General features: G+C 50.7%; 95 protein-coding genes (2 of these 95 cut by a window edge). 40 read left to right on the forward strand and 55 right to left on the reverse strand.

What is annotated here, in order from left to right; genetic code table 11:
- Together FJM74_RS05230 and FJM74_RS05235 are read left to right on the forward strand one after the other, a co-directional pair.
- Positions 1-302: the 3' end of a nucleoid-associated protein gene (locus tag FJM74_RS05230; RefSeq protein WP_187261517.1), read on the forward strand. Its footprint begins 751 nt before the window's first position; 302 of the gene's 1053 nt are visible here — the last part of the coding sequence; the start codon falls outside the window, past its left edge; it ends in the stop codon at positions 300-302.
- A 118-nt stretch (positions 303-420) separates the two neighbouring features.
- On the forward strand, positions 421-852 hold the full coding sequence (locus tag FJM74_RS05235; protein ID WP_187261518.1) for a hypothetical protein: 432 nt from the start codon (positions 421-423) through the stop codon (positions 850-852).
- A 158-nt stretch (positions 853-1010) separates the two neighbouring features.
- Here the strand turns inward: FJM74_RS05235 and FJM74_RS05240 are convergent, their stop codons facing one another.
- A complete protein-coding gene (locus FJM74_RS05240) occupies positions 1011-1967 on the reverse strand; it encodes a sterol desaturase family protein (protein ID WP_187261519.1) in 957 nt (318 codons plus the stop codon).
- Between the two features lie 314 nt (positions 1968-2281).
- On the opposite strand from FJM74_RS05240, the gene FJM74_RS05245 reads away from it, so the two are divergent.
- On the forward strand, positions 2282-2485 hold the full coding sequence (locus tag FJM74_RS05245) for a hypothetical protein (protein WP_187261520.1): 204 nt from the start codon (positions 2282-2284) through the stop codon (positions 2483-2485).
- Between the two features lie 162 nt (positions 2486-2647).
- Here FJM74_RS05245 and FJM74_RS05250 read toward each other — a convergent pair whose 3' ends face one another.
- The 3 genes from FJM74_RS05250 to FJM74_RS05260 all read right to left on the reverse strand — a co-directional run bounded on the left by FJM74_RS05250 (position 2648) and on the right by FJM74_RS05260 (position 5292).
- On the reverse strand, positions 2648-3175 hold the full coding sequence (locus FJM74_RS05250) for an RlpA-like double-psi beta-barrel domain-containing protein (RefSeq protein ID WP_241738959.1): 528 nt from the start codon (positions 3173-3175) through the stop codon (positions 2648-2650).
- A gap of 583 nt (positions 3176-3758) precedes the next feature.
- Positions 3759-4349: a TVP38/TMEM64 family protein gene (locus tag FJM74_RS05255; RefSeq protein ID WP_241738960.1), complete on the reverse strand. Its 591-nt coding sequence runs from the start codon at positions 4347-4349 to the stop codon at positions 3759-3761.
- Between the two features lie 79 nt (positions 4350-4428).
- Positions 4429-5292, reverse strand: coding sequence for a rhomboid family intramembrane serine protease (locus FJM74_RS05260; protein WP_187261522.1), 864 nt, complete (start codon positions 5290-5292; stop codon positions 4429-4431).
- Between the two features lie 458 nt (positions 5293-5750).
- Here FJM74_RS05260 and FJM74_RS05265 point away from each other — a divergent pair, with 458 nt between their 5' ends.
- Positions 5751-7529 (forward strand): glycoside hydrolase family 3 protein, encoded by a 1779-nt coding sequence (locus tag FJM74_RS05265; protein ID WP_187261523.1) that lies wholly within the window; start codon positions 5751-5753, stop codon positions 7527-7529.
- 168 nt (positions 7530-7697) lie between these two features.
- On the forward strand, positions 7698-8408 hold the full coding sequence (locus tag FJM74_RS05270) for a hypothetical protein (protein ID WP_187261524.1): 711 nt from the start codon (positions 7698-7700) through the stop codon (positions 8406-8408).
- 194 nt (positions 8409-8602) lie between these two features.
- Here FJM74_RS05270 and FJM74_RS05275 read toward each other — a convergent pair whose 3' ends face one another.
- From FJM74_RS05275 to FJM74_RS05350, 16 genes are all read right to left on the reverse strand, one after another.
- Entirely contained in the window at positions 8603-9130 is a 528-nt protein-coding gene (locus FJM74_RS05275) for an NUDIX domain-containing protein (protein WP_187261525.1), read from the reverse strand.
- A 227-nt stretch (positions 9131-9357) separates the two neighbouring features.
- On the reverse strand, positions 9358-10380 hold the full coding sequence (locus tag FJM74_RS05280; RefSeq protein ID WP_187261526.1) for an SDR family NAD(P)-dependent oxidoreductase: 1023 nt from the start codon (positions 10378-10380) through the stop codon (positions 9358-9360).
- 103 nt (positions 10381-10483) lie between these two features.
- Entirely contained in the window at positions 10484-11254 is a 771-nt protein-coding gene (locus tag FJM74_RS05285; RefSeq protein ID WP_187261527.1) for an outer membrane beta-barrel protein, read from the reverse strand.
- A 315-nt stretch (positions 11255-11569) separates the two neighbouring features.
- The gene (locus tag FJM74_RS05290) at positions 11570-12484 is read right to left on the reverse strand and encodes a M28 family peptidase (protein WP_187261528.1); all 915 of its coding nucleotides are present in this window, start codon (positions 12482-12484) and stop codon (positions 11570-11572) included.
- A 589-nt stretch (positions 12485-13073) separates the two neighbouring features.
- Complete coding sequence (locus tag FJM74_RS05295; RefSeq protein ID WP_187261529.1) at positions 13074-13661, reverse strand: hypothetical protein; 588 nt, start codon at positions 13659-13661, stop codon at positions 13074-13076.
- 16 nt (positions 13662-13677) lie between these two features.
- Positions 13678-14364: a head GIN domain-containing protein gene (locus tag FJM74_RS05300; RefSeq protein WP_241738961.1), complete on the reverse strand. Its 687-nt coding sequence runs from the start codon at positions 14362-14364 to the stop codon at positions 13678-13680.
- A gap of 379 nt (positions 14365-14743) precedes the next feature.
- Complete coding sequence (locus FJM74_RS05305; RefSeq protein ID WP_187261531.1) at positions 14744-15637, reverse strand: M48 family metalloprotease; 894 nt, start codon at positions 15635-15637, stop codon at positions 14744-14746.
- A gap of 327 nt (positions 15638-15964) precedes the next feature.
- Positions 15965-16594: a hypothetical protein gene (locus FJM74_RS05310; protein ID WP_241738962.1), complete on the reverse strand. Its 630-nt coding sequence runs from the start codon at positions 16592-16594 to the stop codon at positions 15965-15967.
- A 95-nt stretch (positions 16595-16689) separates the two neighbouring features.
- On the reverse strand, positions 16690-17415 hold the full coding sequence (locus tag FJM74_RS05315; RefSeq protein ID WP_187261532.1) for an SRPBCC family protein: 726 nt from the start codon (positions 17413-17415) through the stop codon (positions 16690-16692).
- Between the two features lie 728 nt (positions 17416-18143).
- Positions 18144-20417, reverse strand: a complete 2274-nt coding sequence (locus FJM74_RS05320) for a Tex family protein (protein WP_187261533.1) — start codon at positions 20415-20417, stop codon at positions 18144-18146.
- 527 nt (positions 20418-20944) lie between these two features.
- On the reverse strand, positions 20945-21169 hold the full coding sequence (locus tag FJM74_RS05325) for a DUF551 domain-containing protein (protein ID WP_187261534.1): 225 nt from the start codon (positions 21167-21169) through the stop codon (positions 20945-20947).
- A gap of 539 nt (positions 21170-21708) precedes the next feature.
- Positions 21709-22161: a PepSY-like domain-containing protein gene (locus FJM74_RS05330; RefSeq protein ID WP_187261535.1), complete on the reverse strand. Its 453-nt coding sequence runs from the start codon at positions 22159-22161 to the stop codon at positions 21709-21711.
- A 338-nt stretch (positions 22162-22499) separates the two neighbouring features.
- Complete coding sequence (locus tag FJM74_RS05335; protein WP_187261536.1) at positions 22500-23771, reverse strand: SdiA-regulated domain-containing protein; 1272 nt, start codon at positions 23769-23771, stop codon at positions 22500-22502.
- Between the two features lie 61 nt (positions 23772-23832).
- Positions 23833-25116: a sensor histidine kinase gene (locus tag FJM74_RS05340; RefSeq protein ID WP_187261537.1), complete on the reverse strand. Its 1284-nt coding sequence runs from the start codon at positions 25114-25116 to the stop codon at positions 23833-23835.
- Positions 25116-25790: a response regulator transcription factor gene (locus FJM74_RS05345; RefSeq protein WP_187261538.1), complete on the reverse strand. Its 675-nt coding sequence runs from the start codon at positions 25788-25790 to the stop codon at positions 25116-25118. Before FJM74_RS05345 ends, FJM74_RS05340 begins: the two co-directional genes overlap by 1 nt.
- Positions 25791-26348: 558 nt before the next feature.
- On the reverse strand, positions 26349-27446 hold the full coding sequence (locus tag FJM74_RS05350) for a DNA topoisomerase IB (RefSeq protein WP_187261539.1): 1098 nt from the start codon (positions 27444-27446) through the stop codon (positions 26349-26351).
- Between the two features lie 49 nt (positions 27447-27495).
- Between FJM74_RS05350 and FJM74_RS05355 the strand changes: the two genes are divergently transcribed.
- The 7 genes from FJM74_RS05355 to FJM74_RS05385 all read left to right on the forward strand — a co-directional run bounded on the left by FJM74_RS05355 (position 27496) and on the right by FJM74_RS05385 (position 38791).
- The gene (locus tag FJM74_RS05355) at positions 27496-28005 is read left to right on the forward strand and encodes a hypothetical protein (protein WP_187261540.1); all 510 of its coding nucleotides are present in this window, start codon (positions 27496-27498) and stop codon (positions 28003-28005) included.
- A gap of 393 nt (positions 28006-28398) precedes the next feature.
- The gene (locus tag FJM74_RS05360) at positions 28399-29223 is read left to right on the forward strand and encodes a M48 family metalloprotease (protein WP_187261541.1); all 825 of its coding nucleotides are present in this window, start codon (positions 28399-28401) and stop codon (positions 29221-29223) included.
- 47 nt (positions 29224-29270) lie between these two features.
- Complete coding sequence (locus tag FJM74_RS05365; RefSeq protein WP_187261542.1) at positions 29271-30422, forward strand: App1 family protein; 1152 nt, start codon at positions 29271-29273, stop codon at positions 30420-30422.
- Between the two features lie 483 nt (positions 30423-30905).
- The gene (locus FJM74_RS05370) at positions 30906-32432 is read left to right on the forward strand and encodes a hypothetical protein (protein ID WP_187261543.1); all 1527 of its coding nucleotides are present in this window, start codon (positions 30906-30908) and stop codon (positions 32430-32432) included.
- A 189-nt stretch (positions 32433-32621) separates the two neighbouring features.
- Positions 32622-33995 (forward strand): neutral/alkaline non-lysosomal ceramidase N-terminal domain-containing protein, encoded by a 1374-nt coding sequence (locus FJM74_RS05375; protein WP_187261544.1) that lies wholly within the window; start codon positions 32622-32624, stop codon positions 33993-33995.
- A gap of 654 nt (positions 33996-34649) precedes the next feature.
- Positions 34650-35774 (forward strand): hypothetical protein, encoded by a 1125-nt coding sequence (locus FJM74_RS05380; protein WP_187261545.1) that lies wholly within the window; start codon positions 34650-34652, stop codon positions 35772-35774.
- Positions 35775-36202: 428 nt separating this feature from the next.
- On the forward strand, positions 36203-38791 hold the full coding sequence (locus FJM74_RS05385; RefSeq protein ID WP_187261546.1) for a heavy metal translocating P-type ATPase: 2589 nt from the start codon (positions 36203-36205) through the stop codon (positions 38789-38791).
- 346 nt (positions 38792-39137) lie between these two features.
- On the opposite strand, the gene FJM74_RS05390 is transcribed toward FJM74_RS05385, so the two are convergent.
- The 6 genes from FJM74_RS05390 to FJM74_RS05415 all read right to left on the reverse strand — a co-directional run bounded on the left by FJM74_RS05390 (position 39138) and on the right by FJM74_RS05415 (position 43923).
- Positions 39138-39818, reverse strand: a complete 681-nt coding sequence (locus FJM74_RS05390) for a DUF2461 domain-containing protein (RefSeq protein ID WP_187261547.1) — start codon at positions 39816-39818, stop codon at positions 39138-39140.
- Between the two features lie 346 nt (positions 39819-40164).
- Complete coding sequence (locus FJM74_RS05395; RefSeq protein WP_241738963.1) at positions 40165-40893, reverse strand: YdcF family protein; 729 nt, start codon at positions 40891-40893, stop codon at positions 40165-40167.
- A gap of 333 nt (positions 40894-41226) precedes the next feature.
- Positions 41227-41448 (reverse strand): DUF2905 domain-containing protein, encoded by a 222-nt coding sequence (locus tag FJM74_RS05400; protein WP_187261549.1) that lies wholly within the window; start codon positions 41446-41448, stop codon positions 41227-41229.
- 18 nt (positions 41449-41466) lie between these two features.
- Positions 41467-42081 (reverse strand): hypothetical protein, encoded by a 615-nt coding sequence (locus FJM74_RS05405; RefSeq protein ID WP_187261550.1) that lies wholly within the window; start codon positions 42079-42081, stop codon positions 41467-41469.
- 11 nt (positions 42082-42092) lie between these two features.
- Positions 42093-42911 carry a metallophosphoesterase family protein gene (locus tag FJM74_RS05410; protein WP_187261551.1) on the reverse strand — a complete coding sequence of 273 codons (819 nt, stop codon included), beginning with the start codon at positions 42909-42911 and terminating at the stop codon, positions 42093-42095.
- 139 nt (positions 42912-43050) lie between these two features.
- A complete protein-coding gene (locus FJM74_RS05415) occupies positions 43051-43923 on the reverse strand; it encodes a glycosyltransferase family protein (protein ID WP_187261552.1) in 873 nt (290 codons plus the stop codon).
- 168 nt (positions 43924-44091) lie between these two features.
- On the opposite strand from FJM74_RS05415, the gene FJM74_RS05420 reads away from it, so the two are divergent.
- Entirely contained in the window at positions 44092-46557 is a 2466-nt protein-coding gene (locus tag FJM74_RS05420) for a type IA DNA topoisomerase (protein ID WP_187261553.1), read from the forward strand.
- Between the two features lie 169 nt (positions 46558-46726).
- Here FJM74_RS05420 and FJM74_RS05425 read toward each other — a convergent pair whose 3' ends face one another.
- The gene (locus FJM74_RS05425; RefSeq protein WP_187261554.1) at positions 46727-47131 is read right to left on the reverse strand and encodes a hypothetical protein; all 405 of its coding nucleotides are present in this window, start codon (positions 47129-47131) and stop codon (positions 46727-46729) included.
- Between the two features lie 605 nt (positions 47132-47736).
- Here FJM74_RS05425 and FJM74_RS05430 point away from each other — a divergent pair.
- Positions 47737-48705, forward strand: coding sequence for an SWFGD domain-containing protein (locus FJM74_RS05430; protein WP_187261555.1), 969 nt, complete (start codon positions 47737-47739; stop codon positions 48703-48705).
- A gap of 431 nt (positions 48706-49136) precedes the next feature.
- Here FJM74_RS05430 and FJM74_RS05435 read toward each other — a convergent pair whose 3' ends face one another.
- The 6 genes from FJM74_RS05435 to FJM74_RS05460 all read right to left on the reverse strand — a co-directional run bounded on the left by FJM74_RS05435 (position 49137) and on the right by FJM74_RS05460 (position 56280).
- The gene (locus tag FJM74_RS05435) at positions 49137-49781 is read right to left on the reverse strand and encodes a carbonic anhydrase (protein ID WP_187261556.1); all 645 of its coding nucleotides are present in this window, start codon (positions 49779-49781) and stop codon (positions 49137-49139) included.
- A 32-nt stretch (positions 49782-49813) separates the two neighbouring features.
- Positions 49814-51385 carry a SulP family inorganic anion transporter gene (locus FJM74_RS05440; RefSeq protein ID WP_187261557.1) on the reverse strand — a complete coding sequence of 524 codons (1572 nt, stop codon included), beginning with the start codon at positions 51383-51385 and terminating at the stop codon, positions 49814-49816.
- A gap of 135 nt (positions 51386-51520) precedes the next feature.
- Positions 51521-52918 (reverse strand): HAMP domain-containing sensor histidine kinase, encoded by a 1398-nt coding sequence (locus FJM74_RS05445; protein WP_187261558.1) that lies wholly within the window; start codon positions 52916-52918, stop codon positions 51521-51523.
- Positions 52915-53598, reverse strand: a complete 684-nt coding sequence (locus FJM74_RS05450) for a response regulator (protein ID WP_187261559.1) — start codon at positions 53596-53598, stop codon at positions 52915-52917. Before FJM74_RS05450 ends, FJM74_RS05445 begins: the two co-directional genes overlap by 4 nt.
- A gap of 1233 nt (positions 53599-54831) precedes the next feature.
- A complete protein-coding gene (locus tag FJM74_RS05455; RefSeq protein WP_187261560.1) occupies positions 54832-55191 on the reverse strand; it encodes a DUF1801 domain-containing protein in 360 nt (119 codons plus the stop codon).
- Between the two features lie 447 nt (positions 55192-55638).
- A complete protein-coding gene (locus tag FJM74_RS05460; RefSeq protein WP_187261561.1) occupies positions 55639-56280 on the reverse strand; it encodes a DsbA family protein in 642 nt (213 codons plus the stop codon).
- 876 nt (positions 56281-57156) lie between these two features.
- Between FJM74_RS05460 and FJM74_RS05465 the strand changes: the two genes are divergently transcribed.
- From FJM74_RS05465 to araA, 5 genes are all read left to right on the forward strand, one after another.
- Positions 57157-57882: an NUDIX hydrolase gene (locus FJM74_RS05465; protein WP_187261562.1), complete on the forward strand. Its 726-nt coding sequence runs from the start codon at positions 57157-57159 to the stop codon at positions 57880-57882.
- A 74-nt stretch (positions 57883-57956) separates the two neighbouring features.
- On the forward strand, positions 57957-59681 hold the full coding sequence (locus FJM74_RS05470; RefSeq protein WP_187261563.1) for a ribulokinase: 1725 nt from the start codon (positions 57957-57959) through the stop codon (positions 59679-59681).
- An 8-nt stretch (positions 59682-59689) separates the two neighbouring features.
- The gene (locus FJM74_RS05475; protein ID WP_187261564.1) at positions 59690-60388 is read left to right on the forward strand and encodes an L-ribulose-5-phosphate 4-epimerase; all 699 of its coding nucleotides are present in this window, start codon (positions 59690-59692) and stop codon (positions 60386-60388) included.
- Positions 60389-61144: 756 nt separating this feature from the next.
- The gene (locus FJM74_RS05480; protein ID WP_187261565.1) at positions 61145-63019 is read left to right on the forward strand and encodes a sodium/sugar symporter; all 1875 of its coding nucleotides are present in this window, start codon (positions 61145-61147) and stop codon (positions 63017-63019) included.
- An 83-nt stretch (positions 63020-63102) separates the two neighbouring features.
- A complete protein-coding gene (gene araA / locus FJM74_RS05485; RefSeq protein WP_187261566.1) occupies positions 63103-64602 on the forward strand; it encodes an L-arabinose isomerase in 1500 nt (499 codons plus the stop codon).
- A 197-nt stretch (positions 64603-64799) separates the two neighbouring features.
- Here araA and FJM74_RS05490 read toward each other — a convergent pair whose 3' ends face one another.
- The gene (locus FJM74_RS05490; protein ID WP_187261567.1) at positions 64800-65462 is read right to left on the reverse strand and encodes an HAD family hydrolase; all 663 of its coding nucleotides are present in this window, start codon (positions 65460-65462) and stop codon (positions 64800-64802) included.
- A gap of 671 nt (positions 65463-66133) precedes the next feature.
- Here FJM74_RS05490 and FJM74_RS05495 point away from each other — a divergent pair.
- The 5 genes from FJM74_RS05495 to FJM74_RS05515 all read left to right on the forward strand — a co-directional run bounded on the left by FJM74_RS05495 (position 66134) and on the right by FJM74_RS05515 (position 70098).
- Positions 66134-67582, forward strand: coding sequence for a phytoene desaturase family protein (locus FJM74_RS05495; RefSeq protein WP_187261666.1), 1449 nt, complete (start codon positions 66134-66136; stop codon positions 67580-67582).
- A 24-nt stretch (positions 67583-67606) separates the two neighbouring features.
- On the forward strand, positions 67607-68155 hold the full coding sequence (locus tag FJM74_RS05500; protein ID WP_187261568.1) for a hypothetical protein: 549 nt from the start codon (positions 67607-67609) through the stop codon (positions 68153-68155).
- A 198-nt stretch (positions 68156-68353) separates the two neighbouring features.
- Positions 68354-68716, forward strand: a complete 363-nt coding sequence (locus FJM74_RS05505; protein WP_206684002.1) for a nuclear transport factor 2 family protein — start codon at positions 68354-68356, stop codon at positions 68714-68716.
- A gap of 35 nt (positions 68717-68751) precedes the next feature.
- Positions 68752-69102 (forward strand): MmcQ/YjbR family DNA-binding protein, encoded by a 351-nt coding sequence (locus tag FJM74_RS05510; RefSeq protein WP_187261569.1) that lies wholly within the window; start codon positions 68752-68754, stop codon positions 69100-69102.
- Between the two features lie 108 nt (positions 69103-69210).
- On the forward strand, positions 69211-70098 hold the full coding sequence (locus FJM74_RS05515) for a dienelactone hydrolase family protein (RefSeq protein WP_187261570.1): 888 nt from the start codon (positions 69211-69213) through the stop codon (positions 70096-70098).
- Between the two features lie 26 nt (positions 70099-70124).
- On the opposite strand, the gene FJM74_RS05520 is transcribed toward FJM74_RS05515, so the two are convergent.
- From FJM74_RS05520 to FJM74_RS05535, 4 genes are all read right to left on the reverse strand, one after another.
- On the reverse strand, positions 70125-70586 hold the full coding sequence (locus FJM74_RS05520; protein WP_187261571.1) for an RES family NAD+ phosphorylase: 462 nt from the start codon (positions 70584-70586) through the stop codon (positions 70125-70127).
- Positions 70583-71011 (reverse strand): type II RES/Xre toxin-antitoxin system antitoxin, encoded by a 429-nt coding sequence (gene parS / locus FJM74_RS05525; RefSeq protein WP_187261572.1) that lies wholly within the window; start codon positions 71009-71011, stop codon positions 70583-70585. Before parS ends, FJM74_RS05520 begins: the two co-directional genes overlap by 4 nt.
- 104 nt (positions 71012-71115) lie before the next feature.
- A complete protein-coding gene (locus tag FJM74_RS05530; protein WP_187261573.1) occupies positions 71116-71667 on the reverse strand; it encodes a hypothetical protein in 552 nt (183 codons plus the stop codon).
- 1 nt (position 71668) lies between these two features.
- Positions 71669-72139 (reverse strand): RNA polymerase sigma factor, encoded by a 471-nt coding sequence (locus FJM74_RS05535; protein WP_187261574.1) that lies wholly within the window; start codon positions 72137-72139, stop codon positions 71669-71671.
- A gap of 352 nt (positions 72140-72491) precedes the next feature.
- On the opposite strand from FJM74_RS05535, the gene FJM74_RS05540 reads away from it, so the two are divergent.
- The 4 genes from FJM74_RS05540 to FJM74_RS05555 all read left to right on the forward strand — a co-directional run bounded on the left by FJM74_RS05540 (position 72492) and on the right by FJM74_RS05555 (position 76704).
- Entirely contained in the window at positions 72492-73523 is a 1032-nt protein-coding gene (locus FJM74_RS05540; protein ID WP_187261575.1) for an aldo/keto reductase, read from the forward strand.
- 461 nt (positions 73524-73984) lie between these two features.
- Positions 73985-74698, forward strand: coding sequence for a tetratricopeptide repeat protein (locus FJM74_RS05545; protein ID WP_187261576.1), 714 nt, complete (start codon positions 73985-73987; stop codon positions 74696-74698).
- 91 nt (positions 74699-74789) lie between these two features.
- Positions 74790-75497: a tetratricopeptide repeat protein gene (locus FJM74_RS05550; protein WP_187261577.1), complete on the forward strand. Its 708-nt coding sequence runs from the start codon at positions 74790-74792 to the stop codon at positions 75495-75497.
- Between the two features lie 328 nt (positions 75498-75825).
- The gene (locus FJM74_RS05555; protein WP_187261578.1) at positions 75826-76704 is read left to right on the forward strand and encodes an OmpA/MotB family protein; all 879 of its coding nucleotides are present in this window, start codon (positions 75826-75828) and stop codon (positions 76702-76704) included.
- A gap of 170 nt (positions 76705-76874) precedes the next feature.
- Here the strand turns inward: FJM74_RS05555 and rluF are convergent, their stop codons facing one another.
- Complete coding sequence (gene rluF, locus FJM74_RS05560; protein WP_187261579.1) at positions 76875-77837, reverse strand: 23S rRNA pseudouridine(2604) synthase RluF; 963 nt, start codon at positions 77835-77837, stop codon at positions 76875-76877.
- A gap of 675 nt (positions 77838-78512) precedes the next feature.
- Here rluF and FJM74_RS05565 point away from each other — a divergent pair.
- The 3 genes from FJM74_RS05565 to FJM74_RS05575 are packed head-to-tail and all read left to right on the forward strand — an operon-like array spanning position 78513 to position 81109.
- Positions 78513-79325, forward strand: coding sequence for an MlaE family ABC transporter permease (locus tag FJM74_RS05565; RefSeq protein ID WP_187261580.1), 813 nt, complete (start codon positions 78513-78515; stop codon positions 79323-79325).
- A gap of 11 nt (positions 79326-79336) precedes the next feature.
- Complete coding sequence (locus FJM74_RS05570; protein WP_187261581.1) at positions 79337-80110, forward strand: ABC transporter ATP-binding protein; 774 nt, start codon at positions 79337-79339, stop codon at positions 80108-80110.
- Positions 80111-81109 (forward strand): MlaD family protein, encoded by a 999-nt coding sequence (locus FJM74_RS05575; RefSeq protein WP_187261582.1) that lies wholly within the window; start codon positions 80111-80113, stop codon positions 81107-81109.
- 292 nt (positions 81110-81401) lie between these two features.
- Here the strand turns inward: FJM74_RS05575 and FJM74_RS05580 are convergent, their stop codons facing one another.
- From FJM74_RS05580 to rsmA, 5 genes are all read right to left on the reverse strand, one after another.
- Positions 81402-81803 (reverse strand): HIT family protein, encoded by a 402-nt coding sequence (locus tag FJM74_RS05580; protein WP_187261583.1) that lies wholly within the window; start codon positions 81801-81803, stop codon positions 81402-81404.
- 4 nt (positions 81804-81807) lie between these two features.
- Entirely contained in the window at positions 81808-82281 is a 474-nt protein-coding gene (gene greA / locus FJM74_RS05585) for a transcription elongation factor GreA (protein WP_187261584.1), read from the reverse strand.
- A 274-nt stretch (positions 82282-82555) separates the two neighbouring features.
- Entirely contained in the window at positions 82556-83506 is a 951-nt protein-coding gene (locus FJM74_RS05590; protein ID WP_187261585.1) for an NAD(P)-dependent oxidoreductase, read from the reverse strand.
- A 306-nt stretch (positions 83507-83812) separates the two neighbouring features.
- Positions 83813-85162 carry a magnesium transporter gene (mgtE, locus tag FJM74_RS05595; RefSeq protein ID WP_187261667.1) on the reverse strand — a complete coding sequence of 450 codons (1350 nt, stop codon included), beginning with the start codon at positions 85160-85162 and terminating at the stop codon, positions 83813-83815.
- Entirely contained in the window at positions 85162-85944 is a 783-nt protein-coding gene (gene rsmA / locus FJM74_RS05600) for a 16S rRNA (adenine(1518)-N(6)/adenine(1519)-N(6))-dimethyltransferase RsmA (protein WP_187261586.1), read from the reverse strand. Before rsmA ends, mgtE begins: the two co-directional genes overlap by 1 nt.
- Positions 85945-86082: 138 nt before the next feature.
- Here rsmA and FJM74_RS05605 point away from each other — a divergent pair, with 138 nt between their 5' ends.
- From FJM74_RS05605 to FJM74_RS05630, 6 genes are all read left to right on the forward strand, one after another.
- Positions 86083-87516, forward strand: a complete 1434-nt coding sequence (locus FJM74_RS05605) for a leucyl aminopeptidase family protein (protein WP_187261587.1) — start codon at positions 86083-86085, stop codon at positions 87514-87516.
- 7 nt (positions 87517-87523) lie between these two features.
- Complete coding sequence (pdxA, locus tag FJM74_RS05610) at positions 87524-88543, forward strand: 4-hydroxythreonine-4-phosphate dehydrogenase PdxA (RefSeq protein WP_187261588.1); 1020 nt, start codon at positions 87524-87526, stop codon at positions 88541-88543.
- Between the two features lie 67 nt (positions 88544-88610).
- A complete protein-coding gene (locus FJM74_RS05615; protein WP_187261589.1) occupies positions 88611-89159 on the forward strand; it encodes a YceD family protein in 549 nt (182 codons plus the stop codon).
- A 53-nt stretch (positions 89160-89212) separates the two neighbouring features.
- On the forward strand, positions 89213-89410 hold the full coding sequence (rpmF, locus tag FJM74_RS05620) for a 50S ribosomal protein L32 (RefSeq protein ID WP_147923429.1): 198 nt from the start codon (positions 89213-89215) through the stop codon (positions 89408-89410).
- A gap of 57 nt (positions 89411-89467) precedes the next feature.
- Positions 89468-90409: a phosphate acyltransferase PlsX gene (gene plsX / locus FJM74_RS05625; RefSeq protein WP_187261590.1), complete on the forward strand. Its 942-nt coding sequence runs from the start codon at positions 89468-89470 to the stop codon at positions 90407-90409.
- A 141-nt stretch (positions 90410-90550) separates the two neighbouring features.
- On the forward strand, positions 90551-91549 hold the full coding sequence (locus FJM74_RS05630) for a beta-ketoacyl-ACP synthase III (RefSeq protein WP_187261591.1): 999 nt from the start codon (positions 90551-90553) through the stop codon (positions 91547-91549).
- Positions 91550-92120: 571 nt separating this feature from the next.
- Here FJM74_RS05630 and FJM74_RS05635 read toward each other — a convergent pair.
- Positions 92121-93749 (reverse strand): RagB/SusD family nutrient uptake outer membrane protein, encoded by a 1629-nt coding sequence (locus FJM74_RS05635; protein ID WP_187261592.1) that lies wholly within the window; start codon positions 93747-93749, stop codon positions 92121-92123.
- Between the two features lie 4 nt (positions 93750-93753).
- On the reverse strand, positions 93754-96867 hold the full coding sequence (locus FJM74_RS05640; protein ID WP_187261593.1) for a SusC/RagA family TonB-linked outer membrane protein: 3114 nt from the start codon (positions 96865-96867) through the stop codon (positions 93754-93756).
- Positions 96868-97489: 622 nt separating this feature from the next.
- Here FJM74_RS05640 and FJM74_RS05645 point away from each other — a divergent pair.
- Positions 97490-98440, forward strand: coding sequence for a UTP--glucose-1-phosphate uridylyltransferase (locus tag FJM74_RS05645; RefSeq protein ID WP_187261594.1), 951 nt, complete (start codon positions 97490-97492; stop codon positions 98438-98440).
- Positions 98441-98663: 223 nt separating this feature from the next.
- A complete protein-coding gene (locus FJM74_RS05650; protein WP_187261595.1) occupies positions 98664-102014 on the forward strand; it encodes a UTP--glucose-1-phosphate uridylyltransferase in 3351 nt (1116 codons plus the stop codon).
- Between the two features lie 146 nt (positions 102015-102160).
- Here FJM74_RS05650 and FJM74_RS05655 read toward each other — a convergent pair whose 3' ends face one another.
- The 6 genes from FJM74_RS05655 to FJM74_RS05680 form a co-directional block, all read right to left on the reverse strand.
- Complete coding sequence (locus FJM74_RS05655; RefSeq protein WP_187261596.1) at positions 102161-103504, reverse strand: bile acid:sodium symporter family protein; 1344 nt, start codon at positions 103502-103504, stop codon at positions 102161-102163.
- A gap of 12 nt (positions 103505-103516) precedes the next feature.
- Positions 103517-104176, reverse strand: a complete 660-nt coding sequence (locus FJM74_RS05660) for an aspartate/glutamate racemase family protein (protein ID WP_187261597.1) — start codon at positions 104174-104176, stop codon at positions 103517-103519.
- 5 nt (positions 104177-104181) lie between these two features.
- On the reverse strand, positions 104182-105582 hold the full coding sequence (locus FJM74_RS05665; protein ID WP_187261598.1) for a four-carbon acid sugar kinase family protein: 1401 nt from the start codon (positions 105580-105582) through the stop codon (positions 104182-104184).
- Between the two features lie 2 nt (positions 105583-105584).
- Positions 105585-106829, reverse strand: coding sequence for a ribulose-bisphosphate carboxylase large subunit family protein (locus FJM74_RS05670; protein ID WP_187261599.1), 1245 nt, complete (start codon positions 106827-106829; stop codon positions 105585-105587).
- Positions 106830-107439: 610 nt separating this feature from the next.
- Positions 107440-108381, reverse strand: a complete 942-nt coding sequence (locus tag FJM74_RS05675) for a ketopantoate reductase family protein (RefSeq protein ID WP_187261600.1) — start codon at positions 108379-108381, stop codon at positions 107440-107442.
- Positions 108382-108753: 372 nt separating this feature from the next.
- Positions 108754-109272 (reverse strand): GNAT family N-acetyltransferase, encoded by a 519-nt coding sequence (locus FJM74_RS05680; RefSeq protein ID WP_187261601.1) that lies wholly within the window; start codon positions 109270-109272, stop codon positions 108754-108756.
- 731 nt (positions 109273-110003) lie between these two features.
- Between FJM74_RS05680 and FJM74_RS05685 the strand changes: the two genes are divergently transcribed.
- The gene (locus FJM74_RS05685; RefSeq protein WP_187261602.1) at positions 110004-112766 is read left to right on the forward strand and encodes an alpha-d-galacturonidase; all 2763 of its coding nucleotides are present in this window, start codon (positions 110004-110006) and stop codon (positions 112764-112766) included.
- A gap of 337 nt (positions 112767-113103) precedes the next feature.
- On the opposite strand, the gene FJM74_RS05690 is transcribed toward FJM74_RS05685, so the two are convergent.
- The 3 genes in view from FJM74_RS05690 to FJM74_RS05700 are tightly spaced (at most 57 nt apart) and all read right to left on the reverse strand, a layout consistent with a single transcriptional unit that may run on beyond the window.
- Entirely contained in the window at positions 113104-113436 is a 333-nt protein-coding gene (locus FJM74_RS05690) for a hypothetical protein (RefSeq protein WP_187261603.1), read from the reverse strand.
- 57 nt (positions 113437-113493) lie between these two features.
- A complete protein-coding gene (locus FJM74_RS05695; protein ID WP_187261604.1) occupies positions 113494-114549 on the reverse strand; it encodes a sugar phosphate isomerase/epimerase family protein in 1056 nt (351 codons plus the stop codon).
- An 8-nt stretch (positions 114550-114557) separates the two neighbouring features.
- Positions 114558-115343, reverse strand: partial view of a Gfo/Idh/MocA family protein gene (locus FJM74_RS05700; protein WP_187261605.1) — the 3' portion only. 372 nt of this gene lie beyond the right edge of the window; only the last 786 of its 1158 coding nucleotides appear in the window; its start codon lies beyond the right edge, outside the window — the gene reads right to left on this strand; its stop codon occupies positions 114558-114560.

Raw genomic sequence — 115343 nt, forward strand, 5'->3', positions numbered from 1 at the left:
TCGATCTGGAAGAGTTTACGAGCAGTGTGATAGATGAGCCTGAGTCGGCGGAGCGGTTTAAAAGCTACTCCCAGAGTTTTGCCGAGGAACGCGGCCTGGAGCAGTTCGATGACTTCACGATCAATAAAGCCACGGTGCGCAACATGAAGCGCAAGTTCAGGAACTTTATAAAGCTGGACACACAGATTGAGATAAAGCTGAGCGGCTACAACCCCGAGCAAAGCGAGCAATACATGGAGCGTGGCTTCGACGACGACCGGGGCATGCATTTCTACAAGGTCTATTTCCATAGCGAGTCCTGAGGCAGTAGCGCCTTCCGGGCAGAAGAAACCTTTCGGATAATCCGATACGTTTAGTATCGGGCAGGAACATAAAACAGGAATGATTCTTGATTACCTAATGCAGACGAAAATGATACCGATGAAACCTATACTCTTTGCTTTACTTTTTGCTCTGGCCGCTCCGGTGGCGAAGGCGCAAACTACTGCGGCAGCCACTCAAAACAGCCAGGCAGGCGCCAGAACGCTGGAGCAGCGGGCACAGGAAATAACGGCAAGCATGGCCAAACACCTGGGCCTCTCGCCGGAGCAGGTAAAGAAAGTGGGTGCCATAAACCTGGCGAGCATGCAACACGCAGAGGCAGCCAAAAAAGAATACAAGGCAAACCCCAAAAAGCTCGTGCAGCAGATGGATATAATTGCACAAACCAGGCTCTCGCAGATAAAAGAAGCCCTTACCCCCATGCAGTTTGCCCAGTACCAGCAACGCCGCGAGGAGAAAATGGGTGTTCCGCGCGAGGCGCAAAGCAACCCCGCCTCTGGCCAGCCCGGAGGGTACCAGAATCAAAACTAAGCAGCAATTATTCTAATGAAAAACGGCCTCCGGAGCCCATGTATTGCTGCTGCCCTGGCTAAGCCGTGGCTGTCGCAGACCAGAAGGGTAATTGATTTGTTTCGTTGTACTACAGCAACAGCAGCAAAGCTTCCGGAGGGCCTTTTCATTTAAATAATTTACTCTGCCGCCACTATTTCTCTACTTCCATCCTTGGGAGCAGGGCTGCTCTCCGGCGCATCGGCCACAACCTTACTTTGGGCTAGTTGCCGCTGATGTTCCGTTACAAGGGCACCCGGAGGCTGAAACAGGAGCTGAAAAACTTCTTTTCCGGATCTGGCATGTTTTAAGTCCTGCCAAATATCCAGGTATTCATGAAATACAAGATAGACTGGATTATAAGAAGAGACCGGCTTGGTAAGCCCATACACGGGGGCCTCCTCCTCTGCCTGAAAAGTGCCAAACATCCTGTCCCAGATAATAAGCGTGGAGCCGAAATTTTTGTCGATATACTTTGGGTTGGACCCGTGGTGGGCGCGGTGATGAGAAGGCGTCACAAACAGGTATTCGACAGGGGCCGGCATTTTGCGGATCAGTTCCGTATGAATCCAGAACTGGTAGAGCACCGCAACCTGATGGCACACAAAAAAAGTAAACGGGTCGATGCCCAGCAGCGGCACCGGTATAAAAAACACAAACTTTATCTGATTTGTCCAGCCGGTGCGGAATGAGACGGAGAAGTTCATCTTGCTGGACGAGTGGTGTGTGACATGGGTGGCCCACCAGAACCGCTGCTCGTGAGCGATCCGGTGCGCCCAGTACCGGCAAAAATCCACCGCAAGGAAACAAACCAGAAAGCCCCACCAGACTCTGGGCATGGCCCACGGCACCATATTGTAGATGTGCATGGCAATAGAGAAGAGAAGTATTTTCATCATTCCGCCCAACACCGCATTCACTCCCCCAATGGACAGCGCCGCCAGAAAATCCTTTGTGTGGTAATAGTTCTTCTTTCGGTAGATGCCTACCAGCCACTCTGCCACCACCGAAAAAATGATCAGGGGGGCTGCATAGTGCATAATCGTTAAATCATTCAGCTTGTCTAACTGGTCAAAAGTAATACTCTCCTTATCCATTCAATACAAATTTCCCTATATACAGTTAATTAGTAAAACGAGTAAACACCTAAAGAGTTAAGTCCAGGCACAACGATAACCGATAACCCGAAGGAAATGAAGCTGGTAAGGAATGATTATGCTGCAATGGCACGCTGCCAGGTTGCCTTAGCGGTAATCATGCCACGAATGTGTGTGCGAATAACCGGTAAAAACGCGTATAAACCGGAGCAGGAGGCAGCAAGTTGTTGGCGGATCAACTCAAAACAGCTTTGCTTATCCCACCGGCAGCTTGTGCCTTTTTACTTATTTTCTAAATTTGCAGAAAAAGGACTATGAACATCAGAAAGAAAGTGAAGGCCATGCTGCCAACTGAATCGGGCCGGTTTGCTGCCCTTGATGTATTTATAAAGGCAGCTGAAAAGGATAAGTGGACCGAACAGGAAATGCAGTATGTTATAGATGAAGTGGTAGAGGCACGCTCAGATGCAGAAGGTTTGGAGGTACTGGAGTCTTACACCGACCAGCCTGGCGCCTGACCAGCCCTATGCCTGTAAAAAAAGGAAGCCCGAACTTCCTGAACAGGTTTTTCGGGCTTGCCTCCGGCTGTTTGAAAATTAATATGCTCCATTAGGGTACGTAGCGTTGACGAACAAACAGCTACAACAGCAACTTCTTTAAAACGGATCCTAGTGGTATTGTCAGCCTTCTGGTCCACTGGATGCGATAAACTTGGATATCTGAACATTTTTCCATTTTCCCATAATTTCGTCCTGCCGCCCCACCAGGATATCGATTCTTTTTCGGATACGCTTGTTCATGGTATCGCGTACGATATAGAGGCCATCCAGTTCTTCCGAAATGCCAGACACCAGCAAAGAATCGCCGTAGCTTATCTCGCCGCCCCAGCGGCTGTGCAGGTCCCGGGATACTGCTATCCAACGGTGCTTACCAGGATTTTTTTCGTTGATTTTGGAGCCGTCGGCAGTAGTGAAGGGGGTATCGTCGGTTTGGCCGGGCTCAGGAAAGTAAACTGTGGCAGTTACTGTGATGGGGGCTGGGGTCTTATTCAGGAGCTGCCCCGGCTCTTTTTCAGGTTTTGGTATCTCAAAAATTGTAGATTTTTTATTTGTGTCAGGGTGCGGAACATCCGCTTTACTGACTGAAAATTCTTCATCCAAAACCATGAAAATGGAGAGTGCTATTGCTAGTAATTTGATCCTAATCATGAGCAATCTGTTAGTTGAACATCGGCTTTCTTTTAATAAATGGCTTTAACGATGTTAACTTTAGTAGGTTGCCTTAGCCCTATCCATTTGTTTAATAGGTCAATTTTTACTAGCAAAAGCTCTCTTAAGCATTTTCACTCAATAGCATTCAATTCAATATAAAATAGTTCCAAAAAATATTTTTTTCTAATTTTTAACTGACTTTTTTATCAGAATCGGCGCCGCTAGTTAAAGGACTACTCATACTGGAAAAAACAAATAAGTATCCCCATAAATTATTGATCTTTTTAAATAAGGAAAGGGCACTTCTAAATGGTGATTACGGAAGCAGGTATTGTATTTTTAAAAGCTGCCATGGATTCAGAAATTCTAGATCTTTCAAAATAATCTCAAACCCCAAACAAAAGAACTCAATTTTCTTTTCAGGATTTTTCTCGTCTGTTTTTATTGCCAGCGACACAACTTATCAGAACTTGTTTCACCTGTTGTACAAGGAGTAAGAACGTGAGACGTGAGACGTGAATTGTTTTCCGCGAGGCAAGGCAACAAAGTCGTTCCGAAAAGTTAAGACGCAGTCTGTAAATCAGCTCTGTCTTTTTTTGAAATATTTATCATACACTACATAGACGATAAACAGCAGCAGGCTTACGCCGCCGACCCACAGGAGCCCGGACTTCAGGCGATCATTGTTTTCGCCCAGCCAGGCCAGCAGGATAGTTAGAGGAACAATGCCTGCCAGGGTAGCCGCCATAAACTTCAGGTAACCCATGCTGGCCAGCCCGGCCACAAAGCTGACAGCATCATTAGAGAGCAGAGGCGAAATGCGCGCGATAATGACGGCCCAGATGCCATAATCTTCCACGAAACCCGCCACCTTCCGCTCAGCTTTCCGGCCGATGAGCTTGCTCACCCCCGCCTCTCCAACACCCCGCCCGATCAGGTAGCCAACTGTTGCGGCCACAGATACAGCCAGAATTGCCAGCAGAGAGCCCCATACCGGACCGTACGCAATAATAGCCACCAGCATGAGCGCCACCACATTTACCACCACCAGAAACATCTGCGCCACCATGGCTCCTATCAGGAAAAACGGGCCCCAAAAACCAAATTGGCCTACCCACGTCGAAATTTCTTTTTCATCACCGCTTGTCAGCACCCCCCATGCTTGCTGCATTTGATCTTTAAAACCAGGGAAAATAAAATACGAAAGAACCAACCCCGCTAAAATAACTCCTGTGAGTATCAAGGGCCATTTACTTTGCTTTATATCCTCCTGCTTGTCTTGCGTTTGTTTTTCCGGCATACGTTTTCTGGTTGCGTGTTTGGACATTAGACGCAGGAATCACACCCGGAGTTGCCGCTTCTACCATGCCGGAGGTACGGTTCAGCAGGTACCTGTGATGATACGTGGCGGTAGTGGCCGGAGAAGCTACCTGGTATTTAACATACATGTGGCCTGAACCGGCGGCAAAGGTGGTGCTAAGGTGCAACTGCTGCAGCTGCTGCTGGTCCGGCGTCAGGGGCTCAGGTGCTTCTATGGGTTGTGGCAGATCTGCACCGCTGCCAAAAACAATTGCCGCCAGCAGGCCTGCTACCACTCCACCCAGGTGGCCTTCCCAGGATATGCGCTCCTCTGTCGGGAAAAGCCCGTAGAGGAAGCCGCTGTACAGAAACAAAATAGCCAGAGACACCGCCAGTGCGCTCCTGTCGCGCCGGATCATGCCCAGAAAAAACAGATACCCTACCATGGCATACACCACTCCGCTGGCGCCTACATGGTACGACTGCCGGCCAATAAACCAGGTCATCAGTCCGCTGCCTGCATAGCACATAGTTATTACCTGCACCGCCACGCGGCTATGCAGAAAAATAATTAAACCGGAAAGCAACACGAGCGGGAAAGAGTTTGATAGCAGGTGCGGGACGCCACTATGTATAAGCGGGCTCATAAACACACCTATCAGCCCGAAAAACTTGCGTGGCAGCACCCCCAGCCACACCAGCTCGGAGCCGGTCAGGAACTCCATTAGCTTTACAAGCCAGAGCAGCGCCACAAATAAGGTTCCCGGCAAAAAACTGTAGGCAAACCGGTCGCTTTCCTCCTGCAATTGGCTCATATAGGTATATCAGTAGGTGAAAATGGGTGCAATGTCAAATATATAGTTTAGCCAGAATAAACATGTCTGCAACTGGCAAGGTTTTTCTTTGAGCAGATAATTCCCCCTGAGCAGAAAGACTCGGATATGAGCGTAAAGCGCCAGGGATTGTTGCCATGAAGCCTGGCCATGCTATATCCCGGCCGCTGAAACAACCTATTTGGTCGGTGTCTGCTTACGTAGTTGCTAATGTATCGAATTACCAGCGAAATCAGCTAGAAGAAGACTACTACAACCAGATAAAAGCACTTTAGCTGCTATTCGTTATACATAGCATACCAGTGCCAGCAGGCAAAAAGAACAAACCCAAAATACTTAAAGCAAGTATGTATTTGTTGCATCAATGATTTTATATGCTTACCGTAAATTTAAAAACAGGCTTTGGAAAATGGCAGAATCTACGGCTTGTTGCTGTTTGCATGACAGCAATAAGTTTGTTTGGTTGCGAGAGTACCGGCGCCAGGCAGAATACGCTGGTGAGAAAAATAGAGCTTATGGCCGACTTGCCTGCCGAAAAACCAAGAGCAGGCGCCAGAAACCTGCTGGAGGCCCTGGAGCACCCGTCCGGCTGGGTAGACTCCGTTTACAATACCCTTTCGCTGGAGGAGCGGATAGCCCAGCTTATAATAATAGAGGCCTTCTCTAACCAGGGGCCAAAATACGAGGCGGAAGTACTGCAAGTTATTGAGCAACATAAAATCGGAGGACTCATTTTCTTTCAGGGCGGGCCTATCCGTCAGGCCAGGCTCACCAACCGGTACCAGGCAGCCTCTAAAGTGCCGCTCCTGATCTCTATGGATGCTGAAACAGGCATAGGCATGCGCCTGGACAGCACCGTGCAGTACCCCTTCCAGATGATGCTGGGCGCTGTGGAAGACAACGGCCTGATATACCGCATGGGTGCCGAAATAGCCGTAGAGTTTAAGCGCCTGGGCATGCACGTAAACTTTGCCCCCGTAGCCGACATAAACAATAACCCCGATAACCCCATCATCAGTTACCGCTCCTTTGGAGAAGACCGGCTGGCTGTAACGGCAAAAAGCCTGGCGTTTATGCGCGGTATGCAGGAAAACGGCATTATCGCCACTGCCAAACATTTTCCCGGGCATGGCGACACCGACATAGATTCGCACCACGACCTGCCGGTTATCCCCTTTAGCCGCCAACGGCTCGACTCGCTGGAGCTGTACCCGTTTAAGGAACTGATAGTGAATGGTGTTGGCGGCATAATGGTGGCCCATATGCATATTCCGGATCTCGACCCAACGCACAACCTTCCTTCTACACTCTCGAAACCAATCGTAACCGACCTGCTGAAGGAGGAGCTTGGGTTTAAAGGACTCATTTTTACGGATGCGATGGTGATGAAGGGCGTCACCAAGTTTTTTCCGCCCGGAGAGGCAGAGGCGCGGGCCCTGATGGCCGGCAACGATGTGCTGGAGCGTCTGAACAGCGTGCCCAAAGCCATTCAGGCTATTAAAGAAGCTATTGCCAATGGCGATATTCTGATGGAGGATATTGAGAAAAGCTGCAAGAAAATGCTGGCCGCCAAGCAGTGGGTGGGCCTGGACAACTACAAACCCATAGAACTGGAGAACCTCTACCAGGACCTGAATCCGCCCGAGGCCGATAGCACCAACAGAGCCATAGCGGAAGCCGCCCTTACCCTTCTCAAAAATGAGAAAAAGGTGCTACCCGTGCGCCAGCGGAAAAACCTGAAGATTGCTACTGTGTCTTTTGGAGCCATCAGGCCGACTGCTTTCCAAAGGGAAATTAAAAAATATGCCGCCACCAAAGACTTTGTTATTTCCAGAAAGGCAAATGCCAAAGAGGTGCAAAAGCTGCAGCAGCAACTTCGCTCCTACGACCTGGTGCTGGTGGCACTCTATGGCCCCAGCATTCGGCCCAGCAATAACCTGGGCTACTCAAAACATACCACTTCGCTCATACACCACCTGGCCAGCTCAAAAAAAGCCCTGATCACTTTATTCGACAATGCCTACACCCTTAACCAGTTTGAAGGCATTCAGAAGAGTCGGGGGCTGCTGCTGGCGTACCAACCCCACTTCCATGCCCAGGAAGCAGCAGCTAAGCTCATTTTCGGAGGCTTGCCGGTAAGAGGCAAGCTGCCGGTTACAGTAAACGATTTCTTCTCCTATGGCGATGGCATCAGCAAAGACAAGCCGCTGCTCCCTTAGTCGTGGCCAGGGTTGGTTAGGAACCGGCTGCAGGGAGAAGCTGTGGAGGGCCTTTTTCATTACCATAATTTGGCTGGCAGAGCAGGTGAAGCCTACTGCTCTGCCAGCTGAACACGCAGGGGTTATACTCGTAAGAAGACCAGATAGCGACAGTAAACAAACGAACCCATGAAAACTTTAGCAACCCCATTCAGATACATGGCACTCCTGCTGATCAGCTCCGCCCTTTGGGCCTGCGAAGGCAACAGAACTGCCGAGAACACCCGCGAAAGAGTGCTGGACACAACAGAAACAGAGGATACGGCCACAGTTGTTAAAACAGGAAGAACAGCCGAAGACCAACTCGCCGATTTCCGCGATTGGGTTAGTTCCAAAACCCGTCCGCTCGACTCTGTCGACACTACCCGGGGAACTGCCACCAGAGAGGAATTCCGTAAAAGAACAGCCCAGGTCGAAAGTCGGCTCGACAGCCTTTCGGCCCGTTCAAAAACAGAGTATGAGCAGCTGAAAGGCCGCTACCAGCAGTGGGAGGAGCGCCAGGAACGCCGGCAGCAGACCCCGCTCGATGCCCAAAAGCTCAGCCAATGGCAGGAGCAGTTGCTGCGCGAATTCCAGGACCTCGATAAAATCACCGATCAGAATGTGCGTGAAGCCTACCTGACCTTTATGGGCGAAGTAAGAGCCAAAAGACAAAACTGGACGCAGGACGACTGGGACTATGTAGACCATGTATATGGCCTGCTGAACCAACGCTTGCGCCAGATAGATAACCAGGTAGCAGCAGGCGACAAAGTCAAGATCAGAACGCTGCAGGCCGAATTTCTGAGCCTGGAAGCCGCCGCCGATACCCGCAACATGTTGGGAACCATGCGGGACTAACACCTGCCGGAGCGCCGGCTGCTCCTTAGCCGGCGCTCCGGCACCACCTGCATTCCACGAAATAGGTTCAAATCAACTGGAGCATTAGAAAGCATCTTTGCTCTCAAATTATCCTAATCAAAAATGCCCTCCGGAGATTATTTCTGCTGCTGCTAAAGACCCGACACCCAGGATTTGTTGCGAGAGGTGGCCTGCTATGCTTGTTTGCCAGCTTTCTGCAGCTGCATCCAGAGTTGCGCAATAATGGTTTTGGCGTCAGTAGATGGCAACTGCTCAAACTGCGCTGGTGAGTAGCGCACGATCTCGATGTGCTCATGCTCCCCTTCTTTACCGCCTCCTGCACCTGGCTGATGCGATACTTCGGCATAATACAGCAGCACCCGCTCCGTGCAGCCTCCCGGCGAGGAGTAGAAGGTATAAAGGTAGTCCAGGCGGTCTACATGGTAGCCTATCTCTTCTTCAATTTCCCGCACAATGCTCACCTCCGGCGCTTCCCCATCATCTACCATGCCGGCCACAATTTCCACCATCTCTGATTCCGATCCGATCCGGTACTGCTTTGTGAGCACGTATTGCTGGTCTTCGGTATCAAAAACCAGCGCTGCCACGGCATCGCCTCTATCAAACTGCTCCCGGGTAAAGCTGTGCCCCTGCTGCTCCACCGTCAGCTGGTACATTTTAAAAAAGCCGTCGTAAACTACCTCGCGGTTTGTAATTTTCATTTTTCAGGGTGATTTATATTTCAGGAATCGGGTTAAAAAGGAGAATGCGCCTCGTTCAGGAGTACCTGCCGCGAATGAACCCAAATTACTATATATTGCCGATTCTCTTCCGCTTTTATGTAAATTTTTCTAATTGTCGAAGATCACAATTATGCAAATGAAATAGCCCCTCCGGAGGCACTGCTGCTGCTGCTCCATACCAGCACAGCAAGTTTTGCCACAGATTGCTATAACTCATTATTTTTCTGCGCTGCCTCCTCTGTCTTCTTTGTTAAGGGCGACATGGAAAGGGGCGATTCGCTTTCGTAGCCTTTGGCTCTGCTTTTGCCTATGCCGCCTTCTCCGGGAAGCATGCCATTAACGAGCGCAAAAATATCAGCCATAAGCTCAGGCGAGAAATCGTGCAGGAAAGCGCCGATCTTAGCCGGCAAGGTGGTGATAACCTCGGCATCGCCGTGCCGAAGGGCATCCAGAATCTTTTCGGCTGTTGCCTCCGCACTCATAGATGTGAACGGGCTTGAATCCATAATTTTGAAGAGCGCATACTCTTTTTTATGCTGTCCCTTTACAAAAGCGTGCCGTGGGCTGCCCGTGCGCATGAGGCCAGGCGTGGCTGTGGTAACTGTGATGTTGAATTTATGAAGCTCCGCCCGAAGCCCTTCCGAAAGGCCGACCAGCGCAAACTTTCCAGCACTGTAGGGCACCAGGTGCGGCACGCTTATTTTGCCCCCAATCGACGACACATTCAGGATTCTGCCTCCTCCCCGCTCCTTCATGCTGTCCACTACAGACAGAATGGTGTAAAGAGGGCCCCAGAAATGTGTTTTAATAGATTCATCAAAGTCCTGTTCTGTCATTTCGCCAACAGGGCCGGCATGTATAACTCCTGCATTATTGATCAGCACGTCTACAGGCCCGAAGCTATCGCGTATGGTGGCGACCATGGCTTCTACCTGTGCCCTGTCGGTCACGTCGCAGGTCACTACCAGTACGTCGGCTCCTTTTTCGGCCAGCTCCCGGCGGGCATTCTCCAGCTGCTGCTCGTTGCGTGAACATAGCACCAGCCTTGCTCCCTCTGCTGCCAGCTGCCGGGCCATGACCAGCCCCAGGCCACGGGCGCCTCCGGTTATCAAAACTACCTTGTTTCTGAAATCGTAGGCCGTGAGTTTACGGTTAAGGGCTCTGAGGGCCACCAATGCACCAGCACCCGCCGCCAGCCACCATAACTTTTTTTTCTGTTGCTTGTTCATTTTCAGATTTGTTTGAGATTACGGCAGGCAAAAAAACGCCCTGCACCTACCGATAAAGGTACGAGCAGATGCAGGGAGTAGTTAGCCGCAGCGGGCTTGTTCTTTATTTCCCCTGGTTCTTTTTAGAGAAAATATTGTTTTTCAGAAGTGGAGTGTACAGCAATTTAATGGCAGCAATTCCGTAGTGGTCCTTGTTGCCGGCATTTCCAAGCCGTGGGCCAATGTTGTCGAGGTAGTCGGTGGTGGTAATGTGGTACATGAGCTCCGGCGCCACACTAATCTCATCGTTGAAACGGAACCGAAGGCCTCCCCCGAAAGAAAAGACAGGTGCAAAAGCCGGGTAATTCCGCTCGTTGTCGTAGGTAACCTGCGAATCGTTGAGCCGGCCGTTTGCCGGAAAGGAGGTGGCCGTATAATAGATAAAACCGGCACCGCCCTTTACAAAAGGCACGACAAAACGCTTGCGCGAGGAGCGGTAGTTGCCGGAGCCGCTATAACTATCGAGCAGGTTCAGCACCACCATGCCCGACACCTCAATTACCTCCGAGCTGAAGGCCACGTTCAGGGGCCGGGCCGGGTTTTTCTCTTCTGCCCCCAGCCTGAAATAGTCGAACTCGCCGCTAATGCCCAGGTAAGGACTGATCTTGTAGAGAGTGCCTACACTCACATTCGGTCCGAAATCGTTGCAGCCCCAGCTCCCGCAAATATCACTTTTAATGGCTGCCAGGCCACCCCCTACTTGTATCACAAAACCTCGCTCAGGAATATTACTGATGCCACGCTTTTTATAAAAACCGGACTGCCCGTAGGTGCTGAGGGAAAAGCAGCTAAGGACCACTACCTGCAGTAAAATAAAGTAAAAATTTCTGTTCATATGCTTAACAGCTTAACACAGCATGAGTTATAGTTCTTATGCTGCTCTGCCATTTTTATAAAGGAAACTATCTGTTTGCACCTCCCGATCAAAAGAAAAACATCTGTTATGCAAGACCTGAAACTGCGTCGGGAGTTTTGGTATATCTACGATTAATCGCATGCAATAGATGAAAACAGATCAGCCATAAAAGCATTATATTCAAAAATTAATATAAATAACTTTCAGATTACTTTAAAACGCACCCGATCTGTGATGAAAGCCTCCACAGTAGGAAAAAAAAGGGGGGAGAAGGTAAAAGCACAGTTGCAAATTTTACTTTACCGGCTTTTGCTGCGGACTCTCGTGGGCATCCGCAATCCGGATAAAGTCGATAACCAGCGCAGCAGCATCGGTATAAAACGCGGGGTCTATGTTTTGGAAGGTATCGGTGGGCTTATGATAATGGGCATGATCCTCTACTCCAAAGTAAATATACGGAATCCGGCGCTTATGAAACTGGAAATGGTCCGACTGCTTTGTCCAGTCGTCCCGGCCTTGTTCCGGGCGGTCGTGGCCCAGCACAAGCCTGGCGTTTGGGAGCGGCTGCACTTGCAGCAGGTAAGGCCTGAGCCAGGGGTGGTGAAAGGTGCCGCTGGCGTAGAGTTCCTTCTTTTGGCTGATGCTCAGCATGTCGAGGTTAATGTTCAGGACTATGTGCCCCAGCGGCACGGGTGGCGACTTCAGGAAGGCGGCTGCCCCCTGCAGCCCCAGTTCCTCCCCATCGAGGGCAGCAAAAATAATGGTATGCCGGGGCCTGTGTTGTTGAAAGTGAGCAGCAGCGGCAAGCAGGGCGCCCACCCCGGAGGCATTGTCGTCGGCTCCGTTAAAGATCTGGCCGTCCTGCTGGCCAATATGGTCATAGTGGGCTGTGATTACAAGTACTTTTGCCGGGTCGCCGGGAATATAACCGATCAGGTTGGCAGCCTGCTCCACCACTAGCTTTTGGGTCTGCAGCCGGAAATGTTGCCTGTAGCTGTCTCCGAAAGGCTGCAGCCCTATTTCCCTGAACCGGCGCTCCAGGTACTGTTGTGCCCTGCCGTTACCAGCCGTGCCACTCTGCCGCCCCTCCATAGAGTCGGCGGCCAGCGTGCGGATGTCGTGCAGCAGTTGGGTTGTGTCTATTATAATTTGCTGCGCCCCTGCCGGCAGGTGCCACACCAGGAACAACAGTATCAACAGCTTTTTCATAAGAGGGAAGAAATTTGGTGCCGGGAAGCAGACTAGTCCCAGCAATACCTGCCAGCTTTACCCGGAAAGAAAAAGCCCGACAAATTATTCTATTGAATTAGGCACTTAGTTAATAGCCTATAGTGCCTTATTTAAAAAATTACCAAACTACTGGTTTTGAGGACCACCCTCAATGTGCATATTGGTTTAACACTGGCTCTGAAAATTCAATTTAAATGTTTGATATTCAATTACTTAAATATTATTAAGCAAGTGCCTAATTCAATTATTCTAATGAAAATGTCCCTCCGGAGCAGCTGCTCCTGCTGCTGCCCTGGTTACTGCCAGTGTGGCCTACAGAAGTAACTGCCGGTTCTTCTTCAGCACCAGGATGAATACGCTCCGAAGGGGCATTTTGATTGGAATAATTGCACCGAAACCTGGCAGGCAATTATTTAAGTAGCACGAGTTATCCTGTAAGCATCCACTGAAAACGTTCCTGATTTATTTCCAGCAGCGTTCTTCCTGATTCCCTGCTTTGCCAATCCTGACCCCATCCGACAGAGGCCTTATTTAAAGCTTTCAACACATCTGGCTACAAAACTAAAAATCAGTCCTTTATATTAATATAAGAAGGAAGTTCCAGGGGGCCTACAGAAGTTTGGATGGTAGGCTTTATTTGGAGTGTTATTTTCGGTTTGTTAGCGGCATCAGCCTGCGAGAAGAGCGTGGCCAGCCGCATAAGTTGTGTAATGCTCGTATTTCCGTTCTCTGCAGTTAAGGTAACAGGAGAGCTTATAGAAATGGTGTTCAGGCCGTTGTGCAACTCCACGGGCTCACTTACCATGCCTTGCACGGTATTCGTGCCGTTTACCAGCAACTGCCATTTCAGCTGTGTTACCGTCATGGAGCGCTCCTGGCTTCCTTCCGGCAGTTTTACATCCAGGTCTAGTTTAGAGGTGGCTGCCAGCTTATTCTCCGATACTGCCGAAAACAGGATGGCTGCGTCGCTGAATGAGAAATCTTCCGGGCGCTTTTTGCTCAGCAAATCGATGCCATTCAGCTGCACCTCATTGATGCCCACCAGGTTATACTTCGCCTCCCTGAATGCATCCACATCTTTTTTCGAATTGCAGGAAAATACCAGGAACACTAGCCCGGCAAAAACAAAAAACTGAAAAACTGTCTTTTTTATCATGAACATGTATGTTTAGCTATCGCTTTTCTACTTTCCCGGAACCGGTTATCTGGGATGTAACGGTTGGGGAGCCTTTGTAATAGACTTTTCCGCTGCCACTGATACTGGCTTCCAGCAGGTCTGAAACCGACACTTCCACATCTCCGGAACCGGAAATCTGTATAATGGCTCTTTCTGTTTCCAGACCGAACGACTGCACCTGGCCCGAACCAGTTACCGAAGCATGCTGCTGCTCTGCCAGCCCGCTCAGCTCTACTCTGCCCGAGCCGGTAAGCTGCGTTATGGCGCGTTTGGCCGTAAAGTTAGCTTTAATTTTGCCCGATCCGCTCTCCAAAGTCCTAAATTCGTTTGTCTCAAACCTGTCGTGCAAAACGATTTCTCCAGACCCGTTCATCTCTGCGTAGGTGAAATCCGGAACTGTGATATATACCTCTATCGTTTTGTGGCTCCTGAAACACCTGTTCGTCTCTACCTCCCACACGCCGTTCAGCACATCGCGGTTCAGGGCATCCAATACGTTGGGCTGCGCTTTTACCACCACCTGCTGCTGCGGGCCGTAACTGACGTAAACCTTTGAACTGCCATTTACCTTCAAACCATTTAAATCGTTGAGCTGTAAAACGCGGGTCTCTGCGTCTCCTTTCCCTCTGGTACAATCAGCTTCGTCGCCACAAGCTACCAGCAGCAGCGGCGCCAAAAGCATATAAAATAGGTTTCTGGTTAATAATTTAACGGGTTTCATAGTCTTATGTGAATTAGTGGAAAAATCTGCCAGGCGAAGGGCCAGCCCGGTGCAGCACCTCTCTCCTGCTGATCCACCAGTTCCTGCCCTGTAAGTCTATTTTGTTAATGCGATAACCTCCTTAAAAATAAATATGAATTTGAAAATCAACAACTTAGCTTCCTACATCTAAACAAAAAATAAAACTTATTTTTAGACAAAAACAATACCGATAATAGAAAAAGCGACAAGAAATTTCTTGAAATTTCCAGTTTGATTTTGAAAAAGGTTTTATGCTAGTAAAGCAGCCAAAAAGCCTCTCTGCCACAATTTCTAATTTTTAATTTTTGATTTGAAAGGGCTAGGTCCTTAACTGGCTCAGATACCCTACTTTCTGTCCCCGCTGATTTACCAGCACGCCGTTATCCGTCACAAAAACCTTGTGCAGATACTCGCTGTCGAGATAATAAGGATAGCTCCTGCTGTTGGTGCGGGCCAGCTTGCCAATTACTTTTGCTCCGCTCTCCGACACGTGCACCAGGTTCATGCGTTTAGTCAGGTAAAACTGCTCCCGTGGCGCGGCACTGAAATTTACTTTCCGCAAAACATCCTTATGCTGCAGCACGCCTGCCTGGTTGGCGCTGGCCACAGGCTGCGGCTGAGTTGCCCGTGGAGGATCTGCCGCAGCAGGCTCAGTGGCAGCCATCGTCTGATCTCTTTCAAGGCCTTTGCTGCTGGCAATAATCTGGGTGTCGGCACTACGCCAGCCTTTGCTGATGGCGGCCAGACGATAGCTGCGGCCGGGGTGGGTGGAAGAGTTCCTTTCCTGCGAGAGCACGCTCATGGCAGCCTGAGCCTCCTCCAGGCTGGCTCCCATTTTGCGCAGCACGAACCCTGAAAATTCGTCCGCCTCCAGTTCATCGGCGTGGTTACTGCCTTTCCCGGTTAAGGTATGCCCGTTCAGGTGATGCCCTATTTCATGAGCCAGGATGCTTACGCCGGCCCAATCGGTGCGAACGGCATTGTTTATAGCCGACAGGAAGCGCTCGTTATACAAAATATAGCGCTTGCCGCCATAAACAACCGCTGCGGCATTTTCGATATTAGCGGCACGCACTTCAAATCTCGGTTTAAGGCCGATCACTTCATTGATCTCCGCTATGATATCCCGTGGACCGGCTGCGGTGGCCAGAGCAGACAAGTTGGTGACCAGTACTACACCTATAAGCAGTGTCAGTATTCTCAGTTGTTTCATTTCCGGATTATTTATTTGAGTTCAGCTGCCTTCCCTAACGTGGCGACTCCTGCAGACTGTATAAATAATTAGCAAGTACTTTGCCAGTTTCTAAGACAAGCGTATTTGCAGAGGAAGATGGCTGGTAGAATGAAGGCTTAAGGAGCTGAATGTTTCCAATACTCCTCCAGTTTGATGTTCAGAATGGTTTACTGTTTGTAAAGCTGCCAGAAAATATAGCTGCTAAAACTTCTAATTTGGTAAAGCATTAAGTTCAGGAGCAGCTCCGGAGGTGTGTTTTGATTAGAATAATTTGATGTGCATCAATTCAGCTAGGGGGCAACCAAACTACCGGGGTTTTGAGACCGAAATGAACTGAGGAGACTCTATGTTTCCCAAGGGTGTTTTTACGGTAGGCTTTATCTGGAACCCCAGCGATTGGCGTATATCTCCGCCGCTGCTTATCAGGTTGATGACCCGTGACAGCCCTTCATAATTGGGCCTTTCATCGACCTCCGTCAGGTGCACCTGCGTATGAAAGGGTATCTTGTTCTGGCCTTCGTGCAGCACCATGGCCTCCTCTATGGTGCCAGTGAGGGCTTCTTCACCATCTACCAGAATAAGCCATTTCATGCTGGTAATGGTTAGGCGCTGGTTCCCGGTGGGTTCCCGGAGCGACACATGTAGCACCATGGTGGCACTTAGGTTAAGGGCATTGGTGGAGACGGCCGCCAGCAGTTCGTCATGCTCCTGCACCGTAAGCCCCTGACCTGCCCTGGCTCTTTCCTGCAGGTTTATACCGTTCAGCAGCACCTCCTCGAGTTCTTGCAGCCTGTAGTCTGCCGCTGTAAAAGCTTTGATATCCTGCGCCTGCTGGCAACCGGCCAAACACCACAGCCCCCCCACAAGCAGAACCAAAAAACCAAAACGCTGCCGCACAGCAGTTCTGTACCTGAAAGCCGGGGTGGTATAGCTCATTATTCTGGTGCAGCAGCCTGGTTTAGGATTATTCTATTGGTTTAAACTGAATACTATTCCTTAATCATAGTGAGTCACTTATAACACGAACAGGCTTAACTCACCTGAACCTCTCCTGTTTCCATAAGTCTTTTGAAGCGGCGGATATCTTCCTGCACCATGTTTTTAAGCATGGGGTTGAGAAGCTTTGCGGCCATGCCTCCCATGGCTCCTGCGGGTGGCCGGTAAGAGATGGCTACCTGCACAATCGTTTCCTTGCCCGATAGGTCGTCTGAGAACCGGACCTCTCCTGCGTTGTCTATGTCGGCAGCAGGCAGCGATTTCCAGGCGATCAGCTCGTTTTCTACCTCCTGCACAATGTCAGCATCCCAGGCTATGGTTCCGATGCCTCCCGGAATACGCGCACTCCAGGCAGACCGTTTCGGCCCCAGCTGCTGCACGCTCTTCAGGTGCTCCATAAATCTGGGCAGGTTTTCCAGCTGCCGCCAGAACTGATAAACCTCCGGCCTGGGCTTGTTGACAGTTATGGTCCGGGTAATTTCAACAGAGATGTCTTCGTCGGCGGCCGTATCGCGCCCTATAGCCGTATTAACAGGGCAAGAACCGGAGGCACCCCGATAAAGCATGGCACCACCGGCAGCAGCCAGTATCAGTCCTATGGCATTAGGCTTCCGCAACCCGTAAAAAGTGAGCAGTACGCCACCTATAACCGAGGCGATTCGCTCAGACTTTCCAACATTTATATGACTCGATCCAGTAGCAGGAGGAATGATGTGTGCCGTGTTCAGCAACTCTGAGAAATGTTTATTGAAAGTATCCATGCCTTATCTTTTTTCATGGATACGAGCCATAGCTGCCTAAGTGTTACCGTTTTACTGTTTTTCTTAAAAATAACCCGGTTTCCCGGATCCTCCCGCCTTTCCTGACATGCTACCATTGCCTCCGCCACAACATGATTGACTTTATTTTTTTGCTGACGAGCGAGAAGCCTCAGCAGGAAATTATGCTAATGATTTTGCCCCTCCAACACCGCTGTCTCTCCTGCTCCTGCCACTGAGTCCCCAGAAATTATACCATCTGGCAGGAAGAAAGTTCCATATGGCATTCGCTCATTAGAGAAAAACCTACAGGAGCCACAGGGCAGATGAGGTTGCCAGGTGCACTAAATGACGATTTTCTGTTTGAGCGTTCAGCGAGTGGGGGAAGGGGCCCTCGACAAAAAAATCTTCTTGATTTTTTTGGTTCTTTTTGTATCAAGACAAAAAGAACAAAGACACGGGCAATGAAACAAGCTGCTGCAGCTGTCAAAGCATAAAGGCGACTATGCTAACTTAAACGCCTTAGCCAGTAGCCATTGCTTTAGGCTCTCGGCCACATGATCCTTCCTGAATAACAAATTGGGAAATCCATGGTGAACGTATGGAAGCAACTAAATATGATTTGGTATTATATCTATCTCTGCCTTTCTTACAAAACAAGAGCCGCTTCCAGCAACAGAAGCGGCTCTTATTATCTTTTGAGTCCGGTATAAGAAAGCTGACTTTGAGGCTTACTTGAATTTGCCTTTCAGCATAGCCAGTTTCGCCTGGAAATCGCTCAGCTCTTCTACCTTCTCTTTTTTTGCGCCGCCTTTCGAGGCTCCGCCTTTTGCATTTCCGCTGCCAGCAGCTGGTCTGGCTGCAGCAGGGTCGCCTTTCATAGACAAGGAGATGCGTTTACGTGGCACGTCCACCTCCATCACGGTAACTTCTACCTTCTGCCCTACCTTTACCACATCGTGCGGGTTGGTAACAAAGCGGTCTGAAAGGTGGCTCACGTGCACAAGCCCATCCTGGTGAACACCTACATCCACAAAGGCACCAAAGGCGGTGATGTTCGTAACAATGCCGGGCAGCTTCATGCCTTCGCGCAGGTCTTTTATCTCGTTCACGCCCTCAGTAAAGTTAAACGCCTCGAACGTCTGGCGAGGGTCGCGGCCAGGTTTTGCCAGTTCGCTCACGATGTCCTGCAGCGTAGGTAAGCCCACGGCTTCCGTCACATATTTTTTAAGGTCGATCTGCTTCCGCAGCTCTTCCCGCTGCATCAGTTCCTTCACGGTCACGCCAAGGTCTCTGGCCATCTGCTCCACAATCGGGTAGCTTTCTGGATGAACGGCGGAGGCATCGAGCGGGTTCTCCGCATCGCGGAGGCGAAGGAAACCTGCTGCCTGCTCAAAAGCCTTATCGCCAAGACGTGGTACTTTTTTCAGCTCTGTTCGGGTGCGGAACGGGCCGTTCTGGTTGCGGTACTCCACAATGTTCTGCGCCAGCGCAGGCCCCAGGCCCGACACATAGGTCAGCAGTTGCTTGCTGGCCGTATTCACTTCCACGCCCACCGCGTTCACACAGCTCATCACCACATCATCCAGCGAGTGTTTCAATGCCGACTGGTCCACATCGTGCTGGTACTGGCCTACGCCTATGGACTTCGGGTCTATTTTCACCAGCTCCGCGAGCGGGTCCATGAGGCGGCGACCAATAGATACGGCACCACGAACGGTAATATCCTGGTCCGGGAACTCATTTCGGGCTACTTCGGAGGCAGAGTAAATAGAGGCGCCGCTCTCGTTCACCATCAGCACCTGCACGGTGGCTGGCAGGCCCAGGCTACGCACGAAGCTCTCTGTTTCGCGGCTGGCCGTACCGTTGCCTATAGCCACAGCCTCCACTTCATATCTGGTGACAAGGTACTTTACGGCCTGCCCGGCATCGTTTGCCTTCTGCTGGCCTGTATGCGGGTAAATGGTGTCGTTGTGGAGCAGCTTGCCCTGCTTGTCGAGCACCACCAGTTTGCAGCCGGTCCGGAAGCCGGGATCGAGGGCCAGCACGGTTTTCTGACCAAGCGGCGAAGTGAGCAGCAGCTGGCGCAGGTTGTCGGCAAATACCCGGATGGCTTCTTCATCGGCTCGTTTTTTCGAGCTGAGGCGAACCTCTGTTTCCATGCTGAGCTTCAGGAGGCGTTTGTAGCAGTCTTTAGCTGCCTGGCGTACCTGCTCCGAGGCGGCATTGTGGCCTTTCACGAACATGTCCTCCAGTTTTGCCAGGGCCTCTTCCTCCTCTGGCTGGGCGCTCAGCATCAGCACCATTTCGGTTTCGCCACGGCGCATGGCCAGTATGCGGTGCGAAGGAGCTTTCTCGATCGGCTCCTCCCACTCAAAGTAGTCTTTGTATTTCTGGCCTTCCTCTTCCTTGCCCATCATCACGCGGCTCTTAAACACGCCTTTCTTTTCGAACAGCTGGCGCATGGTGGCGCGAGCCTCGGCATTTTCGTTCATCCACTCGGCCATAATGTCGCGTGCACCGGCCAGTGCCTCTTCCTCATTTTTCACTTCTTTTTCTTCCGAAATGAACTGCGCGGCCTCCGCAGCAACATCAAAAGACTCCTGCTCGAACAGGCGCTGCGCCAATGGCTCCAGCCCTTTTTCGCGGGCGATGGTGGCACGGGTGCGGCGCTTCGGCTTGTAAGGCAGGTAAATGTCTTCCAGGGCGGTCATGGTTTCGGCGGCCATCAGTTGCGCCTCCAGCTCCGGCGTCAGTTTCTCCTGCTCTTTAATGGATTTCAGGATACTCTCGCGGCGTTTGTCGAGCTCGCGGAGCTGCTCCAGGCGATCGCGGATGGCTGCTACGGCTACTTCGTCCAGCGAGCCGGTGGCCTCCTTCCGGTAGCGGGAGATAAATGGTACGGTTGCCCCTTCTTCCAGCAATTCTGCCGTTGCCTGCACCTGCTTTATCGTCAGGCTCAGCTCTTTGGCCACTTTTAACAAATGGTCTAAATTCGGTTCCATATTTTAATTTGATAAAAAAACGCTCCTTGTTCTGTTTGCCCGCATCTGCTGACCATGGCCTGACCGGCACGTCCAACAGCCTGGCAATGAACCGATAAAACAGCGGGTAAGCACCTTATTTTCGGGCCATGCAGCGCAGACCTGTCTTCCCCTGCTGTTTAGGTGGCCAGCAAACCCTGGTTACTTTGCCAAATTTAGGATTTATTGGCTTAACCAAAAATATTGCCCCGGCAGTTTCCGGAAATAATCAAAGCTGCCGGAAGAAGAGTCGGAATTGGAATACAGCAGAAAAGGTGGTTGCCGGCCAGCATTCGACAAGTTTCTTTTAGTGAAAAGAAGTGCTATAGGCAATAAGGGATAAACCGGCTGAGGGTAAGAAAATGCACTGTCCCTGCCTTTATCTCACCGGGAGGAGGCAGAAGGGCCTGTCTCAAAATAAAAGAAGCATTGCGAGCTATCGGCTTAAGGTCGCAATGCTTCTTTTATCATAAAATATACCTGGCGGTCGAATTTTTGTTTTTCAGTACCTATTTTTCCTCTAGCTCAAGGAATGGCTCCGGAAAGGGTTGCCATGCTTTTACAATAGAAAAATCGTAGGTTTTGGAATTAGGCAACTGTTCCAGCATAATCCGATTGTCGCCGACATACCAGCAGGAAACCACGGTTGGTTCTCCGTGTTCCTCGATAGTAGCCAATATTCTTTGCCGCATACGAGGCAGGCTTTCAGAGCTTTTTATCCACTTTTTCATCATAAGTTTCTCGATTTTGATTTTATTATGCACAAATTTGCAACATTCACATCTCTAAGTTTTTAACGCAGGTTCTTACGTGTTTTACGGATGAAATGCATAAACAAATACGGAATACCAGAATAATTTCGAAAGAGGACAGCGGCTTCAGAAATAAAAAAGGGTACCACAAGGCAAAATGCCTTTGTAGTACCCTTTTTTACTTTCCAAATGGTCTTGTGCGCCCGGCGCCGATACCCTGAATCTTAACTGAGAAGAGGCACCGGATAGAGCGGCCGCAACAGCCGATAGAATTCTATTGCCAAACAATTATTGCCGGCGATTTAACTTCCCGGAGGTCGAACTTGTATGCCATCTGCTACCAGGCACAAGACACAAAATTTTTTCATTAGGTGAGCAAATCAAATATCGAATGCCGATTTGTTCTGTCATTGTCTAGACCATAGCAATGCACGAACAGGTGTCTCTCGTTCGAATTATTCGAATCAAAACGGCCCTCTACAGCCGATACCGGCTCCAATGGGCACAATCGGAATCTAGGCTTAATTGTCGATCCTCAGGAAGTTGCCGTCCAGATCAAACTTTAATTCCTGGCCATTGGTGAGTTTCGCCTCCTGATCTGTTTTGTTCAATTCCCAGCCTCTTATGGCATGCGCGCTGTAGTTTGCCGTTACATATTGCAGCAAGGCATCTGGCACGACACTATCGGGCAGTTTATCATTCCATTCGATGCTGGTGCAGGCACCCTGTTCTGTAAATTCAAGCTGAGTGCCATTTTCCAGGTCTACATCAAATGAAACCGAGTCGTCATCCGTGTCTTTTTCTATCTGTGCAATAGCCTGACCAGGAAAGTGAAGGCTAAGATAATCTTTGGCTTCTGCCGGAAGTTCGCCTTCGGGCACGATGGTATCTTTGTCGCAGGCTGTAAAAACAGCGAGGGCCATTAAGAATGGCAAAAAACGGAAGAGAGATTTAAAAGACTTGTTGTTTTTCATTTAAGTAAATTGTTAAAATTATAAAATTAAATTAACTATAGAGGGGCAGGCTAAGCCAGATTATTCTAATAAAAATGGCCCTCCTGAGCCCTAAAGTTCCTTCTGCTGCTGCAGTGGCCTAAGCTACTCGGATGCGTTGGGCAGGTCACTGGAAGAATAGACTTGTTGACTCTATTTTCAGGAATCAGACGCAGTAACTAACATTATTCCATCCTCACCAATATGCAGCCAGCCAACAGTCGCTATCCGGAACAGTTCTTCCCGTTTGCTATTGCCTCTCCAATACTAGTGCCCAAACCTGAAGAAAATCTGAAGATTCAGGTCATAGTCAAAATTATTTACTGAACACCTTTCTTGAATTTTACGAGCACGCCCTTTCCTTTCTTGCCGCCTTCGCTGGCAATATAAAGGTCGCCCTGCTCACCAAACGTAAGGCCTTCTGGCTGACGCAACAGTTTATCATCCAGCTTTACCACCTGTTGCACCTTTCCCTGCTCCGAAATGGTGAGCATGTTGCTGTTCGGGCTATCAATTATATAGAGCACACCCGTTTCAGGATCGATTTCTAATGAAGACGACTGCAGCACATCGTATTCTGATTCTTTTTCTTTGCTGTTTCGCTGCAGTGCCTCCTGGTTTAGCGCAATTTGTATCACGGGGTTAGGGTCCAGCTTTTTTGTATCTAAAGAAAAAGCATATATGCCTTTGTTGTTGCCAAGGCTTTCGTCATACCCTTTGCAGGAAATCAGCAACCTGTTCTGGGCCTTATCATAGGCGAGTCCTTCTGTATCCTGCGTGGCTGCAAAGTCTGTTGCGTAAGACACAGCCTTTGCTTTTCCAGACCTGAAGGCCGGCACCTCGAACAAGGTACCATCGCTTCGCAGCACATAGGCCGTGTTTTCTACTATGGCAATTCCTTCGTAGTCTCCGGCTGCTGCGAACGGAATTTTTTGTGTTACCGCTTTCTTTTGAAGATCATATAGATAAATGGCGCCCTCCTCGTCCTGCACACAGGCCATCAGGTCCGGCTGCACGAGCGCTATGCCGGAAATTTCGCGAAGCTCGGCTGGCAGCTCCCAGGTTGCCACAGGCTGCCCCAGACGAAGCGCCGGCGTGACGGTTTCCTTTGCCTCAGCGCTGTTTAGTGCCATGGCACCTGCCGTGACGGCTTCGCCTGCGGGTTCTACCAGTCTCCCGTCCGTATCGAAGAGCAGGGTCAGCTCCTGGTGTTTATCCTTCAGTTCTACCAAATACTGCGTGATCGTGTTTTGTTGCACCCGAAGTGCCTCCGACACTTTAAAATTGTTGTATTTCGACTGAATGACCTCCAGCGCCAATTGGGGCAGATACTGCTCTTCCATCTCTTCCAAGTATTTTACCAATTCACCGTCGGCCCTGAATAGTGCCTCTCTTTCACGGCCGCTGATGTCGAACTCTGCCTCGTAGAAGCCGTCTTCCAGGTCCCACTCCACCTTTGTAATAGAAGGATAGAGTTTAGAGAACTGCAGCTTAACCTCCTCGGGCACTTTTGCTTCATCCTCCAGCAGATCGCAGGAGGTTAGGCTGGCAGCAGAGGCCAGCAGAACTGTACAGGCAAGTAATTTCCTCATGTGTAGCTTTGTTATGTTGAGGAGGCAAGGTAGGAAGCCAATCTGAAGAAAATCTGAAGCTTTAAGAAACAGGCCGGCTCTGCGTAAAAGTAAGCAGCAAATGGTGTTGCTGGTCAGCGTACGAATAGGTGAGCTTTATCTGGTGCAGATCGCAGATCTTCTTGACCAGGGCAAGGCCAATACCCAGCGAGCCGGAAACCTGGCTACTGCTTATATAACGCCCTAGCAGTTCTTCAGGAGAGTTGTGTAAGGCGGCACCGGTATTGATGATGCGCAACTGGCTTTTTGTTAAATGGATGGAAATGGTGCCCCCTTCGTGGTTATGACGGATGGCGTTTAGCAGCAGGTTCGACACCAGCACTTCTGCCAGGCCCCGGTTCATGACCCACCAAACGGGCTCCAGTTCTTCAGGCATCTCTATTCGCAGCCCCATCAGCTCTACCATTTCCTGCAACTGCTCCAGCTGTTCCTGAAGCAGCAGGTGCAACGGCACCTGTTCCTGCTCCTGAAATTCGCGGTTTTCGATTCGGGTAAGCAAAATAAGTGACCTGTTCAGGCGCGCCAGCCGGCTGACAGATGCAGCCATCTCCTCCAGCATGCGTGCCTGCGGTGGTGTCAGGTTGTCTGACTGCATGAAAAGCTCCAGCTTGTTGCTGACAATGGCCAGAGGCGTCTGTATTTCGTGCGATGCGTTTTCGGTAAATTCCTTCAGGTTCAGGTAATCGCTGTATATTTTGTCGGTCATGGCCTGCAGCACGGTGTTCAGTTCCTGAAACTCGGTGGTACTGGAGTGCTTGAGCTGTAGCGGGCTGTAGCGTGTTAAGCTGTACTGCTTTATCATATGCAGCGTCTCATAAAAATGGCGCCAGGTAAACTTATTGATAAAATAGTTGACAAAGACCAGCCCGACCAGCAGCATCAGGAAAATCCAGCCCATGGCCATCATCGTGCTTTCGAACAGGTCCTGGAAATCAGTTAGAGATTTCAGGATAGTGTACTCATAGGGCTTGTTGTCCTGAAAGGCCGTAAAGGTAAGCCGCCTGAAGGGGATATATTCTTCGTCGTAGCTACTGAAGATCAGCGTGTCGCCCAGTTCCTCCAGTTTCAGGCTGGAATGCTGCGCCTCCCTTACCAGAATGGCCTCCGAAATGCCGGAGGTTACGTTAGGCAGGCGATTGTGCTCCCGAATGTACTGGATGATGTTCTCCTTGTCGGTAAACAGCTGGTCGTCTACTTCGTCGTAAATCTCTGTTTGCAGGTGCTTGTAAAACAGCAAACTCCCCAACAGGAACACGACCACCGACACCAGCAGGTAATACAGGCTTGTTTGGGTTAAGATCCGCATCAGCAGCTGAATTTGTAGCCCAGCCCATACACCGTCTGAATGTAATCTTCTCCGCAGGAGTCGAGCAGTTTACGGCGCAGGTTCTTGATGTGCGTATAGATAAAGTCCAGGGAGTCCAGGCCATCCATGTGGTCGCCCCACAAATGTTCTGCAATAGAATCTTTGGTGAGCACCCGGTTGCGGTTAGAAAGAAAATATAGCAGCAGGAAATACTCTTTTTTAGTTAGGGGCAGCTTTCTGTCATCAACCATCACTTCTGCCGAATCTGTAAATACCTCTAGCCGGCCGGCACGCACTGTTTTCCGGCCGTTGAAGTTACGGCGCCTGATAACGGATTTGAGCCGTGCGTTCAGTTCAGACAGGTGGAAGGGCTTGGTCAGGTAATCGTCTGCTCCCATCTCCAACCCTGTCAGCTTATCATCCAGGGCATTTTTTGCAGAGATTATGATTATCCCAGTCTCCGGATTATTCTCCTTCACCAGCTTTACCACCTCCAGCCCATTGCCGCCGGGTAAGGTAAGGTCCACAATCAGACATTCGTACGTGAAATCTGCCGCCTTTATCCTGGCTTCTCTTAAATCCGTGGCACTTTCACAGATGTAACCCTCCTGCTGTAAATAGGTCACTACAGATTCTCGCAATGCCTGCTCGTCTTCAACTACCAGAACTTTCATAAGCTAATTTTAGGTTGCGCGAAAATAATCCTGAATTCTGAAGCAATTCTGTGCACCGGGGCCGAATTAATCTGGCAAGTTTTATTACTGGCAGCTTTAAAGGCATCTGCTATTATTCTGAATTTTGAATTTGGCGAAGTACTAAGGCTCCATAAAGTTTAAATCGTGGGGTTTCCTGGAAATTTCTATATAGAAACATAATAGTCTGAAGACTTAAGCACATGTCTATGTCATAAGTGGCGCTGCGCATAACACATGCGCCAGTTTCGGGAAAGCCCACTACCGATTTTTTTATCCGGCACTAAGTACATGGAGGTAAAATCTGTCGTATACGGGCAGGGCCAGCAGGAGCAGAAGAGGTCTCCGAAGGGCTGTTTTGATTAGAATAATTCCGATAGACAGACTTCTTTCTCTTCTCAAACTGACCTGGCTATAGTGATTGGCATGTACTTAGTGCTACCTAAAGCATTACATGTCGGTGTTGGCTTCAAAGCAGCTAGAGTTGCCGGTGAAAACAACTGCAAAAGGAAAAGCCGACAAAGAATTTATTTTAAATTTTCAATTTGGCGAAGCACTAGCCGCCTTCTTTTCGCGTGCCACCTTCTGCAGCATTTTGAGCACCAGTTCTTCCGTGCCAGACAGGTTTTCTGTGGATGGCTTGCCGGCATCGTGCCGCCTGAGATACTGCATCAGCTTGTCTTCCCTGAACAGGTTCACCACTTCCGGATGAATGTAGTACTTGGAACAAACCGTGGGCGTATTCCCCAGGCTTCTGGCCACCATCTTCACCGACTCCTTGATGCTTTTCTCCTTCCCAAGCTCCGGGTTCTCGTCCAGCACCTGCTCCAGGCACTCCACCATGCGCACGGTGCCGCCCCAGGTCCGGAAATCCTTGGCCGTGAAATCATGTGCTGTGGCCTCCCGCAGGTAAGCGTTCACATCGCCCGACTCCAGCGTTTGCCGCTGTCCGTCTTCGTCGTAATACTGGAAAAGGTCGTAGCCCGGAATATCTTTACACTTTTTCACCAGCCGTGCCAGCCGCCGGTCCTTTAGGTCTACCTCATGCTCCACCCCTTTCTTGCCCCTGAACGAAAACTTCAGCTGGCTGCCATTGATCTGCACATGCCGGTCGCGGAGCGTAGTAAGGCCATACGATTTGTTTGATTTGGCGTAGGCACGGTTTCCGATTCTTATCAGGGCATTGTCGAGGAGCGAGAGCACCACCGCCGTTACGCGCCGCTTGTCCAGTTTTCGGGAGTTTATGTCTGTCTCTATCTGTTGCCGCAGCCTGGGGAGCGATTTTCCGAACTGGATCATGCGCCCGAATTTAGTAAGGCTGCGGGCCTTCTGCCATTCGGGGTGATACATGTATTGCTTGCGCCCTTTGTCGTCGCGGCCGGTTGCCTGCAGGTGCCCCTTGGAGTGAGGCGATATCCAGACATCCGTCCAGGCGGGCGGAATAACGAGTTTGCTTATCCGCTCCAGCGTCTTCTCATCCGAAACACGTTCGCCTTTGGCATCTTCAAAATAAAATCCTTTGCCTGATTTCCGGCGGGTAATGCCGGGTTTTTCGTCGGAAGTGTATCGTAGGCCCGCCCATGCGGCAGATTTTGCCGGGTCGGTGTGTAATTCGTGCAGTTCGTTCTTCTTGGCCATCTCCTGAGGCATTATCTATCTTACCTCCTGCACTACATACCTTATTTTATTGCAAAAGTTTCCGGTGGGTTTCCGGGAGGCGCTGCTGCCAGCTGCATTTTGGCAAACATCCGTATCTTTGCCCCTGCCAAAACTATTTTACAACATGCACCACCACCTCTCCTATCTGTATGCTTTTTTTGGGCTATTCCTGATTGGCTGTGGCCTACTGTCGGTTTTGCTTTTAGGCTGGAAGGCGAAAACAGCCTTGGCTTCGGGTAGCATGTCTGGCTTTATCGCTTTAACGGCCGGCCACTTCCTGAACCTCGGCCAGGCCTGGGCACTCTACCTGGGCACAACAGAAGCCGCCATCCTGACCGGAGTTTTTGCCTGGCGGGCGAGTGCGGCTTTTTTAACCCTCACGGAACTGCTGCAAAAGCAGGATAAGGCGGCCATCCGTCAAAAAAGCGTTGCCTTCCTGATCATTGCGACCATGTTAGTGATGGCCCTGCTGGTGCTGGCCTTGTCTGCCACGTTCTTTAAAGATGCCCTTGCTGCTACAGGCCTGGGGGAAGTCTAAAGGCACAGACTCCTTTTCTGCATAGCAGAAGCAGCAGGAGCAGCAGAACCTCCGGAGGGGCTTTTTGATTAGAATAATCGGGTTGCCGCATGCCATAAAGACGGGGCCACCGCTAAAAACCCGGCCTTCCCGGGTAGGGTAAGACTGACGAGATACTGCACCTCCATAGCCCCTGAAAAACGTCAGGACCTTTCTTCTTTAACCATAACCATCATTTTTTAAGAAAACTTAGAACCATAGTGGCCGCTCCGGGTGGCCTAACACAAAGCCTTTTTGTCCGTAAAGGCAGATACATATCAAAAATTAACTTTAGCGGCAACCGGAAATCCTCCTGGTTACCTGGAGCAATGCCGGACGCTAACCTTTTATATCTTTAAATTTAAGTATCTCTAAATGAACAAATTTTTCTTTACCCCTTCCGGCTTCGTTTGTTTTCTGGCCTTATTTTTCCTGGCCAGCTGTTCCGACAACGAGGGCGTTATTTTCTCTACCCAGGACGATGTAAACCTGGGAGCTCAGGTAGCGGCAGAGGTCGACTCCACTTACCGGGCCGAGGGAAAACTGCTCGAGCGCAACAGCGCCAATGCCAAAGCGTACCAGCACCTGGACCGCATCGTGGACCGCGTCCTCAACTCCGGGCAGGTAAAGTACCGCACCGAGTTTCCGTGGACAGTAAAAATAATCCGTGACGACGAGAACCTTAACGCTTTTGCGGCACCCGGAGGCTATATTTATGTATTTACCGGCATTATCCGCTACCTCGAAGACGAAGATCACTTTGCTGGCGTGCTGGCCCATGAGATTGCCCATGCCGACAAACGGCACAGCGTAAGGCAGCTACAACGCGACTACGGCATTTCGCTGTTACTGTCGGTGGCGCTTGGCAACAATGCCGGTGCCTTGCAGCAGATAGCGGCGCAGCTGGCCGGCACGCTGGCCGGGCTCAGGTTTAGCCGCGAAGCAGAAACTGAGGCCGACGACACCTCTGTCATTTACCTGGGCGGCACCAACCACTATGCCTGCGATGGCGCAGCCGGCTTCTTTATGAAGCTGAACGCAGAGGCGCAGCAAGGCAACCCGCCTGAGTTTCTCAGCACCCACCCAAACCCCGAAAACAGAGTGGAGAACATACAGCAGCGGGCACGGGAAAACGGCTGCAGCACCACCTCCGCCACCGATTCCGACTTCAACGAACTGAAAAAAAGCCTTAACCTATAACCAGAACCGGCAGCCTGCTTTCTGGCAGGCTCGCCACAACCCGGGCTATGAAAAAGATAAAGAAAATTGCCAAGAAGACCGTACTGAAAGCGGAGGAGAAATTTGATGTGCTTGCCTTTGAGCTGCGGCGAAAGTTAAATATGTTTGGCCCCCTCCAGATTGTACCGTACCGCAGCTATGGCACCCCCACCCGCTTGTATGTAAAAGGCCGGGTACTGGTAGACAAGGGCGTTACGCAATCCGACATACAGGACACGACCTGGCAAAACCTCCTCAACATGTACCGCCGTTTTCATAGCGATGAAATCCCGAATGCCAGGGTGCAGCTGGAACTGCAGGGCCAGCAGTACGAAGTTACCACCGATGTAGAGGGTTATTTTGTGCTGAACATGGAGCCCAAAACTCCCTTGCAGCTGGAGGACATCTGGCACCCGATAGAATTAAAGCTGGTGGATTCGCCTTTGGAAATGGAGGAAACTGTTACCGCCACCGCCCAGGTGCTGGTGCCTCCGCCAGATGCAGAGTATGGTATTATCAGCGACATAGACGACACGATTGTATACACAGGCGCGACAAGCATGCTGAAGACCGGCAGAAACGTGCTGCTCAACAATGCGCACCGCCGCATCCCGTTCCATGGAGTGTCTTCGTTTTACAAATCGCTGCAGCTGGGGCGCAACGGCAAGCTCAACAACCCCTTTTTCTACGTGTCCAGCAGCCCCTGGAACACCTATGACCTGCTGTACCACTTTCTGGAGCTGAACAATATACCAACCGGCCCGCTCCTGCTGCGCGACTTCGGCATAGACGAATCTAAGTTCCTGAGCTCCGACCACATGAGCCACAAGTACAAAGAAATAGAGAACCTGCTCATCACCTATCCGGAGCTCGAGTTTATTTTAATTGGCGACAGCGGCCAGAAAGATGCCGAAATTTATAGCGAGGTGGTTCGCAACCATCCGGGCAGAATCCTGGCTATTTATATCCGTGATGTGAACGTGGAGAAGCACACACGGAAAGTGATATCTATTGCAGATGAGCTCAAGAAAGCAGGAAACGTAGAGATGGTAATTGTTAAAGAAACACTAGAGGCAGCAGAGCACGCCGCCCAGCATGGTTTTATATTTACGGAGGAACTCCCCGAGATCGCAAAAGAAACCGCTTTGGACGATTCGGGTGATAATGAGGCAGAGGAATAAGGATTAGAACGTGGGTAATCAAAGCAGAGGCCGCTCCTCTTACAGCTTCTTTAGCTGCAAAAAACATCCCGGAATCTGAAGTTGTATTTCTCCACTCCGACAGGCAAGAAGAAGTGATATGCCCTGAAACGTATGCACTTTTTTCTTAAATTCTGCCGGTTTCGATTCCGGAAAGCGAAGACGTTGGGCATCGTATACGAACAATGACAGAACTTATCGGAATTCAGCATTTGATTTGTTCTTATTAAGAAAAAATCTTGAGTCTTTTGTCCTGCGTCTTGTGTCCTGTAGCAGATGGCAATACAAGTTCGATTTCCGGGAAGTTAAATCGCTTTATATAGCGCTCATCATTTTTAATTAACAGGATTTCAGACAAGCTGTTATTTTTTGTGGTCAATTAGTACCTTTAAATTTTAGAGCAGCTTTATGGCCGGTACTTTAACCGCCGAAGCCCATAAAGTTGTGACACCCTATTGACGTGCTATGGGCCGCCCGCTACTGATCCGATTCCTGCTCCTGTTTTACCTGGTCCTGTACCTGCTGTTCCCTACGCAAAACTCCTCTTTGGATGCCTACTATTATGGCGCCTGCATCCGGTATGGCAATGATTTGTTTCTGCCCCACCACCTGCTCTACAATGCTACCTGCTACCTGCTGCTGCTGCCGCTAAAGCTCCTGGCCCCGCAATTAGACGAACTCACCGTGCTAAAGATGCTGAACGCCCTTTTCGCGGCGGGCAGCCTTTGGGTGCTGGCAAAACTGCTGCAGCGTCTTCAGTTGCCGGCAGGCACACAGATTGGCTGGATAATGCTGGCGGGCTCCTCTTTTGGCGTATGGCGGTTTGCCACAGAGAACGAGGTCTACCTGCTGCCAATCCTGCTTTCTCTGGCAGGCAGCTATGGCTGGGTGAAGTATGTGCAGCAGCCAAAAAACGCCTACCTGGTTTGGTCTGGTTTGTTCGCAGCCCTAGCCTGCCTGTACCACCAGCTGCATGTGTTCTGGTGGCTGGGTTTACTGCTTGGCCTTGTTTGGCAATTCAGGAGTTTTAAGGTAGTGCTCCTGTTCGGGCTCCCTGCCCTGCTGGTGCCACTGGTATATGTCCTGGTGCTGGTTTGGTACCTGGGGCAGGCGCTGCAGGTACAGCGCCTGCTGGCCTTCGTGTTGCACGACTTTTATGCAGGCAGTGCCGGAACCTCCATCGGGGTGCTCAATTTCGTACTCTCGGGTGTAAGCTTTGTGCGCACTTTTGTGCAGGTACACGGACTGATGCTGTACCTGCCCGGCAGAAGCTGGTGGTGGCTGCTCCCGGCCTTGGTAACGGTTGGCCTGCTGGTTTGGGCAGTGCTCCGGCAGCCGCTGCAGAAAAGAAAAACAGCCAGTTCCGAAAGCCTGCTGGTAGGGAAGGTACATTTGCTGATCCTGCTGCTGCACCTGGGGTTCGCCTGGTTTGCGGTGGGCAATGTGGAGTTTATGGTGATGGTTCCTTTTCTGTTACCGCTGCTGCCCTGGCTTCCATTTTCCGGCCTGTTCCTGCAAAAAACCGGGGCAGCCTTCCTTATCTGGAATTTCTGGTATGGCATATTTCCTGCCTGGCACTTCCAGCTGTCTCCCAGCAGCCACCTGGTCGAGATTGTTCACCGGCACCCGGAGAGCTTATTTGTTCTGAACGAGGCCTTGCTCGTCCGTAATGCCTATTATTACCGCTACGGCGTAAAGGATGTGCCCCGGGTGCAGAAGTCTCCGTCGCAGTTAGCAGCCAGACCAGCCGGCACAGAAGAACTGGCCCGTACCCTGGAGGAGCGCCTGCAGGCAGAGCCGGCAAACGGGGTGCTGACCGATTGCATCAGGAAAGCAAACGTCATAAACCGGGCTTCTATCGTATCAGAAGACCGGGATAAAGCCTTTTTCCGGCCATACCATGCCACGCCTGTCGACTCTTTTCGCACCATTTACGGAACACATTACCTGCACCAGTTAAAGCCGCTCCCGCATGGCCAGGCAGGGCAATAAACACAGCTCCTGAGCAGCAGTAGCGCCTCTGGAGGGGGCTTTTCATTAGAATAATTTGATAGATGATGGTTGGTTGGTTGTTAAAATCTTAGGGGGCTGTGGAATAGTTGTTAAGAGTCAGACCTTCGCTCCTATATAGTTTTTTATTTTTTAATTTTGAATTTGTCGAAGCCACCACCTTGCGCGCCAATGCCAAACATCAGATGTCCGAAAACTGTGCTGCTGCTCTTGTTTGCTTCTATGCTGCTGCCCTCTTGTGTCATTCAGCAGATCGACCACACGCCATATGAGCAAACGGATTATTTCCGCCAGACGCTAGAGCAGTTGGAAGCACATGCTCCAGTGGTGACCTCCACCGACACCCTGCAGGTAGGCTGGGCCAAAGTGAACATCACCCCACCCCTCCACACGCCGCTGGCAGGCTATGGCAAAAGGCGTGGCATGAAGTACACTTCCGTGCACGACTCAGCCTATGTGCGCACCTTCTCGTTTGGCAACGGGAGCAGCCAGGCCTATTTCGTAGCACTCGATATGCTGATTACGCCCATGGCCGTGTCGGCAGCCCTGGAAAAAGAGTATGCGCGGCTTGGGCTGAAACCAGAGCAGGTATATCTTTCGGCCACCCATACGCACACCAGTTTTGGAGGATGGGGCAAAAAGCTGATGGGAAGGATTATGGCTGGTAGGTACAAGGAGCAGGTCGTGCAGGCTACCGTGCAGCATATTGTGGCCAGCATGGCGCTGGCGCAGGCCGGGCAGCTTCCGGCACGTATCGGCTACGGCCAGGTGCATGCCGCAGAACTGGTCGGCAACCGGCTAACCGGAGATGCCACAGCCCTGGATACGACCCTGCGGTATCTTAAGTTTGAGCAAAAAGGTGGTGGCACGGCCCTGCTCTGCAGCTTCTCTGCCCACCCTACCATCCTGCCCTCCAGGCAACCCATTCTCTCGCGCGATTACCCGGGCGCTTTGGTTGACTCTCTGGAGTCGGTAGTGGATTTTGCGGCTTTCTCGGCAGGGGCAGTTGCCAGCCACCGGCCCCACACCCTGCATGGCGACAGCTTTGAGAGCACCGCCGCGCTGGGCAACAGCTTAGCCCGTAAGATTCTGAACAGCCTGCCAAATACCGGCACTTCTTACCATTCCAGGCTTGGCTATGCCAGCGTGCCACTACAACTACCGGAGCCACAGTGGCGCTCCGGCGACAGGCATCGTTTTGGCCCCGGCCTCTTCCATACTTTCTTTGGCAACTACCCCGCCTACCTGAGCAGCCTGCAGTTGGGTAACGTGGTGCTGCTGGGGGTGCCGGCAGATTATTCAGGAGAGTTTCTGAAAACACTCACAGCCCAGGCCAAAAGCCAGGGGCAGGAGCTGTTGGTTACCGGGTTTAATGCGGGTTATATCGGCTATGTAACGCCCGATGAGCATTATGGGCTGAAGAATTACGAAACCCGGGCCATGAACTTCTACGGCCCACAAAGCGGCAGTTACCTGACAGCCATGCTGCTCCGGCTCCTGCAACGCCACCAACCTGAAGCCGCTGATAATCCGGCCAACCCTTAGTGCTTCGCCAAACTCAAAATTAGAGATTCTGATAGCTTTCAAGCCGTAAATCTTTCAAGAAATCCATTTAGGGGAGCAAAAGATATTTAAGCGACATCTGTGTGGGCCGGGTCAGCAGCATCAGAAGCAGAGAAGGGCTCTGGAGGGCTGTTTTGATTAGAATAATTCCGAATGACAGACTTCTTTCGCCTCTTAAACCGACCCGATAGATTTTACTTGGGTGTACGTAGTTGTCCGGTCCGGTTTTTCCAGGAGCTACACGCCTGCCTTGCTGATTAAAAAATCAGAAAGACGATGGGTTCCTAGAGCCAGTCTGCCACTGTTCCGGCACAGCCGTCTCCTCCGCTACCCCCTTTCGTCTCTCAGCAGCACAACGGAAGCCTCTTATCAAAGCGCCTATTGCACGTACTGCTCTACAGGTTTCGACCGATCAAAAATAATTCAGGACTGTTTTGGCCTCAGTATTATATTTAAATCTGTTATATTTCAAGTTCAATAACCAGGCTATTTCCAAAGGTTGCTGCTGAATAAGTCGGGCTTGCCGGAAAGCACTAGTACCTAACAGGAGCTAACGGATAAAAAAGATGTTACGAGGAGCAGCTGCCTCATCTATTTTTATTAAGCAGCCCATAGAACAGCGCGAAAAGATATTAAATGAATAAGGCAACTATCTGGTATTACAGTGCGGTTGGGGTCTCTGCCTTCGTTTACCTGGCCTTGGGGTATTTTATTTCCTGGCAGGCATATGGGCAGCAACTGATGCTGAGCGCAATCATTTTTGTAGCCTACGTTGCTATAGCGCAGCACAAAACAAATGTCCGGACAGGCATAGGGGCCGCAATCGGGTTCCGGCTCCTGCTTCTGTTTTCGACCCTCTCTCCTGCTGCCAGTTCTGCCGGCTTTTGGGGGAGCCTCTCCTTCGCAGAAAACAGCACGATGCTCCTGCGCATACTCTGGCTTTTATGCGAGGCAGGCACCATGGTGCTCCTGTTACGGCTGATCCGGAAAATGGGGCTTCCGGACAAAAATGTGCTGCTATATGCACTCAATCCGCTGGTGATACTGGAGCTGACCTTGCACCTACATATAGTTGCCTGGCCCATCTTGTTTTTGACACTTGCGCTTTATTTCCTTTACTACCACCGGCACGTATTTGCTGGCGCTGCCTTTGGTGTAGGGGTCAGCGTACTGAGTTTGCCACTTCTTTTTATTCCGCTGGTATTCCGCCGGACCGGCCCTGGCCCTTTTTTGGTATTTCTGGGAGCTTTGGCGGCAGTCCTGCTGCTGCTGTATTATGCCGGCAGTGTGCAGGCAGACATGCAGGAGCTTTTGCTGCCGGATAAAAGGCTGGATCAAACGTTTAATGCGAGCCTTTACCCCGTATTCAGTTCGCTTATGCCTGGTGCAGGCAAGGTGCTGCCAGGCTATGTTCTTCCTGTTGTACTGGTCGCCATTTCGGTTGCGCTGGCTGTATTCAGAAAACAGAACTCTGTGCGCAGGCTGGCAGGATACATGGCCACAGTGCTTACCGTGTACCTGCTGCTGAGCCCGGCTGTGTACCCCTGGCAGCTCGCCCCCCTGCTGGCCCTGACCTGCTTAAGTCAATTCAGGTTTGCCATTGTCTGGTCTGGCCTGCTATTTATTGCCTTAAACCCTGGCTTCCGGCAGCATGAAACTGCCTTGTTGCTGCTGGAGTACGCCATTGTTTTTTTGTGGCTGATCGTAGAAATCTATTTTTACCGGCAAAGACGCAAGCAGCTTAATATCCAAAAGCAGTAGGTTAAAAGCGCCAGAAAATTGCAAATTTTTATTTATTGCTCCTCAGGAAACCGGAAACTCGGCTTTTTCCCTTCTTTTTTATTCCAAGGTTGTTGAAGGATCTTTAGTGAGAACCTCAGTTCTTAAACCCTCTCCTGTGGAGCATGCTTTTTTTTCAGCATGTTTTGCATACTTTCTTTAAAGGTTGCGCATCTTATAACTCGGTTTATGAAAGGCACAGCAGTTCAACTTCGTCCGAAAATGCTGCAATAATAGCTAAAAGGCACTTTCTGCTATAACCAGAGAGGCAGCGGCTACTCTATTCTGCTAAAGCGAATACACCAATATAATGGAAAAGATGCTTAAGAGATTTAATAGCCGTATAACTATATTTATACAAAATTAAATAATTGAACCAGCCCCTACTGTGTAAACTTAAAGCTCTTGAAATGATACATACTTATAAAATAAAAGGCATGACGTGCGATGGCTGCCGGAATAAAGTTGAGGGTGCGCTTAACTCCATAGAGGGAGTAGAGGCAACGGTGACCTTATACCCCATGGAGGCAATTATTGCCATGGAAAAACATGTGTCCACCGAAGAATTGCAGAAAGCCTTATTTACTGCCGGAAATTATACGATTGAAATGTGCCCTTCTCCGGCGCACCAGGCTCCTGTCCATCAGCATCAGCATCAGCACCATAATACCCATCAGCAGCAGCCACATGAGCAGCAGCATCCCCCAACAGCGGCCAAAAATCCTGTGGCCAAAAGTGGTGGCAAGTATTATTGCCCTATGCACTGCGAGGGCGATAAACTCTATGCTAAACCGGGGAACTGTCCGGTGTGCGGCATGAACCTGGAAAAGATTCCTGAGCTTCCACAGGCAGCCTCCCAATACACCTGCCCCATGCATCCGGAAATCGTGCAGGATGGACCCGGCCCCTGCCCTATCTGCGGCATGGATCTAGTGCCCATAACCCCAACCGAGGAGGAGGACAGCACCTATAAAGGATTGCTGAAAAAATTTAAAGTGGCCGTTCTTTTCACAGTTCCCATATTTATAATTTCAATGGGCGAGATGATACCCGGCAATCCAATTGGCCGGATTCTGCCCCCCTCGGTTAGTAACTGGCTGCAGTTCCTGTTTTCACTGCCAGTTATTTTCTATGCTACCTGGATGTTCTTCGAGCGGGCCTGGGTGTCCATCCGTACCCTTAATTTAAATATGTTTACCCTGATAGGCATTGGCGCAGGAGCGGCCTTTGTATTCAGTATCGTAGCCCTCTTGTTTCCTGAAGTTTTTCCGGCCCAGTTCAAAGGACCGGACGGGTACGTGCATCTTTATTTTGAAGCGGCAACCGTGATTCTCACGCTGGTGCTATTGGGACAACTATTAGAAGCAAGAGCCCACAGCCAGACCAGCGGTGCCGTAAAAGCGCTTTTAAAATTATCCCCTACAGATGCCGTTCTGCTCGTGAACGGCGAAGATAAAATAATCTCGATAAATGACATAAAAAAGGGCGACTTGCTGCGGGTGAAGCCAGGAGAAAAAATCCCGGTAGATGGAAAGATAACAGAAGGAAGCAGCAGCGTGGATGAGGCCATGATTACCGGTGAGCCTATTCCGGTAAATAAAAAAGAAGGCGACAAAGTCAGCTCCGGCACCATAAATGGTACCCGCTCTTTTATCATGGAGGCTGAGAAAGTAGGCGCTGACACCCTGCTCTCGCAGATAATACAGATGGTTAACAATGCCAGCCGCTCCCGGGCACCCATCCAGAACCTGGCAGACAGGATATCCAAATATTTTGTTCCTGTTGTGATCGTTGTCGCAGTAATTACTTTTACTGTTTGGGCTGCCTGGGGCCCTGAGCCCGCTTATGTTTTTGCCTTTGTGAACGCCCTGGCAGTATTGATTATCGCCTGCCCGTGTGCTCTCGGGCTGGCTACCCCTATGTCGGTAATGGTAGGCGTGGGCAAGGGTGCCGAAAGCGGGGTGCTCATAAAAAATGCCGAAGCGCTGGAGAAGATGGATAAAATTGATGTGCTGATTACTGATAAAACGGGTACGATTACGGAGGGCAGGCCATCGGTAGAAAAAGTAGTTGGCTTGAATGATAACGACAACACAGCAGTACTAAGATTCAGCGCTTCGGTTAATCAGCACAGCGAACACCCCTTGGCGGAAGCAGTTGTAAAGGCCGCTAAAGAAAAACGCATGGCGCTCGGTACCTTAGAGAATTTTTCGTCTGTGACCGGCATGGGCGTGACTGGCCTGGTGGATGGACAAAAGGTTGCCCTCGGCAACATAAAGCTAATGGAGCAGGAGCAGGCAACGGTTTCGCCGCAAATGGAGGCGGAGGTCGTCCAAGAGCAACTGGCGGGTAAAACAATTTCTTATTTGGCAGTAGACGGAGAAGTGAAGGGCTATGTGGCGATAAGTGATGCCATAAAAGCCACCAGTAAAAATGCCATTCAGTATTTAATGGATAAGGGTGTGGAAGTTATCATGCTCACCGGCGACAATGGCAACACGGCGAAAGCCGTAGCCGATGAATTGCACTTGAGCAGCTTTAAAGCAGAGGTATTGCCGGCCGATAAACTAGCCGAAATAAAACAACTGCAGGCACAGGGAAAAATAGTGGCGATGGCAGGGGATGGCATTAACGATGCCCCTGCTCTTGCCCAGGCAGACATTGGAATTGCCATGGGAACCGGCACCGACGTAGCCATAGAAAGTGCCACCATTACCTTGCTAAGAGGCGATCTGCAGGGCATCGTAAAAGCGAAAGAACTAAGTCATGCGGTTATGCGCAATATCAGGCAAAACCTCTTTTTTGCCTTTATCTATAATGTACTGGGCATACCCATTGCAGCGGGGGTCTTATATCCTGCCTTCGGCCTGCTGCTCTCACCCATGATTGCGGCAGCCGCCATGAGCTTTAGCTCCGTATCGGTAATCGTGAACTCTTTGCGCCTCCGAAACTTAACCCTAACACAATCCCGAACCAGCCTGCATCAAAGCAAAATTTAGAAAAGATGGCAGAAAGGCTTTCTGGCAGCTTTACAAATATCAAACCTTCCTGAAAAATTAAGCAGGAAGCGTGCCCCTTTAAAAATAGCATTGCCTGTATACGGGTAGCAATGTCCTCTCCAAATGCAGGTTTTTCACCTGCCGGAACTTTCCAGAATAATAGAAAAAGAATGTTTGATAGTATAGCCAAATATAGAACATATCAGGGTTCAACACAGGATTTGTTCTCAGTATGAAAAGATCTTGCGTCTTAAGTCCTGCGTCTTTAGTCCTGTACCAGATGGCCATACAAGTTCTATTTCCGGGATTTAAGCCGGCGTCTGTAACAGGTATGGGCGTATAGGTATTATTCTTCAGTTTCCTGGAGTGGTTGGCGCAGGAAATCGTTCAGCGGCTTCACTGTTCTGAATGCATCCAGCACGATATCCATAAAATTGGGGCCCAGCACTTCGTAGTCGGGTAAAGGTCTTACTGCATTCCAGCTTTTAAAGCGCAGGTAAGCAATGGCCGGGTTGTCTTTTTCGTAGCCTTTGGGGCTAGTCTTGAGCTGCTCCCCCGAGATTTCCGGAAAATGCTTTTTAAAGGCGGCACTTTCTACTATTCCTTTAAAGGTGTCGAGGTTATAATCGATTTCCTGTCTTACGGCTTTCAGGTCGGCGGCAGGGGGCATCCAAAGACCACCGGCCACAAAAGATTGATTGTTACCGGCCAGGTGCAGGTAGTAGCCCGGAAGAGTAGACTTGCGGCCACCCTCTGCCAGGTAGGCCCCAAAATGATCTTTATAAGGGCGCTTGTCATGCGAGAACCTGACATCGCGGTAGATCCGGAATACCAGGTCTTTTCCCTGCTGCCCGTACGCAATCGGCTCGAAGGCCTGCATGCGGGTCAGGAGCTCGTCCAGAAACTGTATATAATTTTTCCGGGCGGCATCATAGGCAGGCTTGTGCGCTGCAAACCATTCACGGGTATTGTGCTCCGCCAGCTCATTAATAAATTGCAAGGTTTCTTTTTCTATTGCTGCTGCCATATTTTGTTTGGTTTCCTGAGTATCTACTGCTGTAATTAAAATTTGGATATCACTTTTCCAGAAGAAGTTCTTCAGACACCGCCGGAACTTGCAGCCTGCCAAACCACTCTCCTTCTACTAATCCATCATCTATAGACTGGGACCTCACTTTTCGGAACCAAAAATGGCTCCACCTTGAGACAAACAAAGCACGACACACGAATCACAACATTTTATTCTTTGTTTAAAGGGAGAAATAAATTCCGATAAGTGATTTTGCTGTCTGTAAGCATGTAAAAAGGTAATTATTCTAATGAAAACAGCCCTCCGCAGTCGCTGCAGCTGCTGCTGCACATTGTTTTTATTGTTAACAATAGCCCATGATTTTGTAGATGACGTACCCGGCTACTTCGTGGATGAGCAGGTGCCAGTCAGAGAACGCCTGAATGCTGGGGATCAGCACTTCGTCCGGGGTGAATCTTCTGTCGCTGGCGTAAAAATCGGCACTAAAAGAGGTGGTGTTCAGCCCGGCCTTCTCAAAACAGCCTGCCGACCGCCGCATATGAAAGGCAGAAGTTACCAGCAGCAGCGTGTCCAGCTCCGGGTGTTTTTGCAGCAGCTCGGCCGTGTTGGCAGCATTCTCGCGGGTATTGCGGCTCTGAGTTTCCAACAGGATGTTATGGGCAGGAACCCCGGCCAGGAGCAACACCTGCCGGAGCTGTTCTGCTTCCGTTACGCCTCCTGTGCCCAGTATGGTCGCGGTGCCGCCCGTCACTATAAATTTGTCGACTTTCCCTAGCCTGTAGAGGTGCAGGGGGTGCAGAAAACGGTCGGCCCCTCGCCTGGTGTGCACCCGGTCTGCCACATGCTCCGTGCCACCGGTAATGCCTCCCAGTATAATAGCCGCATCGTACTTCTCTACCTCTTTTATGGGCATGGCCTCCACTTCCCAGGCGCGCCAGGCTTCGTTGGACAGAAACGGGTTCGAGAACAGCAACAGGAGCGCCAGCGCCGACAGCAGGCAAGTTTTCTGCCACCTCAGCGATTTCAGAAAAACGGCCAGCAGCAAAAGTGCCAGTACCCACAAAAAGGGCATCAGAAAAAAATGCAGAAGTTTTGAAAGCAGAAAAAACATGCAACGTGGTTCAGAGTAGGCGCCATGGAGGAGTTACCATTACCTCCTCCCTTTATACCTGAAGCCGGGAAGCCTGCCCGGAGGTGTAACCGTAAAGCCCTTGACCGTGGCAAGTTAGCCAGCTACGCTTATAAAAACCAATAATTATTATGAGCAGCTGAAGGGGCAGGCTATCATTTAGTTGTCATATTAGGCCAGGCCGGGGCCAAATTATTCTAATAAAAAAGGCCCTCCGGAGACTTTTTTTCTGCTGCAGCATTAGGGCCACAGGTTTGATCAGAACAGCTTCACCTCTTAAAAAATCCGCCTGATAACCCACAGCAGCAGCGATAACAAGACACTGATCAGAATCATGCTCGTGATCGGGGCGAAAAAGCGGAAATTCTTGCGCTCCACCCTGATGTCGCCTGGCAATTGCCCAAACCAGCTGAACTTATCGCCGGCCAGCCACACGACCAGCCCGATTACGATAATTATAACTCCAATAAGGACTATTGCTTTTCCTGTTGAAGGCATACTGTGCGCTGTTTAATGTTAAAAACTCACCCGAACCCCAACCGACAGATTCAGGATGTCCCAGGGCCGAAGCCCTTTTTCTTTAATAAGCGAGGTCAGCACCAGGTCGTATGTCCCTAGCTCGCTATACAAGCACAATTCTTTTATTAGCTTTGTCTGGTCCTTAAGTCTGAAATTGAAAGAGGATCCGGCATACCCCAGAATCCGCAGCCTTGTGGACCACCAGTAATACCCTTTTGGGTACTTCTCGTGCCACGCCAAGCTGTACTGATCTCCGAAGTGGTAGCTCAGGCCGATTCCTGCCCGCAAAGGGGTTATGCTGTGCCCCGACTTCAGGCCGATCCGGAATGGCTGGTACAGCGGTTTCAGGGTTATCAGGTACTGGTTGCGTTCAGCCTGGAACCTGGGCAAAAACCCGAATAGCAACTCTGCCGCCACCCGCCTGGTATGGGTTGTGTAGTGAGGGCCCATGGCGAACATGCCCATGTTGCCTGCATGCTGCAACACGGCACCATCTGGCACATACCACGCCGACTTAAAACCCTCGCGGCTGTAATCTACCTCCTCCTGCGCTATGGCACCAGGTGCCAGGCAAAGCAGGCAAAAGCAAATTAAAAGAAGACTCTGATACATGAAATCGGTGCTTAAAAGTGGATGCGCTCCAACTGGTATTTATCCCCTACGATCTGCATCACCATATACTCCCGGTTATCGGTGGAGGCTACATTCAGGTGGTTTATCCCTTCTTCCTCCAGCTTATAATAATCATAGGAATGCGTATGCCCGTGTATCGATAGGCTGACGTTGTACTTTTTCAGAAGATGCTGGTAACGCTCCTTGTTATGTGCTCCAAACTCTGGGCTGTTGGGCGGAATGTGAGATACTACAAACACATTGGTATAAGACTCCCGATCCTGCAGTTGCTCTTCCAGCCAGTTCAGGTCTGGGGCCTGCTGATCGAACTCCAGGTAATTGGTGTTCAGAAAAATAAATTTATTGCCAGCCACCGAAAAGGTGAAATCAAACTCTCCGAACATCGCTTTGTACACCTGCTGCCCGTTGCCAACGGCGTCGTGATTGCCGATTACGGCCACATACGGCACAGCCAGGCGTTTTAAGCTGCGGTGCACCCAACCGAACTCCTTCAGGAGGCCATAGTCTGTAATGTCGCCTCCGTGCAATACAAAGGCAACATCGTGGCGGCGGTTCAGGTGGTTTACCATGTCATCGTTATCAGCATAAAAGCCCTGCGTGTCGGCTGTAAGGGCAACTCGGAGGGTGTCGGCTGGTGAAATCTTTAAATTTTGAATGCGGGCGATGTGCTGCTCGTTTATTTTCCGGTCTTCGGGTTGCAGCCTTACCTCATAGGGGCTATACTCGAACATGTCGCAGGAAGTAAATAATAACAGGAAGAAGGCCACCATTACAGCTGAGGGCTTACCACAGCAGTATTTCATTTTCATAGTTTTAAACCGGTTCAGATATTGGTATATTTAGAATATACCAATAATACAAATACTAAGTTTCAAAACTGCTTCAATTCCCCTTGAATAATTATATAAGTCCAAATTTTGGATTTTTAGAAACCAGTCTTTGGCAGGCTTACATAATTTTGTAATTCCTGTATTCCCAAAGTCTGTAGCCGGTAACCTTCTCAACCAATATTCTTATGCGGTCTTTAAAGGAGAATGATTTTCTGCTCACATCATAATCAAACTTCCAGTTTTTGTTCTGTATTCTCTGGTGCATCACAGCAGGATGAGTCCCGGAAAAAACACCTAAGGCATCAATTCCGGAATAATCAAATTCTTCTGCTTTTGCCACGTTCTTCTCCACCCATTCATCAGGATGCCAGAGTTTTTGGAAAGATTCCTGCTTGTGCTGCATTGCCCGTGGGTCCCGAACCCACCCATAATGATAAATACTTGCCCTGATCGGCTTTACCTGCAGTTTTTTACCATTGTCTTTTCTAAAGCCTTGTGCATCGCGGTAGGAATAAATATTCTTCTTGTTCCGAATAATTCTTATTTCTTTCCGATACCAGCTGGATGACTCCCCTACGTAGTCATAGGACCCATAGAAATGTTTATAATTAAAAAGAAGCCCGTCTACGCGTAGATCGTTCTTATAGGCAAACATGGCATCTCTGATCACCTCTACATCATCTTCGTGCAAAACCTCATCGCCCTGAATGTAAAAAGCCCAGTCTGAGTCTGGTGAAATGGCAGCAAATGCTTTATCTGTTTCCACCGCCAGCACGCGTCCACCTTCCCGTAAAGAATCATCCCAGACTGTTTCAATTATCCGGATTTTATCGGATTTGATATTTTGGATGAGGCGCAACGTTTCATCTTCAGAATTTCCTACCGCCACAACCACCTCATCGCATAGGGGCAGTATCGATTGTATTGCTTCCACGATGGGGTAGTCGAACTTCAATGCATTTCGCACAAAAGTAAATCCGCTGACTTTCATGGCATTATAAGTATATTGGTTTTTAACAAGCCGACAAAGGTAGACCCGTTTACGGGAATTTTCTAATCTTTAGCAATTCCTACTCCTCTGGCCCTGCCTGGCCCGCCTCGGAAATGAGCAGAGAATAAAGTAAATTTGAATGTTCTAACATGTCTAAAACCCGGAACTTTGAAAGTTTGTATCGCTGAGAAACCAAGTGTAGCCCGAGAGATTGCCAACGTGATTGGTGCCAAAACCAGGAAAGACGGCTATTTTGAAGGCAACGGCTACCAGGTTACCTGGACCTTCGGGCATTTCTGCCAGTTGCGCGAACCAGACGACTACCGACCCGAATGGAAACGCTGGAGCCTGTACGACCTGCCCATGCTGCCGGAGCGCTACGGCATCAAGCTCATGAAGGACAAAGGCATCGAGCAGCAGTTCAAGGTAATTCAGAAACTGCTCGACCAGGCCGAGGAGGTAATAAACTGCGGGGATGCGGGCCAGGAAGGAGAAGTGATACAGCGCTGGGTGCTGACAGAGGCCAAATTCCGTAGACCTTTCAAACGGCTCTGGATATCGTCGCTGACCGAGGATGCCATCCGGGAAGGCTTTGCCAAGCTCCGCGAGGGCTCTGAGTTTGACCTGCTCTACCAGGCCGGCAAAAGCAGGGCCATCGGCGACTGGCTCTTGGGCCTGAACGCCACGCGCCTCTTTACGCTGAAATATGCGCAGGGCAGGCAGACGCTCTCCATCGGGCGGGTGCAGACCCCAACCCTGGCCATGATCGTGAACCGCCATCACGAGATTCAGAACTTTGTGCCGCAGCCCTACTGGGAACTGAAGACCATTTACCGCGACACCACTTTCTCCAGCACCAACGGCCGTTTTCAGAAAGAAGAAGAGGCGCAGCAGATACTGGCTGCCATTCAGGAGGCGGAACTGACCATTACCGATGTCGAGATAAAAAAAGGCACCGAGAGCCCGCCCAAACTTTTCGACCTGACATCGCTGCAGATCGAGTGCAACAACAAAATCGGACTGTCGGCCGACGAGACACTGAAGACGGTGCAAAGCCTGTACGAGAAAAAAGTAGTGTCGTACCCGCGCGTTGACACGGTTTTCCTACCCGACGATATTTACCCAAAGATTCCGGGCATCCTGCAAGGCCTGTCTAACTACCAAAGCGAAGTGGCTCCCTTGCTGGCCGCCAAAATCAGGAAATCAAAGAAAGTATTCAACAACAACAAAGTAACCGACCACCACGCCATCATACCAACCGGTGCGGCGGCAGGTAACCTCTACGACCGCGAGGCAAACGTGTATGACATTATTACGCGCCGGTTTATTGCCGCTTTCTACCCCGATTGTATTGTGAGCAATACCACGGTGCTGGCAGAGTCGGCCGGCTATGCATTTCGGGTGAAGGGGAAACAGATACTGGAGCCAGGCTGGCGCGTGATTTACGGAGCCGACGACCCGACCAAGGCGGAGCCAGCCGCCAAAGAGGGCGAGGCAAAAGACGAGGAAGAGACAGCCGGTGTGCTGCCACACTTCGAGAAAGGAGAACACGGTCCCCACGCCCCGCTGCTCGACAAGAAGATGACGAACCCGCCGAAAGAATATACCGAGGCCACCCTGCTGCGCGCCATGGAAACAGCCGGCCGCCAGGTGGAGGACGATGAACTGAAAGAGGCACTGAAGGAGAACGGCATTGGCCGCCCCTCCACCCGCGCCGCCATAATTGAAACGCTGTTTAAGCGCCAGTACATCCGCAAAGACAAAAAGAAAATTGTGCCGACCCAGATGGGCATCGACCTGATTGGTGTGATCCCGAACCAGACACTGAAGTCGGCGGAAATGACGGGGCAATGGGAGCGCAAGCTTCGGCAGATTGAGAGTGGCACCTTTGCCTCCGATGCCTTTTTGCAGGAGCTGCAGCAGTTTGTAGTGGCGCTGGTGCAGGAAGTAAAATACGACAAGGCCACCGTAACACTGGAGCCCCAGGAACAAGCCGCCCCGTCAGCAAAAGCAGGCAAGGCGGCAGAAGGCAAAAAAGAGGCGAAACCGAAAGCCGCGAAAACAACAGCTGCTGCTGCTACCGCAGGACTTGGCTCCTGCCCTGCCTGCCAGCAAGGGCACATCGTAAAAGGCTCCAAAGCCTACGGCTGCATCAGGTTCAGGGAAGGCTGCCGGTTCCTGATCCCCATAGCGCATTTCGGAAAGCAACTCACCGATAAGCAGGTTTCCAGCTTGCTGGCAAAAGGAAAGTCCGGCCTGATAAAAGGGTTTAAAAGAGAAAGCGGCGAACGGTTTAATGCGAACCTGGTACTAAACAGCTCACAGCAAATAGAGGTGGAAAAAGTGGAGGCAACAGAGGCGCCGGATCCGTTTGCGCAGTGCCCGCGCTGCAAACAAGGGCGCCTGCTGAAAGGCAAAGCCGCTTATGGCTGCAGCCGTTTCAGGGAAGGCTGCCACTTTACAGTACCGTTCGAGATGGGTGGCAAACAGCTGACGGAGAAGCAAATTGGAATGCTCCTGTTAAAAGGAAAAACCGGGGTCATAAAAGGCTTCACTTCTGCCAAAACCGGCGAACCGTTCGATGCCGCCCTCACCCTAAACGAAAACGGACAGGTGGTATACCAGTTCGGATAAGCATATCTTAACTTTGGCTATTGCTGGCCTGAATTATGCTAATCAAAATGCCCCTCCAGAGGATTCTGCTGCTGTTCAGTAAGCCAGGGTATCACCAATTTGTTACCCTGGCTTACAGGAAACATAAGAGTACCTCATGCCGCCCTATCAAGCAGAGAGCGATAGGGGCTTACTTATCTTTCATATTGAAGCTAACTTCCTTGGTGAAGATATTAGTCCTTGAATCTGTGGCAGTGACCTCCAGCAGGTAAGTGCCGGGCACAAAGGATGGCTGGTGAATCAGCGTGTCGAGCTCCAGCACTTTTACATCGGGAGTTTTAACGATGTTGACAAGGGCCGGCTCACCATTGCTCCCCTTTACCACAATTGTGAGGCTCTTAATCTGGTCTTTGTCCACTACCGTTAATTTCACCGGAAATCCATGCTCTACCAGGTAACTGCGGTTGGCTGTAGGCGAGGCAATTCTGATATCAGGCTTAGAGCCATCTGGCAAGGAACTGTCTTCAAAAATATCCTCACAGGAAGATAACATCAGAATGGCAGCAAGAGAGGCCATTAAGGTATTCAATTTCATAAAGGTTGGCTAAAAGGTATTGATATAAAACTATAATTCGTCAGATTGCTGACGCTACTTTGGCTAAACAGCATCGGGTGTAAAGAAGGAACACCAAAAGCTGGCAGGCAACTTCTTCTATTCTGAGGCATCGCGGCCTGTGTTTGTTGATGTCTAAACATTCACTGTCCGCAATTCATTCCAAAAAACACATAAAATGCGGAGCCGGTTCGATGGCCCTGCGCGCCAGTAGTTCAGCGGGGATTAGAATATCTTAGAAAAAGGTCCGGCAGGCGCCCTGAACAAAAAAATCCATTTCTGCCAGACCAAGCGGTGGCAGCCCTGCTTTTACTTTTCACCTTAGCATATTTATTATTTAACCTCCTGTTTTACAACTAGCTGCAAAATATAACTACTGACTTTGAGGCTGGAGACAAAGGTATCTGATTGCCTGTACAAAACAAGGAACAGGGGCACCTAATTTAACCTGGTACAAGCCTTCCGGAAAATGGCATCGCGCTGTAATTTAATAACTTTAAGATGTTTACACCGTAAAAAAAACTTGTCGTTGAAAGGTTTTTTTTACGACAAGTTATTATTGATTTTTTAAACCTAAACAAATACCTATGAGAAGCTATGAAGATTCGGGTTATAACCCGTACAATGAAAACACTCGTTCACAAAGCAGAGGATCAGCCAGAAACTATTATTCTGATGAGTTTGACCTGACTAACGGCCGAATTCGTAATGCCTATAGAAGCTCTGCTGACAGAAGCGGATCGGGGGAAATGGGATCTGGCCGTGACCACCATGCCTCGTCTGGCTATGGCGGCACCTCTACATACGGCAATTCGCCTGGCAGCTACGATCAAAGCTCCAGATCCGGTTCCTCTAGCTATGGAGGTTCCAATTATGGCTCCGGGTATGGTTCAGGCAGCAGCCAGCGCTCTCAGGGGTCACGCAACAGCGACAACTGGAGCTCTAATCGCTATGACCAGAACCGCGACAGCAACCGCAGCAGTTGGGATCGTGCCGGCGACAGTATAGAGAACTCCTGGGAAAGAACCAAGAACAAAGCGTCTAACGCCTGGGATAGGCTGACCGACGACGACGACAATAACTATAACAGAAGCTCATATAACCGCACCTCCGGCTCTTATGGCACTGGCTCCTCCTACGGCAACAGGTATGGCACCGGTTCATCATCCGGATATGACCGTAACTACGGAACCAGCAATTATGGCTCCGGCAGCAGCTATGGCACTGGCAGCAGCTACGGTTCTGGCAGCAGGCATTTAGGCGACAGCAACAGAAGCTGGGACAGAAGCAGAAGCAGCGATGACTGGGATAGAAACAGACATCATGACGACGACAGAGGATTCTTTGACCGGGCAGGTGATGAAGTTAGATCTTGGTTCGGAGACGAAGAAGCAGAAAGAAGAAGAAGAATGGATGAAATGCGCGATCGTGAGCAGGACCGCGACTGGGATAATGACTCCCGCTCCTACCGGTCAGGCAGATCGACCACTAGCAACACCTATAGCGGACCTCCCTACTCTTACGGCTCTTCTTCCCGCAGAGACTATGAGTGGTAGGCTCCAACCAGATAAGACCTCTGAAAACCTGTTTAAATAAAATGCAGGCACATCAGAGAGATTATTTCTAGTTATTAAAAAGGCCGGCTGCAATGGCAGCCGGCCTTTTTGTATGCGCCATTGCCACTTGCAGGTTTAACTGCCTGTTCTTTAGCAGCAGGAGTTCTCGCTCAATGGGCATCCTGATCTGAAAAATTGCCCCGAAACCAGCCCGGCAGTTTCTTAGTCAAGAAAAATATCAACCAATTGAAACACCTCACCTATCAACAGCGGTAGCCTGTTATAGCTCCGGAGGCCAGTTTTTATTCAAATAATTTGCTCCTAATTTTTAGGAGAACTCCGCACCCGCCAAAAAGAAGGTCCTTGCTGCTATTGCCGCAAGGACCTTTCTTCAGGTGGCTTAAAAATTTGTCTTAAAAGAGCAGGACAGGCTAAGCGGTTTTTACACCTGTGGCCTCACAGATGTTGTAAATACGATCAAAACCCTTAAATGCGTCGACCTTCACACCCAGATCTTTCAGATACCCTTCCCTCAGGTCGTATACCAAACCGTATAGCCGTGGCGGATCTTCCGATTGAAGCGCATTCTGAATAATAGAGGTTTTGGATAAATTATGGACCTGCTCAATCACGTTCAGCTCAACAAGCCGGCGGTGACGCGCCGTCTCATCAGAAATGTCCATTATTTCGGCTTCATGCAACCTCATCACATCTTTGATGTTACGGAGCCAGTTGTCGATAAGGCCGAATTGCTTGTTGCTGGCGGCAGCCGCCACCCCGCCACAGCCATAATGGCCGCAAACTATTATTACTTTAACTTTCAGAACCTCTACGGCATATTGTAATACAGAGAGCATGTTCACATCTGTATGCACCACCATATTGGCTATGTTGCGGTGCACGAACATCTCGCCAGGGCCGGTCCCAGAAATTTCGTTTGCCGGCACACGGCTATCAGAGCAGCCGATAAATAAATACCGGGGTTCCTGCCCTTTAAAAAGCTTGTTGAAATACTCCGGGTCTTCCTTTCGCTTGGTCGCAACCCACTCTTTGTTATTCTTGAGAATTCTCTCCATAATGGCTTTATATTCGATTAGAATTTAGTTTACTAATGCATATGCGTAACAGGCACTTCATCTACATGAATAACTTCCACAAAAATGTTACGCTCTTTCGCTGACTCTTTGAAGTTCTGGATTGCCTCCAGCACGTCGTAATCTATGTACTCAGAATTGCCACCGTCAATAATCACATGGCTGTTATTTGGCAGCCGCTCCAGGGTGAGCACGATACTGGCCTTGTTCAGAAATGACACGTGCTCGCTAAGCTTAATCCGGATGATATCCTTGTCCTTATGCGCTTCTTTGTGGAAGAAGTATGGAGAGATATAGTTTGCTTTCAGAATGAAGAATATGCCAACAGAAAGGCCGATACAAATCCCAACCAGTAGGTCTGTGAAAAGTATAGCCAGAACTGTTACAATAAAAGGAATGAACTGCTCGTGGCCCAACTTAAACTGTGTCCTGTACAGGATAGGCTTAGTAAGCTTAAAGCCTACAACCAGGAGCACTGCTGCCAGGGCCGACAGCGGGATCAGGTTCATAAACTGGGCTAAGATCAGTACCGACAAGGCCAGGAACAAACCATGCACAAAAGCCGACACCTTGGTCTGTGCCCCGGCCGAAACGTTGGTAGAACCGCGTACGATAACAGCTGTCATTGGCAGGCCGCCCAGGAGCCCTGCCACAATATTGCCGACACCCTGTGCTTTCAGTTCACGGTTGTTAGGCGTACGCCGCTTGTGCGGGTCAAGCTTGTCGATAGCCTCCACGCTGAGCAGGGTTTCGAGGCTGGCCACAATGGCAATGGTAAAGGCCACTATATATAAAGACGGGTTGGCAAGCTGATCGAAGCTCATAAACGTAAGCTCATTTACCAGGCCGTTAAAACCATCTATAACAGGCAGGTTTACCAGATGCGATGCCGAAACAGCCAGCTCCGGGAAGTAACTGATAAAAAGTAAATTAACAAGGATGGAGGCTACAACGGCTAAAAGAGCCCCCGGTACAAAACTCAGAATTTTATGGCTTTTAATTTTTGGATTATCCCAAAGCAGGATGATCATCAGCGAGATAAAACCTATCAGCAGCGCCCCCACCTGGATGGTGGAGAAAGCATAGCTTATGCCTGAAAAAGTGTTGCGGCCATCTGGCTGAAGAAAATTCATTTCGCCGAAAAAGTCTTCGTCAGCTCCCATAAAGTGAGGGATCTGCTTCAGGATCAGGATAAGACCAATGGCGGCTAGCATCCCTTTGATAACAGAAGAAGGGAAATAAAGTCCGATAACGCCGGCTTTGATAAAGCCGAGCACCAACTGCAGCACACCGGCCAGGACCACGGCCATCAGAAAAGCCTCGTAGGAGCCTAACGTGGCAATGCCGTTGAGCACAATGACAGTTAAGCCAGCCGCCGGCCCACTTACGCTAAGCTGTGAACCGCTGAGCCAGGATACCAGCACCCCTCCCACTATACCCGTCACTATACCCGCAAACAATGGGGCTCCTGAGGCCAGAGATATTCCCAGACAAAGCGGCAGGGCTACAAAAAAGACGACAAGCCCGGCAGGAATATCCTTTGCAAGATGTGCCAGGTAATTGGGTTTGTTTGGTTGATCTCTCATGAATTAATTAGATAAGCTAAATTTTTTATCAATTTTCTACTATTAAAAAAACAATAGAGTCTGATTTTCTATTTAGCCAAAAGTAATTCTGACAGATTAAACCGAAATTAAAAGGAGATTAAAATGAAATTAAATTCACAATTTGTCCTTATCCGGAATAAAGGCGTAGGCCTGTGGGAGAGATAGGGTCACCTCAGTGCCCTGGTTTATTCTGGAGGAAACGGTAATATTGCCTGCATGCAGTTTCAGAATCCGTTCTGTAAGCGGCAGCCCAATACCATGCCCTATAATATTTCGCACGTTGCCTGCCCTGAAAAAAGGTACAAAAACATTCCGCAAGTCTGCCTCGGCAATTCCAAGCCCTTTGTCCTTCACCTTCAGCAACACGTCGCGTTTGGTAACAGAGATGAGTACTTCAATCGGATGCCCTTCAGGAGAGAACTTCACGGCATTCTCCAGCACATTTAAAATGGCGATCAGCAGGAGCGCCTCATTTCCTTTTACAACCAGGCGGTCTTCCTCATCAGGAAAATTATTGAAGTTGATATCGAACTTTGCGCGCGAATTGCGTTTCAGGGCCTGGTCGTGGGCCTGCCACACCAGTTCGTCGAAGCGCAGAAATGATTTCTTGATCTTGGAAGAATCTATACTGGCCTGGGCAATCTGCAGCAGCCCGTTCGACAGCTCGGTCAGCAGGCGTGCATCTTCCAGGATTGAATGCAGTACCCGCTTATACTCCTCTTTGTCACGGTCGCTCATCAGGGCTACCTCCAGCTCGCCGATCATAGTGGTTAGGGGGGTCCGGAGCTCATGCGAGGCATTAGACACAAACGTACGCTGCATTTCGAAAGCCCGCTCCAGCCTGTTCAGCATATTGTTAAAGGTCTGGGCCAGTTGCGACACTTCATCTCTGCCATCGGCATTGGTTAAGCGGGTATTCAGCTCCGAGACGCTGATCTTCTCCACTTCGCTCACCACTTTGGTAATTGGCCGGAGCGCCTCTTTTGCAAATGCCCAGCCGGCCAGCAGCACCACTACCAGGGAGCCAAACCACCCTCCTATCAGTATATACTTGAGGTACTGCATCTTTACCAGGTTATAGGCATCTACAGACGAGGCCAGTACAATAAAGTCGCCTTCATTGTCGGCAAAGGTAATGCCCACCAGCTGCCGTGCCCCCTGCTCGTAGTTGTGCCGGCCATTGACCCTGATTTTTTCCAGGATCTGCGGGCTAACTTCTAGCTGTTCTTCGCCATCGGCAAAAACCAGTTCGCCGTTCATTTTGAAAACCCTCACCACCTCATAAGGCAGCTCCTGGTAATACCTGATCTGGTTCCTGCGCTGGGTCTTCTGGTCCACTTCATCGGCATCCAGCACATAATTGGCTATAATATGGGCACGTCGCTCTATCCGCTCATAAAAATCGTCTTTCCGGTACAGCGAGTTAAAGTAGTAAATAACCAGAGAGAACAGCAGCAGTATAAAAGCAAATATGGCCGAAAACTGCAGCGTTAGTTTGGTTCTGATCTTCATGCTGCACTCTCATCTTTTAGCACGTACCCCATCCCCACCATGGTATGAATAAGCTTGTTGGAGAAATTCTTGTCAATCTTCTTGCGCAGAAAATTAATGTACACATCTATCACGTTGCTGCCGGTATCGAAGGAGGTCTCCCATACGTTCTCCACTATATCGACCCTCGACACCACCCTGCCCTTGTTGCGCAGCAGGTAGTATAGCAGCGAAAACTCACGGGCCGTAAGCGTTATCTGCTGCCCGGACCGGGTCACGGTCTTTTTTACCATGTCCATTTCCAGGTCGCCTACCAGCAGCTTTTCGGCGGGTGCCACGTCGCTGGAGCGCCTGTTCAGGGCCCTGATGCGTGCCAGCAGCTCCTTAAACTCAAAAGGCTTGGTCAGGTAATCGTCAGCGCCTGCATCGAGCCCCACAATTTTGTCATCGGTCGTGCCCAGCGCCGTCAGCATCAGGATCGAGACGATGTTATTCTGTTTCCGGATCTGGCGGCAAATATCCAGGCCACTCACATTGGGCAGTATCAAGTCCAGGATCACCAGGTCATATTCGTGCTGCAGGGCCAGCTTCACCCCAAAAAATCCATCATAGGCCAGGTCTACTTCATAAGCTTGCTCTTCGAGCCCTTTCTTAATAAATGATGCCACTTTGGGTTCGTCCTCTATCAGCAGTATTTTCATGTAGGTGGGTTGACGTATATTTCTGAAAAATAATTTACTTCTTTATTAGAATGCAGGTACCTGACTAGGAAACCGAAACAGGGAAACCGGTCGGCCCGAGATGGCCTGAGAACCGAACACTTTTCTGCCTATTTCTAAAATGCCGAAGGCTTTCCTTCCCCAGGTGCTCCTCCAACCTGATTTTTAGAAAGGTGGAGTGCTTTTGAAGCTGCCAGAAAGCAAATCTGCCAGCCTTTCTAATTTGGCGAAGCTCTAATCCAATACAGTCGCAAAACGAAAATTGTTTGTAAAAAGACATGCGAATACCTGACCTTCGGTGAAAATAAGTTATTTGAAATTCCGGAAGCGGGGCCAAATAATATGCCGGAAAGTGACGATGCTGGCTTTTTTGTATTAAAAAATGCCTCTGGCCGCTCGCTACACCGATTATTCTAATCAAAACACCCCTCCGGAGCATGCTGCTGCACTCGATCCATTCTTTTAGCGGTACTGCCTCACCTGTGGCCTAACGCGCAACAGCGCAAAATTGAAGATTTAACCCGCTTTGGCCAAAAATAAGTTTCATCCTTTGTAGGATCTGTTACAGGTGCTTCCCATATCTTCCGAAATCCCGCACCCGTGCTTACAGCGGTATTACCGTGAGCGACGCAATAGCTTGTAGCTTAAAAAGGAAAGCAGCCGGGATGAGCGTTTGGACATGCTGCACCCGCCCGGTGATGCCGGGGCGGCAGTACTGGAGGGAGTTATGAACTTGTCTGCCCGGCCTGCCGGCGAATACCCCTGCTCCTCTGCACCGGCATTATAGCCGGCGACTTTATCCCGGAAATCGAATTTGTAAGGCCACTTACTACAGGACACAGGACATTAGACCCAAGATTTTTTCATAATCTGAACTAATCAAATGTTGCGTTCCGATAAGTTTTGTCACGGCCTATATATGCGAAAAGGCCTTCAGACTGAGGCAAAACCTTAAAATCCTGCCGCCAGGAACGCTGCGGCAAATGATCTTGGCAAGGTGGAACGAGCCGCTGTAAAAGCTGCGACAGGCGAAGCCGGAGAATGACCCGCGCCTCTGGACTTTAAGCCGGAAGCAAGCAGACGCTTATGCCGCAAGACCTGCCTCAGCAGGAAACCGACCATGTGAAGCAGCAAATGCCAGCGGCCATGTAGCAGGGGCAAATGCACTAGTCCCCGCGCAGTTATACTGCCTGACCGGATGCTATGGCTTACCTGTCAGTTTTGATTAAGGGAAACAGCCTGCCGGATAAGCTCTTCAAAATAATCCGGATCGATATCGTCGGGAGATCTTAAAATGATATGCGGGAAACCTCCGTTTCTGCTCACCAGGCGTTTAGCCGGGTCAGCGAGTTCTGCCCCTCTGAAAAAACCCAGGTGCAGGCAGTTGCGTGAAGAGGCAAAATAGCAGACAGGCCCGTAAAAAAAATAACAGGGGTTGTCCCAGCGGAAGGTTTCCTCTAAGTGAGGCACAGCGGATTGAATGATACGTCGTACTTCGATTGCCAGTGTTTGCTTTTCGGGCTGCAGCGAGTCCAGGTAATGATCTACCTGGTTTGGTGTGGTCTTGGTCCTCATAAACTGTTTTGCTTAGCAAAAAAGAGTTAAAATAATTCTCTAAATATAATTATTTGCTAATATTTAACAAACATACGCTCCCTTTTCTTGCTGCCGGAAAGCTAAATAAAATTCTCACCGGTGTGGTAACAGGCAACAAACCTGGCACTTGCAAAACATCTCTTAATTTTACTACCGGCAAGAAGAACGAAGGTTGCCACTCCTTAAAGCCTGCCAGCAGGAGCAGGAGCAGGAGAAGCAGCAGGACGAGGTACCCGAAGGGCCCTTTTGATTAGAATAATTGCTTTTTAGTCGCCCTGGAAGATAGGAAAAAGCCGCACCTGCTGAACAGAAAGCCAACAGGCCATTAACCGCAAAAAAAATAAGGAGGAAGTTTTTCAGGTGAAAGCGACAGGAGAACAGACTAAAGGCAGGCATTAAGAGAAACAGGGAGAACCCGCTGCAGCGTCAGGCGCGTCTCTCCAGGTGCTGCATTAGTTTATCTTCCAGCACATCCAGTTCACAAAAACCTTTTACCAGCAGTTCCGGCCCTTGCGGCCCATCCAGGAAAACGCTCGGGAAGTTGGAGGCCCCTATGCGCTCCACATACTGAAACTCCTGCTCCAGTTGCTCCATGATGGCCTCCGACTCAAATAAGGTATAAAACAGATTTTCAGAAATACCGAAAAGCCGCATCACTTTGGCCAGGTTGTAGGGCTTGGTAAGGTCGAGCCCGTCGGCATAAAAAGCAGAATGCATGGCTCTGAGCACTTCCAGAGTGAGCACGGGCCGGAGAAGTCTTGCCGACAGAAGCGCCCTGCAGGCAGGCTCCGTGTTGTAGACATAATGCTTTTGAAGAAAGAACCTGAAATCGAAGGGAAGAGGTGCGCGCTGCTGTACCCGGTGCCAGCTCACGGCCAGCCGCTCTTTTTCTTCTGGCTGTAGAGGCTCCGTGGCATAGGCCTGCAAATCGCCGATAAGCACTTTCACCTGCAGCCGGTTATGCCACAGCGCCTTGAGCCGCCGCATAACCGGCGTAAAACCGTAGCACCAGGCACACATGGGGTTGGTAACGTAAAGGAGCGTTGGCGATTGGGGAGCTGTCATCATTCGGTTGTCTTTTGTTCTGTATATGTATCGTACGGGCAAGCCTTTAGGTTGGCTGAAAGATCAGAGCAGCCAACCTGGCCCCATTTACTGGCATGCGGCTGCTACAGACCCCGGCCTGCCGGACAAGTTAACTCACTTGCAGGTGGCTTGCTCTGTAGAACATACTTTGCCGGAGGCATGGTGCTTCATAAACCACGCGGCCAGGTGTCCTTCCTTTTGAGCTACTACATACTTACAGTTCCTTAATATACAATCTTTTGCCTATCCATATCTAATATGATACTTTAAAGCATTTCCTGCTAAGTCTACAGGAACCTTACTATAAAGAATTGCTTCCATCAGTGTTTTTTTAAGCAATACAAATAGGCCCAGGCGCCGCCTCCTACATTCCGAAAAGCTTCAGAGAAACCGGGCATAGCCGCAAATCGCTATATAGCGTATACAAGAAGTAACAGAAGAAGTGGTTAGCAGCTTCTCAGAAGCCTTAACATCCTCCCGTGATCTTTTTTCCTGTGGCAGGATCTTTCGTGGGCTCTTGACAAACGACTGGAGGAAGAGAATATTCAATTTTTAATCAGGCGGTTTTAACCCAGGCATGACCTGTTGCACAACCGAACATAAATACCATGCTAAAGGGTCGGCACCGACCAATAAAGCCAGCAAACAGGGAACAGATTCAGTAACAGGAAATTAAGCTTCGGAAAAGAACCTTTCAAAGAGCTAGGCGACCAAGGGCTGCACGAACGGTAGTTATTAATATATAAATCAAAGATTTACTGATAAAATTTCTGAATAATCAACAGAAGTATTTGAAAAATTTGAGTTTACGCATATTTTTTTCAATATAGCAGAAGCAAACAATACAAAGCCTATATAATGATTAAATATTCTGGCCAGACCCGCATACTGGTAGCTGTTGACTGCATAATTTTTGGCTTCGATGGGGAGAACTACAAACTACTCCTGGTGCAGCGCGGCTTTGCTCCCGAACGCGCCAAATGGAGCCTGATGGGAGGGTTTATTCGTCCGGATGAAACGCTGGAGCAGGCTGCCAACCGAATTCTGAAACAACTCACCGGTCTGGAGAATGTGTACATGGAGCAGTTGCAGGCCTTTAGCAGTCCTGACCGCGACCCGGTTGAAAGAACAATAGCCGTGGCTTTTGTAGCACTCATTGACATTCATAAGTATGAGAAGCAGCTAAGCAAAGAATACCATGCCGAGTGGTTTCCACTCAAAGAGATGCCACACCTTATCTTCGACCATGAGAAGATGGTGGAATTGGCCAAGAACAGCCTTCGCTATAAGGCAGCCTTCCATCCTATCCTGTTCGAACTGCTGCCAGAGAAATTCACCATCCCGCAGTTGCAGGCACTCTATGAAGGCCTCTACGATACCACCCTCGACAAACGGAACTTCAGCCGCAAACTTTTGTCGACAGGCCTGCTCATAAAACAAGCCGACAAAGACAAAGAAAGCTCAAAAAAAGGCGCCTTCTACTATAAGCTGGACCAGAACAGGTATTTGGATGATTTTCAGGCATTTCTAAACTTCATCCCAAAGCCAGACAAGTTTCTGATCAACGAAACTACGCTTAACTGACCAGAATTAGTTAGATAAAGCTTTTATTTAATATTTATAAGTGTTATTTTGACACAAAATTAAATTTTATAGCCTTGAATAAAGAATCATATGTTATCGGAGTAGATTACGGCTCAGATTCTGTGCGCTCCGTACTGGTAAACGCTGCCAGCGGCCAGGAGATTTCTTCTTCAGTATACTACTATCCCCGCTGGAAAGCAGGCGATTTTTGTGAGCCTGCCGAAAACCAGTTCCGTCAGCATCCGCTGGATTATATGGAAGGCCTCGAGCACACCATAACAGATTGCTTGGCCAAAGCCGGAGACCCCGCCATCGCCCAGGCGGTAAAAGGCATTTCTGTCGACACGACTGGCTCCACCCCTGTAGCCGTAGATAAAGCCGGCACGCCGCTGGCGCTGCTCCCAGGCTTCGAGAATAATCCAAACGCTATGTTCGTGCTCTGGAAAGATCATACCGGCGTGCACGAGGCCGCAGAAATTAACCAGCACGCCACTAAGTTCGACACCAACTACCTGCAGTTCGTGGGCGGCATCTACTCCTCGGAGTGGTTCTGGTCGAAGCTGCTGCACGTGCTGCGGGTTGATGAGCAGGTACGCCAGAAAGCCTACTCCTGGGTAGAGCACTGCGACTGGATTCCGTTCCTGCTGACAGGTGGAACAGACGTATCGCAGATGAAGCGCAGCGTTTGCGCTGCCGGGCATAAAGCCCTGTGGGCAGCCGAATTCGGCGGTTTACCTCCTGAAGAATTCTTTGCCACACTCGATCCACTCCTGAAAGGCTTCAGAGAAAGACTTTTTGAAGACACCTATTCTTCTGACGTAGCGGCAGGCACCCTGAGCCCCGAATGGGCAGAGCGCCTTGGCCTTACAACAGAGGTAGTGGTAGGCGTTGGTGCCTTTGATGCCCACATGGGGGCAGTTGGTGGTCAGATAGAACCTTACTATGTGAGCAAGGTAATGGGCACCTCCACCTGCGACATGGTAGTAGCGCCGTTGCAGGATATGGAAGGCACCCTGGTTAATGGCATCTGCGGGCAGGTAACAGGATCTGTGATACCTGGCATGCTGGGCCTGGAAGCCGGCCAATCCGCCTTCGGCGATACGTATGCCTGGTTTAAGCGGCTGGTCATGTGGCCGCTGCAAAATCTGCTAACCGACTCCAACGTAGTGGATGCGGAAACAGCCAGGGCCCTGGTAGATGAAATATCAGACAAAGTGTTACCAACCCTGAGCGACCAGGCAGCCGCCTTACCGCTAACCGAGAACAGCGAGTTTGCCCTCGACTGGTTTAACGGCAGGCGCACGCCAGATGCGAACCAGATGCTGAAAGGCGCCATTGCCGGTCTTGGTTTAGGCAGCGATGCGCCCCGCGTGTTCAGGGCGCTGGTGGAGGCAACCTGTTTTGGAGCCAAAAAAATTGTGGATCGCTTTATTGAGCAGGGGGTTCCTGTGAAAGGTCTGATTGGTTTGGGTGGCGTGGCCCGCAAGTCGCCCTTTATCATGCAGATGATGGCTGATGTCATCAACATGCCGATCCGGATACACCGTTCGGAGCAGACCTGCGCAATAGGAGCCGCCATGTTTGCCGCCACGGTGGCAGGCATCTACGCCAGCGTTGAAGACGCCATGGATGCGATGGGCCAGGGTTTTGATGCAGAGTATACCCCTGATGCCGCCCGTGCCGCCATTTATGCCAAACGATTCCGCAAATTCACGGAGCTCGGAAATGCCATAGAGCAGCAAACCATCAACTCAAAACCAGAAGAGGTTTCAGATACGCAAGAAGAGGCTGTAAGATAATTAAACCAATGGATAAATATCAGGATATTAAAGAAGCTGCCTACCAGGCCAATATGCAGCTGCCCAAACTGGGTCTGGTGCTTTTTACGTTCGGCAACGTGAGTGCCGCCAACCGCGATCTGGGGGTTTTTGCCATTAAGCCAAGCGGCGTTCCCTACGAAGACTTGTCGCCAGAGAAAATGGTGATTGTGGACTTCGACGGCGTTACCGTAGAAGGAAGCCTCAGGCCATCTTCTGACACCAAAACCCATGCCGTGCTGTACAAGCACTGGGAGAAAATCGGCGGCATTGTGCACACGCACTCTACCTATGCCACCGCCTGGGCACAGGCCCAGCGCGACATTCCGATTTACGGAACCACCCACGCGGACCATAACACCTTCGACATACCCTGTGCGCCGCCCATGAACGACGAGATGATTCAGGGAGACTATGAGTACCAAACCGGTTTCCAGATCATGAACGCCCTGGAAGCAAAAGGCATGAGCTACGAGGAGATGGAGATGGTGCTGGTAGGAAACCACGCCCCCTTTACCTGGGGCAAAACACCAGAAAAGGCCGTATACAACAGTGCGGTGGTGGAGGAAGTAGCCCGTATGGCTTACCTGACAGAGCAGATCCGGCCAAGCGTACCCCGCCTGCAGGATTCCCTTATCCGGAAGCACTACGAGCGCAAACACGGCCCCGACTCCTATTATGGCCAGTAATCCGTGACTTCCACGCTGGCAATTTCTTAAAAATTTAGAACAGACCTGCTGTTTCAGTTTAATCCCTGGCGCGGCAGGTTTGCTTTTTAACTGTCTGCCCCATAGATAAATTACCTGAATGAAATGGCGCTCCCTAAATGCTATCTCACGTCTTTTACTGCTGCTTAGTTGCGGAAAGGGTTATATTAAAGTACTGGTTTAAGTCATCGCAGCCTAAAAGCTGCTAATTTGATGCTTACCTGGAGGTATATATTCACTGCCTGGCTACAAATTATTAGAATGAAAATGACCTTCAGGAGGCGCATATGGCTTCACCCCATCCCTTCGATTCTGCCACCATTACCAGACTGGTACCGGCGGCCCGTCTAAGTACATGCAAGTAAATTTTGTCGAATAGAAGCGTAATTATTCCAATGAAATAGGCCCTCCAGAGTCTTTTAACCCTTATCCCCTGGTCCTTTATCTGTCAGAAAATAGTTGAATGTACTTAATAAAAGTATCAAATAGTACCTGTCCCTTTCCATTTTTAAACCACCATTGCCAATTCATTATATTAACACCTTAGCAGCTTCCTACTTTATGTAAGGTGGCCGAAAACAGAACAAACAGACGTATTTTCATCTATTTAAAAAAAACAGCGCACTATTTCACTGTCATGTGATTGGCGTAAAAGAAAATTCCTATATTTAAATCAAATTCTAAAAACTGTTTAAACATCGCTAATTCACACATCTTTACACAACACAAAACCGACAAATGAATTCTGGATTCTCAACACTGGATTACATCGTCTTTATTCTCTATGCCTGCGTCATCATCTTTATGGGACTCTGGGTATCAAGATCGAAAAAAGGGGTGGAAAAGACGGCACAGGAATACTTCCTGGCAGACAAATCGCTCACCTGGTGGGCCGTTGGCGCGTCGCTTATAGCCGCTAACATCTCGGCAGAACACTTTATTGGAACCTCCGGCTCCGGCTTTGCCATTGGTCTGGCCATCTCGGCCTACGAGTGGATGGCGGCGCTGGCTCTTATTATCGTAGCCAAATATTTCCTTCCTGTTTTTATTGACAAGGGCATTTATACCATGCCTCAGTTCCTGAACGAGCGCTTTAACCGTGGTGTGAGTACCGCTTTTGCCGTGTTCTGGCTGCTGGTATACGTGTTCGTGAACCTGACCTCTGTGAGCTACCTGGGTGCCCTGGCCCTGGAGCAGATCATGGGCGTTCCGCTCGTGTATGGCATTATCGGCCTGCTGTTATTCTCAGCCATCTACTCTATTTATGGTGGTTTGGAAGCTGTGGCCTGGACCGACGTAATTCAGGTGTTCTTTATGGTAGGCGGCGGTCTGGTAACCACTTTCCTGGCCCTGCAGGCCGTAGGCGAAGGCGAGGGTATTTTTGCCGGCCTGTCCAACATCTACGAAAAAGGCAGAGACCACTTCTCCATGATCATCCCTGAAGGCCACCTGATGATACCGGACGGCTCCGGCGGCCAGAAAGATGCCTTTATCGACTTGCCGGGTATTGCCGTAATTGCGGGTGCCATGTGGGCCACCAACCTGGGCTACTGGGGTTTTAACCAGTATATCATTCAGAAAGGTCTGGCTGCCAAAAGCATTAACGAAGCTAAAAGAGGCCTTTTGTTTGCCGGTTACCTGAAACTCCTCATGCCGATCATCGTGGTAATTCCTGGCATCACAGCGTATGTGCTGATCAACGGGCACACCCCCGAAGAGCTGGCAGCTATATTAGGTAAGCCAATAGAAGCGGTGGGCACCATTGCCAAGTCTGACCAGGCGTACCCCTGGCTGCTGAAAAACTTTGTGCCGGAAGGCGTACGAGGGCTGGCTTTTGCGGCTCTTGCGGCGGCCATTGTTTCCTCGCTGGCTTCGATGGTGAACAGTACCTCCACCATCTTCACCATGGACATTTTCAAGCCTTATTTCAGCCCGAACGCCAGCAACAAAGTGCTGGTGCGCGTTGGCCGTATAGTAGCTATTGTGGCGCTTTCTATTGCCGCTTTAGTTGCTCCGCAGCTCGCTTCCCTCGACCAGGTGTTCCAGTACATTCAGGAGTATACCGGCTATATTTATCCGGGTGTGGTTGCCGTGTTCGGTATGGGCCTTTTCTGGAAACAGATCACCCCGAATGCCGCTCTCTGGACGGCCATAGCTACTATTCCGGCTGGTATTATCTTCAAAATAATCAGTCCTGATATGCCTTTCCTGCTCCGTATGGGCTATGTGTTCATCATTCTGTGCGTTATAGCCTGTACTATCAGCATGCTGGAGACGGGTGCTAAAGTTAAGATGGCGCTTCCTGATGAAAAACGACAGCGTCAGCTTACATCGTATTCGTACGTGTTCTTCGCCCTTGGCCTGGTAGCCCTGGTGCTGACCATTATTTTTGCGCAGGAATACAGCCACCTGGCCATCGAAGCCGGTTACTTTATGGCTGCCATGCTTATCATGATCGGGATTATTCTCTACACCAACGCACGGGTTGAACTGGCCGATAAGCGCGCCATTGTATCTGACCCTACCTTGTTTAATACGGGCACACCGTTTAACCTGGGAGCTATTGGAATTGTAGTTATCCTCTTCCTGATTTATTACTTCCTCTGGCATTAATTAAAAAGGTGTTTACTAATGTAAAGTTGGTAAACACCTTTTTTTAGCCTTTATTTGTTATTGTATAATAGACAATTATTATCATGATAGATTTAAAACAATTTGAGGTCTGGTTCGTTACAGGCAGCCAGGATCTTTATGGCGAAGAAACGCTGAAGCAGGTAGACGAGCATTCAAAGCAGATTGCCGAAGGTCTGAGCCAGTCGGCCACGGTACCGGTTCGGGTGGTTTTTAAGCCGGTAGTTAAAAGCACAGAGGAGATTTTCCGTATTTGCCAGCAAGCCAACGTAGCCGAAAACTGCGTGGGTGTTATTGCCTGGATGCACACCTTCTCCCCTGCCAAAATGTGGATCAACGGCCTGAAAGTATTGCAGAAGCCGTTGCTGCACCTGCATACGCAGTTCAACCGCGATATTCCGTGGAGCACCATCGACATGGACTTTATGAACCTGACGCAAAGCGCCCACGGCGACCGTGAGTTCGGGTTTATGGTGTCGCGCATGCGCATAAACCGCAAAGTAGTGGTAGGCCACTGGCAGGAAGACGAGGTGCAGAAAGAGATCGGCAACTGGAGCCGTGTGGCCTGCGGCTGGTACGACTGGCAGGGAGCCAAATTCGTGCGCTTCGGCGACAACATGCGCTTTGTAGCCGTTACCGATGGCGACAAAGTGGAGGCTGAGCTGAAGTTCGGCTTTGCCGTAAACACCCACGGCATCGGCGATTTGGTACAGGTAATCAATAAAGTAAGCGAAGAGGCTATAGATGCTTTAGTAGCTGAATACGAAGAAAAGTACACTATTGCAGAGCCGTTGAAAGAAGGTGGCGCCCAGCGTGCCTCTCTCCGTGAGGCTGCTAAAATAGAGATCGGCATGCGCACCTTCCTGCTGGACGGTGGCTACAAAGGCTTCTCCGACACCTTCGAGGACCTGCATGGCATGCCGCAATTACCCGGTATTGCCGTACAGCGCCTCATGAACGAAGGCTACGGTTTTGCCGGCGAAGGCGACTGGAAAACTGCTGCCCTGGTGCGAGCCATGAAAGTGATGGGAAGCGGCCTGGAAGGTGGCAACGCCTTTATGGAAGACTATACCTACCACTTCGAGCCAGGAAACTCTCTGGTATTGGGTTCCCACATGCTGGAAGTTGACGAGTGCCTGGCAGCCGACAAGCCTTCCTGTGAAATTCACCCGTTGGGCATAGGCGGCAAAGCCGATCCGGTTCGGTTGGTGTTCAATGCCAAAGGAGGCCCTGCGCTGAACGCCTCTATTGTGGATATGGGCAACCGTTTCCGCCTGATCGTGAACGAAGTAGAGGCTGTTGATCCGCAGCAGGACCTGCCAAAGCTGCCAGTAGCCCGCGTGCTCTGGAAACCGCTGCCTGACATGAAGACTGGCGCCGCTGCCTGGATTCTGGCCGGAGGTGCCCACCATACCTGCTACAGCCAGAACATCACGGCGGAGCAATTGGAAGACTTCGCTGAGATGGCCGGTATTGAGTGTGTGATCATAGGCAAAGACACCAAACTGAGCCAGCTGAAAAATGAGCTGCGCTGGAGCGAGGCTTACTTTCAATTGTACCGCTAGTGGCTGCGCCAAATTAAAAATTAGAAATGATGGTCAGGGTATTCTCTGCTCCAGCATAAACGAAAGAAAGAGCGGGCTCACACCCGCTCTTTTTTTCGTTTATAACTTGTGCCAACAGCACAATAACAGCAACAGACTCCAGCGCCAATTATTCTAATCAAAAAGGTCCTCCGGAGGCTCTGCTGCTGCTGCTCCATTTAGAAAAGTTCTTTTACCGAAGGGTCGTTGTAATCGGTAATAAAAAAGAGAATGTTGTCGTAGCTGCTGAATTCATCTTTCTCGTGGGTGGTGGTGAGCACCACGCATGGCATGCCTGCGTTTCTGGCAGCCTCCACTCCTTTTGGGGCATCTTCCAGCACAATGCAGTCGGCTGGGTCCACTCCAAGCAGCTGCGCCGCTTTCACAAAGGTTTCCGGGTCCGGCTTGCTCTCGTTTACATCGTCGGCACTGACTACGGCATCAAAAAAATGGCGGATGTTAAGGTTGTCGAGCACGAAATCGATGTTAAAGGGGATGGCGGCAGATCCTACGGCCATTTTAATGCCCTTTTCATAGGCCTGCTCCAGCACCGCATCGAGGCCATTTATTAGCTTCAGGTGCTCAAAGTAGGCTTTCTGGTACCTCCGCTCCTTCTCAAAAGAAATTTCGGTTACCCTGTCTTCCGGGAAGTGCTCTTTCCCGAAGATCCTGGCCAGCACTTCGCTGTTCTTGCCATACATGTGGCCCTTTACTTCGTCATAACTCAGCTCCGCTCCCAGGTCCTCTGTCAGTATCTGGTGCCAGGCTTGCGTATGGAATTGCATATCGTCAATCATCGTTCCGTTCAAATCGAACAGGAGTGCTTTTGGTGCTATTTTCATTGTTACTAAAACTGGTTTGTGGCAATCTAAAACATCTTTCTGAAATTTTCAGGAAAAGGTTGTACAAACTGGCCGCAAAAAGCAGGCCCGATTAAAAGCCCGTCCCTGAATCCGGTGAACAGCAGCAGGAGCAGCAGCATCCTGGGGAAGGGCAAAATCATTGGAATAATTTGATTGTTAGTTGCTGATTGCTGAATTGTTATATTGCTGATTTTATAGACAGCAACAGAACTTAACGGGATTCAACATGTGATTTGTTCTCATTGTGAAAAAATCTTATGCCTTATGTCCTGCGTCTTGTGTCCTGTAGCAGATGGCCATACAAGTTCGATTTCCGGGAAGTTAAGTCACTTTCTATAATCCTTGGGTGAAGGGGCTTGTTTAATGATTCCGGCATCAGGAGCAGCAATACCCTTTGGAGGGCCCATTTCATTAGAATAATTCGGACTGGGTCAAGCCAGGGATAAGCAGCCGGTAAAAAATCCGAAATTACTATAAATGTGTCTTCGCATCCTTTTTAGAAGGAGGATTATCCTATATTTGTTTAGACGGGAACAGAGCAGAAAGCTGCTGAATTTACTTCCGAATATCTTAATCAAATAAACTGCAAAAAGATCATCAGAAGTAAAGCTGCTTCTGCCACAACATTTAAATGCGCCAATTTGAAAAAGCTGGAGAAACGGGATTACGATGCCATAGTAGTCGGTTCGGGACCAAACGGACTGGGAGCCGCCATTACGCTGCAACAGGCCGGTTTGTCGGTGTTGCTGATCGAGGGGAAAGATACCATCGGCGGCGGTCTGCGGTCGGCGGAGCTTACCTTGCCTGGCTTTGTGCACGATATCTGCTCGGCCATTCACCCGCTGGCCGCCGAGTCGCCTTTGTTTAAAGCGCTGCCACTGCACGAGCACGGCCTGGAGTATATCTCTCCTCCCATCTCCGCAGCCCACCCATTCGACAACGGTACTGCTGCGGTGCTAAAAAAATCAATGGCCGAAACGGCCCGGCTGCTGGGAGCCGATGAGCAGGCCTACCTGCAGCTGATAAAGCCGCTCGTTTCCGACTGGCCAAACATTGCGCACGCCACCCTCGGCCCGCTTACTATTCCCGGCCACCCCATTGCCATGGCCCGTTTTGGCCTCAATGCCCTTACCTCGGCAGAGCTGCTAGCAAAAATCCGTTTCAAGACGATGGAGGCGCGCGGACTCTGGGCAGGCATGGCGGCCCACTCTATCCAGCCGCTCAGCAACATAGCCACTTCTGCCATTGGCCTGGTGCTGTTGGCCATGGGGCACCTGCGGGGTTGGCCTGTACCAAAAGGTGGCTCACAAAGTATTGCCAAAGCGCTGGCCTCTTATTTTGTGTCGCTGGGCGGGAAGATAGAGACCGGCCTGTATGTGCACTCACTCCAGCAGCTGCCCTCATCGCATGCCGTGTTGCTGGATGTAACACCCAAACAGCTGCTAACCATTGCCGGGCACCAGTTCTCCTCGCTCTATAAATGGCAACTGCAAAAATACCGCTATGGCATGGGCGTGTTTAAAATAGACTGGGCCCTGGATGGGCCAGTTCCTTTTACAGCACCGCAATGCCTAGAGGCCGGCACCATCCACCTGGGCAACACCTTAGAAGAAATTGCAGCCTCCGAGAAAATTACCTCTGTGGGCATGCATCCGGAGCGGCCCTTCGTGCTGATGGCGCAGCAGAGCCTCTTCGACCCATCACGCGCCCCTGAAGGAAAGCACACTGCCTGGGCCTACTGCCATGTGCCCAACGGCTCTACCACTGACATGACCCAGGCCATAGAGAAACAGGTGGAGCGCTTTGCACCCGGCTTCCGCGACCGCATTCTGGCGCGCCACACCATGAACACGCTACAAATGGAAACCTACAACCCTAACTACATCGGCGGCGACATTAACGGGGGCATCATCGATATTGGGCAGCTGTTTACACGACCAGCCCTGCGCCCCTCGCCTTACCGCACCTCCGCCAAGGGTATTTATATCTGCTCTTCCTCTACCCCTCCGGGCGGTGGCGTGCACGGCATGTGTGGTTACCATGCAGCCAGCCGCGCCCTCCGAGACATCTTCGATCTGAAGCCACTGGCACTGAAGTAACCTTTAATTAACATAACATTTGCAATGGCGATAACTCCTGAACTTAAAAAAGCAGTCAGTGCACTGCCTCATGCCGAAAAAGACAAACTGCTTTTCCGCCTGCTTAAGCTCAACCCCGACCTGGTGGAGCGGCTGCAGTTCGAGCTGGTGGAACAGGGCGACTCCTTGCAGCAGCGCCGCGACGAGGTTGAAAAGTATATTGACGTTATGGTAAGGCAGCAACCTTATTCGCCTGGCTACCTGATGATGGACCTGCGCTCTGCCAATGCCGAGATTACCCGCCACGTAAAGTACACCAAAGACAAAGAAGGCGAGATCCAGCTCACCCTGCACATGCTGCGCCACTGCCTGGAGCTCCACACCGATTTTATTGTAGCCAACCTCTACCGCGCCGATACCCTCCAAACCTACCTGGTGAAGCGCCTGCAGGTAGTACTGCAGAAACTGGGCAAACTGCACGAGGATTTATATGTGGAATATGAGGCCGATGTTAACTACGTGCTTGGAAAGCTACACGAGAAAATAGCGCCCAGACTGGCAGCACAGCATCTGCCGAAAAGCTGGCCGTCGTAATTTTTTCAAATTCTGGACGAAAGCCATTTTTATTATGCTTATATTGAGGATGCCAATGTCAACGGTGTCAAGCTAAAGAAACTGGAAAAACCGAAGTAAATCAGGTATGGAGGGTAAGCATCAGCCACTAATATGTCACGTAGCAGGTGCGGATCAGTTGGGGATCATTGTCAGCAGAAATTTTAGCCATTGAACAACATGACAGAAGAAAAACTAATAGAGCAGTTTCAACAAATTGAAGACACGTTCAATGAAGCTGTAGTATCTAATAGCGTCGACAAAATCAGACAATGTATAACTTCCGATTGGGTACTGGTAGACAGCCAGGGTGGCATAATTCCGCAGGAGAGATTTTTCAGCGTACTTGAGCAGGGATTGCTGGCGCATACAACCATGACTAAGGAAGTATTGAGGGTCAAAGTTTATGGTGACATCGCGCTGGTAACCGGCCGCGGACAAAATACAGGTACCTGGCAAGGGCAGCTGACAAGCCCATGGAAGCCGATGAATGGATTACGGACGTTTATAAACAAGAGGAAGGAAAATGGTTGTGCGTTTTAACGCACCTAAGCCCTGTGAAAAAGGAACAATGACTTATGGTAACGTTGGAGACTTTAAGGAAAATGGCTCTTTCTTTTCCCGACGTGAAGGAAGAACCTCATGTTGAAAAAATATCTTTTAGAGTTAGAAAGAAAATTTTTGCGACCTATGCCGACAAGGAGAAAAGAGCTTGCCTAAAACTTTCAGAAATAGATCAGGACGTTTTTTCTTCAGCAGACAAAACCAATATTTATCCTGTCAGTAACAGATGGGGCAAGCAGGGCTGGACTTTTTTTGAAATGGAATCGGTCAACAAAGACCTTTTTATGGACGCCCTGACCATGGCCTATTGTGAAGTAGCACCGAAAAAATTAAGGGACCAAATAAGACAAAACTATAGCGAGTAAAGAATTGCCAGCAACTCAGGTAAGCGGTTCAGCAATGCTTAGTGCTGCAAACTCGCCATTCCGGCAACCTGTATAACTTTAGTGATAACCTCGACAACAGAAAACCACATGGAAGAAATAAAGAAAGAAACTATCAGCCAGGAAGTATTCGACCTGTATGATGACTACGCGCATAACCGTGTGAACCGACGCGAGTTTATGCATAAATTATCGGCTTATGCCGTGGGTGGTCTTACCGTTGCCTCGCTCATGAGTTTTCTCACGCCCGATTACCAGGGCAACATCCAGGTTAAACCAGATGACCCGCGCTTACAATCAGAATTTGTAGAGTATCAGTCTCCAAAAGGCGGCGGAACCATCAAAGCGCTTTTGTCTAAGCCGGCCGAAGCGAATAAGAAGCTCGGCGGCATTGTAGTGGTGCACGAAAACCGGGGGCTGAACCCATATATTGAAGATGTGGGCAGAAGAGCCGCACTGGCAGGTTTTATCTCAATCGCTCCGGATGCCTTAACACCGCTGGGTGGCTACCCCGGCACCGACGATGAAGGCCGTGCCATGCAAAGCAAGCGCGATAGAAACGAGATGCTGGAAGATTTTATAGCGGCTTACAACTACCTGAAAACCTTCCCGGACTGTAATGGCAAAGTTGGGGTAGTGGGTTTCTGCTTTGGCGGCTGGATCTCGAACATGATGGCGGTCCGTGTTCCTGATTTAGCAGCAGCTGTTCCTTTTTACGGTGGTCAGCCGGCAAGCGAAGATGTTCCCCATATAAAGGCTCCCCTGCTCCTGCATTTTGCAGAACTGGATACACGGGTGAACGAAGGCTGGCCTGCTTACGAGGCAGCGTTAAAAGAACACAAAAAAGATTACACGGCTTACATGTACCCTCAGGTAAACCACGGTTTCCATAACGACACGACCCCGCGCTATAACAAAGCCGCCGCAGAACTTGCCTGGGAACGTACTATTAGTTTTTTTAGTGAAAAACTGAAGTAACCTCGGGAGGTTTCCCGGCCCTGTTTCTACTTCACAAACAATCGCTGATCAAACGTAAACGGCTCTGCTCCTACTATCTCTACCTTGCCAAAATCTCTGTGCCGGGGGTTGAGCAGAAAATTGTGGTTTCCCTGCACCGTGGCTGATGGCACCTTCAGGGTCAGAAACCTGGAATCGAAGACAAAGGCATCGCCTATTTCCTGGGTAGAATTGGGGTGCGGGAACAGTTTCCAATCGCTGGGTAAATCCTGTGGGGCCAGCTCCTGCATTGGCAGCTCATCCGGCACCTTTATACTGATCAGGTAATAATCATCGGGTACGATGCCGAGCGGCGTGTGCACGGCTATCTCTACGGTACACAGGGCTATAGATTCGCTGGTGTAGAGCATGGCCACGCCTTTGCTGTTCCAGCGGCCACCTGCCAGCTCCGCTCCTTTTCCGGAGAGGTCGTTACGGTACCTGCCTTTGCTTAAGCGATACACGATCATGCCAGCACACCATGTTCTATGCGGGTCAGCTCATCTTTTAGCAGGCTGATGCCGAAGGTGGTATCAAGCAGCTCCTTTGGTTTTAGGCCACCCAGGGCAACACTCTGCGACTCGAGCCAGATGTTAAACTTATCCTGGTCGCCAAATACGTCAATGCCCTTGTTGTACACCAGAATCACCTCAATTATTTTTTCAGAATGAATCGGGTCGAAGGTGCGCTTCTCTTTTTTATAGCGCTGAAAGGTGCGCTCCGAAAGGTGCAGGAAACCAGACCATTCATCGGTGCTGAAGGGACTTTTCTCCGCTATGGATTTAAAGGCCTCGTACTTGATGCCCTTTCTGGCCGCGCTTACCAGGGCCAGCATGCTCCGGTCGTCGGTAAGGTCGTAGCTCAGGTTGCTATCTATTTTTAATGTTTCTGCCATGGTGCCGTTATTTTAATCAACTCTCAAGTTACGAAATCTGTCATAATAATAACGTCATTTGTCGTAAAATAGTTTACCACCTCGCAAAGTTGGGGGCCTACCTACTATTCCCCCAGCTCATGTAGCAGTTGCCGGATCTGCCTGATGCGGCTATTCCACATGTTGCCTGACAAGTACACCTGCACCAGCACAAACGTCTGGAAGCCAGCCATCAGAAACAGTTTCTGGGGAGTAAGCGCTACCGCAGACATAAAAAAGAGAAGAAGTGTGAGCGAAAATAGCAGCATGGCCGTGAGCGAAAAAACTTTGGCCCTCATCAACTTTTGGAGGAGCCGTTTCAGAGAATGGCAAATGTCCTGCTCCTCTGCCACCTGCCGAATGGCGAAGTACCCCAACATGTTGCTGCAAAAGTAAAACATAGTACCGGTTACCAGAGCCACATTGGCATAAACAGGCTTTTGGTCGCCGTCAAAAATATCGTAGAAGAAGAGCAGCAGCAACACCATAAAAACTGCTTCTACCAGGAGCTTCAGCTTTACTTTCCAGATTACGGTCAGGTGCTTTTTGTTATGCAGGAAGCCTTCCATGCGCAACTTGTTGCCGGGAGCAGTACCAGCCTGCTGCCAGCTGGCTTTCATTTCTTGTAAATCCATCATTTTAGGCGTTAAGTGTTTGCTTTAATTTTGATTTGATCCGGTTGAGCCGGACACCCACGTTACTTTCGCTGATGCCCATGACCGCAGCAATTTCGTGGTAAGAGAAATCATCGAGGTACAACGAGATCAGCGCCTTGTCTACATCGTTCAGGTTGCCGAGCGCCAGGAACAGCCGCTCCTCCTGCTCCGACCTGCCTGATGGCTCCTGAAAGGCTGGTTCAGGCACTTCGGCGGTAAAACTAACCAGTGGTTTGCTTTTCCGGAAGGTAGCCAGGGCCGTGTTCAGGGCAATACGATAAACCCAGGTGCTTTCTTTGGAGGCATGCTTAAACTGCGGGTAAGACTTCCAGAGTTGGTACACCACCTCCTGAAAAAGATCCTGCCTGTCTTCCGGACTGTTCCGGTAAAGCCGGCAGATCTTGTGCACCACCCCCTGGTACCGGTCCATCAGTTGCAGAAATTCACCTTCCATGTGTTTTTAAATAAAAGATTGAGCGGATGAGTGATTGAGTGAATAGTTCTAAAGTATATTCTAACTTGCCAACGGGTAGCTTGTTTCCTTTATTAGTTGCAGTTGATGGTAAAAACTTACAGTGGCTTGCAGAAATTTTTATGGTAAAGCGATCAGTAGCAGCAGAGGCTGCCTGAAATCCCAAATTATTTGAATGAAAAATGCCCTCCGGATGCTAAATTGCTGCTGCCAGTGGGTTAATCAAGCTGAGCAATTTAGGCACCTGCTTAAATTACTGCAGCAAGAGCTGCCATATCTTAAGCACGGGGAGCCCGTACATTTAATTCTTATGTAACAATCATTCTTACGAACTATGAAATATAATCTCTTAGGCGATACAGGGGTGCTGGTATCGGAACTTTGCTTTGGCACCATGACTTTTGGCGGAGAAGGCTACTGGGAAGCCATCGGCAAACAGCAGATCGGCGAGGTAAATGATCTGCTGAAAATCGCCATCGACGCGGGCATTAACTTCATCGATACGGCCAATGTGTACTCCTACGGGCAATCGGAGCAATTGCTGGGCGAGAGCCTGAAACAAACCGGTATTTCGCGCAACGAACTCTTTATCGCCACCAAGGTGCGTGGGCGCATGGCCCCCGGCGCCAACAATATCGGCCTTTCCCGCTACCACATCATGCAGTCGGTAAACGAGAGTTTGCAACGCCTGCAAATGGACCATATAGACCTGCTGTACGTGCACGGCGTAGACAAGCTGACCTCCGTGGAGCAGGTGGTGCAGACTTTGCATGACCTGGTAACGAGCGGAAAAGTGCGCTATGTAGGCATCTGCAACTGGCCCGCCTGGATGGTGATGAAAGCCCTCGGCATTGCCCGCCAGCACGGCTGGCACGAGTTTGCGGCCATGCAATATTTCTACGCCATCGCCAACCGCGATTCGGAGCGCGACCTGCTGCCACTGGCCGAAGACCAGCACCTGGCTTTTATGCCCTGGAGCCCCCTGGCTGGCGGATTCCTGTCAGGCAAATTTACCCGCGACAAGACCAACACCGGCGGCCAGTCAAGGCGCGACAATTTTGATTTCCCGGTTATCGACAAAGAAAAAGCCTACGACATTATTGACGTGCTGATCCCGATGGGTGAAAGCCGGGGCGTTTCGGCAGCAGAGGTGGCGCTGGCCTGGGTCCGGCAGCAGAAAGGCATTACCAGCACCATTATAGGAGCCAAGAACCCGGAGCAGCTGAAGTCCAACATCCACTCCACCACCTTCGACCTCACAACCGAAGAGCTGCAGCAGCTGGAGGAGGTGAGCAAACCAGCCCCCTCCTACCCCAACTGGATGGTGGAACGCCAGATGCGCGAGCGCTACCCGGACGAGCAGTAGGCTTTTCTTAGATTTGGAGATTTGAAAATGATGGAATTTGGAGTTGATTTTGTCGGGCTCGATACAATAGAAATAGATAGCCACAGTACGTTTGTTGCTGCGCCTATTCTGCACATCCTTTCATCCCGGGAATCCTGATTCAGACAGCAGCAGAAGGCCTGTTGATGCTCGGAGGGGCATTTTTATTTAAATAATTGGTCAGCATCAGCATGTACAGAATGAATGGATAGCCAACAAAGGGGTAGCTGCGAACAATTATGGAATATGGAGCACTTTGGTTTAATCATGTAATCCCTTATTCAGAAAATTCATTTCTGTTGTACATGCTGATGCTGATAAATAATGCTGTGCCCTCTTAAAGCTTTTAGAGTGCCTTTTTAGTATTCTAGAAGAATCAATTTCGCCTTGCAGCACTTTTTTGCCGCCTCAGGCGTTATAGCTGCTAACCAAGAAATTTAATTATGCGATACTGGTTAGCAGTGGCAGGTGCAGTGGCGGTGAGCCTGAGTGCCTGCCATACTCAGAATACTTTAACAGAAACCCAGGCTCAGGATAAAAACGCTTTCACGCTGGCCGATGTCGTGCCCGTGAGCCAGGCACAGACCCAACAGGAAAAGGAGCAGCAGAAGAGGTTCCGGATCGAAAGCATCAAGCGGTTCTCTTCAGCAAAAGCAGCAGCCACCTATTATGTGGCACAGGCTAAACGAAACTTTAACGAGCAAAAAAACGACTCTGCCGCCTACCTGTTTGGCCGGGCCTGGCTCCTCGACAGCACCAACAACGAAACTTTCTGGGGCTACGGGCTGGTATACGGGCAGCAAAAGGCCTACGACAAGGCCCTTTATGTACTTTACCGCGCCCTGGATAAAGACAAGGAAAACTCCCGGCTGTTGACCGATATCGCCACCAGCCACCTCGGCAGGTTCTATGACGAAAACAGCCCCGCCGACCTGCTCCAAAGCAAAAAACTGCTGGAAAGCGCCATTGCAGCCTCTCCCGGCTTTGCCGATGCGTATTATAAACTGGCCATCAGCAGTTATTACCTGCAGGAATATGCCAAAGCCTGGGAGTACCTGCATAAAAGCATTTTGCAGGACAAGGAAATAGCCGACCCTATCTTTGTGGCGGCACTCCTGCAAAAACAACCTGACCCACAGGGCCTTTACCAGCAGTAAAACAGAGGATATACTTGATTAATATTTGTATATGCACTACATTTAGGACTTCCGAAATCAGGAAAATAACAACATCCACTTATTCTTTACCATGAGAAAACTATTGATTGCCGTTTTTGCACTCTTTGCAGCAACCACAACCTCTTTTGCCCAGGAAACTGCCGAGCAGCCAAACCCAAGCGTGCTGCCCATGTTCGGCAACATCCCCAAAACAGAAGCAGAGCAGATCAAAGACCAGAAATTCCTCTCCAGTTGCGACAACAGCTTTAGCACCCGCCAGGAGGCCAGCCAGTTTTTCATGAACCGTGGCTGGGAGTATTTTAACGAGGGGCAGGTAGACACGGCCGTATACCGCTTTAACCTGGCCTGGCTCCTGAACCCCAACAATGCCAACACATATTGGGCGTTCGGGCTGGTAACATTCGGCCAGGGCAAGTTAAGCGAATCGATAGGCTATTATGAGAAGGCGCTGGCAATTGAGCCTAAAAACTCCCTGATGCTTTCTGATATCGCCTCTTCCTACCTGGCGCTGCACGAGGCCGAACAGAAAAAGAGCAAGAAGAAAAAAACCTTCAAGAAAGTTGTGGAATACACTTCCAAAGCCCTGGAAGCAGACTCATCCAATGCTTTTGCCTTGTACACCATGTCTAAGGTTAAATACCAGGAGAAGAAGTACGAAGACGCCTGGGCTTACCTACACAAGGGTCGTGAGCAGAACGTAGCCAACATCGACTTTGTTTACCTCACCAACCTGATGGCCGAGATGCCAGACCCAAAAGGCTTCTTCAAAAACAATTAACTACCCGCTGAGTTTACAGCCGACAAAAAAAGAGACGCACCCCACCGGTAGCGTCTCTTTTTTTGTCGGCACCCGCCCTGCCTTGGAACGGATTTTGTTCGTACTGAGAAGGCTTCACAAAGCGGTCAGCATACATGCCGTAATTGTAAAAAGCAGCAAAACGCTTCTGTTGTTAGAAGGAGGCAGCCTGAAGAAAGTTTCTAATTTTGAATTTAGCAACGTCCTTTAGCACTTTACTGTCAACTGCTAAAAAAACATGACTTTCCATTTTCAAACCATTTCAGGATACTTATATTTGTTTAACTCTTTCGCCTAATCACCATTATTTATGAAAAACCATTTTTACAGAGCATCCCTGTTTCTATTGGCAGGGTCCCTGTCCTTATCGTCGTGTGTTGTCTCCAAAAAAAAGTATGAAGATCTGCTGTCGCGCAAAAATGCGCTGGAGGTAGACAAATCGGGCCTGGAAAAGCAGAAGCAGACACTTGAGCAGCAGAAAGCCACTTTGGAGCGTGACAAAGCCAGCCTGGAGCAGGAGCGCGCTACGCTGGAGCAGCAGAAAAACGAGTACGAGCGCAGCCTGGCGCAGGCCCTGAAGGAAGGAAAAACACTGGGCGAGAACCTGAACATGAGCAAGACCCAGATCGACCGCCTGAACGCCGACCTGAAAGCCCGTGAGCAGCGCCTGGCCGAGCTGCAGCGCATCCTCGACGAGAAAGACAAAGCCGTAAATGCGCTCCGGGCCAAAGTGAGCAGTGCCCTGCTCGGCTTCAACGACAAGGACCTGACCATTAACGTGCGGAACGGCAAGGTGTATGTGTCGCTGGCAGAGCAGTTGCTGTTCCAGTCCGGCTCCACCAAGGTAGATCCCAAAGGCGTTGACGCTCTTCGTAAGCTCGCCGCTGTGCTGAAAGAGCAGCAGGATGTGAATGTGCTGGTAGAAGGCCATACTGACGACGTGCCAATAGCCAGAGGAACGGTAGGCATGCAGGACAACTGGGACCTGAGCGTGCTCCGGGCTACGGAGATTACCCGCATTTTGGCCAACGCCGGCGTCGACCCGACCCGTGTAACGCCTTCTGGCCGCTCTCTGTACGTGCCTCTGGATGCAACCAAAACAAGGGAAGCCCGCCAGAAAAACCGCCGCACCGAGATTATCCTCACTCCTAAACTAGATGAACTCTTCCAGATACTGGAAACGACCTGATCATTTATTAATGACAGAGGGAGCGGATGCGGGAATATGGGCCTGATTTAGCTTATATTCCCGCATCCGCTCCCTCTGGTACTATTTAACAACAAAGGCCAGCTCCTCACGGTGCTGGCCTTTGTTGTTAACTCAGGTTCGACTATAACGGTTGGCAGCGATAATAGCATCTACCTTTTCCGCGACCGACCTCTCCCCTTTCCAGCCGTCTCGTGGCGGGAGGTGCGGCCTGCAGGCTTACCGGCACCGGCATTCTTTGACTTGCCTGCACTACCTGGTCTGCTTGATTTTTCTGAGGCTTTTGCCCCTGCTCTGTTGGGAGCCCCACTACCCGGCTTCCCTTTTTTAGGCGCTTTCTTTACCGGATGCTGCTGCCCGGCCGCCGCCGTTTTCGTGCCCCCATTTTTAGCGGCGGCGGCCGGCAGTGTAGATTCGGAATGACTGATCAGCTTAAAAATATTGTCGAGTTCCTGCGGCGTCAGGTCGCGCCAGTCGCCCGTGGGTAGTCCTTTCAGGGTAATGTTCATGATCCGGACCCGTTCCAGCCGGGTTACTTCATAGCCAAAGTATTCGCACATTCTGCGGATCTGCCGGTTCAGCCCCTGAATCAGGATGATGCGGAAAACATTGGGCCCTTCTTTTGTGACCTCACATTTTTTGGTGGTAGTGCCAAGTATAGGCACGCCACCGGCCATACCCGCTATAAACTGGTCTGTAAGGGGCTTGTTTACCGTAACCACATATTCCTTCTCGTGCCTGTTGCCTGCCCGCAGAATCTTGTTCACAATATCGCCGTTGCTGGTCAGGAAAATAAGGCCCTGCGAATCTTTATCGAGGCGGCCGATAGGGAAAATGCGCTGGCTGTGGTTAATGTACTCTACTATATTGTCTTTCGTGCCCGCTTCTGTGGTGCTTACGATGCCAACGGGCTTATTAAAGGCCAGGTATACGGCATCTTCTTCCTTTCTGGGCTCAATGGCATGTCCGTTTACCATCACCACATCTTTGGGCCTGACCTGGTCGCTGAGGCTGGCCTTCTTGCCATTAATAAGCACATGCCCTTGCTCTATGTATTTGTCGGCCTGCCGTCTGGAGCAGATACCGCTATCGCTTATGTACTTATTTAACCGCATTATTATTATAAATTAATTTGTCTGTTACGCTGCTACTAATTCAAAACTATTTTCCACCTTTCTGTTTCTTCCGCATAAGGCCGCATACGCTGCTGCCATAGCGCCCTCAATACTCTTCATGCCGTTCAAACGCCATGGTTTGATCAGTTGGAGAAGAAGAAAAAGGTTGATAGATAAATTATTCTAATCAAAAAGGCCCTCCTGAGATCTATTTTGCTGCTGCTGCTCTCCATACATCCTGCAGGCAAATCCAATTTCTGCAAACATTCTGCTTTCATATTTGTATAAAGGTGAGACTTTAATCTTACAGCCTGGCGCAGGCCAACGAAATGCGCCAGGCCATGTAACTGTAAGAGGAAGATGCCACCTTCCGTTTTAAAGCAACCAGAACCAAAGAGTATGCTCGTAAAGAAACTAAATCTTATCTACAAAGTAAAAGCCCTTTTTGCCTATCCGGCTTCACCTACAATCTTCAGCACTGACAAATAAAATAAATGTCTCAAAATGATGTTATAACTTCATTAATTGACCCAAACGATGGAAACCGGATAAGGCTTTTCTTAACCTACGGCGGCACTCATTCCGTAAGAAGTAGATTAAATCAAAGAAAGAAAGCCCCATGTAACGATTTTACTTATTAAGTTTACGGTCGGATAGCACCATACACACTAGCAAATGGATTCAAAAGACAACCAAAGCCCTACCAGAACCAGAAAATATGTTCTTACCAGAAGGTTAGACCGCATGTTAATGGAGCTAAGCAGGGTCTATTTTTTTGTGGTCCGTTTTTTTAAAGAAGTATTTTTCCCGCCTTACGAGTTCAGAGAAATTATAAAGCAGTGCTACGAAGTGGGCGTTCGCTCACTCCCGCTCATTGCCCTGACAGGTTTTATTATCGGCATCGTGTTCACCAACCAGTCGCGCCCCTCCCTCTCGGAGTTCGGTGCCACCTCCTGGCTGCCTGCCCTGGTGTCTATTGCCATTGTCAGGGCGCTGGCCCCTTTGGTAACAGCCATTATTGCAGCAGGCAGGGTGGGTTCGAGCATCGGGGCAGAACTTGGCTCCATGCGCGTAACCGAACAGATCGACGCGATGGAGGTGTCGGCCACCAATCCTTTCAAATTTCTGGTGGTGAGCAGGGTGCTGGCCACCACCTTTATGATTCCGACCCTTACCATGTTTACCATGCTCGTGGCCCTGGCGGGTGCCTACCTGAATGTGCACCAGAACGAGCAGACCAGTTTTGCCACCTTCGTGCAACAGGTATTTAATGCCATGACCTTTCTGGATATTTTCTCGGCCATTATTAAAGCCTTTATTTTTGGGTTTACGGTGGGCATGGTAGGCTGCTACAAAGGGTACTTCTCCTCCAAAGGAACAGAGGGAGTAGGCAAAGCAGCGAACTCCTCGGTGGTAACGGCCATGTTCCTTATTTTTATCGAAGAACTGCTTGCCCTCCAGATCATTAACGCCATAAGAGCATTGTAAGGCCTTTTTAAATGAAGAAGAAAATACCTAAAATAGATAAAACCCAAAAAGTTATTGCCATCAAAGGGCTGAAGAAAGCCTTTGATGAATTTGAAGTGCTGCGCGGGGTGGACCTGGACCTTTACAAAGGCGAAAACCTGGTGGTTTTAGGACGGTCCGGCACCGGCAAGTCGGTGCTGATCAAGATTATCTCGGGCCTGCTGCGCCCCGACGAGGGGCAGGTGAATGTGCTGGGGCAAGAAGTGAACAGGCTCTCGCAGAAGGAACTGGACAGCCTGCGGCTGAAGATCGGGTTCTCGTTTCAGAACAGCGCTCTTTACGATAGCATGACGGTGCGCGAAAACCTGGAGTTTCCGCTGATCCGCAACTCCAGGGAGCTTTCCAGAAAAGAGATCAACCGCATTATAAACATAGTGCTCGAAGCAGTCGGTCTTTCCCAGACCATCGATCAGATGCCCTCCGAGCTTTCGGGCGGACAGCGCAAACGTATTGGCATTGCCCGAACCCTGATCCTGAAGCCCGATATTATGCTCTACGATGAGCCTACTGCCGGACTCGACCCGCTTACCTGCATCGAAATCAACTCGCTCATCAATCAGGTACAGCGGCGGTTCAACACGTCCTCCATCATTATTACCCACGACCTTACCTGTGCCCGCGCTGTCGGTGACCGGCTGGTCATGCTGCTCGACGGCCAGTTTCAGCGGCAGGGTACTTTTGAGGAGGTTTTTGACTCGGAGGATGAGCGCGTAAAATCATTTTATAACTACAACTTTATAGACTAAATGAGTGCTGCAGAAAATAAACGTTCCGTGATGGTTGGCATCTTTGTGCTGCTGGGCATCATTATATTTGTGATAGGCATTTTTACCCTGGCAGGGCAACAGAAACGCTTCATTAACAGCATCAGCCTGCATGCCGTGTTCGATGATGTGGCTGGCCTGAAGCCTGGGAACAACGTCTGGTTCTCCGGGGTAAAGATCGGAACGGTGAAAGAGATAAGATTTGCCGGAGAATCGCAGGTGGAAATAAGCCTGAACATCCAGGCCGACGTGCAGCAGTTCGTCCGCCGAGATGCCCGGGTCAGGATCAGCTCCGAAAGCCTTATCGGCAACCGGATTCTGGAGATCTACGGTGGCTCGCCTCAGGCTCCACCGGTACAGGAAGGCGACGTGCTGCAGTCTGAGAACCCGCTTAATACCGACGACCTGATGGTGACGCTGCAGGAAAACAACAAGAACCTGGTATCGATCACCTCCGATTTTAAGGAGCTGAGCTCTAAACTGGTAAACGGGGAGGGAACCGTAGGCGCTATGCTCACAGACTCTACACTGGCCAACAACTTCCGGAACATAGTAGCGAGCCTGCAGCAAACATCTGCCAATACCGTACGGGCTTCCCGGTCGCTGAACCAGTTCACGGCCACGCTCAACACCAAAGACGGCCTGATAAACGAACTTGCCACCGATACCTCTGTATTCCGGCAGTTACAGGCCTCGGTAGCGCAGCTGCAGCAGGCCACCAGCTCTGCCACGGCCATCACCAACAACCTGCAGGAGGCAAGCAGCCAGCTGACCAACGGCAACAATGCTGCCGGCGTGATCCTGAACGACCCGGAGTTTGCGAACAGGTTAAAAGCAACCATGCAAAACCTGGAGACCAGCACCGAGAAATTTGACCAGAACATGGAGGCGCTGCAGCACAACTTTCTGCTCAGAGGCTTCTTTAAGCGCCAGGCCAAAGAGGAGGCAAAGCAAGAACAGGAGCAGGAGGCACAGCCGTAAAAGCCTGTATGAAGACAAACAGAGCCTGCAGCAATCAAATGCTGCAGGCTCTGTTTTTTATTGCCAAGCTCTTGTTTGTCAGGTTGAGACTATGGTTTTGATAAAGTCGGGCATCCAAAGAAATATTGATGCCCCATCATAAGTGCTGAACAATTTAGATTTTTAGCTCTGAATAAAAGCATCAGCCAATAAAATCAGTAGCACACAATCGAATTACCCTAATGAAAAAGGCCCTCCAGAGGCTGACAGCCTGCCGGAAGGCCTTCTCGCTGTTTATTTGCAGGGAAAGTGGTCAGCCTTTGGCGTAAGCCGCCCTGATCTTTTGGAGCACTTCTACAAACTCCTCTTTGCTGAATTGTTGCTTGTTGGCAAAGTTCATGTCCTGCATGCTGTTGAGCGGGATCAGGTGCACGTGGGCATGGGGCACCTCCAGCCCTACCACGGCCACTCCGATGCGCTTGCAGGGCACCGCTTTTTCTATGGCAGCGGCCACTTTCTTGGAGAAAAGCATCAGCCCGGCATATAGCTCATCGTCCAGATCGAAAATATAATCGATCTGTTGCTTCGGCACCACCAGGGTGTGGCCTTTCGTAGTCGGGAACACATCCAGGAAAGCCAGGTAACGGTCGTCCTCAACAATTTTGTAGGCAGGGATTTCGCCGTTTACTATTTTAGTGAAGATAGAGGCTGCCATGGTCTTATCGGCTTATTTCCAGCACCTCGAACTGCAGCTTACCAGCAGGAACCGTGATCTCAGCAATATCGCCCACCGATTTCCCCAACAGGCCTTTGCCGATGGGTGACTTCACAGAGATTTTGCCTGCTGCCAGATCTGCTTCTTCCTCTGCCACCAGCGTGTAATCCATCACCATGTTATTTTTAGTGTTCTTGATCTTTACTTTCGACAGGATCAGGGCCTTGCTCATGTCCATGTGCGTTTCGTCGATAAGCCGGGCATTGCCTACCACCTCTTCCAGTTTGGCAATTTTAAGTTCCAGGTGCCCCTGGGCATCCTTGGCCGCATCATACTCTGCATTCTCGCTCAGGTCGCCTTTGTCGCGTGCTTCTGCCAGCTGTCGTGCTACTTCAGACCGGCCCTTTGTCTTCAACTCTGCCAGTTCATCCTTTAGTTTCTGTAAACCTTCGGCAGTGTAATAAGAAATGTTGCTCATAATAGTTCTTCTGTTTAAAACACAAAAACAAAAAGAACGGCTATGGCATGCATAACCGTTCTTTTTGTAAGTATATGTTGTTTGTTAATTCAATCTATCAAAAAAACAGCAGCATGGCTGGCTCTTAAGCGCTACCGATTGTCTGTTGGCTACTGTTCTGCTTCTGCTAAAAATTAGTTTTGATGTTCCACTTTTACTGCAGACTTGGGCAAATATAGCAATTTTTTAAATACGCCCCCCAAACTGACGACAATAAAATTTGAACGACCATTAATTAACCCGGCAGCAGCAGCTGCTTAATTTTGGCAGCGAGCGCCTCATTTATTTTGCGATAAGACTCATGGGTCCAGCCAGCAATATGAGGCGTGAGCACAACATGTTGCGCCCTGCGCAGATAGTCGAATTCCTGTTGCTGTCGCTCAGTCAGGGTTTGTAGCTTCTCGTTTTCCAGCACGTCGAGCGCGGCCCCCTTCAGCTGCCCCTGCTGCAGGTGCTGCACCAGCGCCGACTGGTCCACCACTTCTCCCCTGGACGTGTTGACGAACCAGATTTTTTTTCTAAAACCGCTGAAGAAGGCCTCGTTGGCAAAGTGCCTGTTCTCAGTGAAGTACGGGATGTGCAGGCTCACAATGTCAGCCTCGGCCTGAATTTCTTCCAGGGTGGCGCTGATAGCAGGAGCACCTATTTTGTGCGGTGCGTAACAGTCGTGAGCTAAAAGACGGCAGCCAAAACCCATCAGTATACGACCAAAGCTCTGCCCCATGTTTCCATAGCCGATTATCCCGACGGTTTTGCCGCCTATCTCCTCCCCCCTGTTTTCCTCGCGTAGCCATACCTGCTCCCGGACCTGCCCGTCGCTGCGGACAATGCTCCGCATCAGCGCCAGCAGCATGCCCAGGGCATGCTCTCCTACCGCTTCACGGTTGCCTTCGTTGGCGCCCAGCACAGCGATGCCCATCTGCTCCAGCTTTTCTACCTCTATGTTGTCCAGGCCTGCACCGGCACGAGCAACAAACCGCAGTTTTCTGGCTGTCGCCACTGTTTCGGGGGTAATGCGCATCTTGCTCCGCACAATCAGCCCGTCGAAATCCTGCAGAGCAGCCGGCACTTCTTCCGGCTTTATTCCAGGCCTGTAATCTGCCGCAACGCCAATAGCCTCTAACAATCCGGAAATGCTCGGATGCATTTCATCAATAATCAGGCAACGAAAAGTGGTGATTGACATTTTTACCAGTAATAAGTTGATTTGTTAAATCTGAATAAAATATAAATTATTTAAATAAAAAAGGCCTTCCCGAGGCGCTGCTGCTGCTGCTGCTGCTGTTTTGTCAGAATCAGGATTCTCAGGATGAAAGGATTTACAGGAAGTATTTGTCAGAATCAAATTTCCAGAATGAAAGAATGTTCAGAATATGCGCAGCACCAAACTTACTGTAGCTATTTATTTCTAGGTGTGTTAAGCCCGTCAGAATCATTTTCATATTCCTTCATCTACAAATCTTCAAATTCCTCAATTTCCAAATCTCCAAATTCACAGATTATACAGGGCATGCGCTACAGCAAAATAGATGGCCAGGCCAAGCAGGTCGTTTGCTGTGGTGATGAAAGGGCCTGCTGCCACGGCCGGGTTTATGCCAAAACGGTCCAGCACCATGGGTGTAAGCGTGCCCATTAACGAAGCCAGCATCACCACCGAAAACAGCGCCACAGACACCACCGTCGACAACGTAATATCTCTGCGGAATAAGTACGACAAACCAAACACCAGTATCGAAATAATGGCCGCATTCAGGAGCGCCACCAGCAGTACCTTTAGCATACGCTGCCCAAAATGCTCAAAAATTACGGTGTTGGACGAAAGTGTCTGGATGATGATGGAGGAGGATTGAATCCCTACATTCCCGCCCGTGGCCGTAATAAGCGGCACAAACAGGGCTACAGCAGGCAACATGGCAATATCGGCTTCAAAAAGCCCCATAAACTGGGCTGCCAACAAACCGCCCACCATGCCAATGATAAGCCACGGCAGCCGTGAGCGTGAGATGCGGAATACGCTGTCATCTTCCTCCACATTCTCCGTGATACCCGTCATGAGCTGGCGGCTGAGTTCGGCCTGCTCCTGCATCACGTCCACCACGTCATCGATGGTGATGCGCCCGAGCAGGCGGCCTTGTATGTTCACCACCGGTATCGACTCCAGGTCATATTTCTGCATCACAGCCACCACCTCGTTCTCATCCTTAAACGATTCTATCGAGATCACGTCGGGGTTGTAAATATCCTTTACCAGCACATCATCTTTGGAGAGCAGCAGGTTCTTTACGCTTACGCGCCCCACCAGAATATCGCGGTTGTCGACCACGTACACGGTATAGATCCGGGCCACATCCTCTGCCTGCCGCCTTATCTCCTCTATGCACTGGCGTACGCGCCAGTTCAGGTTCACCTTTATGAGCTCTTTCGCCATCAGGCCGCCGGCACAGTCCTCTTCGTAATGCAGCAGGTCCAGGATAGCGGCCGTGCGGTCCTCGTCTAGCAGGGCAATCACTTCCTCGCGCCGCTGCACCGACTGCTCGTTCAGGATGTCTACCGCATCATCCGAGTCCATCAGGTTCACGTAGCGGGCAATTTCCTGGCTGGTAAAGTTATCCAGGAAGTCTGTGCGGATATCATAGTCCAGGTCGCTCAGTATCTCTGCCCCCACCTCGGGCGGCAGCAGGTCCATTACGTACTTGCTTTCGTTGGCATCGAGCTCATACAGCACCGTGGTGATATCGGCAGGATACAAATCAGTCATACTTTCCAGTATGAATGCCTTATCCTGGCGCTCAATCGCCTCCTCTACCTGGGTTATGAACTCGCGCGTAATCTCTACATGAATCATGACAGGTTCTGCTCTATCAGTTGGGTAAGTTGAACAAACTCCTGCACCGACAGCTGCTCGGCGCGCTGGTCAAAAACCGGCTGCGTTAGCACCTCGGGCGGCAGGTTGTAGGTTTTCAGGCAGTTGCGGAGGGTTTTGCGCCGCGTGCCGAAGCTGAGCTTCACTACCTCAAAAAAGCGTTTCTCGTTGCAGGGCAGCTCCTCCACCTCGTTGCGCATCAGGCCAATAACCGCCGACTTTACCTTTGGCTTGGGGTGAAACACCTGCTCACTTACGGTAAATTTATAGTCGATGGTGTAAAACGCCTGCAGCAGCACGCTCAGGATGCCATAGGTTTTGGAGCCCGGAGGGGCTGCCAGCCGCTCCGCCACCTCTTTCTGCAACATGCACACTACTTCAGGCACCCGGTCGCGGTGCTGGAGCACTTTAAAAAAGATCTGGCTCGAAATGTTGTATGGGAAGTTACCGATAATCGCAAACTTACCCGGAAACAGTGTACTTAGGTCTGTGCGCAGGAAATCGGCCGAGAGGATCCGGTCCTGCAGTTGGGGGAAGTGCTCCTTTAAATACGCGATGGATTCGCGGTCTATGTCTACGACCGTGGTGGTGTATTCTTTATGCTGCAACAGGTACTGCGTGAGCACGCCCATGCCAGGGCCTATCTCCAGCACATCCGTTACGCCATGGTGCAGCGTCAGTTGCTCTACAATTTTCATGGCGATGTTCTGGTCTATCAGAAAATGCTGCCCCAGGTGTTTTTTCGGACTTACTTTGCTCACGTTACTTTTCTTTAATTTTCAGGACGGATTGGTGAATCATCCGTTCAAATATTTATTAACTATCTTCCCTCCTGCCGCCAAACCTTCACATTAACTTATATACTTACTATATTGCATCCTCAAAGATACGAACGACAAATGCCGACACAACTTAAATACAGCGCAACACCCGGTAAAAATGCCGATATTGTCTTAATTGTGCAGGCAGCACAACCAGCGCTTCCCGATGATTTTTCAAAAGAAGAGGCTGCCTATGTGCAGCAGCAGCTAGGCCAGCAGGCAAAACTCATCTCCCTGAACCGCTATACCCACCGCATCTATGTGGTGGTAGCGCCTGAGGCTAAGACGGAGCACGCTGCCCATGAGGCGCTGCGGCAGGCGGGATACAACCTGTTGAAGCACCTGAAGGCAGAAAAAGTGCCGTCCGTAACCCTGGTTGACACTACCGGTTCCCGCGCCAGCCTATACCTGGCTGAAGGCCTTTTCCTGAGCAATTTCCAGTTCCAGAAGTACAAGACCAAAGATGTAAAGCCCAGCCCACTGGATACCATTGTGATTACCGGCTCCGCTGCAAACGAACAGGAGGTACAGGAACTGCAGCATGTGCTGGAAGCCGTACACATAGCACGCGAGTTGGTGAACGAACCTCATAGCCACCAGACGGCAGAACAGTTCAGCGTTCAACTGGAAGAACTAGGGCAGCAGGCTGGTTTCAGAACCGATGTATTGGATGAGATAAAAATACAGTCGCTGAAAATGGGCGGCCTGCTGGCCGTGAACCAGGGCAGCGAAGACCCGCCGACTTTCACCATTATGGAATGGAAGCCGGAGCAGCCGCAGAACGACAAGCCATACGTGCTGGTGGGCAAAGGCGTGGTGTATGATACCGGAGGGCTCAGCCTGAAACCCACGCCACAATCGATGGATTTTATGAAGTCTGATATGGCCGGCGCAGCGGCAGTGGCAGGCATTATGTATGCCATAGCCAAAAACAAGCTGCCCCTGCACGTCATCGGGCTGGTGCCAGCCACCGACAACCGCCCCGGCGGAAAAGCCTTTGCCCCTGGCGACGTGATTACCATGCACAACGGCATGACCGTGGAAGTGATGAATACCGATGCTGAAGGACGCCTGCTCCTGGCCGATGCCCTGAGCTTTGCCCAAAGGTACCACCCGGCCCTTGTGTTCGACCTGGCCACCCTGACAGGGGCGGCTGCGCGGGCAGTAGGCAAAGAAGGACTGGTAGCCATGGGCAATGCCGGTGACGAGGTGATGAGTGCCCTGAAAAAAGCAGGCGAGCAGGTGCACGAGCGCATTGTGGAGTTCCCCCTCTGGGATGAATATAAAAAGCACATCGAATCGGACATTGCAGACCTCAAAAACCTGGGAGGGGCAGATGCCGGCGCCATTTCGGCGGGCAAGTTCCTGGAGTGTTTTACCAACTATCCGTGGGTGCACCTCGACATTGCCGGGGTAGCTTTTCTGCATGGTGAAGATTCCTATCGAGGTAAAATGGCAACAGGCGCTGGCGTTCGTCTAATTTATCATTACCTTCGCGCATTGGCCCAATAAGTACCAAATGGAGAAACATAAAATCAGGTTAGGAATCAGTATTGGCGACACCAACGGCATTGGCCCCGAGATAATCGTTAAAACCCTTTCTGACCAGCGCGTTCTTAATTACTGCATTCCTGTTATCTATGGCTCCGCCGCCTTGTTCACCAGCATCCGGAAAAGCCTGGGAGCGGAGCATTTCCACTTCCAGCAGGTAGACCATGCCGACGCCCTGGTGCCGCGCAAAGTAAACCTGATCCATTGCTGGCCGGAGGAACCGGCACTGGAGCCTGGCAAGCCAACCCCGGAATCCGGAAAGGCGTCGCTACAGTCGCTGATGGCTGCCTGCCAGGATCTGAAAGCCGGTAAACTGGACGGCCTGGTAACTGCTCCGATTAACAAAGACAACATCCAGACCGATGAGTTCCGGTTTCCGGGACATACCGAGTTCCTGACATCGTATTTTGATGCCGCTGAAAGCCTGATGCTCCTGGTGAGCGGCGACCTGCGCGTGGCCACCGTGACGGGGCATATGCCCATCAACGAAGTTTCCGGAAAGCTCTCAGTGGAGTTGCTGATCCGGAAACTGACGATCCTGCTGGAGTCGCTGCGCCTGGATTTTGGCATACTGAAACCGCGCGTGGCCGTACTTGGTCTAAACCCGCATGCCGGGGAGAATGGTTTGCTTGGATCAGAAGAGACGGACATTATCCGTCCGGCGGTGCTGCACATGAAAGAGCGCGGCCACCTGGTGTTTGGCCCTTACCCGGCCGACGGTTTTTTTGGCATGCGCCAATACAAGCAGGTAGACGCAGTGCTGTCGATGTACCACGACCAGGGCCTGATTCCGTTCAAAACGCTGGCTTTTGAAAACGGCGTTAACTTCACGGCCGGACTGCCGATCGTAAGAACCTCACCTGACCATGGCACGGCCTATGATATTGCAGCTAAACACGTTGCCGATGAGACGTCTTTCCGCGAAGCGCTCTTCACGGCCTGCGACATAATCCGTAAACGCCAGGAAGCCGAACATCCTGCCGTATAATATAGGCAAGTAGTTTTTTTTGTCAGAAATATGTTGTAATTTTGCATCTTGCAAAAAAGCTGCGGGTGTGAAAAAGCTAAAAGATTATGAAATCGGCATAGCCAAACTCAGTAACAAGAAGCACTTGTACGAGTTTGAGATGGACGACTCATTTTTCGATTTGTTTGGGAAGGAGATCCTACAGGGCGGAAACCTGAAGGCCAAGGTAGAACTTGACAAAACCGAGTCGCTGCTGACGCTGACCTTTGCCATACAGGGAGACGTGAAGCTGATCTGTGACCGAAGCCTGGAAGAGTTTGAACAGCCTGTGGATTTGCAGGAGGTGGTGCGGATGCGGTTTGGTCCGGAGAACAAGGAACTCGATGACGACCTTTGGGAAATAACCCCCGAAACGCAGCATATAAACGTGGCGCAGCACCTCTATGATTTCATAGCGCTTTCGCTGCCCATGAAAAAGCTGCACCCCCGCTTTCTGGAGGAGCAGGACGAGGACGACGATGACGACATACTCATCTACTCTTCGCGCCAGGCGGACCAGGAAGCAGGCAGTGATGAAGACGGCAACGACGATGAGGACACGGATCCTCGTTGGGACGCACTCAAGAATCTGAATTAAGTAAAGTAGAAATATCAACCAAGTATAAACTGCATTAAACTATTTAACTAAAAATGGCACATCCTAAACGTAAGATTTCGAAGACCAGAAGAGATAAGAGAAGAACTCACCAAAAACTTTCTGAGAAAGCCATTGCTCTTTGCCCTACCACAGACACGCCGCACTTGTATCACCATGCTTATGTGGTAGAAGGAGATCTGTTCCACAAAGGCAAACTGGCTATCAAAAATTATACAACGAACGCCCAGTAAGCAATAGCCTGCTTTTGATTTAGTTCTGTATAATTTAAAACAAAAATATCCCAGTACATGAGGATCGCCTTAGACGCTATGGGCGGCGATTATGCACCTGAGGCTATCATTAAGGGTGCAATACTCGCTGCAGAGCAGCTTGAGAAAGATGATGAAATCCTGCTTATCGGGCAGGAGGAAATTGTTCGTTCGCTGTTAACAGAATTAGGATATACCGGCAGTAGTATAAAGGTTGTAAACGCCACTCAGGTTATCGGGATGGCGGAGCACCCTACCAAGGCTCTTTCCCAGAAAACGGATTCCAGTATTGCCGTTGGCTATGGTCTGTTAAAAGCCCAGCAGGCGGATGCTTTCTGCAGCGCAGGAAACACGGGCGCCATGCTGGTGGGCGCCATGTTCAGCGTAAAATCAATTGAAGGAATAATCAGGCCTGCCATTGCCGGTTTCGCGCCGAAATTAAGCGGCGGCTTTGGCGTGATCCTGGATGTTGGGGCTAATGTGGATTGTAAGCCGGAGGTGCTGGAGCAATTCGGCGAGACAGGCTCCATCTACGCCAAGTACGTGCTTGGCATAGAAAACCCGAAGGTTGGCCTGATGAACCTGGGAGAGGAAGAGAGCAAAGGGACAGTAAACATTCAGGCTGCCCACCAGCGCCTGAAAAACAACCCAAACATTAACTTCATCGGAAACCTGGAGGGGCGCGATCTTTTTAACGACAAGGCCGATGTGATTGTTTGCGACGGTTATACCGGCAACATCATCATCAAAATGGCAGAGTCAATTTACGAGATCATGGCCGAAAAAAATATCAAGGATCCTTTCTTTGATAATTTTAACTACGAGGCTGCTGGTGGCAGCCCCATCTTAGGCATTAACGGCAACGCGGTTATCGGTCACGGTGTGTCGAGCCCGCTGGCGGTGTGCAACATGGTGGTGCTGGCACAGAAGATGGTTTCATCCAAAATTTCAGAACGGTTCCGTAAGAATTACAGCGCCTAGCCTGTTTGCCTGGCCTCCACCCCATCGAATACTACCTGGTATAAACAAAACAGCAACTCTTTTTAAGGTTCTGTCAGTTTATACCAGGTTTTTTTTATTAATTTGCCCGCTCAAACTTTTACCCTTAGAAACTATTATAACATGAGTAAAATTACTGCCGCTATTACAGGCGTAAGTGGCTACGCTCCCGAGTATGTGCTTACCAACAAAGAACTGGAGACCTTGGTGGAAACCAACGACGAATGGATCGTGAGCCGCACGGGAATTAAGGAAAGGCGCATCCTGAAGGGCGAAAACCAGGGCACTTCTCAGATTGCCATTCCTGCAGTAAAAGAATTACTTAAAAAGACCAATACCAGGCCAGAGGAAGTAGACTTGCTGATCTGTGCCACCACCACCCCCGACATGGTTTTCCCGGCCACGGCCAACCTGATTACGGCAGAAGTGGGAGCTGTAAACGCTTTCGGATACGACCTGCAGGCCGCCTGCTCCGGCTTCCTGTTCGCGCTGGCTACAGGGTCCAAATTCATTGAATCGGGCCAGTACAAGAAAGTGATTGTGGTAGGTGCCGATAAAATGTCGGCCATAGTAGATTATACAGACCGCACCACCTGCATTATTTTTGGAGATGGCGGTGGCGCCGTTATGCTGGAACCTAATACCGAAGGCTATGGTGTGTTGGACCAGGTCCTGAAATCAGACGGAGCAGGCGCTCCTTACCTGCATATGAAAGCAGGTGGCAGCCGCAAACCAGCCACCATGGAAACAGTAGCAGCCCGCGAACACTTTGCTTACCAGGAAGGCCAGACGGTGTTTAAGTTCGCCGTAAAAAACATGGCCGACGTATCGGCTGAGGTGATGGAGCGCAACAACCTGACCTCGGAAGATGTTGCCTGGCTCGTGCCCCACCAGGCTAACAAGCGCATTATAGAGGCCACTGCCAACCGCATGGGCGTTTCCAGCGAGAAGGTGATGCTCAACATCCAGAAATACGGCAACACCACCAGCGGCACCATCCCGCTTTGCCTCTGGGAGTATGAGCCACAATTAAAGAAAGGCGACAACCTGATTCTGGCAGCCTTTGGCGGCGGCTTTACCTGGGGTTCCATTTACCTGAAGTGGGCCTACGATCCGAAATAGCATTCTCTTACCCATAAATTTAAGCGGCCCGGTGCCGCTTTTTTTGTGCCTTACCAGGCAGCGGCAGCAGAAGCCTCGGAGGGGGCAAAACCATTAGAATAATTTGGTTAACGCACCAATGGGTCCATGGTCGATCTGTTGGTTCTTCAAGTTGCAAAACCAGTAGATGCACGACATTAACAATGAAACTCCGAACTCGTCCCCTAATTAAGCTACAGAATTTACCCAGCAGCCATTTCAAATTATTTAAATGAAAATGGCCCTCCGGAGCCATCAATGCCCTTAAGTGGCATGGGGGATAGCGCGCGGTTATTTTTAAGTAACAGCCCCCAAATGGGGCTCGCACACCTGGTGTTTTGTCAAATTAACATTAGACATGATGGCAGCTAGGCTTTCTGGCAGCTTTGCAAGCATTAAACCATTCTAATAATCGAATTGGTGGAGGAGTATTGGTCATTATATCGGCTGCCTACAAAAAAACAAAAACAGGCATAAAAACAAAGAGGAGCGTTTTACGGCTCCTCTTTATACTTGAACTAACTTTCGAAAAACTGTATTTCATCCCCCACTTTTAATTGGCATAAGCAGGGTTCTGCGGATATACCCCGGCATCCAGGGCAATGGCCGACAAGGGAATCGGGCGCAAAATTTTATAGTGCCCGTTTGCTCCCTGAAACGGCTCGACACCCATGTTTACCAGCTCTATCACCTGCGGGTTGTACTTTTTGTTGCGTTCCATGAGTTTGCCGGTACGCTTCAGGTCTGCCCAGCGGTGGCCTTCTCCGGCCAGTTCACGGGCTCTCTCGTCCAGAATAAAGTCGATGTTAATATCACTCGCCCCTATTTGCATGTCTGCCTCATGGCCCGGCATGGCAGCGCGACGGCGTACCTCGTTTATTCGGTTGGCAGCTGTGGCGTTGTCGCCCTTCTTAAAGTAAGCCTCGGCAGCGAGCAGGTACGTCTCCCCTAGGCGGGCCAGAAAGAGGTCGTGCGTGTAGCGCACAGACGGCAGCGAGTTTCTGTCATACTTGCTTAGGGCAGGATATTCCGCCTGGTTGTTCAGACTCCACCACTCCGGAGAGATAGGCTTTATCCGGGCATTGCGCCGATTAGCCGGGTCTGCTGCCCGCCAGCTTGCCGTATCAGCGATTTGCTGTTGTGTTCTGGGGTAGTAGTAGCTGATCGGGTATTTGTTCGGATCTTCGTGGTAACCGACATACGGCGAGGTGCGCACGATCATAAAGGTGCCTTCAAACCGGCTGTCGTACTCGCCAAAAACATTCCAGAGGTACTCTGATACTTTCAGCCGCAGTTGTTTAAACACCCCCTCGCTGGTACCTGTAATCAGAGGGCCGTACGGGGTGTCCCACTGGTGGGTGCCACCGTTCAGGGTGGAAGCGGCATCGTACTGGATAGAAAAGATAATCTCCGGGTTTGCATCGTTTTTGAAAGCGAAGATCTCCTTGTAGGGTACAGAAAGTGCCTGCCCGTTTATGGCTGCATCAGCATAGGTGGCGGCCTTGTCGAAATCAGACGCCTGACCGAAGGTTTCATAGCCTCTGGTAAGGTAGGCTTTTGCCAGAAAATGCCGCACCGCGCGCTTGGTAACCCGGCCAAACTGCGCTTGTGTTTCGGGCACCTCATTCAGCGCCTGCTCCATCTCGGCAATAATAAACTGGTAAGTTTCTTCAGCTGATTGCCGTTCAAAATGGGTGATGGGCTTATCCACCATTTCCGTTACGATACTTACCCCGCCAAAGTGCTGCACCAGCAGGAAGTAGTAGTAGGCTCTCAGAAACCGCATCTCCCCTTTACGCGATTCTAACGCTGTAAAATCAGCCGTTTTCTCTGCATAGTGAAGCGCAATGTTCGTCACCTGAATGCTCCTGTAAACCGCGTGGAAAAAGTCGGACACCTGCCTTGTGCCGGGCGTGAGGGTGTGGTAGCTGGTGAGCCCCAAAGGAGCCTCCTGCCCTGTGCCAAAGAACAGATCAGTGCCAGACAGAAAAATAAACGGCTGCGGCTCATACACCTCCCGAAGGGTAGAGTACGCGGAGTTGACCAGTGTCTCGTAGCCTCCCTGCGTCAGGTAATAGGTATCGGCAGTGGCATTGCTTTTATTGTCTTCATCTAAAAAATCTGAACAACTACTGGCCGACAGAAGACACAATAACCCTGATATATATAGAAACTTTTTCATATTCTTAGAAGTTTATGTTTGTACCAATCTGATAAATAGAGAAGGAGGATGAGTTGGCATTCGACCCGGATAAACCGGCTCCCGCCCATTCAGGATCGAACCCGTCGTACTTGGTCCATACATAGGGGTTAAGTGCGTTCACGTACAGCCTGGCACCCTGCAGACCTAACTTTTTAAGCAGCACGGGTCCGAAATTATAGCCCAAGGTAACATTCTGCAATCGCACAAAAGAGGCGTCCTTGTTAAAGCCCGGATAGCCGTAATCCTCCGCGTCTTCGCCCCAGTACTGCCCCTGGTTGCGCGGTTGCGGATAGGTGTTGCTGTATCTTGATACTGTCACCGGGTTGTCGCGCATGTAGTAAGGCACGTCCAGGATCTGCTTGCTGTTAAGGTCGGTGAATTCGCGGTGGAAAGGGCTGTACAGGTACACGCCCTGGGCAGTATAAAGGTTAGCCGTGAAATCGAAGTTTTTGAAAGAAAAAGTAGAGGCCAATCCACCTACCCAATCCGGAATCGGCGAGCCCAGCACCTTCATGTCGTTATCGATATCGATCACGCCATCGCCATTCAGGTCCTTCACTTTGGCGGTTCCCTCTAAGGTTAAGTCTCCTTCCGGCACTTCATCTTTCTGCCAGATGCCGTCGAACACCATGCCGTACACCACGTCTACAGGCTCGCCAATAAACCAGCGGTTGGCTACGTCATCCTCTTTTTTACCATAGAGCTCCACAATCCGGTTTCGGTTGGCAGAGAACGTGAAGTTGGTTTCCCAGGTAAAGTCACCGGCTTTTACGTTGATGGTTCTCAGTTGCAGTTCCACGCCTTTGTTGCTGAGCGAGCCTACGTTGTCCATCATTGTGGCCCAGCCGGTCGGCACGGCCAGTTTCCGCTCCATCAGCAGGTTCAGCGACAACTTATCGTACACGTTCACTTCGCCGGCAATTCTGTTGTTCAGGAAACCAAAGTCAACCCCCAGGTTCCACTCGCGGGTGCGCTCCCAGGTCAGGTCTTTGTTTGCGATGGCACTCGGACGGAAGCCATTGGCCAGGGACCCGTTCCAATCGTAATAGGTCTGGCGGTTTACGGCAAACTGGGTCTCATAAGGGTTAATGTTGTCGTTGCCGGTATAGCCGAAGCTCAGCCTCACTTTTAAATTGGAGATGGCGCTCATATCTCGCAAGAAGGTTTCTTCAGAGGCTATCCAGGCTGCCCCAACAGATGGGAAGAAAGCCCACTTATGGCCGGGAGCCAGGCGGGAAGAGCCGTCCCAGCGGGCGGTTGCCGTCAGCATATACCTGTCCCGGAAGGAGTAGTTCAGCCTGTTGGTATACGACATCAGCGTGCTCTTGCGGTAGTCGCTCGAAAGGTTAAAGGTGTTCTGAGGGGCACTGCCGAGGTTGAAGAACTCCGAGTTGAACGGCAGGCCATTGCCATAGCCATACAGATACTCATACCTGTCCATCAGCATGGAATGAATAAAGTCGTAATCGAACCTGTGCTCATTCAGTTGCTTGCTTACCCGCAGCTGGTTGTCCCAGATATAAGAAAAATCCTGCGAGGTAGACATCTGGGCTCTGTTGGTGTTGCCGGTTGCCAGGGCATCCCAATACTCGCCGGAACGCTGAAACCGCATGTTAGGCGAGAAGGTAGACCGGAGCGAAATACCCTCTATTGGCTTGAACTGCAGGTGGAAATTGGAGATCAGGTAATACTGCTGGGTGTTGAACTTGTTATACTTCAGTTCCGCCAGGGGGCTCACGTTGCCCGAAATTCCGGTCATCGGCTGCCGGATCAGTTCGCCGTTCTCATCAAAAGCCGGGGCATAGGGAGGCATCCGGAAAAGCTGCCGCATGGCCGTGCTGCTCCTCAACTCCCGGTCGGTATAGGCCAGGTTAATATTGGTGCCCATCGACCACTGCTCCGAAATGTTGGCGTTCACGTTGCCCTTGAAGTTATACTTTTTGAACTCCTGCCCTTCAATGTTTCCATTATCGCCCTGGTAGCCGGCACCTATGGTAAAGTTAAGCTTTTCGTTCCCTCCCGACCCGGAAATGAAGTGGTTGGTCTGGATGCTCGATTTTAATTGCTCCCCAAGCCAGTCGTAGTGGTTGCGGTTGCCCAAGTGCAGTTTCCAGTACTCATGGGCCGCACCAGACGAAGGGAAACCATAGAGCCCGTCCGGAGCTGATGGAGTTCTTCCGGCTACCAGGTCGCCCACAATGCCCCTGTTCATGGTATACAAAATGGCTTCGTCCGCATCCAGGAAGTCGGGCATGTTGGCGATGGTCCGGATGCCCGTGAAGCCGGAATATTGCACCCCGGTTCTTCCCTTCAGGCCTGCCCCGGATTTGGTGGTCACGATCACCACGCCGTTTGATCCCCTGGAACCGTAAATGGCCGTGGAGGAGGCGTCTTTCAGGATGTCGATCCGTTCAATGTCCATCGGGTTCAGGAAGTTGATATTGTCGGTCATCACCCCATCCACCACAAACAAGGGGTTACCGCCAGTCAAGGAGTTGATGCCCCTGATGTTGATGTTGAAATCGCTTCCGGGTAAACCGGTGTTGGCCGTGATATTGACACCGGCCACCTGCCCCTGCAGCGCGGCAAGCGGACTGGTGGTTCCTCTCTTCACAATATCCTCGTTGCTCACCGATACCACGGCACCGGTCAGGTCAGACTTCTTAATTTCGCCGTAGCCAACCACCACAACCTCCTCCAAAGCACGGGCATCTGGCAAGAGCGTTACGTTAATAGTTGAACGGTTATTGATGGCTACTTCATGGGTTTTAAAGCCGATGTAAGAAATCACCAGCGTGCCGTTTCCGTCCGGCACAGGGAGGCTATAGGAGCCATTTATATCGGAGGCTGTTCCTCTGGAAGTGCCTTTCAGCACGACCGTCACCCCGGGAAGCCCCTCTCCTTTTTCATCTGTCACTTTTCCGGAGATGCTCCTTTCCTGCTGAGCTCCGCCTCCGGGAGTGATGCTACTAATCTGTTGCTGCCCGCTGCCCGGCAAACCCGTAGCGGATACATGCCCTTGGCCAAAGGCCAGCTGGCATGCCCCTAGCAGCATACACGGCAATACCATTTTTTTGATCGCGTAATACTTTCTCATGGCTTTTACATTAGAGATTTAACATAAAACTTTTACTTCCTGATATTCTTCATGCGCATTTGATATTAGATTAATTCTGTTACTAAAAGGGTTTTAAAAGACGGTTCAGCTTCATCAAGACGAAAGACAGCATGCAGAGTCGTTGGGGCATAGAAGGAGCGGCAGAGGTTCAGAAAAGCTGGAAAGGCCAATTTTCATTAGAATAATTGCTTTTCCATTGTGACAGAGAAGAACCTTACAGGGTCCTCAGGATGCGAGCAGCGGTAGTTGTAATAACTCCTTATTATGTAAACGTTTTCAAAGTTAAAGCATATTTTCTGCTAGATTATTGTTTCAACAAGAATATGGCACTGTAAACGTTTACATATAATAATGTAGGTAAAAATATTTTTACTTACAAACATTAGTAAGTAATTTTTAATCTGATTTTAATGTCCCTCATTAATAAGCCTGGACAAAAGCTCCTTCCACTGCCCGCCCGTAACTGAAAATAGGGCACCACAACAGCCGCCATAAAGTTTTCTGGCTGGTGAATCTGAATACAGGAAAATAGGAATAAGCCAGAATTTGATAAATTGCAGGTCTATAGCATAAGCACCCTACGACCATAAGCGAACCAGACATGAAGATAAAGAAGGCAGTTATTACCGCAGCCGCCCGCGGAGAACGATTGTACCCGGTGGCAGACACCATTCAGAAGGCCATGCTCCCGGTTATCGACATCGATGGCCTGCACAAGCCCGTTATCCAGATTATTGCTGAGGAAGCCTTTGCCAGTGGCATAGAGGAGCTTGGTATTGTGTGTGCCCCCGGCGACGGGGAGCGCTACCTGAGTTCCTTCGCCTCGCTGCGCGACAACCTGCTGAAATCCTTTAAAAGTGTGGACTGGGCCAGGAAGCAGGCCGAGAAGGTAGACGACCTGCTGCACCGGCTGCAGTTTGCTGAGCAGCAGGAACCCCTGGGCTATGGCCACGCCGTGTACTGCGCCCGTGAATTCGTGAACAACGAGCCCTTCCTGCTCCTGCTCGGCGATTATCTCTACGTGTCGGATATGCTGCAAAAGCGATGCGCGGCGCAGCTGGTGGAGCTGGCCACACAGGAGAGCTGCTCAGTTTCGGCTGTAAACCCTACCATAGAACACCAGATAGGCCGCTATGGCACCCTTACCGGCAAACAGGTTGCAGGTAAAACTGGCGTGTACCAGATCGATAAGATCATAGAGAAACCGTCGTTAAGCATAGCCGAACTGGAATTGCAGACGCCCGGGCTGCGGGTGGGCTACTACCTCTGCTTTTTCGGCATGCACGTGTTCACCCCTGCTGTGTTCGATCTGCTGCAAAAGCAGGTGGAGCAGCACAGCCAGAACGTTATGCTTACCCCTGCCCTGCAGGAACTGGCCACACAGGAAAAGTACCTGGCCCTGGAAGTGAAAGGCAATCGCTATGACCTGAGCCGCAAACACGGCCTGCTCAGTGCGCAGGTGGCCCTCGGCCTGGCCGGTGAAGCCCACAGCGAAACCCTCACCACCCTGGTGGAGTTGCTGGCCGAAGCCAACGCCCGAAAATCAAACTAAAAAAGACGCAGGACACAAGACACAGGATTTTTAAGTAACAGATCGGCGGTACCACTTCCTGAAAGGTAAGAGCAAGAAGAGCTAAAACATAAGTAATAAAACCATAAGGCTGGCAATTATTTAAATAAAAACAGCCCTCCGGCGCCTTTTGCTGCCGTTGCCACAGTTCTAGTAAATTGCATAAGGTGCTGCGTCTTATATCCTGTGTCTCAAAATAAAAAGGATGAATATTTTTATACAAACCATCACCTCGGCAGAGGCCACTATACGTAACCGGTCTTTTTTTGAACTCAGCCGGGGCTTATCGGCCAGGGAGCTGCAGCGTGACCTGCGGGAGCTGGATGTTTTCCGGAAAACCACGCCTAACCTATACGACAAGGTAAGGGCGATCCTGTTCCTGTATGCAGGCTACCGGTTTTTCCTGATGCAGGCCAGCGAGACACCTTCTGTCGGCAAAATAGCTTATGCCGGGTTTGAGCACCTGCTGGGCCGGAGGTTTGAGAAAGCCATCAGCACATTTTTGCAGGAGCTGGAGAAGCACGGACCTAATGCCGCCCTGTTCATCGCCCTGTCTGAAAGTTATCACCACCTGTCGTTCCAGATCCTGGCCGACCAGGTGCGCAGGAGCGTGCGCTCCAGCAAAGGCAACCAATGGATGTTCCGGGTAGGCCACCAGCAGGAGCACCCGATCCGGATTCACCCGCGGCTGCTGCAGCGCACTGACAATTCGCTCTTCTACCCGATCCTGCACGAGCACACCTCCGTGCGCATGGACCTCACCCACAGCGGCTGGTCCGATATCTTTTTCCTCGGGATGGACTACCCGGAAGGCGCCCGGGTAATTAACCTCTCCATCGACCTGGGCGTGTTTGGCCGTGATGCCGACATACGTCCGCCCCTGCACGCGTATGTGCGCGTTATCCAGGAGCCGGTGCTGCGCCTGACCAGTATCGACCTGAACACCACCAAAGATATCCAGGACCTGGCCGACCTGTTTAATTTCGGCAACGATTACCTGAGCCTGGTAAAGGCCGGCGTGATTGCCTCCGGGTTAATTCCGCCCTCTTTTGAAGGCACGAACCAATCCCTGCCCGAAATTCTGGCCCGTATCGTGGCGCCGGGCATGGGCATAGAACTGGTGACCAAAGTAAACGATATCCCGAAAGGCTCCCGCTTCGCCGTTTCCACCAACCTGCTGGGCTCCATTATCAGTCTGCTGATGCGGGCTACCGGCCAGACAAAATCAGTAGAAGGTGGTTTGGATGAAACGGAAAGACGCCTGGTTGCCTCCCGGGCTATTCTGGGGGAGTGGATTGGCGGCTCCGGCGGTGGCTGGCAGGACTCAGGCGGCGTCTGGCCCGGCATTAAAGCTATACAGGGCACGTTTGCGCAGGAAGGCGACCCGGAGTACGGCATCAGCAGAGGCACGCTGCTGCCGCGCCACCGCGTGCTGCAGGGCCATGAAGTGCACCCCGCCATGGCCGACAAAATTATGAGCTCGCTGGTGCTGATGCACGGCGGCATGGCCTCTAACGTAGGCCCCATCCTGGAGATGGTGACGGAGAAATACCTCTTGCGCGGCGAACAAGAATGGGCGGCACGGCAGCAGACCAACCAGATCTTCGACAACATACTGGCGGCCATCCGCGATGGTGATATCCAAAAACTGGGAGCCAACACCGCCAGAAACTGGGAAGGCCCCATCAAAACCATTATTCCCTGGGCCTCCACCTATTTTACCGAGCAGATCATCGCTAAAGCAAAGCAGACGTTTGGCAACGATTACTATGGCTTCCTGATGCTGGGCGGCATGTCGGGTGGCGGCATGGGCATGTTCGTGAACCCGGAGCGCTACGAAGATTACAAACTGGGCGTGCTCGACATCCTCCGGAAAACCAAGTCCGAACTGTCGGACTCGCTGCCGTTTGCCATGGAGCCGGTGGTGTACAACTGGAGCATCAACCACAAAGGCACCTGGTCTACGCTGCACGAAGGCAACGAGGCGCTGATGCCGGAGCAGTACTATGCCATCCATGTGTCGGAGCTGGTACGAAAAGAGCCTTCCACCATTTCTTATATCAGGCGGGCGGAGATAGACCTTTTCACGACTTATTGCGAACAGAACAACCTGGCTTACCCCCTGCTGCGCACCATCGTGAGCAACCTGTTTAAGGTGTCGGACCCTACCACGCAAGGCAACCGCAGCCTCGAAAATGAGAAGGCGGAGCAGGTGAAGAAGTCTAATGGCTTCGATTTTATCCAGCATGAGGAAATCAGGGAGCAGCTGCAGAAAGGCCGCATCGGCTTATCCCGCAACCGCCTTCCTGCCGAAACCTCCATCGAAGATGTACAGGCTGGCGATACGGTGAACCTGGAGGATCTGGCCACTGCCAAAACAACCGGTGCCGCCGCCATCCGTGCCGGCAAAGTAGCCGTGCTCAGCCTGGCAGCCGGTGTGGGCAGCCGCTGGACCAAAGGAGCCGGCGTGATAAAAGCGTTGAACCCCTTTGTGGAAATTAATGGCCGGCACCGCAGCTTCCTGGAAATTCACCTGGCCAAGACCCGCAAAGTGGCAGCGCAGTATCAGGCGCAGATTCCGCATATCGTGGCCACCAGTTATCTGACGCATGCCCCTATTAGCAGGAAACTGAAGCAGACGCAGAATTTCGGCTATGCAACAGGCGCTGTTTACCTCTCAGAAGGCCGCTCGATCGGGCAGCGTTTTGTGCCGATGGAGCGCGACCTGCGTTTTATGTGGGAGGAGATGCCACAGGAGACACTCGATGAGAACAAGCAGAAAGTGCGCGATGCCGTGCGCCAGAGCATGATCAACTGGGCAAAGGGCAAAGGCGAAGGAACCGACTATGTCGACAACATCGCCGCACAACGCTTCTCGCCGCTTGGCCACTGGTATGAAGTATCGAACATGCTGCGCAATGGCACGCTGGCCAAACTCCTGCAGGAGCAGCCGCAACTGCAGACCATCATGCTGCACAACATTGATACCTTAGGAGCCGACATTCACGCAGCCGCTCTTGGCTACCACCTGGAGTCGGGCAACATGCTCACTTTTGAGGTGGTGCCACGCCGCATCGAAGACCAGGGCGGCGGATTGGCTCGCGTAAACGGCCAGGTACGCTTGCTCGAAGGCCTGGCCCAACCCCGCGAGGAAGATGAACTCAAGCTAAGCTACTACAACTCCAACACCACCTGGATCCAGATAAACCCGCTCCTGCAGTTGTTTGGTCTGACTCGCGAAGACCTGCAGATAGGTGATGCCAACCAGCTTGCCAAAGCCGTGCGCCGGGTGGCCCACCGCATCCCGACCTATGTCACCATCAAAGAGGTAAAGTACCGCTGGGGTCACGGCCAGGAAGACATCTACCCCGTCGCGCAGATCGAAAAGCTGTGGACCGACATGACGGCCCTGCCGGATGTGAAATGTGGCTACGTGGTGGTGCCCCGCACCAGAGGCCAGCAACTGAAAGACCCTGCCCAGTTGGATGCCTGGGTAACAGACGGCAGCAAAGATTTTGTAGTGTCGCTGGGAGAGTTTCAAGCAGGGTTGAAATAGAGGTCACTCAGGGCTTAAAATAAAAACAGGCTGTAGCGCATTCTTTTCAAAAAGGAGCTACAGCCTGAATTATTCTAATGAAAAATGCCCTCCAGAGCCTTAACCTTTATTGGCGCTACTGCTCTGAAGGCTACCGTTCATTTCTTTCACTCTTTTACTTTACTGATTATCGGTCCGTCTGCCACAGTTCCAGCCTGCTCCTCCTGATGCTCAGTTGAAATTTCCTTAATCGGTCTGCTGCGCCAGTAGTTGGCCAGTATTGAACCTGAGATGTTCATCCAGGGGCTGAACACCGCTGAGGCAAGCCCTACTGTACCGAGCTTACCCATGCTTCCGGCCAGACCAGAGGCCATGCCCCCATTCTGCAAGCCAACTTCAAATGCCATGGATCGGGCCGAAATCTTATCAAGCCCTAACAGCCTGCTGAACCAGTACCCAAAGAAGTACCCAGCCCCATTGTGCAGCACGGCAGCTAAAAATAGCAGGAACCCTACCTGTAGTAAATTATCGCGACCGGCAGCGGTGGTAACGGTCGTAAAATACACAATGCCAAACATCGAGATATAAGGCATAAAGCTGTCGAGCCGCTCGTATTTGGTGGTTGCAATATGATAAAACAACCCGACCAGGAAAGCACCGGTGAAAAAGCTCAGCACCTCCGCCGTCTGCAGGGCTGCAGCAGACAGGTTAGCCTCCATCAAACTCCAGAAACCAAACGGCAGTGCCAGTAGCCAGACTACGCATCCCACAGCAATCAACCGCACCGTTTTCCAGCCTTGTGGCGAAGCCTTTTTCAGGTAGTCGTGCAGGAGCGCGGCTCCAATGGGTACAATCACAATCTTGATGATCTCCATCATCATGTTCATGAATTTCACCTCAATCATAGTGCCGGCAAACAGCTTCATCATAAACGGAGTCATGAAAGGCGCGATCAGGGTGGCGATGGCCGTAACTGTTACAGAAAGCACCAGGTTAGCACGTGCAATGTACACCATTACGTTAGAGGCCAGCCCGCTGGAGCAGGCGCCAATCAGAATAACACCGGCCGCGATCTCAGGCTCGAACTGAAAAACTTTAGTGAGCAAAAACCCCACTACCGGCATAATAGAAAACTGGCACAGCAGCCCAATGAACACGCCACGGCCTGTTGTAGCCAGTCCGGTAAAATCACGCAAACTCATCTGTATCCCCATGCCGAACATCACCAACTGCACCACCAGCAGAATCAACCACTTATTGCGCAAATCAAAATCGCCCCAGTTCAGGAAGGCGGCCGGGTAGATCATAGCAGCTATAACGGCCACCAGAATCCAGGTGGTATACTGGTACCCTTTTAAGGCAGGAACGGCTCCTATACCAATGGCGGCAGCAACAGCAGTAACCACGGCTGCTGGTTGCCAGATTGCCGCATTCCCCAGCAGTAGCCCTACCAGCAGGAGCAGAAGCGCCAGCGCCGCCAGGCCCAGGCATATTTTTCGCAAGCTATTCATAGGCCTTCCCATCTACAACACAGTTGCCAGATGCTTAATGGCCTGGGGCGGGCTGGCAATGATCGGCACGCGTTTCGTTTCTTCGTCCAGCGTGTCTACCACACGGGCCATAGAGGCTTGCGCCAGCAGAATCACGTCTACCTGACCGGCCAATTCTTTTAAGGCTGCCGCCACCATCGCATCGTGTCTGGCCGCATCGCCACTCATCAGAGCTTCAAATGCGCCGTCGCAGAGTTTAGAGGTGAGTTCTATTTCCTTGCCTGCCGCGGCCGCCCTGCGCTTTACCAGGTCGCTGGTGGGGCCGAGGGTGGTGGGCAGCGTGGCAATTACGCCAATTCGTTTTCCGGTTTGCACGGCCAGGTCGGCCATCGGCTGGTCTACGCGCAGCACAGGCACACTAGTGAGGGCGGCGGCGGCCTCTACGGCAGCCCCAATGGAGGAGCAGGTAACCATGATATAATCGGCTCCGGCTGCCTCTGCTGAACCTACATAATCCACCACGCGCCGGGAAGTGGCAGCTGTTAATTCGCCCCGTGAGATCACGTCTTTTATCAGGCTGTCGTCCACGATGTTAAACACGTTTACGTCGGGCAGCGACTCGTTGCAGAGTTGTTGAAATACGGGTACTAAAGTGGCTGATGTATGGATCAGGCCTAATGTTTTCTTTTTCATCTGGTTTAGGTATTAAGGATGTTTAGTTTTGATTTGCCCTGGGCGGCAAGGCCGAAATAATCCGGGGAGCCTACCTGGCCTCCTTTAAAGTTTACTTCCAAGCCATCCAGGGGCGAGCCTGGGGCAAAGGCCTTGCAAAGCGGAGCGCCAGGTGAGAGTGGCGCAACCATTTCCACGGCCTCTATGCCCATGGCACGGGCGGCAAAGCTGGAGGTATCGCCGCCGGCAACTACTATTCGTGTAACGGAGGTTTGCGCTGCCACTCCCCTGGCTATCTCCCCCAAAGCGGTGCCATAAAGTTTAGCCGTTTGTCCTTGGAGACCGAGCTCCCGCAGCAATTCGTTTGTTTCTGCCACACGCGCATCGTCTGCGCCACAACTCGTATGAACGATCACGCTCCGGCCTGAGCTGATATATCCTGCAGCTTCTGCCATACAGGCAGCCACTTCGGCTGAGGCATCTGCCTGTCGTGCAATGGCAGCGGTATCTAACCGAACCTCTGCAAACCCTGCTGCCCGCGCCCAGTCAATCTGGCCGGAGGTGACAGGAGAGCAACTGCCGGAAACTACCAGCAAAGGTTCAGCCGCTTCAGGAGTTGCCCAGCGCTGTGGCGGCTGCAGCACTCCCTGCTCCTGCCAGTGGTTGCCGAGCGCCATTTCGATGCCGGATGATCCGACAGAAAAAAGAGGTTTATCAGGAGAGGCATAGGCATCAATTAACCGGCCGATGCCAGCCATTTGGTTTTCGTACACAGCATCAAACAGCACTACTTCTGCGCCTCCTGCTACTGTGGCTCTTAAAGCTTCTGCCGCCTTCGCCGCTGGCAGCACCACCTGCAGAATATCGACTAAGCCAATTTTTTTGGAGGTCTGCCGGGACAGGTGCAGGCGCAGATCGCTCTCGTCGGCAGGTGTAACGGGGTGTTTGCTCATGCTGGGGTGCCGGTCGAGGCGGTGGATGGTGCCCTTGCTCCCGATGCCCATGCGGGCAAACAGATTCCCGAAAGCACAGTAGCGACCCAGCGCAGGCGCAGCCACCAGGAGCGGCACAAAATCGGCTCCGAAAATGGCGGTAGCCACGTCAATGGCTTTGCCGATGCTGCCCGTTGTGGGCGAAGAGTCGAAGGTGGAGCAGACTTTGTAATGTACGTGGGCAGCACCCAGGGCACGAAGCGCAGCAAAAGCGGGCTTCAGCTCCTGCTCCATTTCGGCGGGGGCCATGGCGCGCGTCATGCCGGCCACACCAATGGCTTGCAGCCCCTCGTAGCGGGCCAACTGCTCCGGTGTGGGCGGCTGAATAAAAAGAGCTGTTTTGGCTCCTGCCCTGCTCAGGAACTCCAGCGCGTCGGTAGAACCCGTGAAGTCATCGCCATAGTAGGCCAGTAAAAGTTCACCTGGTTTTGCCATGCTTATTTTGAGCCAAATTTTTCAACTGATTTTGCGAACTCCGGATACTCGGCCGCTGCTTCTTCTACGGATAAGCCTTTCACGGCTGCCTCCCAGGCCTGACGCAGGGCTACCACACCACCTGTCGGGCCATTGGGGTGCGCCATAATGCCACCGCCTGCCATGTAGAGCAGATCCGTGGTCTGGGTGCGGCGATAAGTTTCCGGAGCCTGTCCGCCCCATTGCCCCGACGACACCACCGGCAGCACCGAATAGCCACCGAGCATCGGCTTCAGGCAGGCCTCAATGGAGCGAACCACCGAATCATCCGATTCCCAGAACTTGTTCTGGATGCCGTTCACGTGGATCTGATCCACGCCAGCCAGTCGCCAGAGTTTCTGGTAGGCCGGGAACTCGATGCCCAGCAGCGGGTGCCTATTGAGCATGCCCCATCCGTTGCGGTGCCCATGAATGGCCAGTTGCCCCTGGTCGCACACTTTCTTGGCTCCTGCCAGGCCCACACTGTTCAGGCTCACCATGGCACAGGTACCTCCTGCCGCTACTACTTTATCATAACGCCTTAGCATCGAATCAATTTCATCGCTTACGTTAAAGGCGTACATTACTTTCTTTCCGGTTTTGTCGGCATGGTCGTTGACCACGCGCATTACCGCATCCACGCGCTCCTCAAAAGGCGAATTGGCAGAAGAAGAAAGCAGCTCATCGTCTTTTATAAAGTCTATACCGGCTTCGGCCAGGGTCTTCACCAGCTCCGCTGTCTGCTGCGGAGTCATGCCAATGCTGGGTTTGATGATGGTGCCGATCAGTGGGCGGCCTTCCACGCCGGTTAGTTTGCGGCAGCCTTCTATGCCAAATCGTGGTCCCTTAAAGTGGTCGGCAAACGAGGCGGGCACTTCCAGGTCCATCAGCTTCAGACCTGTGAACTGGGTGATCTCATACAGGTTTCCTTGCAGCGTCGATACCATGGTAGGCAGGTTGTAGCCAAAGTTCTCGATCGACCACGACACCTCGATGGAAGCCCGGTGGTACTGGCCCTTGGCAGATACGGCACCCGGAATAGCTGGCTCGGTTACCGTCTCTAAATGGGTAATAGACTCCACACGGGCTGCAAAGCGCTGCTTAAGTTCCTCGGTTTCGCCAGGCACTGCCACAAATGTGCCCGAAGACTGCTCCCCTGCCAGCACAGCGGCAGCTTTTTCAAGGTCGTAAGGTGTTTCGATGTAGTACCTTGCTGTTATTCTTTCCATAAAGTCTTTTCTGCCTTTTAAGCGATGTTGGTTTTATATAAAAGCGTTCTGTCCTTGAAACTGAAGGGCCATTGCCTGAGTGACTTCTTTTATCTTCTTCATTTCCAGGGTCGAACTATCGTTTGTTAAATCTAAACTTAAATTTAATGAAAGCAATTATTCTAAGTAGAAATGCCCTCAGGAGCACTTTGCTCTTGCTGCGGCTGCTACTGCCTTAGGGGTGAAGCTGCCGCAACCTACTTATTTCACATGTAAAGTAGCAATTTATATTTAAAGGATCGAAATTATTGCAGGAGAATTTTGAAGATTGGTGTGGGCAAAGAGCCTCCGCAACGCAGGGGGCGCTAGTTGTAAACAGAAATTTGGGGATATACCTTCCCTGGAAATTATTCTAATGAAAACAGACCTCCAGAGCTTTCTGCTGCTGCTACAACATTGTCTGAATCAGAATTTTAACAATATCTCAAAAACTGAAAAAGTGTAGCACCTGAAGTTCAGGAGCATATTTTTCAGATGCGGTTCAGCAATAAATATTCTGCTTATTCTAAAATTCTGTCAATTCTGATTCAGACAAGATAATTCCCGTACCCGCATTTTGAAGACAGCAAAGTCAGTTTCCCGGATAAAGATGAGAAATTCTATCGTGTACTTGCTGGTAATTGAGTATGGGAGTTCCGGCCAGCTTCCCTTTTTCTAAGACATAATCCACCAGGAAAACCTTCTCATGGGGCATCTGTTGCTCAAAGTCCAACTGCATGGATGTTTTAGATCCGGGTGGGAAATTGTTGATCAGAGCTATGGATTCCTCTACTATGTTATGGTGAAGCTCCACGCCAGTGGCGGCAGCCAACAACTTCACTTCAAGCATCATGTTCCGTAGCAGCTCCCGTAAATATGGGTCGGCAAGCAGCTCCCCGAAGGTCTTGTTATAAGCGGTGGTGATGGCAGCAACCGGTGAGAGAAACAGGAATTTTCGCCACAACACAGGTTTAATATCCTCATAAAAGGCAATGTCCAGGCCAGCGTCTGCAACTGCTTTTATAAGCCAGGCATACGGCGCGGGCGTGTCGCCACCCACCAGAACTTTGCCGGGGCCTCCCTTGTGCAGCACTTTTCCGGGGGCCATTACATTCGACACCACATAAATGCACCCTTCCAGCACCTGCCCCTTCTCCGGCAGTACGCTCCTGATAACATCTTTGGCCTGCACCATGTTCTGGAGTGGCAGCAGCACGGTATCAGGTCCGATCACGGCAGCGTATGTTTTCAGTGCTTCGGCCAAGGAAAAGGATTTGGTGGTGAGAAACAGCGCATCCAGCAGCCCGATCTCCTGCGGGTCATCGCTTACCAGATCCGGAAACACTACCTGTTCGCCTCCGCCGCTCCTCAACAGCAACCCGTTTTCCTGAATAGCCTGCCGTGTCTGGCCCCTGCAGATAAAGACGATCTCCACCTCGGGCCTATGTGCATAAAAACCGGCCAGCGGCGCCCCGATAAAACCGCCAACACCACCAATTCCAAGGATTCCTATTCTTTTCTTTGTCTGAAGCATACCCGCAATTTAAGTCTTGCCTGCTTAAAATCAAGAAGCGGGTGAAGGAATGATTTCGGGGGCTTTGCCAAATTAGAAATTCAAAATTAGAAATTATGGCAACTGTGCTTTCTGTCAGCGTTACAGACATTGTAATTTTCTACAATTCAATCTGAAGGCCCACGGGTGCATCGGTTGGTAAGAAACTGGGTAATTAACGTCCAGATGATAAAATACCGGCAATCAGCTCTAAGTTCAGGATCGCTTACAAGAGTAGCAGCATGAGAAGCAGCAGAGCTTCAGGAGGGGCAAATTCATTAGAATAATTTAGCGGGCAGGACTTGCGTGGTGACCTTACGTCTGCTCTGAAGCATCCCTTACGACAGGCGCATCTCATTCATAAAAGGGATCGGCATACTGTACGGTGCCATCTTTACCTCTGAGAGCGCCCTCTCTTAGCCCCAGGGCCAGAAAGGCTTCGTCCGGCACATCAAAAGGGCACCTGATTCCCCATCTGGAGGCACGCTGAAAACCGAAACGCGGATAATACCCCGGATGCCCCAGCACGATCACGGAATCGAACCCCAGATCTTCGGCCCTGGCCAGCCCGGCCCTGATAAGCTCCCGGCCAATACCTGCGCGCTGGTGCTCCGGATGCACCGCCATCGGTGCCAGGGCAAGCGACTCATGGGAGGTCTCTCCCTGTATCTTGATTCTGGTAAAAAGGATATATCCCACAATTTCCTGCTGCCGCACCGCCACCAGCGAGAGTTCGGGTACAAAAGCCTCTGTTTTCCGCAGCCTTTCCACAAGGCGGCTTTCATTGTCCCGGCCAAAAGCCAGTTGGTTCAAGACGAGGACAGCTTCCATGTCTCTGCTTTCCTCTTCTCTGATTTTACAAGTTTTTCTCATTCGCGGGGTTTATAAGTTTGTTTGTAGGGTAACACGCAAGCGCTGAACAGACAGCCAAAACGGAGGATTCGGATTTTGATAGGATAATTTACCTATTTATTTTGATTATTTTAAAAATTTAACGCCTAAATAGAAATAAATCAGAATATTTATATTTAGATAAAAAGTTCAGCTGCAGGAGACGCAGAGAATTACAGGAAACCGGACCCTCTTCCCATTATCATTTGGAACCGCTGCCTTAAGTTTCCCTGCGCTGTTCCCTCGCAGGGTATTTTCTATGAGTCAGCAATTGGCCTGGCTCCTGCACAGAAGGGTCTGCTGGGGAGACATCCCGGGGATAAAGGCGTTCAAATGAAGTAATCGTAGGAATAGCAGTGCTTTGCGGCTTTTTATTTTCCTGGCCGCCTGAGCAGAAGGCTCAAACCTATTATCAGATAGATGTTCTATTTTTTCCAAACTAACAGGTACCCCGACTTCTGTTGGATGGTCCCGCGTACGTCAAGTCAAATTGCAGCAAAACGGACGTTTGTTTAAATGGCATGAATGAACAATCGTTAAGCAGGTTTGGTAAAAAAATATCCTAAACAGGGCTTTCGGACCTCCTGCAGGCGGTAAACAGCTTTAGTGGAGAGAATATTTTTTTAAACAAATTATATAAATACCCCATGAAATAGATAGTCAGGCTGCACATTTTCACTAATAAACTCTATATTTATAAAAAAATAAAAATCATGAAGCGTATACTGTTATTAGTGCCCCTTCTGATCCTGCTGTTCGTATCCTGTAGGCAGAACGATCTGAATTCTTCAAAAAGGGAAGCCGTCACCATTGTCATTCCGCAGGCAGCCCCCTCCCGGGTAACCTTTGGCGCGGAAAAGCTGAAAAAGACGCTGGAAGACTCCGGCTACGAAACAAAAATCGTAAGCCAGGACAAGCAGCCGAAACGCGGCAGGCAGATAAGGATTGATTTTGATGCGAATGCCGCCACCAATAACGTGACGGCTGTGAACAACACCAATGCCACCGGCAAAGAAGGCTTCACGATCTCTACTTCTGAAAACGTGCTGACCATTAGCGGAAATGATGCCTCCGGTGCCCTGTACGGTTGCCTGGAACTGGCCGACCGGGTAAAAAGCCAGGGTAAAATTCCGGCAAACCTGCAGCTGACCGACCAGCCTGAGATGGTGCTGCGCGGAACTGCCATCGGCGTGCAGAAAACCTATTACCTGCCCGGCCGCACCGTGTACGAGTACCCCTACACTGAAGAAGAGTTTCCGTGGTTCTACGACAAGAAGCACTGGACGGACTACCTTGACATGATGGTGGAAAACCGCTACAACTCCCTCTACCTCTGGAACGGGCACCCCTTTGCCTCACTGGTAAAACTGCCCGACTACCCCTATGCCCTGGAGGTAGATGAAGAAACCTTCGCCAAAAACGAAGAGATGTACCGCTTCCTGACTGAAGAAGCCGAAAAGCGTGGCATCTGGGTCATTCAGATGTTCTACAACATCATCGTTTCAAAGCCCTTTGCTGAAAAGCACGGCATCAAGACGCAGGAAAGAAACCGGCCTATTACGCCGCTGCTCTCAGACTATACCCGCAAATCTATCGCCGCCTTTGTAGAGAAATACCCGAACGTGGGCCTGCTCATTACCCTGGGTGAGGCGATGGAAGGCGTAGGTCAGGACGATGTGGACTGGTTTACGAAGACCATTATACCCGGCGTGCAGGACGGCCTGAAGGCCACTGGCCAGACCATAGAGCCCCCTATTGTGCTCAGAGCGCACGACACCGATGCCCCCCGCGTGATGAAAGCTGCCCTGCCGATTTACAAGAACCTGTACACCATGGCCAAGTATAATGGCGAGGCCCTTACCACCTACACCCCCCGCGGTAAATGGGCCGAGCTGCACCGCAGCCTGAGCCGCATCGGCACCGTGCATATCCAGAACGTGCACATCCTGGCCAACCTGGAGCCCTTCCGGTACAGCTCGCCGGATTTTATCCAGAAAAGCGTGATCGCCATGCATGACGTCTATGAGTCGAACGGCTTGCACCTGTACCCACAGGCCTCTTACTGGGACTGGCCTTACGCCGCCGACAAAACAGAGGAGCGCCTGCTGCAGATAGACCGCGACTGGATGTGGTACGAAGCCTGGGCCCGCTACGCCTGGAAAGCCAGAAGAGACAAATCAGAGGAAGAGACCTACTGGAGCAATAAGCTGGGCAAAGAATTTGGTATGCCTGCCGAAAATGCGAAGCATGTGCTGGAGGCCCATGAAGAAGCGGGCGAAATATCTCCTAAAATACTGCGCCGCTTCGGCATTACCGACGGCAACCGGCAAACCTCCACCCTGGGCATGCTGATGACTCAGCTGATAAACCCGTTCCGGTACAGCCTGTTCACGATGCTCTATGAATCAGAGGCTCCGGAAGGAGAAATGATTATTGAATACGGCGAAAAAGAATGGAAGAAAGAGCCGCATATAGGCGAAACACCGCTTCAGGTGGCCGAGGAAATTGTGGAGCATGGCCGCAAAGCAGTGGAGGCGATAGACAAGGCTGCCCCGGCTGTAACCAGAAACAAGGAAGAGTTCGACCGCCTGAAAAATGACATGTACAGTTACAACGCCATGGCCAACCACTACTCCGAAAAAGTGAAAGCCGCCATTGCCGTTCTGCGCTTCAAATATTCGGAAGACGTGGCAGACCTCGAAAAAGCACTGCCGCACCTCGAAAAAAGTGTAGCCCATTACCGCGACCTGGTAAAACTTACAAAAGACACGTACCTGTATGCCAACAGCATGCAGACACCGCAGCGTAAAATCCCTGTGCGTGCCACCGACGGAGCCTTTAAGCATTGGGAGGAGCTCCTGCCGATATACGAGGAAGAACTAGAGACATTCAAGACCCGCATAGATTCTCTTAAAACCAAACGGAATGTGGCTGCTGCCAAAGTGGTGCCTTACAAAAACGCACATGTTGTCCTCCAATCCAAAACTGAAGGATCTTATACACTTGCAAAAGGCCAGAAACTATTCTCAGACACCACGGTACTGATTACGGACGTAGCCCCGGAACTGAAAGCTTTAAAGGGGATACGCTTTTCCAAGGCCAGACAGGTAACCGAAGGAACAAACATCCGGTTCACGGCAAACAAGCCCGTTAAATTGCTGGTGGGCTATTTTAACAAGCCGAAAGCCTACGGCAGTGAGCAGGACCCGAACTTTGCAAGAGCCCCCGAACTGGAAACCGACGCCACCGCCAATGACTATGGTCAGGGTGAGATCAAAATATCGAATGCGGTACTGGCCGGCGATTTGCCCCCGGTAAATGTCCACGCCTATTCTTTTGGTGCCGGTAACCACACCCTGAACCTGCCAAAAGGCGCCCTGCTGCTACTCGGTTTCATAGACGGCAACCAGGAAGTGCGTATCTACGACGCGGGCTTAGCCGGTAGCGCCAAAGACATAGACTGGCTATTTGAGTAATTTTCCGGACAGGAATCCGAATCTCATTCATTCCTAAACAAAAAAGGAGAGCCAACAATTTGGCTCTCCTTTTTTGTTTTCAGGCTTTCCTGAAACCGCTCTTCATCTTTCAGACGGATGGGTTTGTTTGCTGACTTTCTGTTACATCAAGGGCACTTCAGGAGCAGTGGCAGCAGCAGCAGCAAAAGGCTCGGGAGGCCTGGTTTCATTCAAATAATTCAGACATCAAAAAAATCACAAGCTATCCCAACTCAAACCATGATTTGGGATTATGAAGCAGAGTGTTACTCATCCATAACTTCTAATTTTGAATTTCTAATTTTTAATTAAAAACAAGCTACCTCCTGCTGATTCTGACAAAGCCCTTATTGTACACTCTTTTGTTTGTCACTTCATCTACCTCGTACCAGATATCGACTTCGTAAGCGGGCGTGCTGTAGGTGGTGGCGAACTGCTCCTCATCGTTGATGATCTTATAATCTGTCACCATTTCGTAGCCATCATCCAGCGCCTCGTAATATGCCTCATCGTCATCATCAAATTCCTCTAAGTAGCGGTTATATACCTCATGGTACTGATCCGTAACCACCTCATACAATCGTTGCAGGGCGGGGGGATCAAATTCCATATATCCCTCCCTGTCTTTCGTCCATCTTCCTTCTTGTTCCATAGTGGCTAAAACTATAGTAAACCCGCCAGGTTTCCATAACCTGGCGGGTTTACCTTACTAATCTAATCCCAGCACCTTCTTATTCAGGCCCGTATCTATCCCCGAAGCAGCAAAGTCGTCAAATGCTTTTTCTGTCACTCTGATGATATGGTCTTTGATAAAGGCTGCTCCTTCCACAGCACCATCTTCCGGATGTTTCAGGGCGCACTCCCACTCCATTACGGCCCAGCCGTCGAAGTTGTAGGCGGTTAGTTTACTGAAGATGGCTTTGAAATCCACCTGGCCGTCGCCGAGGGAGCGGAAGCGGCCTGCGCGGTTCACCCAGCTCTGGTAGCCGCCGTACACGCCCTGTTTTCCGGTCGGGTTAAACTCGGCATCTTTTACATGAAACATGCGGATGCGCTCATGATAATGGTCGATGTAAGAGAGGTAGTCAAGACACTGGAGCACAAAATGCGAGGGGTCGTAGAGCAGGCAGGCACGTGCATGGTTGTTTACTTTTTCCAGAAACATTTCATACGATATGCCATCATGCAGGTCCTCGCCCGGGTGAATCTCGTAGCAGACATCCACGCCACTATCCTCAAAGGCATTCAGGATGGGGAGCCACCTGTTAGCCAGCTCCTGAAAACCAGCCTCCACCAGGCCCGCGGGACGCTGTGGCCAGGGGTAAACAGTTTGCCAGAGCAAGGCCCCGCTGAAAGTGGCATGGGCATTCAGGCCCAGGTGCTCAGAGGCCTTGGCTGCATATTTAAGCTGCTGCACCGCCCACTCCGTACGGGCTTTGGGATTGTTGTGATACTTTTCCGGCGCAAAACCATCGAACAGCTGGTCGTAGGCCGGGTTTACGGCCACCAGTTGCCCCTGCAGGTGCGTAGAGAGTTCTGTTATCTGCAAGCCCTGGCTCTCTACGAGGCCTTTTATTTCATCTGCATACGTTTTGCTTTCGGCGGCCTTTTGCAGATCGAAGTAGTGCGGGTTCCAGGTCGGTATCTGCACCCCTTCAAAGCCGATGCTTTTGGCCCAGCGGCAGATGGCCTCTAAATTATCGAAGGGAGGGTTTTCGCCCAGAAACTGGGCTAAGAAAATGGCGGGTCCTTTTATTGTTTTCATTTCCTGGTTTAGATAGTGAAGTCAGTCCATTTTTTATCTGATTTGCCGGAGGCGATCACATGCTCAATAAAAGCCATGCCCCGCACCCCTTCCGCTATGCCAGGGTAATCCTGCCATTCGGGCTGGGGCTCTGTGCCTTCTATTTCAGCTTTTACACAAAAAGCAAAATTGCGGTAAAGGTTGGCAAAGGCTTCGAGATAGCCTTCGGGATGGCCGGCCGGGGTGCGGGTATTGTGCTGGGCATAGGAGCTGGTGTAGCCGCCGCCGGTGCGGTAAATCTCCGTTGGCCGGTCGAGCCATTTTACCTGGAGAGTGTTGGCTATATCCTGCTGCCACTCCAGCCCGCCTTTTTCCCCGTACACCCTTATTTTGACGTTGTTCTCCTCTCCTGCTGCTACCTGGGTGGCCATGAGCACACCGGTAGCGCCATTGTTAAACCTCAGAAATGCGGCGCCGTCGTCATCCAACTGGCGGCCTTCCACTACTATGTTAATGTCGGCACAAAGCTGTGTTACCTCCAGCCCCGTTACATACTCTGCCAGGTTAAAAGCATGGGTGCCGATATCGCCCATGCCACCGGCTTTGCCACTCTGCTCGGGGTTGGTTCGCCAGGAGGCCTGCTTGTTTTCGCCGCCTTCGGCAAAGGTGCTGAGCCAGCCCTGCGGGTACTCTACATACACTTTCCGGATCCTGCCCAGCTTGCCCGATGCCACCAGCTGCTTTGCCTCCTTCACCATCGGGTAGCCGGTGTAAGTGTGCGTTAGGCAGAAAAGTTTACCCGTCTGGCTGGCAAC

Origin of the sequence: Pontibacter beigongshangensis, from assembly GCF_014332515.1 — a bacterium.
GTDB lineage: Bacteria > Bacteroidota > Bacteroidia > Cytophagales > Hymenobacteraceae > Pontibacter > Pontibacter beigongshangensis.

Excerpts from the sequence above, each read along its gene's own strand:
- FJM74_RS05235 (WP_187261518.1), top strand. The coding sequence starts at position 421 with ATGAAACCTATACTCTTTGCTTTACTTTTTGCTCTGGCCGCTCCGGTG.
- FJM74_RS05240 (WP_187261519.1), bottom strand. The coding sequence starts at position 1,967 with ATGGATAAGGAGAGTATTACTTTTGACCAGTTAGACAAGCTGAATGAT.
- FJM74_RS05245 (WP_187261520.1), top strand. The coding sequence starts at position 2,282 with ATGAACATCAGAAAGAAAGTGAAGGCCATGCTGCCAACTGAATCGGGC.
- FJM74_RS05250 (WP_241738959.1), bottom strand. The coding sequence starts at position 3,175 with ATGATTAGGATCAAATTACTAGCAATAGCACTCTCCATTTTCATGGTT.
- FJM74_RS05255 (WP_241738960.1), bottom strand. The coding sequence starts at position 4,349 with ATGCAGCAAGCATGGGGGGTGCTGACAAGCGGTGATGAAAAAGAAATT.
- FJM74_RS05260 (WP_187261522.1), bottom strand. The coding sequence starts at position 5,292 with ATGAGCCAATTGCAGGAGGAAAGCGACCGGTTTGCCTACAGTTTTTTG.
- FJM74_RS05265 (WP_187261523.1), top strand. The coding sequence starts at position 5,751 with ATGACAGCAATAAGTTTGTTTGGTTGCGAGAGTACCGGCGCCAGGCAG.
- FJM74_RS05270 (WP_187261524.1), top strand. The coding sequence starts at position 7,698 with ATGAAAACTTTAGCAACCCCATTCAGATACATGGCACTCCTGCTGATC.
- FJM74_RS05275 (WP_187261525.1), bottom strand. The coding sequence starts at position 9,130 with ATGAAAATTACAAACCGCGAGGTAGTTTACGACGGCTTTTTTAAAATG.
- FJM74_RS05280 (WP_187261526.1), bottom strand. The coding sequence starts at position 10,380 with ATGAACAAGCAACAGAAAAAAAAGTTATGGTGGCTGGCGGCGGGTGCT.
- FJM74_RS05285 (WP_187261527.1), bottom strand. The coding sequence starts at position 11,254 with ATGAACAGAAATTTTTACTTTATTTTACTGCAGGTAGTGGTCCTTAGC.
- FJM74_RS05290 (WP_187261528.1), bottom strand. The coding sequence starts at position 12,484 with ATGAAAAAGCTGTTGATACTGTTGTTCCTGGTGTGGCACCTGCCGGCA.
- FJM74_RS05295 (WP_187261529.1), bottom strand. The coding sequence starts at position 13,661 with ATGATAAAAAAGACAGTTTTTCAGTTTTTTGTTTTTGCCGGGCTAGTG.
- FJM74_RS05300 (WP_241738961.1), bottom strand. The coding sequence starts at position 14,364 with ATGCTTTTGGCGCCGCTGCTGCTGGTAGCTTGTGGCGACGAAGCTGAT.
- FJM74_RS05305 (WP_187261531.1), bottom strand. The coding sequence starts at position 15,637 with ATGAAACAACTGAGAATACTGACACTGCTTATAGGTGTAGTACTGGTC.
- FJM74_RS05310 (WP_241738962.1), bottom strand. The coding sequence starts at position 16,594 with ATGAGCTATACCACCCCGGCTTTCAGGTACAGAACTGCTGTGCGGCAG.
- FJM74_RS05315 (WP_187261532.1), bottom strand. The coding sequence starts at position 17,415 with ATGGATACTTTCAATAAACATTTCTCAGAGTTGCTGAACACGGCACAC.
- FJM74_RS05320 (WP_187261533.1), bottom strand. The coding sequence starts at position 20,417 with ATGGAACCGAATTTAGACCATTTGTTAAAAGTGGCCAAAGAGCTGAGC.
- FJM74_RS05325 (WP_187261534.1), bottom strand. The coding sequence starts at position 21,169 with ATGATGAAAAAGTGGATAAAAAGCTCTGAAAGCCTGCCTCGTATGCGG.
- FJM74_RS05330 (WP_187261535.1), bottom strand. The coding sequence starts at position 22,161 with ATGAAAAACAACAAGTCTTTTAAATCTCTCTTCCGTTTTTTGCCATTC.
- FJM74_RS05335 (WP_187261536.1), bottom strand. The coding sequence starts at position 23,771 with ATGAGGAAATTACTTGCCTGTACAGTTCTGCTGGCCTCTGCTGCCAGC.
- FJM74_RS05340 (WP_187261537.1), bottom strand. The coding sequence starts at position 25,116 with ATGCGGATCTTAACCCAAACAAGCCTGTATTACCTGCTGGTGTCGGTG.
- FJM74_RS05345 (WP_187261538.1), bottom strand. The coding sequence starts at position 25,790 with ATGAAAGTTCTGGTAGTTGAAGACGAGCAGGCATTGCGAGAATCTGTA.
- FJM74_RS05350 (WP_187261539.1), bottom strand. The coding sequence starts at position 27,446 with ATGGCCAAGAAGAACGAACTGCACGAATTACACACCGACCCGGCAAAA.
- FJM74_RS05360 (WP_187261541.1), top strand. The coding sequence starts at position 28,399 with ATGAACAAATTTTTCTTTACCCCTTCCGGCTTCGTTTGTTTTCTGGCC.
- FJM74_RS05365 (WP_187261542.1), top strand. The coding sequence starts at position 29,271 with ATGAAAAAGATAAAGAAAATTGCCAAGAAGACCGTACTGAAAGCGGAG.
- FJM74_RS05370 (WP_187261543.1), top strand. The coding sequence starts at position 30,906 with ATGGGCCGCCCGCTACTGATCCGATTCCTGCTCCTGTTTTACCTGGTC.
- FJM74_RS05375 (WP_187261544.1), top strand. The coding sequence starts at position 32,622 with ATGCCAAACATCAGATGTCCGAAAACTGTGCTGCTGCTCTTGTTTGCT.
- FJM74_RS05380 (WP_187261545.1), top strand. The coding sequence starts at position 34,650 with ATGAATAAGGCAACTATCTGGTATTACAGTGCGGTTGGGGTCTCTGCC.
- FJM74_RS05385 (WP_187261546.1), top strand. The coding sequence starts at position 36,203 with ATGATACATACTTATAAAATAAAAGGCATGACGTGCGATGGCTGCCGG.
- FJM74_RS05390 (WP_187261547.1), bottom strand. The coding sequence starts at position 39,818 with ATGGCAGCAGCAATAGAAAAAGAAACCTTGCAATTTATTAATGAGCTG.
- FJM74_RS05395 (WP_241738963.1), bottom strand. The coding sequence starts at position 40,893 with ATGCCCTTTTTGTGGGTACTGGCACTTTTGCTGCTGGCCGTTTTTCTG.
- FJM74_RS05400 (WP_187261549.1), bottom strand. The coding sequence starts at position 41,448 with ATGCCTTCAACAGGAAAAGCAATAGTCCTTATTGGAGTTATAATTATC.
- FJM74_RS05405 (WP_187261550.1), bottom strand. The coding sequence starts at position 42,081 with ATGTATCAGAGTCTTCTTTTAATTTGCTTTTGCCTGCTTTGCCTGGCA.
- FJM74_RS05410 (WP_187261551.1), bottom strand. The coding sequence starts at position 42,911 with ATGAAAATGAAATACTGCTGTGGTAAGCCCTCAGCTGTAATGGTGGCC.
- FJM74_RS05415 (WP_187261552.1), bottom strand. The coding sequence starts at position 43,923 with ATGAAAGTCAGCGGATTTACTTTTGTGCGAAATGCATTGAAGTTCGAC.
- FJM74_RS05425 (WP_187261554.1), bottom strand. The coding sequence starts at position 47,131 with ATGAAATTGAATACCTTAATGGCCTCTCTTGCTGCCATTCTGATGTTA.
- FJM74_RS05430 (WP_187261555.1), top strand. The coding sequence starts at position 47,737 with ATGAGAAGCTATGAAGATTCGGGTTATAACCCGTACAATGAAAACACT.
- FJM74_RS05435 (WP_187261556.1), bottom strand. The coding sequence starts at position 49,781 with ATGGAGAGAATTCTCAAGAATAACAAAGAGTGGGTTGCGACCAAGCGA.
- FJM74_RS05440 (WP_187261557.1), bottom strand. The coding sequence starts at position 51,385 with ATGAGAGATCAACCAAACAAACCCAATTACCTGGCACATCTTGCAAAG.
- FJM74_RS05445 (WP_187261558.1), bottom strand. The coding sequence starts at position 52,918 with ATGAAGATCAGAACCAAACTAACGCTGCAGTTTTCGGCCATATTTGCT.
- FJM74_RS05450 (WP_187261559.1), bottom strand. The coding sequence starts at position 53,598 with ATGAAAATACTGCTGATAGAGGACGAACCCAAAGTGGCATCATTTATT.
- FJM74_RS05455 (WP_187261560.1), bottom strand. The coding sequence starts at position 55,191 with ATGAGGACCAAGACCACACCAAACCAGGTAGATCATTACCTGGACTCG.
- FJM74_RS05460 (WP_187261561.1), bottom strand. The coding sequence starts at position 56,280 with ATGATGACAGCTCCCCAATCGCCAACGCTCCTTTACGTTACCAACCCC.
- FJM74_RS05465 (WP_187261562.1), top strand. The coding sequence starts at position 57,157 with ATGATTAAATATTCTGGCCAGACCCGCATACTGGTAGCTGTTGACTGC.
- FJM74_RS05475 (WP_187261564.1), top strand. The coding sequence starts at position 59,690 with ATGGATAAATATCAGGATATTAAAGAAGCTGCCTACCAGGCCAATATG.
- FJM74_RS05480 (WP_187261565.1), top strand. The coding sequence starts at position 61,145 with ATGAATTCTGGATTCTCAACACTGGATTACATCGTCTTTATTCTCTAT.
- araA (WP_187261566.1), top strand. The coding sequence starts at position 63,103 with ATGATAGATTTAAAACAATTTGAGGTCTGGTTCGTTACAGGCAGCCAG.
- FJM74_RS05490 (WP_187261567.1), bottom strand. The coding sequence starts at position 65,462 with ATGAAAATAGCACCAAAAGCACTCCTGTTCGATTTGAACGGAACGATG.
- FJM74_RS05500 (WP_187261568.1), top strand. The coding sequence starts at position 67,607 with ATGGCGATAACTCCTGAACTTAAAAAAGCAGTCAGTGCACTGCCTCAT.
- FJM74_RS05505 (WP_206684002.1), top strand. The coding sequence starts at position 68,354 with ATGACAGAAGAAAAACTAATAGAGCAGTTTCAACAAATTGAAGACACG.
- FJM74_RS05510 (WP_187261569.1), top strand. The coding sequence starts at position 68,752 with ATGGTAACGTTGGAGACTTTAAGGAAAATGGCTCTTTCTTTTCCCGAC.
- FJM74_RS05515 (WP_187261570.1), top strand. The coding sequence starts at position 69,211 with ATGGAAGAAATAAAGAAAGAAACTATCAGCCAGGAAGTATTCGACCTG.
- FJM74_RS05520 (WP_187261571.1), bottom strand. The coding sequence starts at position 70,586 with ATGATCGTGTATCGCTTAAGCAAAGGCAGGTACCGTAACGACCTCTCC.
- parS (WP_187261572.1), bottom strand. The coding sequence starts at position 71,011 with ATGGCAGAAACATTAAAAATAGATAGCAACCTGAGCTACGACCTTACC.
- FJM74_RS05530 (WP_187261573.1), bottom strand. The coding sequence starts at position 71,667 with ATGATGGATTTACAAGAAATGAAAGCCAGCTGGCAGCAGGCTGGTACT.
- FJM74_RS05535 (WP_187261574.1), bottom strand. The coding sequence starts at position 72,139 with ATGGAAGGTGAATTTCTGCAACTGATGGACCGGTACCAGGGGGTGGTG.
- FJM74_RS05540 (WP_187261575.1), top strand. The coding sequence starts at position 72,492 with ATGAAATATAATCTCTTAGGCGATACAGGGGTGCTGGTATCGGAACTT.
- FJM74_RS05545 (WP_187261576.1), top strand. The coding sequence starts at position 73,985 with ATGCGATACTGGTTAGCAGTGGCAGGTGCAGTGGCGGTGAGCCTGAGT.
- FJM74_RS05550 (WP_187261577.1), top strand. The coding sequence starts at position 74,790 with ATGAGAAAACTATTGATTGCCGTTTTTGCACTCTTTGCAGCAACCACA.
- FJM74_RS05555 (WP_187261578.1), top strand. The coding sequence starts at position 75,826 with ATGAAAAACCATTTTTACAGAGCATCCCTGTTTCTATTGGCAGGGTCC.
- rluF (WP_187261579.1), bottom strand. The coding sequence starts at position 77,837 with ATGCGGTTAAATAAGTACATAAGCGATAGCGGTATCTGCTCCAGACGG.
- FJM74_RS05565 (WP_187261580.1), top strand. The coding sequence starts at position 78,513 with ATGGATTCAAAAGACAACCAAAGCCCTACCAGAACCAGAAAATATGTT.
- FJM74_RS05570 (WP_187261581.1), top strand. The coding sequence starts at position 79,337 with ATGAAGAAGAAAATACCTAAAATAGATAAAACCCAAAAAGTTATTGCC.
- FJM74_RS05575 (WP_187261582.1), top strand. The coding sequence starts at position 80,111 with ATGAGTGCTGCAGAAAATAAACGTTCCGTGATGGTTGGCATCTTTGTG.
- FJM74_RS05580 (WP_187261583.1), bottom strand. The coding sequence starts at position 81,803 with ATGGCAGCCTCTATCTTCACTAAAATAGTAAACGGCGAAATCCCTGCC.
- greA (WP_187261584.1), bottom strand. The coding sequence starts at position 82,281 with ATGAGCAACATTTCTTATTACACTGCCGAAGGTTTACAGAAACTAAAG.
- FJM74_RS05590 (WP_187261585.1), bottom strand. The coding sequence starts at position 83,506 with ATGTCAATCACCACTTTTCGTTGCCTGATTATTGATGAAATGCATCCG.
- FJM74_RS05605 (WP_187261587.1), top strand. The coding sequence starts at position 86,083 with ATGCCGACACAACTTAAATACAGCGCAACACCCGGTAAAAATGCCGAT.
- pdxA (WP_187261588.1), top strand. The coding sequence starts at position 87,524 with ATGGAGAAACATAAAATCAGGTTAGGAATCAGTATTGGCGACACCAAC.
- rpmF (WP_147923429.1), top strand. The coding sequence starts at position 89,213 with ATGGCACATCCTAAACGTAAGATTTCGAAGACCAGAAGAGATAAGAGA.
- plsX (WP_187261590.1), top strand. The coding sequence starts at position 89,468 with ATGAGGATCGCCTTAGACGCTATGGGCGGCGATTATGCACCTGAGGCT.
- FJM74_RS05630 (WP_187261591.1), top strand. The coding sequence starts at position 90,551 with ATGAGTAAAATTACTGCCGCTATTACAGGCGTAAGTGGCTACGCTCCC.
- FJM74_RS05635 (WP_187261592.1), bottom strand. The coding sequence starts at position 93,749 with ATGAAAAAGTTTCTATATATATCAGGGTTATTGTGTCTTCTGTCGGCC.
- FJM74_RS05640 (WP_187261593.1), bottom strand. The coding sequence starts at position 96,867 with ATGAGAAAGTATTACGCGATCAAAAAAATGGTATTGCCGTGTATGCTG.
- FJM74_RS05645 (WP_187261594.1), top strand. The coding sequence starts at position 97,490 with ATGAAGATAAAGAAGGCAGTTATTACCGCAGCCGCCCGCGGAGAACGA.
- FJM74_RS05650 (WP_187261595.1), top strand. The coding sequence starts at position 98,664 with ATGAATATTTTTATACAAACCATCACCTCGGCAGAGGCCACTATACGT.
- FJM74_RS05655 (WP_187261596.1), bottom strand. The coding sequence starts at position 103,504 with ATGAATAGCTTGCGAAAAATATGCCTGGGCCTGGCGGCGCTGGCGCTT.
- FJM74_RS05660 (WP_187261597.1), bottom strand. The coding sequence starts at position 104,176 with ATGAAAAAGAAAACATTAGGCCTGATCCATACATCAGCCACTTTAGTA.
- FJM74_RS05665 (WP_187261598.1), bottom strand. The coding sequence starts at position 105,582 with ATGGCAAAACCAGGTGAACTTTTACTGGCCTACTATGGCGATGACTTC.
- FJM74_RS05670 (WP_187261599.1), bottom strand. The coding sequence starts at position 106,829 with ATGGAAAGAATAACAGCAAGGTACTACATCGAAACACCTTACGACCTT.
- FJM74_RS05675 (WP_187261600.1), bottom strand. The coding sequence starts at position 108,381 with ATGCTTCAGACAAAGAAAAGAATAGGAATCCTTGGAATTGGTGGTGTT.
- FJM74_RS05680 (WP_187261601.1), bottom strand. The coding sequence starts at position 109,272 with ATGAGAAAAACTTGTAAAATCAGAGAAGAGGAAAGCAGAGACATGGAA.
- FJM74_RS05685 (WP_187261602.1), top strand. The coding sequence starts at position 110,004 with ATGAAGCGTATACTGTTATTAGTGCCCCTTCTGATCCTGCTGTTCGTA.
- FJM74_RS05690 (WP_187261603.1), bottom strand. The coding sequence starts at position 113,436 with ATGGAACAAGAAGGAAGATGGACGAAAGACAGGGAGGGATATATGGAA.
- FJM74_RS05695 (WP_187261604.1), bottom strand. The coding sequence starts at position 114,549 with ATGAAAACAATAAAAGGACCCGCCATTTTCTTAGCCCAGTTTCTGGGC.